Source organism: Curtobacterium sp. CFBP9011 (assembly GCF_034045095.1).
GTDB lineage: Bacteria > Actinomycetota > Actinomycetes > Actinomycetales > Microbacteriaceae > Curtobacterium.
Genome location: NZ_JAXCWN010000006.1, coordinates 111,355 through 224,916 on the forward strand (window position 1 = coordinate 111,355; position 113,562 = coordinate 224,916).

At 72.4% G+C, this 113,562-nt stretch carries 109 protein-coding genes (2 of these 109 cut by a window edge); 55 read left to right on the forward strand and 54 right to left on the reverse strand.

Going from position 1 to position 113,562, the window contains the following annotated elements; genetic code table 11:
* Window positions 1-680, reverse strand: partial view of an ATP-grasp domain-containing protein gene (locus SOM35_RS13440; protein ID WP_320515794.1) — the 5' portion only. The gene continues 319 nt to the left of window position 1, outside the view; only the first 680 of its 999 coding nucleotides appear in the window; the start codon lies at window positions 678-680; its stop codon lies off the left edge, out of view.
* Window positions 681-760: 80 nt separating this feature from the next.
* Entirely contained in the window at window positions 761-1,618 is an 858-nt protein-coding gene (locus SOM35_RS13445; protein ID WP_320515795.1) for a helix-turn-helix transcriptional regulator, read from the reverse strand.
* Window positions 1,619-1,720: 102 nt separating this feature from the next.
* On the opposite strand from SOM35_RS13445, the gene SOM35_RS13450 reads away from it, so the two are divergent.
* Together SOM35_RS13450 and SOM35_RS13455 are read left to right on the forward strand one after the other, a co-directional pair.
* Window positions 1,721-2,461 carry an SDR family oxidoreductase gene (locus tag SOM35_RS13450; RefSeq protein ID WP_320515796.1) on the forward strand — a complete coding sequence of 247 codons (741 nt, stop codon included), beginning with the start codon at window positions 1,721-1,723 and terminating at the stop codon, window positions 2,459-2,461.
* Window positions 2,462-2,522: 61 nt separating this feature from the next.
* Window positions 2,523-3,020 carry a hypothetical protein gene (locus tag SOM35_RS13455; RefSeq protein ID WP_320515797.1) on the forward strand — a complete coding sequence of 166 codons (498 nt, stop codon included), beginning with the start codon at window positions 2,523-2,525 and terminating at the stop codon, window positions 3,018-3,020.
* 108 nt (window positions 3,021-3,128) lie between these two features.
* Here SOM35_RS13455 and rsmA read toward each other — a convergent pair whose 3' ends face one another.
* The 4 genes from rsmA to rsmI all read right to left on the reverse strand — a co-directional run bounded on the left by rsmA (window position 3,129) and on the right by rsmI (window position 7,434).
* Window positions 3,129-3,989: a 16S rRNA (adenine(1518)-N(6)/adenine(1519)-N(6))-dimethyltransferase RsmA gene (gene rsmA / locus SOM35_RS13460; RefSeq protein WP_320515798.1), complete on the reverse strand. Its 861-nt coding sequence runs from the start codon at window positions 3,987-3,989 to the stop codon at window positions 3,129-3,131.
* Window positions 3,990-3,991: 2 nt separating this feature from the next.
* The gene (locus SOM35_RS13465) at window positions 3,992-4,915 is read right to left on the reverse strand and encodes a TatD family hydrolase (RefSeq protein WP_111074528.1); all 924 of its coding nucleotides are present in this window, start codon (window positions 4,913-4,915) and stop codon (window positions 3,992-3,994) included.
* Window positions 4,912-6,489 carry a methionine--tRNA ligase gene (gene metG, locus SOM35_RS13470; RefSeq protein ID WP_320515799.1) on the reverse strand — a complete coding sequence of 526 codons (1,578 nt, stop codon included), beginning with the start codon at window positions 6,487-6,489 and terminating at the stop codon, window positions 4,912-4,914. The genes SOM35_RS13465 and metG overlap by 4 nt, the downstream gene beginning before the upstream one ends.
* Before the next feature lie 123 nt (window positions 6,490-6,612).
* Entirely contained in the window at window positions 6,613-7,434 is an 822-nt protein-coding gene (rsmI, locus tag SOM35_RS13475) for a 16S rRNA (cytidine(1402)-2'-O)-methyltransferase (protein ID WP_204607095.1), read from the reverse strand.
* A 79-nt stretch (window positions 7,435-7,513) separates the two neighbouring features.
* On the opposite strand from rsmI, the gene SOM35_RS13480 reads away from it, so the two are divergent.
* Window positions 7,514-9,145: a dolichyl-phosphate-mannose--protein mannosyltransferase gene (locus SOM35_RS13480; protein WP_320515800.1), complete on the forward strand. Its 1,632-nt coding sequence runs from the start codon at window positions 7,514-7,516 to the stop codon at window positions 9,143-9,145.
* A 349-nt stretch (window positions 9,146-9,494) separates the two neighbouring features.
* Here the strand turns inward: SOM35_RS13480 and SOM35_RS13485 are convergent, their stop codons facing one another.
* Window positions 9,495-10,154, reverse strand: coding sequence for a TetR/AcrR family transcriptional regulator (locus SOM35_RS13485; RefSeq protein WP_320515801.1), 660 nt, complete (start codon window positions 10,152-10,154; stop codon window positions 9,495-9,497).
* A gap of 166 nt (window positions 10,155-10,320) precedes the next feature.
* On the opposite strand from SOM35_RS13485, the gene SOM35_RS13490 reads away from it, so the two are divergent.
* From SOM35_RS13490 to hrpA, 6 genes are all read left to right on the forward strand, one after another.
* A complete protein-coding gene (locus tag SOM35_RS13490) occupies window positions 10,321-11,877 on the forward strand; it encodes an MFS transporter (RefSeq protein ID WP_320515802.1) in 1,557 nt (518 codons plus the stop codon).
* 199 nt (window positions 11,878-12,076) lie between these two features.
* On the forward strand, window positions 12,077-12,922 hold the full coding sequence (locus SOM35_RS13495; protein ID WP_320515803.1) for a sulfurtransferase: 846 nt from the start codon (window positions 12,077-12,079) through the stop codon (window positions 12,920-12,922).
* Window positions 12,923-13,038: 116 nt separating this feature from the next.
* Complete coding sequence (locus SOM35_RS13500) at window positions 13,039-14,106, forward strand: NAD-dependent epimerase/dehydratase family protein (RefSeq protein WP_320515804.1); 1,068 nt, start codon at window positions 13,039-13,041, stop codon at window positions 14,104-14,106.
* A gap of 26 nt (window positions 14,107-14,132) precedes the next feature.
* Window positions 14,133-14,675, forward strand: coding sequence for an AAA family ATPase (locus tag SOM35_RS13505; protein WP_320515805.1), 543 nt, complete (start codon window positions 14,133-14,135; stop codon window positions 14,673-14,675).
* 119 nt (window positions 14,676-14,794) lie between these two features.
* Entirely contained in the window at window positions 14,795-16,651 is a 1,857-nt protein-coding gene (locus SOM35_RS13510) for a thioredoxin domain-containing protein (protein WP_320515806.1), read from the forward strand.
* A 34-nt stretch (window positions 16,652-16,685) separates the two neighbouring features.
* Window positions 16,686-20,525, forward strand: a complete 3,840-nt coding sequence (gene hrpA / locus SOM35_RS13515) for an ATP-dependent RNA helicase HrpA (RefSeq protein ID WP_320515807.1) — start codon at window positions 16,686-16,688, stop codon at window positions 20,523-20,525.
* Between the two features lie 61 nt (window positions 20,526-20,586).
* Here hrpA and SOM35_RS13520 read toward each other — a convergent pair whose 3' ends face one another.
* Complete coding sequence (locus tag SOM35_RS13520) at window positions 20,587-21,492, reverse strand: hypothetical protein (RefSeq protein WP_320515808.1); 906 nt, start codon at window positions 21,490-21,492, stop codon at window positions 20,587-20,589.
* A gap of 47 nt (window positions 21,493-21,539) precedes the next feature.
* Between SOM35_RS13520 and SOM35_RS13525 the strand changes: the two genes are divergently transcribed.
* Window positions 21,540-21,908, forward strand: a complete 369-nt coding sequence (locus SOM35_RS13525; protein ID WP_320515809.1) for a VOC family protein — start codon at window positions 21,540-21,542, stop codon at window positions 21,906-21,908.
* A 10-nt stretch (window positions 21,909-21,918) separates the two neighbouring features.
* On the opposite strand, the gene SOM35_RS13530 is transcribed toward SOM35_RS13525, so the two are convergent.
* The 6 genes from SOM35_RS13530 to SOM35_RS13555 all read right to left on the reverse strand — a co-directional run bounded on the left by SOM35_RS13530 (window position 21,919) and on the right by SOM35_RS13555 (window position 29,656).
* Window positions 21,919-22,515 carry a YbaK/EbsC family protein gene (locus SOM35_RS13530; RefSeq protein WP_320515810.1) on the reverse strand — a complete coding sequence of 199 codons (597 nt, stop codon included), beginning with the start codon at window positions 22,513-22,515 and terminating at the stop codon, window positions 21,919-21,921.
* A gap of 72 nt (window positions 22,516-22,587) precedes the next feature.
* Window positions 22,588-23,814, reverse strand: a complete 1,227-nt coding sequence (locus SOM35_RS13535; RefSeq protein ID WP_341850140.1) for a multidrug effflux MFS transporter — start codon at window positions 23,812-23,814, stop codon at window positions 22,588-22,590.
* Window positions 23,815-23,989: 175 nt separating this feature from the next.
* Complete coding sequence (locus SOM35_RS13540; protein WP_320515812.1) at window positions 23,990-26,443, reverse strand: beta-xylosidase/alpha-l-arabinosidase; 2,454 nt, start codon at window positions 26,441-26,443, stop codon at window positions 23,990-23,992.
* Window positions 26,440-27,321, reverse strand: a complete 882-nt coding sequence (locus SOM35_RS13545) for a carbohydrate ABC transporter permease (RefSeq protein WP_290155914.1) — start codon at window positions 27,319-27,321, stop codon at window positions 26,440-26,442. The genes SOM35_RS13540 and SOM35_RS13545 overlap by 4 nt, the downstream gene beginning before the upstream one ends.
* Window positions 27,321-28,352, reverse strand: a complete 1,032-nt coding sequence (locus SOM35_RS13550) for a carbohydrate ABC transporter permease (RefSeq protein ID WP_111074509.1) — start codon at window positions 28,350-28,352, stop codon at window positions 27,321-27,323. The genes SOM35_RS13545 and SOM35_RS13550 overlap by 1 nt, the downstream gene beginning before the upstream one ends.
* Window positions 28,353-28,354: 2 nt before the next feature.
* Window positions 28,355-29,656 (reverse strand): ABC transporter substrate-binding protein, encoded by a 1,302-nt coding sequence (locus tag SOM35_RS13555; RefSeq protein WP_253464392.1) that lies wholly within the window; start codon window positions 29,654-29,656, stop codon window positions 28,355-28,357.
* A 154-nt stretch (window positions 29,657-29,810) separates the two neighbouring features.
* On the opposite strand from SOM35_RS13555, the gene SOM35_RS13560 reads away from it, so the two are divergent.
* The 7 genes from SOM35_RS13560 to SOM35_RS13590 all read left to right on the forward strand — a co-directional run bounded on the left by SOM35_RS13560 (window position 29,811) and on the right by SOM35_RS13590 (window position 37,960).
* Window positions 29,811-30,845 (forward strand): LacI family DNA-binding transcriptional regulator, encoded by a 1,035-nt coding sequence (locus SOM35_RS13560; protein WP_253464395.1) that lies wholly within the window; start codon window positions 29,811-29,813, stop codon window positions 30,843-30,845.
* Between the two features lie 438 nt (window positions 30,846-31,283).
* On the forward strand, window positions 31,284-32,108 hold the full coding sequence (locus SOM35_RS13565; protein WP_320515813.1) for a hypothetical protein: 825 nt from the start codon (window positions 31,284-31,286) through the stop codon (window positions 32,106-32,108).
* Between the two features lie 639 nt (window positions 32,109-32,747).
* Complete coding sequence (locus SOM35_RS13570) at window positions 32,748-33,098, forward strand: hypothetical protein (protein WP_320515814.1); 351 nt, start codon at window positions 32,748-32,750, stop codon at window positions 33,096-33,098.
* 217 nt (window positions 33,099-33,315) lie between these two features.
* Complete coding sequence (locus SOM35_RS13575; protein ID WP_320515815.1) at window positions 33,316-33,897, forward strand: hypothetical protein; 582 nt, start codon at window positions 33,316-33,318, stop codon at window positions 33,895-33,897.
* 121 nt (window positions 33,898-34,018) lie between these two features.
* Window positions 34,019-35,257 carry an endo-1,4-beta-xylanase gene (locus SOM35_RS13580; protein ID WP_320515816.1) on the forward strand — a complete coding sequence of 413 codons (1,239 nt, stop codon included), beginning with the start codon at window positions 34,019-34,021 and terminating at the stop codon, window positions 35,255-35,257.
* A 171-nt stretch (window positions 35,258-35,428) separates the two neighbouring features.
* Complete coding sequence (locus SOM35_RS13585) at window positions 35,429-36,436, forward strand: LacI family DNA-binding transcriptional regulator (RefSeq protein ID WP_320515817.1); 1,008 nt, start codon at window positions 35,429-35,431, stop codon at window positions 36,434-36,436.
* Window positions 36,437-36,484: 48 nt separating this feature from the next.
* The gene (locus SOM35_RS13590) at window positions 36,485-37,960 is read left to right on the forward strand and encodes a hypothetical protein (protein ID WP_320515818.1); all 1,476 of its coding nucleotides are present in this window, start codon (window positions 36,485-36,487) and stop codon (window positions 37,958-37,960) included.
* Between the two features lie 9 nt (window positions 37,961-37,969).
* Here SOM35_RS13590 and SOM35_RS13595 read toward each other — a convergent pair whose 3' ends face one another.
* The 4 genes from SOM35_RS13595 to SOM35_RS13610 are packed head-to-tail and all read right to left on the reverse strand — an operon-like array spanning window position 37,970 to window position 40,857.
* Entirely contained in the window at window positions 37,970-38,641 is a 672-nt protein-coding gene (locus tag SOM35_RS13595; protein ID WP_320515819.1) for a DUF4166 domain-containing protein, read from the reverse strand.
* A complete protein-coding gene (locus SOM35_RS13600; protein ID WP_320515820.1) occupies window positions 38,638-39,285 on the reverse strand; it encodes an SRPBCC family protein in 648 nt (215 codons plus the stop codon). The genes SOM35_RS13595 and SOM35_RS13600 overlap by 4 nt, the downstream gene beginning before the upstream one ends.
* A gap of 52 nt (window positions 39,286-39,337) precedes the next feature.
* Window positions 39,338-40,072 (reverse strand): esterase/lipase family protein, encoded by a 735-nt coding sequence (locus SOM35_RS13605; RefSeq protein ID WP_320515821.1) that lies wholly within the window; start codon window positions 40,070-40,072, stop codon window positions 39,338-39,340.
* Window positions 40,069-40,857, reverse strand: coding sequence for an alpha/beta fold hydrolase (locus SOM35_RS13610; RefSeq protein WP_320515822.1), 789 nt, complete (start codon window positions 40,855-40,857; stop codon window positions 40,069-40,071). Before SOM35_RS13610 ends, SOM35_RS13605 begins: the two co-directional genes overlap by 4 nt.
* A gap of 118 nt (window positions 40,858-40,975) precedes the next feature.
* Between SOM35_RS13610 and SOM35_RS13615 the strand changes: the two genes are divergently transcribed.
* The 3 genes from SOM35_RS13615 (at window position 40,976) to SOM35_RS13625 (ending at window position 44,246) form a co-directional block, all read left to right on the forward strand.
* Window positions 40,976-41,446 carry a hypothetical protein gene (locus tag SOM35_RS13615; RefSeq protein WP_320515823.1) on the forward strand — a complete coding sequence of 157 codons (471 nt, stop codon included), beginning with the start codon at window positions 40,976-40,978 and terminating at the stop codon, window positions 41,444-41,446.
* A 115-nt stretch (window positions 41,447-41,561) separates the two neighbouring features.
* On the forward strand, window positions 41,562-42,893 hold the full coding sequence (locus tag SOM35_RS13620; protein WP_253464423.1) for an NAD(P)/FAD-dependent oxidoreductase: 1,332 nt from the start codon (window positions 41,562-41,564) through the stop codon (window positions 42,891-42,893).
* Between the two features lie 150 nt (window positions 42,894-43,043).
* The gene (locus SOM35_RS13625) at window positions 43,044-44,246 is read left to right on the forward strand and encodes an acyltransferase family protein (protein WP_320515824.1); all 1,203 of its coding nucleotides are present in this window, start codon (window positions 43,044-43,046) and stop codon (window positions 44,244-44,246) included.
* 112 nt (window positions 44,247-44,358) lie between these two features.
* Here SOM35_RS13625 and SOM35_RS13630 read toward each other — a convergent pair whose 3' ends face one another.
* Window positions 44,359-45,597 (reverse strand): MFS transporter, encoded by a 1,239-nt coding sequence (locus SOM35_RS13630; RefSeq protein ID WP_320515825.1) that lies wholly within the window; start codon window positions 45,595-45,597, stop codon window positions 44,359-44,361.
* Window positions 45,594-46,121: a helix-turn-helix domain-containing protein gene (locus tag SOM35_RS13635; RefSeq protein ID WP_320515826.1), complete on the reverse strand. Its 528-nt coding sequence runs from the start codon at window positions 46,119-46,121 to the stop codon at window positions 45,594-45,596. Before SOM35_RS13635 ends, SOM35_RS13630 begins: the two co-directional genes overlap by 4 nt.
* Before the next feature lie 116 nt (window positions 46,122-46,237).
* Here SOM35_RS13635 and SOM35_RS13640 point away from each other — a divergent pair, with 116 nt between their 5' ends.
* A complete protein-coding gene (locus SOM35_RS13640; RefSeq protein ID WP_320515827.1) occupies window positions 46,238-47,437 on the forward strand; it encodes an FAD-dependent oxidoreductase in 1,200 nt (399 codons plus the stop codon).
* A 150-nt stretch (window positions 47,438-47,587) separates the two neighbouring features.
* Here SOM35_RS13640 and SOM35_RS13645 read toward each other — a convergent pair whose 3' ends face one another.
* From SOM35_RS13645 to SOM35_RS13655, 3 genes are read right to left on the reverse strand one after another with little or no spacing between them, the layout of a single operon-like run.
* A complete protein-coding gene (locus SOM35_RS13645; protein ID WP_320515828.1) occupies window positions 47,588-48,754 on the reverse strand; it encodes a N(5)-(carboxyethyl)ornithine synthase in 1,167 nt (388 codons plus the stop codon).
* Window positions 48,755-48,785: 31 nt separating this feature from the next.
* Complete coding sequence (locus SOM35_RS13650; protein ID WP_320515829.1) at window positions 48,786-49,655, reverse strand: UbiA family prenyltransferase; 870 nt, start codon at window positions 49,653-49,655, stop codon at window positions 48,786-48,788.
* Between the two features lie 33 nt (window positions 49,656-49,688).
* Entirely contained in the window at window positions 49,689-50,597 is a 909-nt protein-coding gene (locus SOM35_RS13655; protein ID WP_320515830.1) for a DMT family transporter, read from the reverse strand.
* A gap of 70 nt (window positions 50,598-50,667) precedes the next feature.
* On the opposite strand from SOM35_RS13655, the gene SOM35_RS13660 reads away from it, so the two are divergent.
* From SOM35_RS13660 to SOM35_RS13695, 8 genes are all read left to right on the forward strand, one after another.
* Window positions 50,668-51,516 carry a LysR family transcriptional regulator gene (locus SOM35_RS13660; RefSeq protein WP_320515831.1) on the forward strand — a complete coding sequence of 283 codons (849 nt, stop codon included), beginning with the start codon at window positions 50,668-50,670 and terminating at the stop codon, window positions 51,514-51,516.
* Between the two features lie 76 nt (window positions 51,517-51,592).
* Window positions 51,593-52,405, forward strand: coding sequence for a fructosamine kinase family protein (locus SOM35_RS13665; RefSeq protein ID WP_320515832.1), 813 nt, complete (start codon window positions 51,593-51,595; stop codon window positions 52,403-52,405).
* A gap of 83 nt (window positions 52,406-52,488) precedes the next feature.
* Entirely contained in the window at window positions 52,489-53,004 is a 516-nt protein-coding gene (locus tag SOM35_RS13670; protein ID WP_320515833.1) for a hypothetical protein, read from the forward strand.
* Between the two features lie 41 nt (window positions 53,005-53,045).
* Window positions 53,046-53,801, forward strand: a complete 756-nt coding sequence (locus SOM35_RS13675; protein WP_320515834.1) for an HAD family hydrolase — start codon at window positions 53,046-53,048, stop codon at window positions 53,799-53,801.
* 69 nt (window positions 53,802-53,870) lie between these two features.
* Window positions 53,871-56,060, forward strand: a complete 2,190-nt coding sequence (locus SOM35_RS13680; RefSeq protein WP_320515835.1) for a glycosyltransferase family 39 protein — start codon at window positions 53,871-53,873, stop codon at window positions 56,058-56,060.
* 54 nt (window positions 56,061-56,114) lie between these two features.
* Complete coding sequence (locus SOM35_RS13685; RefSeq protein ID WP_320515836.1) at window positions 56,115-56,840, forward strand: response regulator transcription factor; 726 nt, start codon at window positions 56,115-56,117, stop codon at window positions 56,838-56,840.
* A complete protein-coding gene (locus SOM35_RS13690; protein ID WP_320515837.1) occupies window positions 56,837-58,393 on the forward strand; it encodes a sensor histidine kinase in 1,557 nt (518 codons plus the stop codon). Before SOM35_RS13685 ends, SOM35_RS13690 begins: the two co-directional genes overlap by 4 nt.
* Before the next feature lie 190 nt (window positions 58,394-58,583).
* Entirely contained in the window at window positions 58,584-59,867 is a 1,284-nt protein-coding gene (locus SOM35_RS13695; protein ID WP_414648573.1) for a glycosyltransferase, read from the forward strand.
* A 135-nt stretch (window positions 59,868-60,002) separates the two neighbouring features.
* Here the strand turns inward: SOM35_RS13695 and SOM35_RS13700 are convergent, their stop codons facing one another.
* From SOM35_RS13700 to mvk, 6 genes are all read right to left on the reverse strand, one after another.
* A complete protein-coding gene (locus SOM35_RS13700) occupies window positions 60,003-60,209 on the reverse strand; it encodes a hypothetical protein (RefSeq protein ID WP_221849151.1) in 207 nt (68 codons plus the stop codon).
* 267 nt (window positions 60,210-60,476) lie between these two features.
* Window positions 60,477-61,649 (reverse strand): hydroxymethylglutaryl-CoA synthase, encoded by a 1,173-nt coding sequence (locus SOM35_RS13705; RefSeq protein ID WP_320515839.1) that lies wholly within the window; start codon window positions 61,647-61,649, stop codon window positions 60,477-60,479.
* Window positions 61,646-62,710, reverse strand: a complete 1,065-nt coding sequence (locus tag SOM35_RS13710) for a hydroxymethylglutaryl-CoA reductase (protein WP_111074483.1) — start codon at window positions 62,708-62,710, stop codon at window positions 61,646-61,648. The genes SOM35_RS13705 and SOM35_RS13710 overlap by 4 nt, the downstream gene beginning before the upstream one ends.
* On the reverse strand, window positions 62,707-63,786 hold the full coding sequence (locus SOM35_RS13715) for a phosphomevalonate kinase (RefSeq protein WP_111074482.1): 1,080 nt from the start codon (window positions 63,784-63,786) through the stop codon (window positions 62,707-62,709). Before SOM35_RS13715 ends, SOM35_RS13710 begins: the two co-directional genes overlap by 4 nt.
* The gene (gene mvaD, locus SOM35_RS13720; RefSeq protein ID WP_320515840.1) at window positions 63,783-64,778 is read right to left on the reverse strand and encodes a diphosphomevalonate decarboxylase; all 996 of its coding nucleotides are present in this window, start codon (window positions 64,776-64,778) and stop codon (window positions 63,783-63,785) included. Before mvaD ends, SOM35_RS13715 begins: the two co-directional genes overlap by 4 nt.
* The gene (gene mvk / locus SOM35_RS13725) at window positions 64,778-65,782 is read right to left on the reverse strand and encodes a mevalonate kinase (RefSeq protein WP_320515841.1); all 1,005 of its coding nucleotides are present in this window, start codon (window positions 65,780-65,782) and stop codon (window positions 64,778-64,780) included. Before mvk ends, mvaD begins: the two co-directional genes overlap by 1 nt.
* Before the next feature lie 200 nt (window positions 65,783-65,982).
* On the opposite strand from mvk, the gene SOM35_RS13730 reads away from it, so the two are divergent.
* From SOM35_RS13730 to SOM35_RS13740, 3 genes are read left to right on the forward strand one after another with little or no spacing between them, the layout of a single operon-like run.
* Window positions 65,983-66,435, forward strand: a complete 453-nt coding sequence (locus tag SOM35_RS13730; protein ID WP_221849146.1) for a MarR family winged helix-turn-helix transcriptional regulator — start codon at window positions 65,983-65,985, stop codon at window positions 66,433-66,435.
* Window positions 66,436-66,467: 32 nt separating this feature from the next.
* Window positions 66,468-66,890 (forward strand): organic hydroperoxide resistance protein, encoded by a 423-nt coding sequence (locus SOM35_RS13735; protein WP_111074480.1) that lies wholly within the window; start codon window positions 66,468-66,470, stop codon window positions 66,888-66,890.
* Window positions 66,891-66,911: 21 nt separating this feature from the next.
* Window positions 66,912-67,886: a zinc-binding dehydrogenase gene (locus SOM35_RS13740; protein ID WP_221849249.1), complete on the forward strand. Its 975-nt coding sequence runs from the start codon at window positions 66,912-66,914 to the stop codon at window positions 67,884-67,886.
* A gap of 104 nt (window positions 67,887-67,990) precedes the next feature.
* Here the strand turns inward: SOM35_RS13740 and SOM35_RS13745 are convergent, their stop codons facing one another.
* The gene (locus SOM35_RS13745; protein ID WP_320515842.1) at window positions 67,991-69,451 is read right to left on the reverse strand and encodes a sugar porter family MFS transporter; all 1,461 of its coding nucleotides are present in this window, start codon (window positions 69,449-69,451) and stop codon (window positions 67,991-67,993) included.
* A 290-nt stretch (window positions 69,452-69,741) separates the two neighbouring features.
* On the opposite strand from SOM35_RS13745, the gene SOM35_RS13750 reads away from it, so the two are divergent.
* The gene (locus SOM35_RS13750) at window positions 69,742-70,680 is read left to right on the forward strand and encodes a LysM domain-containing protein (RefSeq protein ID WP_111074478.1); all 939 of its coding nucleotides are present in this window, start codon (window positions 69,742-69,744) and stop codon (window positions 70,678-70,680) included.
* 56 nt (window positions 70,681-70,736) lie between these two features.
* Here SOM35_RS13750 and SOM35_RS13755 read toward each other — a convergent pair whose 3' ends face one another.
* From SOM35_RS13755 to SOM35_RS13775, 5 genes are all read right to left on the reverse strand, one after another.
* Window positions 70,737-71,303, reverse strand: coding sequence for a hypothetical protein (locus SOM35_RS13755; RefSeq protein ID WP_320515843.1), 567 nt, complete (start codon window positions 71,301-71,303; stop codon window positions 70,737-70,739).
* A gap of 235 nt (window positions 71,304-71,538) precedes the next feature.
* Entirely contained in the window at window positions 71,539-72,438 is a 900-nt protein-coding gene (locus SOM35_RS13760) for an NmrA family NAD(P)-binding protein (RefSeq protein ID WP_320515844.1), read from the reverse strand.
* 10 nt (window positions 72,439-72,448) lie between these two features.
* Window positions 72,449-73,438, reverse strand: coding sequence for an NAD-dependent epimerase/dehydratase family protein (locus SOM35_RS13765; RefSeq protein WP_320515845.1), 990 nt, complete (start codon window positions 73,436-73,438; stop codon window positions 72,449-72,451).
* Entirely contained in the window at window positions 73,435-76,176 is a 2,742-nt protein-coding gene (locus SOM35_RS13770; RefSeq protein ID WP_320515846.1) for an alpha/beta fold hydrolase, read from the reverse strand. Before SOM35_RS13770 ends, SOM35_RS13765 begins: the two co-directional genes overlap by 4 nt.
* A complete protein-coding gene (locus SOM35_RS13775; RefSeq protein ID WP_111074622.1) occupies window positions 76,173-77,246 on the reverse strand; it encodes a 3-oxoacyl-ACP synthase III in 1,074 nt (357 codons plus the stop codon). Before SOM35_RS13775 ends, SOM35_RS13770 begins: the two co-directional genes overlap by 4 nt.
* A 139-nt stretch (window positions 77,247-77,385) precedes the next feature.
* On the opposite strand from SOM35_RS13775, the gene SOM35_RS13780 reads away from it, so the two are divergent.
* A complete protein-coding gene (locus SOM35_RS13780) occupies window positions 77,386-78,063 on the forward strand; it encodes a methyltransferase domain-containing protein (protein ID WP_320515847.1) in 678 nt (225 codons plus the stop codon).
* A gap of 66 nt (window positions 78,064-78,129) precedes the next feature.
* Here the strand turns inward: SOM35_RS13780 and pgi are convergent, their stop codons facing one another.
* Entirely contained in the window at window positions 78,130-79,851 is a 1,722-nt protein-coding gene (gene pgi / locus SOM35_RS13785) for a glucose-6-phosphate isomerase (protein WP_320515848.1), read from the reverse strand.
* Window positions 79,852-79,969: 118 nt separating this feature from the next.
* On the opposite strand from pgi, the gene SOM35_RS13790 reads away from it, so the two are divergent.
* The 8 genes from SOM35_RS13790 to SOM35_RS13825 all read left to right on the forward strand — a co-directional run bounded on the left by SOM35_RS13790 (window position 79,970) and on the right by SOM35_RS13825 (window position 87,528).
* Complete coding sequence (locus SOM35_RS13790) at window positions 79,970-80,197, forward strand: RNA polymerase sigma factor (protein WP_320515849.1); 228 nt, start codon at window positions 79,970-79,972, stop codon at window positions 80,195-80,197.
* Window positions 80,187-81,026, forward strand: coding sequence for an RAD23 family protein (locus SOM35_RS13795; protein WP_320515850.1), 840 nt, complete (start codon window positions 80,187-80,189; stop codon window positions 81,024-81,026). The genes SOM35_RS13790 and SOM35_RS13795 overlap by 11 nt, the downstream gene beginning before the upstream one ends.
* Before the next feature lie 97 nt (window positions 81,027-81,123).
* Window positions 81,124-82,206, forward strand: coding sequence for an NADH:flavin oxidoreductase/NADH oxidase (locus SOM35_RS13800; protein ID WP_320515851.1), 1,083 nt, complete (start codon window positions 81,124-81,126; stop codon window positions 82,204-82,206).
* A 140-nt stretch (window positions 82,207-82,346) separates the two neighbouring features.
* A complete protein-coding gene (locus SOM35_RS13805) occupies window positions 82,347-83,645 on the forward strand; it encodes a sensor histidine kinase (RefSeq protein WP_320515852.1) in 1,299 nt (432 codons plus the stop codon).
* A complete protein-coding gene (locus SOM35_RS13810; RefSeq protein WP_320515853.1) occupies window positions 83,627-84,334 on the forward strand; it encodes a response regulator transcription factor in 708 nt (235 codons plus the stop codon). The genes SOM35_RS13805 and SOM35_RS13810 overlap by 19 nt, the downstream gene beginning before the upstream one ends.
* A gap of 123 nt (window positions 84,335-84,457) precedes the next feature.
* Window positions 84,458-85,339, forward strand: a complete 882-nt coding sequence (locus tag SOM35_RS13815; RefSeq protein WP_320515854.1) for an ABC transporter ATP-binding protein — start codon at window positions 84,458-84,460, stop codon at window positions 85,337-85,339.
* A complete protein-coding gene (locus tag SOM35_RS13820) occupies window positions 85,336-86,436 on the forward strand; it encodes an ABC transporter permease (RefSeq protein WP_253464529.1) in 1,101 nt (366 codons plus the stop codon). Before SOM35_RS13815 ends, SOM35_RS13820 begins: the two co-directional genes overlap by 4 nt.
* Window positions 86,437-86,553: 117 nt before the next feature.
* Window positions 86,554-87,528 carry a helix-turn-helix transcriptional regulator gene (locus tag SOM35_RS13825; RefSeq protein WP_320515855.1) on the forward strand — a complete coding sequence of 325 codons (975 nt, stop codon included), beginning with the start codon at window positions 86,554-86,556 and terminating at the stop codon, window positions 87,526-87,528.
* Here SOM35_RS13825 and SOM35_RS13830 read toward each other — a convergent pair.
* The 5 genes from SOM35_RS13830 to SOM35_RS13850 all read right to left on the reverse strand — a co-directional run bounded on the left by SOM35_RS13830 (window position 87,521) and on the right by SOM35_RS13850 (window position 89,474).
* Window positions 87,521-88,120, reverse strand: a complete 600-nt coding sequence (locus tag SOM35_RS13830; RefSeq protein WP_320515856.1) for a TetR/AcrR family transcriptional regulator — start codon at window positions 88,118-88,120, stop codon at window positions 87,521-87,523. The genes SOM35_RS13825 and SOM35_RS13830 overlap by 8 nt on opposite strands.
* A 1-nt stretch (window position 88,121) precedes the next feature.
* Window positions 88,122-88,286, reverse strand: coding sequence for a hypothetical protein (locus SOM35_RS13835; RefSeq protein WP_320515857.1), 165 nt, complete (start codon window positions 88,284-88,286; stop codon window positions 88,122-88,124).
* Window positions 88,283-88,447, reverse strand: a complete 165-nt coding sequence (locus tag SOM35_RS13840) for a hypothetical protein (protein WP_181439196.1) — start codon at window positions 88,445-88,447, stop codon at window positions 88,283-88,285. Before SOM35_RS13840 ends, SOM35_RS13835 begins: the two co-directional genes overlap by 4 nt.
* Window positions 88,448-88,534: 87 nt before the next feature.
* A complete protein-coding gene (locus SOM35_RS13845) occupies window positions 88,535-88,732 on the reverse strand; it encodes a hypothetical protein (protein ID WP_253464542.1) in 198 nt (65 codons plus the stop codon).
* 244 nt (window positions 88,733-88,976) lie between these two features.
* Window positions 88,977-89,474, reverse strand: coding sequence for a DUF1990 family protein (locus SOM35_RS13850; RefSeq protein ID WP_320515858.1), 498 nt, complete (start codon window positions 89,472-89,474; stop codon window positions 88,977-88,979).
* Between the two features lie 117 nt (window positions 89,475-89,591).
* Here SOM35_RS13850 and SOM35_RS13855 point away from each other — a divergent pair, with 117 nt between their 5' ends.
* A complete protein-coding gene (locus tag SOM35_RS13855) occupies window positions 89,592-90,233 on the forward strand; it encodes an SDR family oxidoreductase (RefSeq protein ID WP_253464558.1) in 642 nt (213 codons plus the stop codon).
* A 163-nt stretch (window positions 90,234-90,396) separates the two neighbouring features.
* Here SOM35_RS13855 and SOM35_RS13860 read toward each other — a convergent pair whose 3' ends face one another.
* Window positions 90,397-90,729 carry a hypothetical protein gene (locus SOM35_RS13860; protein WP_320515859.1) on the reverse strand — a complete coding sequence of 111 codons (333 nt, stop codon included), beginning with the start codon at window positions 90,727-90,729 and terminating at the stop codon, window positions 90,397-90,399.
* 82 nt (window positions 90,730-90,811) lie between these two features.
* Here SOM35_RS13860 and SOM35_RS13865 point away from each other — a divergent pair, with 82 nt between their 5' ends.
* Together SOM35_RS13865 and SOM35_RS13870 are read left to right on the forward strand one after the other, a co-directional pair.
* Complete coding sequence (locus SOM35_RS13865; RefSeq protein ID WP_320515860.1) at window positions 90,812-91,126, forward strand: DUF7882 family protein; 315 nt, start codon at window positions 90,812-90,814, stop codon at window positions 91,124-91,126.
* On the forward strand, window positions 91,123-91,422 hold the full coding sequence (locus SOM35_RS13870) for a hypothetical protein (RefSeq protein WP_111074458.1): 300 nt from the start codon (window positions 91,123-91,125) through the stop codon (window positions 91,420-91,422). Before SOM35_RS13865 ends, SOM35_RS13870 begins: the two co-directional genes overlap by 4 nt.
* 22 nt (window positions 91,423-91,444) lie before the next feature.
* On the opposite strand, the gene SOM35_RS13875 is transcribed toward SOM35_RS13870, so the two are convergent.
* Both SOM35_RS13875 and SOM35_RS13880 read right to left on the reverse strand, forming a co-directional pair.
* Window positions 91,445-92,137 carry an alpha/beta hydrolase gene (locus tag SOM35_RS13875; RefSeq protein WP_320515861.1) on the reverse strand — a complete coding sequence of 231 codons (693 nt, stop codon included), beginning with the start codon at window positions 92,135-92,137 and terminating at the stop codon, window positions 91,445-91,447.
* Between the two features lie 100 nt (window positions 92,138-92,237).
* Window positions 92,238-92,816, reverse strand: coding sequence for a TetR/AcrR family transcriptional regulator (locus tag SOM35_RS13880; protein ID WP_320515862.1), 579 nt, complete (start codon window positions 92,814-92,816; stop codon window positions 92,238-92,240).
* A gap of 160 nt (window positions 92,817-92,976) precedes the next feature.
* On the opposite strand from SOM35_RS13880, the gene SOM35_RS13885 reads away from it, so the two are divergent.
* On the forward strand, window positions 92,977-94,455 hold the full coding sequence (locus SOM35_RS13885) for an MFS transporter (RefSeq protein WP_320515863.1): 1,479 nt from the start codon (window positions 92,977-92,979) through the stop codon (window positions 94,453-94,455).
* 621 nt (window positions 94,456-95,076) lie between these two features.
* On the opposite strand, the gene SOM35_RS13890 is transcribed toward SOM35_RS13885, so the two are convergent.
* Window positions 95,077-95,433 (reverse strand): hypothetical protein, encoded by a 357-nt coding sequence (locus SOM35_RS13890; RefSeq protein WP_146248100.1) that lies wholly within the window; start codon window positions 95,431-95,433, stop codon window positions 95,077-95,079.
* 167 nt (window positions 95,434-95,600) lie between these two features.
* On the reverse strand, window positions 95,601-96,359 hold the full coding sequence (locus SOM35_RS13895) for a type 1 periplasmic-binding domain-containing protein (RefSeq protein ID WP_320515864.1): 759 nt from the start codon (window positions 96,357-96,359) through the stop codon (window positions 95,601-95,603).
* 128 nt (window positions 96,360-96,487) lie between these two features.
* On the opposite strand from SOM35_RS13895, the gene SOM35_RS13900 reads away from it, so the two are divergent.
* A complete protein-coding gene (locus SOM35_RS13900) occupies window positions 96,488-97,771 on the forward strand; it encodes a HupE/UreJ family protein (RefSeq protein WP_320515865.1) in 1,284 nt (427 codons plus the stop codon).
* 145 nt (window positions 97,772-97,916) lie between these two features.
* Window positions 97,917-100,049, forward strand: a complete 2,133-nt coding sequence (locus tag SOM35_RS13905) for a fibronectin type III domain-containing protein (protein WP_320515866.1) — start codon at window positions 97,917-97,919, stop codon at window positions 100,047-100,049.
* 97 nt (window positions 100,050-100,146) lie between these two features.
* Here the strand turns inward: SOM35_RS13905 and SOM35_RS13910 are convergent, their stop codons facing one another.
* Complete coding sequence (locus tag SOM35_RS13910) at window positions 100,147-101,022, reverse strand: glycoside hydrolase family 16 protein (RefSeq protein ID WP_320515867.1); 876 nt, start codon at window positions 101,020-101,022, stop codon at window positions 100,147-100,149.
* Window positions 101,023-101,268: 246 nt separating this feature from the next.
* Entirely contained in the window at window positions 101,269-102,810 is a 1,542-nt protein-coding gene (locus SOM35_RS13915) for an MFS transporter (protein WP_320515868.1), read from the reverse strand.
* A gap of 285 nt (window positions 102,811-103,095) precedes the next feature.
* Here SOM35_RS13915 and SOM35_RS13920 point away from each other — a divergent pair, with 285 nt between their 5' ends.
* Window positions 103,096-103,824: a hypothetical protein gene (locus tag SOM35_RS13920; protein WP_320515869.1), complete on the forward strand. Its 729-nt coding sequence runs from the start codon at window positions 103,096-103,098 to the stop codon at window positions 103,822-103,824.
* Window positions 103,825-103,911: 87 nt separating this feature from the next.
* On the opposite strand, the gene SOM35_RS13925 is transcribed toward SOM35_RS13920, so the two are convergent.
* Window positions 103,912-104,424 (reverse strand): GNAT family N-acetyltransferase, encoded by a 513-nt coding sequence (locus SOM35_RS13925; protein ID WP_341850141.1) that lies wholly within the window; start codon window positions 104,422-104,424, stop codon window positions 103,912-103,914.
* A gap of 98 nt (window positions 104,425-104,522) precedes the next feature.
* Between SOM35_RS13925 and SOM35_RS13930 the strand changes: the two genes are divergently transcribed.
* From SOM35_RS13930 to SOM35_RS13945, 4 genes are all read left to right on the forward strand, one after another.
* Window positions 104,523-105,311 (forward strand): LamB/YcsF family protein, encoded by a 789-nt coding sequence (locus tag SOM35_RS13930; RefSeq protein ID WP_320515871.1) that lies wholly within the window; start codon window positions 104,523-104,525, stop codon window positions 105,309-105,311.
* Complete coding sequence (locus SOM35_RS13935) at window positions 105,308-105,955, forward strand: 5-oxoprolinase subunit B family protein (RefSeq protein WP_320515872.1); 648 nt, start codon at window positions 105,308-105,310, stop codon at window positions 105,953-105,955. Before SOM35_RS13930 ends, SOM35_RS13935 begins: the two co-directional genes overlap by 4 nt.
* Window positions 105,952-106,860 (forward strand): 5-oxoprolinase subunit C family protein, encoded by a 909-nt coding sequence (locus SOM35_RS13940; RefSeq protein ID WP_320515873.1) that lies wholly within the window; start codon window positions 105,952-105,954, stop codon window positions 106,858-106,860. Before SOM35_RS13935 ends, SOM35_RS13940 begins: the two co-directional genes overlap by 4 nt.
* 98 nt (window positions 106,861-106,958) lie before the next feature.
* Window positions 106,959-107,264, forward strand: coding sequence for a putative quinol monooxygenase (locus SOM35_RS13945; RefSeq protein ID WP_320515874.1), 306 nt, complete (start codon window positions 106,959-106,961; stop codon window positions 107,262-107,264).
* Window positions 107,265-107,277: 13 nt separating this feature from the next.
* Here SOM35_RS13945 and SOM35_RS13950 read toward each other — a convergent pair whose 3' ends face one another.
* Genes SOM35_RS13950 through SOM35_RS13960 form a run of 3 tightly spaced genes read right to left on the reverse strand, consistent with a single transcriptional unit; the run spans window position 107,278 to window position 110,103 of the window.
* Window positions 107,278-108,351 carry a DUF2891 family protein gene (locus tag SOM35_RS13950; RefSeq protein WP_320515875.1) on the reverse strand — a complete coding sequence of 358 codons (1,074 nt, stop codon included), beginning with the start codon at window positions 108,349-108,351 and terminating at the stop codon, window positions 107,278-107,280.
* Window positions 108,338-109,408, reverse strand: coding sequence for a DUF979 domain-containing protein (locus SOM35_RS13955; protein WP_320515876.1), 1,071 nt, complete (start codon window positions 109,406-109,408; stop codon window positions 108,338-108,340). The genes SOM35_RS13950 and SOM35_RS13955 overlap by 14 nt, the downstream gene beginning before the upstream one ends.
* Window positions 109,405-110,103 carry a DUF969 domain-containing protein gene (locus tag SOM35_RS13960; RefSeq protein ID WP_221849117.1) on the reverse strand — a complete coding sequence of 233 codons (699 nt, stop codon included), beginning with the start codon at window positions 110,101-110,103 and terminating at the stop codon, window positions 109,405-109,407. The genes SOM35_RS13955 and SOM35_RS13960 overlap by 4 nt, the downstream gene beginning before the upstream one ends.
* 106 nt (window positions 110,104-110,209) lie before the next feature.
* Here SOM35_RS13960 and SOM35_RS13965 point away from each other — a divergent pair, with 106 nt between their 5' ends.
* Window positions 110,210-110,851 carry a GntR family transcriptional regulator gene (locus SOM35_RS13965; protein WP_320515877.1) on the forward strand — a complete coding sequence of 214 codons (642 nt, stop codon included), beginning with the start codon at window positions 110,210-110,212 and terminating at the stop codon, window positions 110,849-110,851.
* Window positions 110,852-110,861: 10 nt separating this feature from the next.
* Here the strand turns inward: SOM35_RS13965 and SOM35_RS13970 are convergent, their stop codons facing one another.
* Complete coding sequence (locus SOM35_RS13970; protein WP_320515878.1) at window positions 110,862-111,212, reverse strand: hypothetical protein; 351 nt, start codon at window positions 111,210-111,212, stop codon at window positions 110,862-110,864.
* 216 nt (window positions 111,213-111,428) lie between these two features.
* Between SOM35_RS13970 and SOM35_RS13975 the strand changes: the two genes are divergently transcribed.
* Window positions 111,429-113,000 carry a phospholipase D family protein gene (locus tag SOM35_RS13975; protein WP_320515879.1) on the forward strand — a complete coding sequence of 524 codons (1,572 nt, stop codon included), beginning with the start codon at window positions 111,429-111,431 and terminating at the stop codon, window positions 112,998-113,000.
* A 76-nt stretch (window positions 113,001-113,076) separates the two neighbouring features.
* Here SOM35_RS13975 and SOM35_RS13980 read toward each other — a convergent pair whose 3' ends face one another.
* Window positions 113,077-113,562 carry the 3' portion of an SDR family oxidoreductase gene (locus tag SOM35_RS13980; protein WP_320515880.1) on the reverse strand. It continues 333 nt past the right edge of the window, so the window shows 486 of its 819 coding nt (coding positions 334-819); its start codon lies off the right edge, out of view; its stop codon occupies window positions 113,077-113,079.

Genomic DNA, 113,562 nt, shown 5'->3' on the forward strand with positions numbered 1-113,562 from the left:
GTCTGCGGGACCTCGCACGCGTCCGCCGGGCAGAGCTCGAAGCTGCCGGCGCTCGTGTCGACGCGGACCGCGTAGACGAACTCGCCGCCGACGAACTCGGCCCGGGTGATGAACGGCTCGCGCGCCGTCAGGTACTCCTGCAGCAGCGTGATGCCGTCGACCGGCGCCTCGAACTCGGGGCTGTCCACGTACGCGTCGAACTCGGCCAGCGAGTCGAAGCGGCGGACGCCGAGACCCTTGCCGCCCTGGTTGTGCTTCGTGATGAACGGGACGTCCTGGCCGTTCGTGAAGGTGGCCGCGGACTGCTTGAGCGTCGTCGTGCCGAACACCGCGGTCGTCCGGGGCACGTCGAAGCCCGCGGCGCGGAGCAGTCCGTGCTGGGCGACCTTCGACACCTCGAGCTCGAGGACGTGGCTGCCGCCGACGACCTGTCGCCCGGCGCGCTCGAGCCAGCCGAGCAGCGCCCGGGTGTACTCCTTGCTGTGCTCGTGCCCGCGGGTGTGGCTGCTGGCCGACATGCGGCTCCAGTAGACGCCCGGCTCCGGCTCGGCAGCCAGGTCGACCTGCCCCTCGGTCAGGAGGATCTCCTGCACCGGGACGCCCTCGGCCTCGAAGGCGGCGGCGAGCGGCGGGAACCACTCGGGGTTCTCGTGGATGACGTACACGCGCGGAGTGCTCACCGCACCACCCTAGGCACGGTGTCGTCGCACCTGCCAGGTGTGTGACGTGGTGTTGCACCTCGCCGACGCGCAGGCCTCGTTCAGCGGGGCGCAGTCGAAGCGTCGAAGGACTGCTGGCCGACGACTCCCAGCAGTTCGAGCTTCTGCGCGTCCTCGCTGCCCGCGGGAGCGGTGAACAGCAGGAGCGCCTGCGCCTGGTCGTCCGTGTGCAGGACCTGGCAGTCGACGGTGATCCGGCCGAGCTCGGGTTGCACGATCGTCTTGTTGTCCGACCAGCGACTCGCGACCTCGTGCAGGGCCCAGAGCTCGGCGAACTCGGGGCTCCGCCGTTCGAGTTCCGCGATGAGTTCGGTCGCCCGTCGGTCCCCGGGTCCGGCGAGGCCCACGGCGGCCCGGAGCGACGCCACGACGACCCGGCCCAGGCGTTCGTGCTGCTCGGCCGCGTACTTCGCCCGTTCGGTGCCGCTCACGAACCACCGCCACGCCTGGTACCGCTCGTTGCCGGCCAGACCCACGGACGTGCCGAGGAGCGCCGCCGCCATCGGGTTCTCGACGAGGGTCTCCCCCAGGTGGTTCACGACGATCGCCGGGGTGTCCGCCAGCCGGTCCAGTACGCGGAGGATCGCTGGGTCGACGTGGTCGGCGCGGTGCATCCGGACGGGGGCGTTCTGCCCGGTCAGGTGGAACAGGTGGTCCCGTTCGTCGAGCGAGCACCGGAGGGCGCGGGCGATCGCGGCGACCATCTGCTCCGACGGCTGCGGGCCGCGCTGCTGTTCGAGTCGCGTGTAGTAGTCGACGGACATGCCGGCGAGGGCCGCCACCTCTTCACGACGGAGGCCCGGGGTGCGCCGCCGAGCGCCGGCCCCGATCCCGACGTCCTCCGGGCGGAGCATCTCCCGTCGGCGGCGGAGGAAGTCGGCGAGGGCTGCACGGTCCATGCCCCCAAGTCTGCTGCGTCCGTCACGCCGGAGCCAGGGAGCGCCGGTCCCCCGATGACCGCGCTCTGGTTGCCCCGACCCGCACGGCGCATCGTGGTGGTCATGGACATCACGAACAGCACCGTCTTCATCCCCGGCGCGACCTCGGGCATCGGCCTGGCCCTCGCGCTCCGCCTGCAGCAGGCCGGCAGCACCGTCGTCGTCGGCGGCCGTCGCCAGGCCCTCCTCGACTCGATCGCCACCGAGCACGGCCTGGACACCGTGCAGGTCGACGTCGCCGACGCGGAGTCGATCCGGCACGCCGCCGAGACCGTCCTCGCCGCCCACCCCGCACTCGACACCCTGGTGACGATGTCGGGCATCATGCGGAACGAGGACCTCCGCGACCCGGCGCACATCTCGGACGCCGTCGAGATCGTCGAGACGAACCTGGTCGGCACGATCCGGCTGATCGATGCGTTCCTGCCGCACCTGCTCGGCCGCCCGAGTGCGACGGTGATGACGGTGTCGTCGGGTCTGGCGTTCGTGCCGCTGACCGCCACCCCGACCTACAGCGCCACCAAGGCCGGCGTGCACGCGTACACGCAGGCGCTCCGGCAGCAGCTCGTCGGCTCCTCGGTCGAGGTCCTCGAGCTCGCGCCGCCGGCCGTCGCCACCGACCTGATGGGTGGGCAGGACTTCGGCGGGATGCCGCTCGAGGCGTTCATCGACGAGGTCGTCGGCCTGATCGAGTCCGGTGCGGCTCCGGAGATCCTGGTGCAGAACGTCCAGCCGCTGCGGTGGGCCGAGCGCGACGGGAACCACCAGCAGATCCTCGAGATGATGGCTGCGCGCGAGCACTGACCCACTCCGCCCGTCCTGACATGTAGAACATCCTGCTGCTCCGGCATGTCAGGATGGGTGGATGCGACCAGCACCGTACGAGGAAGCCCTGCCGTCCGGACGCCTGATGCCTGTGGTCGGCATCGCCGTGATCGCCATCGCGGTCGCCGCGGTCGCACTCCCGCTCGTCCTGCCGCCGTCACCCGGTCGCGGTCTCGGTCCCGGAGACGTCGCGGTCCTCCTCGGGACACTCGTCGTCACGGTCGTCCTCGGCATCGGCGTCGTCCGGATGCGACAGACGATCCGCGTCGACGACGTGCTGGAGGTCCGCGTCACCCCGTTCTGGTACCGACGCCGCATCCCGCTCGAGCGGATCGCGTCGGTGACGCCGATGACCCTGACCGGCCTGAACTCGGGCGGGTGGGGCATCCGACTGATCCCGAGCGGGACCGCGATCCTGCTCGACAACGGGCCCGGCGTGCACGTCACCGTCCGCGGCAAGCGTGCACTGCGGTTCCGCTGCGGCGAGCCGGATGCACTCGTCGCCGCCCTGGAGGCACGGGGCGCGTCCGTCCGCTGAGTCGCGTCGCTAGCGTGCCCGCCTCCGTCAGCGCGGACGCGGTGGTCGCGCGGCCCCCGAAGGCGGGTTCGGCGAGGCGGCTGTGCGGGCTGTGCGGGGCGGGGCCGGTCAGTCGCTCGTGCCGGCGGCTGCGAGGACGGTCCGGCCGAGACGCACGAAGTCGTCGACGCCGAGCTCCTCGCCGCGGGCGGTCGGCGCGATGCCGGCGGCTTCGAGGACCTCGGACGCACGAGCACTGCCGCCCAGGACACCGGAGAGCGCCTGGCGGAGCATCTTCCGACGCTGCTGGAACGCCGCGTCGACCAGGGTGAACACCCGCGATCGGAGCTTTTCGTCGCCCGGCGGCTCGTGCCGGTCGAAGCCGACCAGGACACTGTCGACGTTCGGCACCGGCCAGAACACCTGCCGGCTGACCTGTCCGGCGATCCGCCACGACCCGTACCAGGCGGCCTTGACGCTCGGGGAGCCGTAGACCTTGCTGCCGGGGTCGGCGGCAAGGCGGTAGCCGACCTCGGCCTGCACCATGACGAGCGACCGGACCAGGGACGGGAAGGTCGCGAGCAGGTGCAGGAGCACCGGCACGGACACGTTGTACGGCAGGTTCGCGACGAGGTGCGTCGGCGCGACGGGCAGGTCCCCGGCCGAGACCTGCATGGCGTCCTGGTGGACGACGGTCAGGCGGGCGTCGGGCTGCATCGCGGAGACGGTCGTCGGCAGGTGCGCGGCGAGCCGGGCGTCGATCTCGACAGCCGTCACGGCAGCGCCGGTCTCGGTCAGGCCGAGGGTCAGCGACCCGAGCCCGGGCCCGACCTCGAGCACTGCCGACTCTGGCGTGACGCCGGCGATCGACACGATGCGCCGGACGGTGTTGGCGTCGTGCACGAAGTTCTGGCCGAGCTTCTTGGTGGGGGTGACGTCGAGTGTCGCCGCGAGGTCCCGGATCTCTGCCGGTCCGAGGAGCACGCCCACGGCTACTGCACCACCGTGACGGGCTCGGCGTCCCACATGCCGTAGACGAGTTCGGTGTTCGAGGTGATCTGCGCCGCGAGCATCGACACGTCGGTCCCCAGCGTCTCGGCCATCGACCGCAGCGTGTGCGGGATCAGGTACGGCGCGTTCGGCCGACCGCGGAACGGCGTCGGGGTGAGGAACGGCGCGTCCGTCTCGACCATGATCAGGTGACGCGGCGCGACGTGCAGGGCATCGCGCAGGTTCTGCGCGTTCTTGAACGTCACGGTGCCGGCGAACGACATGTACCAGCCGCGCTCGGCACACAGGCGTGCGAGCTCGGGGCCGCCCGAGAAGCAGTGGAAGACGGTGCGCTCCGGGGCCCCGACACGCTCGAGGACCTCGACCACGGCGTCGTGGGCGTCCCGGTCGTGGATCGTCAGCGCCAGGTCGTGGTCCTTCGCGATGCGGATGTGCTCCTCGAAGGAGCGGATCTGCGCCGCCCGGCCGTCGTCACCCGTGCGGAAGAAGTCGAGCCCGGTCTCCCCGATCGCCCGGACCCGGGGCAGGGCCGCGAGCTCGGCGATGCCGGCCAGGTGTTCGTCGAGCAGGCCCTGTTCGTCGAGGACGGGGGCTTCGTTCGGGTGCAGGGCGACCGCGGCGAGGACCCGGGGTTCCCGTGCCGCGATCGACGCCGACCACTGCGAGGTGGCCAGGTCCGTGCCGACCTGCACGACTCCGCGGACACCGACGCTCGAGGCACGGTCGAGGTGCTCCCGGTAGTCGAGCGGACCGTCGCCGCCGTCGCCGACACCGTCGGCGATCTCCATGTGCGTGTGGTTGTCGTACACCGGCACGGTGAGGGCCTGCGGCAACGGCGGGTACGTCAGGTCCCGCTTCTGCCCGCCGCCGTCGCCGCCGCGAGCGCGGACGTGCGCGTCGGTCACGCGGCGCCCTGCTCCGGCTGCTCGATGCGCGGGAACAGCCCGGCCGCGAGGGGCGTCACCGTCTCCGAGCCCTGCCACTCCCAGGCGCGGTCGATGCGCTGCTCGGCGATGGTCCCGCCGGCACCGATCGAGGCCCAGAGCTTCTCGGTCGCCTTCGGCATCACCGGGGACACGAGCACGGCCACCGTGCCGAGGCCCCGGAGTGCGGTGACGAGCACGGTCGCCAGTCGCTCCCGCTGGGCGTCGTCCTTCGCCAGGGCCCAGGGCTCCTGCTCGGTGATGTAGCCGTTCAGGGCGTCGACCAGTTCCCAGACCGTGGTGATCGCGTCGTGCGGGGCGAACGCGGCGATCGACGCGTCGGCCCGCTCGGTGACGGCCTGCGCGAGGGCGTCGACGGCCGCGTCCGACTCGGTCAGCTCGCCGCGCTCGGGCACGGCACCGTCGAAGTACCGGTTCAGCATCGCGACGATGCGGGAGGCCAGGTTGCCGAAGCCGTTCGCCAGTTCGGCCTGGTACCGCGCCGAGATGTCTTCCCAGCTGAAGTTGCCGTCCTGCCCGAAGGTGATCGCGCGGAGGAAGTAGTAGCGGAAGGCGTCGGAGCCGAACGTGTCGGTGATCTCGCTCGGGGCGATGCCGGTCAGCTTCGACTTGGACATCTTCTCGCCGCCGACGAGCAGCCAGCCGTGGCCGAACACGCGCTCCGGCACCGGGAGCCCCGCGGCCATGAGCATCGCGGGCCAGATCACGGCGTGGAAGCGGGCGATGTCCTTGCCCACGATGTGCACGCTGGGCCAGAGGCGCTGGAAGGCCTCGTCGTCCTCGGTACCGTAGCCGAGCGCGGTGATGTAGTTCAGCAGCGCGTCGAACCAGACGTAGAGGACGTGGTCGGAGTCCCACGGGATCTGGATGCCCCAGTCGAAGCTCGACCGCGAGATCGACAGGTCACGCAGGCCCTGCTTGACGAAGGAGACGATCTCGTTCCGGACGCTCTCCGGCTGGATGAACTGCGGGTTCGACTCGTACAGGTCGAGCAGGCGCTGCTCGAAGTCGGACATCCGGAAGAAGTAGTTGCGCTCGGCCAGGACCTCCACCGGGATGGAGTGGATCGCACAGACCTGCTGGCCCTCGTACGGACCGGTGCCGGGGACCAGGTCGCTCGGCTGCTTGTACTCCTCGCACCCCACGCAGTAGAAGCCCTCGAACTCGCCGGCGTAGATGTAGCCGTCGTCGTAGAGCTTCTGCAGGAACGCGGTCACTCCACGCTCGTGACGCTCGTCGGTCGTGCGGATGAAGTCGTCGTTCGCGACGTCGACGGTGTCGAGCAGCGGCTTCCACGCGTCGGTGACCAGACGGTCCGCCCACTCCTTCGGGGTCACGTCGTTCGCCGAGGCGGTGCGCAGGATCTTCTGCCCGTGCTCGTCGGTGCCCGTGAGCAGCCAGGTGTCGTCGCCGCGCTGGCGGTGCCAGCGCGCGAGGACGTCCGCGGCGACCTCCGTGTACGCGTGCCCGATGTGGGGCACGTCGTTGACGTAGAAGATCGGCGTGGTGATCGAGAACGAGCTGCCGTCGGCCATGCGGACCATCCTAGAGGCGAGCCCGTGCCCCGTGACGCGCGGTCACCCGGCCTGTGGACAACCGGACGGGAGGCCCGTGGCGACGCCGCCACGGGCCTCCCGTCCGACAGGTGTCGGGTCCGGTCAGCGTGCTGCGAGCGCACCCTCGTAGAGGTCCCGCTTCGACAACCCGGTCGCGTCGGCGACCGCTGCGGCGGCCTCCTTCATGCGTGCGCCGGCGGCCACGCGCTCGAGGACCAGGCGCACGCCGTCCTCGATCGTGGCGTCCTCACCCGACCCCGTCGAGCCCGCGACGACGACGCAGATCTCGCCACGGACGCCGTCGGCCGCCCACTCGGTCAGCTCGGCGAGGGTCCCGCGTCGGATCTCCTCGTGCATCTTCGTGAGCTCCCGGCAGACGGCGGCGCGCCGGTCGGCTCCGAACCCGGCGGCCATGTCGCCGAGCGTGTCGGCGATCCGGTGCGGCGACTCGAAGAAGACCATGGTCCGCTGCTCCCCCGCCAGCGCGGCGAAGACGCGACGACGCTCGCCGCCCTTCCGGGTCGGGAAGCCCTCGAACGTGAACCGGTCCGTCGGCAGTCCCGACAGCGCGAGGGCGGTGAGGACGGCACTCGGGCCGGGGATCGCGGTGACGGTGACGCCCGCGGCGGCGGCGGCCTCGACCAGCGGGAAACCGGGGTCGCTGATGGCGGGCATGCCCGCGTCGGTCAGCACGACGACGTCGTCCTCCCGCGCCAGTTCGACGACCTCGGCCGCACGCTCCCGCTCGTTGTGCTCGTGCAGCGCGATGAGCCGCGGCCGGTTCTCGATGCCGAGTGCGCGCATCAGGTGGATCGCGGTCCGGGTGTCCTCGGCGGCGACGACGGAGGCGTTCGACAGCGTCTCCACGAGTCGACGGGAGGCATCACCGAGGTTGCCGATGGGGGTTGCTGCGAGGACGATCACGACCCCATTGTCGTCGCCGCGGCCGTGCCCTGTGGACGGCGTGGGCCAGCGGCGAGGTCGCGTCCGTATGATGCTGCGGATGACCACGGACCTGGCCGACCTGCAGAAGACCGTGCCGGACGTCCCACGTGGCTCGCGGCTCGACGACTGGTGGGGCCGCGTGCTGTCCGTCGGCTGGCGGGTCGCCGCCTGGCGCTGGGGTGGTCCGATCGCGGTGACCGTGCTGGCGGCCCTGCTCCGACTGGTCGACCTGGGCCGGCCGCACACGCTCGTGTTCGACGAGACGTACTACGTCAAGGACAGCTGGTCCCTGGTGCACCTCGGGTACGAGGGCACGTGGCCGGCGAACCCGACCGGCGACGGCGCGGTGACGACCGACCAACGGTTCGCCGACGGGCAGACGGACATCTACTCGCGCGCCGCGGAGTTCATCGCACACCCGCCGCTCGGCAAGTACCTCATCGGCCTCGGCATGCTGCTCTTCGGGCCGGACAACGCCTTCGGCTGGCGGTTCACGGTCGCGGTCCTCGGCATCGCCACCGTCTTCCTCACCGCGGTGATCGCCCGCTCGCTGTTCCGCTCGACCTTCATCGGCACGCTGGCCGGCGGCTTCCTGGCGGTGGACGGGCAGGCGATCGTGATGTCGCGGGTGTCGCTGCTCGACGGCATCGTCACGTTCTTCGTCGTGCTCGGCTTCGGCGCGCTCCTGCTGGACCGGCGTTCTTCGGCCCGACAGCTCGACCGGTGGATCGACCGGAAGGCCGCGGCCGGTCGGCCGACGCTCTGGGGTCCGGTGCTGTGGCGGCGGCCCTGGCTGGTCGCGATGGGCTTCGCGCTCGGGCTCGCGACGGCGACGAAGTGGACCGGGCTGTACTTCCTGGCGTTCTTCGCCGTGTACTCGGTGGTCAGCGACATGCTGCTGCGCCGGCGGGCCGGTGTGGCGTTCTGGTCGTCGAGTGCCGCGCTGCAGCAGGCCCCGGTGACGTTCCTGCTCACCGTGCCGATCGCGGCCGTGACGTACGTGGCGTCGTGGACCGGGTGGTTCGTGACCCGCGGCGGCTGGGACCGGAACTGGATCGGGACCGGTGGGCAGCGCTGGACCGGCGTGCTCGCCTGGGTGCCCGACAGCCTGCAGAACTGGTGGCACTACCAGGCAGAGATCTACGGCTTCAACATCGGCTTGCACACGCCGCACTCGTACCAGGCGAACCCGCTGCTCTGGCTCCTCATGCAACGGCCGACGTCGATGTACTACGTCGGGGTCGACGCGGGCCAGGACGGCTGCGCGGCCGACCGCTGCGGAGCGGCGATCACCGGCATCGCGAACCCGTTCGTCTGGTACGCCTCGGTGATCGCGGCCGTGGTGCTGCTCGTGCTGCTCGTCACCCGGCGGCGGTGGGAGTACGGCATCGTGCTGATGGGCATCGCCGCGGGGTACCTGCCGTGGCTGATGTACCTCGACCGCACGGTCTTCCAGTTCTACACGATCGCCTTCGAGCCCTTCCTCGTGATGGCACTGGCTGCCGTGATCGGGCACCTGCTCGGGTCACGGGAGGACCCACGGCCACGGCGGACCCGGGCGCTGATCTGGCTCGGGGTCTACCTGGTGGTCGTGGTGCTCGCGTCGGCCTACTGGTACCCCCTGTGGTCGGCGATCCAGGCGCCGTGGGACTTCATCCGGTCCCACTACTGGCTGCCCAGCTGGTTGTAGGCGGGCACGCGCTGGTCGCGTGGGCGATCCGGTCCGGACCACCGGACGGGAGGCCCGCTGCCAGGCCGCCACGGGCCTCCCGTCCGACGCGGCCCGCCGCCGGCACGGTGTCCGGCGGCACGGTGTCGGGCGGTACGGTGGTCCGGAACCGGCGGCGTGGGCCCGGTCCGGAGCGGGGCGAGCGGTCACGACACCCCGCCCGCTGCCGGCGAGTGGTCACGAACCGTCGGTTCCGCGCGCCGGAGTCGACGGTTCTCGACCGGTCGGCGGAGGTGAGCGGTGGGTCTTGACCAGTCGGCAGCCCGGTGGCGGCGGACGCCGACGGACTTGAGCGGTGTGTCGTGACCGGTCAGGACTGGGCGTGCATGGCGCGTTCGATGGTCTCGCGGTCCAGGGGGTCGCCGAGCATGCCGTCCGGGTCGGCCGGCGGCAGGACGCCGTCGATGACGACCTTGGCGTACCGACGCCAGGCGTCCGGGTCGTGGGCGCGGGTCGCGTCGGCGACGGCGCCGATCATCGTGGTCAGCATCGGCAGGTCGCGGTAGTCGAAGCCGTCGCGGACGACCCCGGCGTCATGCGCGCGGCCGATGATCGTGGAGACCTGGCGTTCGAGCCGGTCGCGCTCGTGCACGATCGACGGCCGGGCCTTGCCGGCTCGGACGATCGCGTCGGCGAGGGCGCGGTCGCGCGCCCGGAACTCGAACACGCCCATCAGGTAGAGGCGGAGCGACTCGCGCGGGTCGATCTCGGCGGCAGCGCGTTCGGCCGCGGCGTTCATGGCCTCGAACTTCGTCGCGAGCAGGGCCTCGATCAGGGAGTCCTTGTCGGCGAAGCGTCGGTAGACCGTGCCGACGCCGACGCCGGCTTCGTGCGCGATGTCGTTCAGCGTCACGGACAGCCCGCGCTCGGCGAAGCACTTGCGTGCGGTCTGGAGGATCAGCTCGCGGTTGCGTGCCGCGTCGGCTCGGAGAGGCCGTTCGAGGTCGGCGTGCTGATCGGTGGTGCTCACGGTGACGACCGTAGTTGAACTTTCTGGGAACAAGCGGATGCACCTGCTCCGTTTTGGTCTACAGTGGTCCGAAGCGGATGCCTGGCATCCGGTTCCACCACACCATTACAGCGCCCGACGGCGCGCGCTGCGAACACCCTCCACCCCTTCTCGAAGGAGGTCTGTCGTGACGGCAGAACAGACAGCGCCCGCACCCACCGGGTCGGCGCCCACGGCATCCGGTGCCACCACATCCGGCGCCACCGCACCGCGCAAGGACCACCGCTGGATCACCCTGGCGGTCATCGCCCTCGCGCAGCTCATGGTCGTGCTCGACGCGACCATCGTGAACATCGCGCTGCCCTCGGCGCAGCAGGACCTCGGGTTCGGGACCGACCAGCGACAGTGGGTCGTCACGGCCTACTCGCTGGCGTTCGGCTCCCTGCTGCTGCTCGGCGGCCGACTCGGTGACCTCTTCGGCCGCAAGAACACCTTCATCATCGGGCTCGTCGGGTTCGCCCTGGCCTCGGTGCTCGGTGGCCTGGCCGACTCGTTCGGTCTGCTCGTCGCCGCCCGTGCACTGCAGGGTGCCTTCGGCGCGCTGCTCGCCCCGTCCGCACTCGGCATGCTGACGACGACCTTCCGGGACCCGAAGGAACGCGGCCGTGCGTTCGGCATCTTCGGCTCGATCGCCGGTTCCGGTGCGGCCATCGGCCTGCTGCTCGGTGGCGTCCTGACCGAGTACACCTCGTGGCGCTGGTGCCTCTACGTCAACGTCGTCTTCGCCGTGCTCGGGGTCATCGGTGCGCTGGTCTTCATGGTGAAGCCCCCGAAGGCCGACCGCCCCCGCATCGACGTCCTCGGCGTCCTCACGATCACCCTCGGGCTGGTCGGCGTCGTCTACGGCTTCTCGAACGCCGAGACCAACGGCTGGGACGACCCCGTCACGATCGCGATGCTCGCCGTCGGTGTCGTGCTGATCGCGGCCTTCGTGTTCATCGAGACCCGCGTCGCACACCCGCTGCTGCCCCTGCGCGTCGTGCTCGACCGTGACCGCGGTGGCTCGTTCGTCGCGATCGGCCTCGTGGCGATCGGCATGTTCGGGATCTTCCTGTTCCTGACCTACTACCTCGAGCAGACCCTCGGCTTCTCGGCGCTGCAGACCGGCCTGGCGTTCCTGCCGATGCCGCTGTCGATCATGATCTCGGCCACGCAGATCGGCGGCCGCCTGCTGCCCCGCGTCGGCCCGAAGATCCTGATCTTCGCCGGTGGCCTCGTCGCCGCGACCGGGCTCCTGCTGCTGCTGCGCACCGATCTCGACAGCTCCTACGCGGGGACCGTCCTGCCGGCGCTGATCGTCATCGGGCTCGGCATGGGCACGATCTTCTCGTCCGCGATGAACACCGCGACGACCGGTGTGGCCCGCTCCGACGCCGGCGTGGCCTCCGCGACCGTGAACACGATGCAGCAGATCGGTGGCTCGATCGGGACGGCGCTGCTGTCGACGATCTTCGCCGACGTGGTGAAGAACAGCCTCTCCGGGCTGAACGCAGCGCCCACGAAGCTGCAGCAGGCGCAGGCCACGCTCGACGGCTACCACGCGGCCTTCGGCATCTCGGCCGGCGTGCTCGTGCTCGTCGCGATCGCCAGCGGGTTGCTCATCAACCGGCAGTCGGTCCGTCTGGCACGCCTCGCGCGTGCCGGATCGGACACGACCGGCAGCGTCCCGGTCGCCGCGCACTGACCCGGCCCCACCACAGCAGCACGTCGAACGCCGACCGGCCCCGCAGCAACATGCGGAGCGGGTCGGCGTTCGTCATGTCGCAAGCCACCGTGCTGTCGCAGGCCACATCGCGCGGACGCCCAGAGTCCTGTCCGTGCCCTGTTCCGAACTGTTGCTGAATCTCTGTCATCAGTCGGAGGTCTCGATTAGCGTTTGGCTCATGGCCCCCGTCCTGACCTCGCCGCTCGTGTCGACGCAGTGGCTCGCCGACCACCTGGGTGCGGACGACCTCCTCGTCCTCGACGCCTCGGTGCACACGGACGGCATCGGCTTCGACATGTCGTGGCACTCCGCCCGCGACGCCCACGAGCGTCGCGGACACGTCCCGGGCGCCGTCTACGCCGACCTCATCGACGAGTTCTCGGCGGCCGAGGCAGACCTGCCACTCACCCGTCCCGGGGTCGACCGCTTCGAGTCCGCAGCCCGCGCGCTCGGGGTGAGCCGGGCCTCCACGGTCGTGGTCTACGACGACGGCATCGGCGAGTGGAGCGCTCGCCTGTGGTGGATCTTCCGGTCCTTCGGCTTCGACGCCGTCGCCGTGCTCGACGGCGGCTTCCCGAAGTGGCGCGACGAGGGTCGCCCGGTCCGCGTCGGCGCGCTGTCCCGCACGCCCCGACCGTCCGCGGACGCGTTCGTCGCGGGAGAAGAGCGTCCGCTCTGGGCCGACCGCGCGCGGGTCCTCCGTGCGGTCGACGGGTCCGAACCTGCTGCGCTCGTCATGGCTGCCGACCCGGCCGTCCTGGGCGACGACCACCCGCCGATCGTCCCGGGCAGCACCACCATCGGTGTCCGTGCGCTGCTCGACGGGTCGAACGCGCTCCTCCGGCAGCCCGAGCTGAAGCGTGCCCTCGCACCGGTCCTCTCGGCGGACGAGGTCGTGACCTACTGCGGTGTCGGCAGCGCTTCGTGCGTGGACGCCCTGGCCCTCACGGTGCTGGGCCACAAGAAGGTCCGGGTCTACGACGGGTCGCTCGCCGAGTGGTGGCGGGAGCCGATCGCTTCCTGACCGGCCGACGCCCCCTGCTCGGCTGGCGCTGCCCGTCCCCCGCGGCGGGCTCGCGCTGCCCGTCCCCTTGCTCGGCTGGCGCTGCCGGTCCCCCGCGGCGGGCTAGCGTTGCCCGCATGAGCAGCAGACGCGCGGTCGTCCTCGGCGGTACCGGCGGCATCGGGTCCCAGGTCGCCCGCGAACTCCTCGACGTGTCCGGCCGGGGCGGCGACGACTGGGAGGTCGAGGTCGTCTCCCGCACCGGTGGGCCGGTCGCCGACGAACTGCTGGCCCGCGGTGCGGTCGGCCGACCGGGAGACCGACGCGACACCGCGTTCCTGCGCGAACTGCTGCGTCCCGGCGCGGACCTGCTCGTCGACACGGTCGGCGTGACCCGCGACGATGCCCTGCAGCTGGCCCCGTTCCTCGACGACGTGGGATCGACCGTCTTCGTCTCGTCCAAGGCGGTCTACGCCGACGAGCAGGGGCGGCACGCGAACTCGGTCGACAAGCCGGTGTTCGGCGGCGCGGTCACCGAACTCCAGCCCACGGTGGCCGCGGGCGACGCCGACCCGACGAGCCGCGACGGGTACGGCGCCGCGAAGGTCGCCGCCGAACAGGTCCTGCTCGACCACGGTGCCCCCGTCACGGTGCTGCGTCCCTCGAAGGTGTACGGCGTCGGCATCGGCCGGCCCCGCGAGTGGTTCGTCGTCCGCCGGGTGCTCGACGGCCGCGAGCGCATCCTGCTCGCTGACGAGGGCCGCGGCGTCGACCACACCACGGCGGCGTCGGGCATAGCGTCCCTGGTCCGACTCGTCGCCGACGCGCCCGACCGCCGGATCCTCAACGTCGCCGACGACACGGCGCCCAGTGTCCTCGAGATCGTCCGGACCGTCGGCGGCCACCTCGGCCACACGTTCGACGAGGTCCTGCTCGGCGAGGACGCCCCCGCGTTCGTCGGCCTCACGCCGTGGTCCGTGCCGTCGCCGTTCGTGCTCGACACCACCGCAGCACGGTCGCTCGGATGGGTGCCGCCGCGCTTCGCGGACGCGGTCGTGCCGGAGATCGACTGGTTGGTCGAGACCGCGCACCGTACGCCGGCGGACGGGGACGTCCCGTGGGCAGCTGACCCGTTCTGGGACCGGATGTTCGACTACGGGCCGGAGGACGCGGCGATGGTGCTGCTGTCGCTCGGGCTCGACTGACGTCGGACCTGGCAGGGGCGCACGCGATGTCGACCACGACCCGTCCGGAGGTGCTGCTGATCGGCGGCCGGTCCGGCGTCGGAAAGACGACGGCCGCCGTCGCCCTCCACGAGTTGCTCGCGGGAGCCGGAGTCCGACACGTCGTCATCGAGGGCGACTTCCTCGACCTCGCGTGGCCACCACCGCACCAGGAGCACCCCGAGGCGCAGCTGGCCGCGCGGAACCTCGCCGCCGTGTGGGCGAACACGCGAGCGTTGGGGCACCATCGGCTCGTCTTCACGAACACGGTCTCCGTCCTCGAGGCCGCCGTGCTCGCGGACGCGATCGGTGAGGACCCCCTCGTCACCGCGGTGCTGCTGCGCGCCGGGGACGACGTGGTGGCGGACCGTCTCGGCCGACGAGCCGGCGGTGCGGCTGCCCTCGACGAGATCCGTCACAGCGCGGAGGCCGCACGGCACCTCGACCATGCCGTCGCCGACGACGTCGTCCGTGTCGAGACGGACGGACGGACACCGGCAGACATCGCGCAGGAGCTCGGCCGCCTGACCGGGTGGCTCGCGCTGGACTGACGGGCTCCTTGGCCTGACGGCCGCTCGCTCTGGTCGCACCGGGCTGTGGACAGCGGCGGCTCCTCCACAGATCGGCATGGAGGCCGGCCCACACAGGCCGCGCGGGGCACGCTGGGTGCATGAACGACAACCGGCTCGGGACCGCCGTCAGCCCCTACCTCCGCCAGCACGCCGCCAACCCGGTGGACTGGCGCGAGTGGGGCGCCGAAGCCTTCGCCGAGGCGCGGGAGCGTGACGTGCCCGTGCTGGTGTCGATCGGCTACGCCACGTGCCACTGGTGCCACGTCATGGCGCGCGAGAGCTTCTCCGACCCGGAGATCGGCGCGATGCTCCGGCAGGACTTCGTCGCCGTGAAGGTGGACCGTGAAGAGCGGCCCGACGTCGACTCGAGCGCGATGGCCGCGGCGAGCGCCTTCACGGAACAGCTCGGGTGGCCGTTGACGGTCTTCATGACGCCGGACGCGCAGGTTTTCTACGCCGGCACCTACTACCCGCCGCAGCCGGTCGGCGAGCACCCGTCGTTCGGGCAGGTCTCGGCGGCGGTGCTCGATGCGTGGCGGGACCGCCGGCACGAGGTCGACGCGAACGCGGCAGCCGTCGCGCGGGCGATCCGGCAGAGTGCCGAGGCGGACGCGGCATCCGCGCAGGCCGCGCAACCTGACGGGGGTGGGGCGGGCCTCCCGTCGGTCGATGCGGTCCTCGGGGTCGTGGCGGACCTCGAGCGCGCAGAAGACGCGACGTACGGCGGGTTCGGTGGAGCGCCGAAGTTCCCGAACGCCCCGTTGCTCGAGTTCCTCGGCGACGCGGCCGCGGAGGGCGACGGCGCTGCCGGCACGCTGCTCTCCCGTGCCCTGGACGCCATCGCCGGTTCGGAGCTGACCGACGCCGACGGCGGGGTGTTCCGGTACGCGACCCGTCGTGACTGGTCCGTCCCGCACTACGAGCGGATGCTCTACGACAACGCCGGGCTGCTCGCGGTCGCCGACGCGGACCGGGCCCGGGGCATCGCGGACTTCCTCCGGGACACCCTGCGCCGACCGGACGGCGCCTTCGTGGCGGCACAGGACAGCGAGTCGACGATCGACGGCCGTCGGGTGGAGGGCGAGTGGTACCGGCTGCCCCGCGATGAACGCGCCCGGATCGATCCGCCGCCGCTGGACGACCAGGTGCTCACCGGCTGGAACGGACTCGCGATCCGGGGGTTGGTGCTGGCGGGCACTCGCACGGGTGACGACGAGATGATCAGCCTCGCACGCGCCGCCGCCGACGCCGTGATCGACCGTCACCTCCGCGACGGCCACGTCGTCGTCCGGTCGAGCACGCCGCGTGGTGTCTCGTCCGCGCCGCCGACGGTGGAGGACCTGGGGTTGTTCGCGGAGGGGCTGCTCGAACTCGCCCTCGCAACCGGTGGACTGCGGTACGCGACGATCGCCCGGACCCTGGTGGACGACGGACTCTCCGGTGCGCTCGAGGTCGACCCCGTCCTGGCTGCCGCGGGCACCGCGACCGGCGAACAGCCGCAGACGGCCCTGCGATCAGGGACGGTGGCGCTGGCCGGTGCTGCGGCGAGGCTGTCCGCCCTCACCGGGGACGATGAGCTGCGTCACGCCGCCGAGCGGCTGGTCGCCGAGCGCGCCCGGACGGGTGTGGAGCGGCCGCTCGGGCACGCCGATGCACTGGGTCTGGCGCTGGCGCTGCAGCGACCCTCCCGAGAGGTCGTCCTGGTGGCGGACCAGCGGTCAGATCCGACGGTCGCGAGCATGCTCGACGCCGTCCGGACAGCCCGACGTCCAGGAGCACTCGTCGCCGTGCTCATGCGAGCGCAGGCGGCGGAGTGGGCCGCGGCGGGCTTCTCGTTGTTCGACGGCCGCGACGGACTCGACGGCGTGACCTACGTGTGCCACGACCGTGTGTGTGCGCTACCGGCACGGAACACGGACGACCTGCTGGGTCAGCTCAGTGTCCGGCACGGCTGAGCACGGCGCGCCCGGACGGTATCCTGGAATGCTCATGTCGAATCCCCCCGTCATCACGTACCCGCCCGAGCTGCCCGTCTCGCAGCGGCGGGACGACATCGCCGCTGCGATCCGCGACAACCAGGTCGTCATCGTCGCGGGTGCCACGGGGTCGGGAAAGACGACGCAGCTGCCGAAGATCTGCCTCGAGCTCGGGCGCGAGAGCATCGGCCACACCCAGCCTCGACGCATCGCGGCGCGCACGATCGCGGAACGGGTGTCGGAAGAACTCGGCGGCGAGCTCGGCGACCTGGTCGGCTACCAGGTGCGCTTCACCGACAAGGTCAGTGCCGCCACCCGGATCAAGGTGATGACCGACGGCATCCTGCTCAACGAGATCCACTTCGACCGCGACCTGAAGCGGTACGACACGATCATCATCGACGAGGCCCACGAGCGATCCCTGACGATCGACTTCCTGCTCGGGTACCTCAAGCGGCTCCTCACCCGGCGCCCCGATCTCAAGCTCATCATCACGAGTGCCACGATCGACCCGGGGTCCTTCTCCAAGCACTTCGACGATGCCCCGATCATCGAGGTCTCCGGCCGCACGTACCCGGTGGAGATCAGGTACAGGCCGCTCGTGGCCGAGGACACCGGCGACGACTCCGACGACGACGAGTCCGACTCCCGCACCGGCGACAGCGGCAGCAACGCCGACGACCGTGACACCCTGCAGGGCATCACCGACGCACTCGACGAACTCGCGCGGGAAGACCCGGGCGACGTCCTGGTGTTCCTGTCCGGCGAGAACGAGATCCGCGACGCGCAGGACGCCATCGAGGGCAAGCACTACCCGGGCACCGAGGTCCTCCCCCTCTACGGGCGCCTGTCCGCAGCGGACCAGCACCGGGTCTTCCAGCGGTCGAACACCCCGGGCCTCCGCCGACGTGTCGTGCTCGCCACGAACGTCGCCGAGACCTCGCTGACCGTCCCCGGCATCAAGTACGTCGTCGACACCGGCACCGCCCGCATCTCGCGGTACTCCCCGCGGGCGAAGGTGCAGCGGCTGCCGATCGAGGCGATCTCGCAGGCGTCCGCCAACCAGCGCTCCGGCCGTGCCGGTCGCACGAGTGCGGGCATCGCGATCCGGCTCTACTCCGAGGACGACTTCGACCGCCGTCCGGAGTACACCGACCCGGAGATCCTCCGCACGAACCTGGCAGCCGTCATCCTGCAGATGATCTCGCTCGGGTTCGGGGACATCGAGTCGTTCCCGTTCCTGCAGCCGCCGGACTCCCGTGGTGTGAAGGACGGTCTGGACCTGCTCCGTGAGCTCCGTGCCGTCGACACCGAGGGCGCGATCACGAAGACCGGCAAGCAGCTCACCCGCCTGCCGATCGACCCGCGGCTCGGCCGGATGGTGCTCGAGGCGAGCCGGCAGGGGGTCGGGCGCGAGGTCATCGCGATCGTCTCGGCGCTGAGCATCCAGGACCCCCGCGAGCGTCCGCTCGAGAAGCGTGCCCAGGCCGATCAGCTGCACAGCCGCTTCGCCGACCCGACCAGTGACTTCCTGACGCTGCTCGGCCTCTGGAACTACCTGGAAGAGAAGCAGGACGAACTGTCGTCGAGCGCGTTCCGCCGGATGTGCAAGGCCGAGTTCCTCAACCACCTGCGGATCCGCGAGTGGCAGGACCTGTACCGCCAGCTGTCCCGCGCGGCGAAGCAGGTCGGCATCCACGTCGGCACGGAACGCAAGGACGACCCGGACTCGGTCCACCGCGCCCTGCTCGCCGGCCTGCTCAGCCAGATCGGGCTCCGCGACCGCGAGAAGCGCGACTACCTCGGATCGCGCAACACCCGGTTCGTGGTCTTCCCCGGCAGCGTCCTGGCGAAGAAGCAGCCGGACGCCGTGATGGCCGCCGAGCTCGTCGAGACCAGCCGACTGTTCGCCCGGACCGTCGGCCGCATCGACACCGCCTGGGTCGAACCGCTGGCGGGTGACCTGCTCAAGCGCACCTACGGCGAACCCCACTGGGAGAAGAAGCAGGGCGCCGTCGTCGCCTACGAGCGGGTGACGCTGTTCGGCGTCCCGATCGTGCAGCGCCGACGCGTGCAGTACAACCGGATCGACCCGGTGCACTCGCGTGAGCTGTTCATCCGGCACGCCCTGGTCGAGGGCGAGTGGGAGTCACAGCAGGCGTTCGACCGGTCGAACCGGAAGCTCCGCCGCGAACTCGAACAGCTCGAGGAGCGCACGCGCCGCCGCGACATCCTGCTCGACGACGAGACGGTCGTCGAGTTCTACGACGCGCGGATCCCGGCCGAGATCGCCACCACCCGGGACTTCGAGGGCTGGTGGCGCCGGACCCGGCGTGACCAGCCGGACCTCCTCACCATGCGGCGCGAGGATCTGCTGGACGAGTCCGCTGCCTCCGCCGCCGAGGACGACGCCGAGTACCCGACCCAGTGGCGGAGCGGCGACCAGCGCCTCGCCGTCCGGTACCGGTTCGAGCCGGGCGCCGAGGACGACGGTGTCAGCGTGCAGGTGCCGCTCGCCGTCCTGCCGCGGATGCGCGAAGAGGGCTTCGACTGGCAGGTGCGCGGACTCCGCAAGGAGCTGGTGACCGCGCTCATCAAGGCCCTGCCGAAGCAGATCAGGAAGAACGTCGTCCCGGCTGCCGACTGGGCCGAGAAGATCGTCACCGAACTCCCCGACGACGCCCCGACGACGCCGACCGAGAGCTTCCGCGCGACCCTGGCGAAGACGATCCAACGGCTCGTGCACGTGCCCGTGTCGGAGACGGACTTCGACATGTCCCGGGTGCCGTCGCACCTGCTGCCCACCTACGCGGTCGTCGACGAACGCGGGCGCCGGGTCGAGGCCGGCAAGGACCTGTCCGCCCTGCAGACGAAGCTGAAGGACCGGACCCAGCAGAGCGTCGCCGCCGCCACACAGCGGTCGGGAGGCTCATCCCGCGTCGCCGACGCCGGTTCCGGCCGCCGCATCGAACGGTCCGGCCTCACCGCGTGGCCGGACCAGGACCTGCCCGAGGTCCTCGACACGAAGCAGGCGGGCGGCGTCATCCGCGCGTACCCGGCCCTGGTCGAGGAAGGCTCCGGCCCGAAGGCGACGGTCGGCGTGCAACTCCTCGCGACGCCGGGCGACCGCGCCGTGCAGATGCCCGCTGGGGTCCGACGCCTCGTGATGCTCGCCGTGCCCTCCCCGGTGTCGTACATCCAGCAGCACCTCACTGCCCAGGAGAAGCTCGCCCTGGCCGCGAGCCCCTACCCGTCGACGAACGCACTGTTCGACGACGTCCTGGCCGCCGTGGTCGACGCCGGGATCCGCCGGACGCACCCCGACGGGATGGTGTTCACACGGGCGGCGTTCGACCAGGTGCGCGACACCGTGTCGTCGACGGTCGTCGACACGATGTTCATCGCCGTCTCCGAGGTCGCCGCCGTCCTGACCGCGCAGCGGAACGCCGAGCGCGCGATGAAGCAGGCGACGAACATGGCGCTGCTGCCCGCACTGTCGGACATGCGGCAGCAGATGGAGCGCCTGGTGTTCGCCGGGTTCGTCTCGGTGGCGGGGCTCGATCGGCTGCGACGCATCCGGGTGTACCTGCAGGGCATCGAGGCCCGCGTGACGAAGCTGCTGCAGAACCCGGGCCGTGACGCGAGCTGGATGCGCGAGGTCACCGGGGCCACCGAGCGCTACGTCGAGGCGGGTGGGGCCTTCCCGCCGTCGGTCGGCTCGCACCCGGAGCTCGTGCACGCACGCTGGATGCTCGAGGAGTTCCGCCTCAGTCTCTTCGCGCAGGAGCTCGGCACGGCGGAGACCGTGTCACTGCAGCGGATCACGAAGGCGCTGACCGCCGCCAGCCGCTGACCCGCGCCGTCCCGCTCTCCGTCGGTGGCCGCGACGCAGTGGGGCGGCGGCGCGGCGAGGCTCACCCAGGCTCGGCCAGGCACTCGGTGCTGATGAACACCTCGCCGGAGGTCGTGGCGACGGCACGGACGGTCCACGTCGACGAGCCGTTCAGCTCCTCCGGATGCTCAGTACTCGGCGGATCCTGGCTGATGCCCGCACCCGACCAGAGCGCAGCCACGGCGTCGAACCGAGTCCGCTCCTCCGCTGTCGGCGCGGTCGGTGCCGCCGTGGAACCCTCATCGGGGCGGCGGAGGTCGTAGATGAAGGACGTGCCCGGCTCGTCGTTGCGGAGTGGGCACTCCTGCCTGGTCACCTCGGCGCCCGCGGGGTCCAGGTCCGACTGCAGGAGCGCAGCGGTGCGGGCACCCAGCTCCCGCAGCTCCCCGGCAGCGTCTCGGTCACCGAAGTGGCGTTCCGCCGCGGTGGCCGGCTGGGCGCGTCGCTGGGCGTGCTGGGCGGTGGTGCCGATCGTGTTGAGCAGCGCCGTTCCGTCCAACGCCCCGGCGATGCAGAGGACGACGATCGCCGCGATCATCGCCGCCGACGACCGGCTGCGGTCCTTCCGGCGTTCGCGGACCTCGACGACGAGCACGGCTGCCGGGATCCCGACGGCGATGGCGACGCCCAGCAGGACGGCCAGTGTGGTGCCCGGGGTCGGCTCTCCGGATCCGAATGTCTGCTGCAGGCTCGCCCCGAGTTGGAACGCGAAGCCCACGACCAGGGCAACGGGCATCAGCAACGCCACGACGACACTCGACGACCGGTTGGTCACCTGTGTGGACTGGGCGGGCGGCGCCGGGGTCGTCCGGCCCGGGACGGCAGCGTCGAGCCCGTAGGGACCAGGTGCACCCCGGTCCTCGTCCGGCTGCGACTCGGGACCGTCGTCCGGTCCGCGGTCGTGGTCGTGGTCACGTGCATCGTTCATGTTCCCCCCGAGACCCATCTTGCCGGACCAGGACTACGGTGACGGCCATGATCGGCACACTCGACGTCGTCGTCCTGGATTGCCCGGACACCCGCGCCCTCGCTCGCTTCTACGCCGCCGTCCTCGGCGGCGAGATCGTCGCCTACGACGAGGACTGGGCCGAGGTGGTCCTGCCCTTCGCCGGACACCGACCGTTGCTCGCCCTCCAGCGCGTCGACGACTACCGGGCCCCGGACTGGCCGGGGCAGAGCGTTCCGCAGCAGGTCCACCTCGACGTGAAGGTGGACGACCTCGACGTCGGAGAACAGGCCGTGTTGGCGATCGGCGCGCGGGCGACGGGCGAGGGCACCGACACCTTCCGGGTCTACCTCGACCCGGCGGGGCACCCGTTCTGCCTGGTCCACCCCCAGGACTGACCGGCGCCGGTCAGGCCGACGGGGCCGGCTCGGTCGGCCCGGTCGGCGGTGCAGGCGAGGCGGGCGAGTCGGGCTCGACCGCCAGCCCCTCGACGACCTCGACCCGCGGCAGTTCGGCGAGCACCGCACCCGGCAGGAACAGCTTCGCTCCGCGCACACCTGCCCCGATGACGACCTCGGGCGCCTCGATCACCCGGGAGTCGACGTACACCGCCCAGTCCGCGGGCAGCCCGATCGGCGTGATCCCGCCGTACTCCATCCGGGTGCGCTCGACCGCGTCGTCCATCGGCGCGAAGCTGACCTTCCGGGCGCCGAGCAGCCCCTTGACGGTCCGGTTGACGTCGAGCTTCGTGGACGCGAGCACGACGCACGCCGCGTAGGTCACGGAGTCGCCGCGCTTGCCCGCGACGACGATGCAGTTCGCACCACCGGACACCGGGAACCCGTAGGCCTCGGAGAACGCTGCCGTGTCCGCCAGGTCCGGGTCGATCGGCGACGCCTCGATCCGCTGCAGCACGGCGGAGGGCAGGGCGACCAGGGCCTCCGCGACGGGGATGGCGATCGAGCCGGTGGCGAGCAGGACGGGCATGCGGTTCAACGTCGGCATCGCTCCACCCTAGGGACGCCCACCACGACGACGTGTCAGCCGGAACGCGGACGAAGCGACCCGACCCGACCCTCACCGCGAGCCGACCACCCGCCGCCGGTCCCGCGCCGATGCCCAGACCTGCACGACCAGCCCGAGTGCGATGAACCCGGCCATCATCCCGCCCATCGCCGTCGCGGTGCCGCCGAGCGCCCCGGCGAGCGGCGTCGCCAACCCACCGAGCCCGAACGTCAGCCCACCGGCCAGCGCCGAGGCGGTCCCCGGGTGCCGGTGACCGAGCGCCTGGGTCAGCGTGATCGACCCCGGGATCACCCAGCCCCACGCGGCGGTGACGAGTGCCAGCGCCGGCCAGACCACGGCCGCGCCTGCACCGCTGACCGCGCCGAGCAGGACGAGCACCGACCCGACGGTGCCGACGGCGAGACCGATCGTGTAGAGCCGGTCCTCGGCGACGCGGCCGACGAGCTGCCGGAACACCAGGGTCGACACGATCATGCACGACGCGTTCGAGGCGAAGACGAGCGTGTAGAGCCCCTCGCCGAAGCCGTACTGCTGCTGGAACACGAACGACGACGTGGCGATGTACGAGAAGAACCCGATGGTCCCGCAGCACCCGGTGACGAGGTACCAGCGGAACCGCGGGATGCGCAGCAGTTCGGCCATCCGTCCGAGCACGGCGCGGGGCGACCGGCCGCCCGGGGTCGGCTCGACGAGGGTCTCCGGCAGGGACCGTGCGGCCGCGATGGTGAGGACGGCGCCGAGGACCGCGAGCACCACGAACGCACCGCGCCAGGTCGAGAACGACAGCACGACCCCGCCGGCGAGCGGTGCGACGACCGGCCCGACCGAGTTGACCACCGCGAGCGTCGAGTACAGCCGGCTGCGCTCGGTCCCGGTGGCCGCGTCACCGACCATCGCCCGACCCGCCACCGCGGCGGCGGCTCCACCGAGGCCCTGCACGACCCTGGCGACGACCAGGGTCACGATGTCGGGGGCGATCGCGCAGACCAGTCCGGCGACGGCGAAGAGGGCCGTCCCGCCGAGCAGGATCCGGCGTCGTCCGACCCCGTCGCTGATCGGTCCGACGACGATCTGCCCGACCGCGAAGGCGACGAGGAACGCGGTCAGGGTGAGCTGGACGGCGGCGGTCGAGACGTCGAGGTCGCGGGCGATGGCCGGCAGCCCCGGGATGTACATGTCGGTCGCGAAGGGCGACACCCCGACGATCAGGCTGAGGGTCAGCAACGGCCCCCGGCGTCCGGTCCAGGACGTGCGGGCCGGATCGGCAGCGCTGCTCATCGCCGCCACCCTAGCCCGCGCACACCCCGTGGCGACAGGGCCGACCACCGCCACCACGGATCCGGATCGGCACCCGGCCCCATGACGGACGGGAGGCCCGTGACCAGCTGGTCACGGGCCTCCCGTCCGACGGCCCCGCGCTCCCCCGCGGTGGCCGTCACCGGCCGGTTCCCCGTCAGCCGACGACCTCCCACGCGACGAGTCGCGCGTCACGGGTGGTGACCTCGTGCACCGGTCCCTCGACCGCGAGGAGCGCTCGCGGTGTCGCGGTGCCGGGCAGGACCCGGGCCGCGGTGGCGCGCTCGTTGACGATGACGCCACCGGTCGCGGTGTCCGCGTCCGCCACGGAGGCCGAGGCCGCCGCGTGCGAGCCGACCCAGACCTCCACGTCGCCGGGTTCCACGATCCGGACCATGCGCCGGTCGCTGAACGCCAGGCGGGTGGTGGGGACGGTGAACCCGAGCCGCACGGACGCGCCGGCGTCGAGGTCGACGCGGGCGTAACCGAGCAGCTGCACGACCGGACGGGTGACCGATCCGGCGACGTCGTGCCCGAACAGCTGCACGACGTGGGCGCCGGCGACCGAGCCGGTGTTCGTCACCGTGACGCTGGCGGTGAACGCCGACCCGGCACGGACCGACTCGTCGACGACCAGGTCGGCGTACTCGAAGGACGCGTACGACAGGCCGAAGCCGAACGGCCGCACCGGGGTGGAGTCGGTCGCGGTGACGTCCGACGGTCCGCCGAGGGCCGGGTGCAGGTACGAGTACGGCTGCGCGCCGGCGGAGCGGGGCAAGGACACCGGCAGTCGACCGGATGGGTTCACCCGACCGGTGACGACGTCGGCGATCGCGAGCCCGCCGCCCTCACCGGGGAAGAACGCCTGCAGGACGGCGGCGGGCCGCGGCCCCTCGCCGTCGAGCGCCCAGCTGACGGTGTACGGCCGGCCGGTGAGGAGCACCAGGACGACCGGCGTGCCGGTGGCGACCACGGCCTCCACCAGTTCGCGCTGCACGCCGGGCAGGTCGAGCGACTCGGAGTCGTTGCCCTCGCCGACCGTGCCACGGCCGAACAGGCCGGCCTGGTCGCCGACGACGACGACGGCGAGCTCGGCCTCCGTCGCGGCGGCGACGGCGTCGGCGATGCCAGTCCGGTCCTCCCCCTCGACCGTGCAGCCCTCGACGACCCGGACCGACGCGCCGGCGAACGCGTCGGTCAGCGCCTCGGCGACCGTCGGGATCGAGAACCCGAGCGGCAGACCGGGGTGGGCGGCCAGGACGTGGTTCGCGAACGAGTAGCAGCCCTGCAGCGCCTCGGCCCGGTCGGCGTTCGGGCCGATGACGGCGACCGTGCCGGGGGCCTGCCGGACCGGCAGGACCCCGTCGTTGCCGAGCAGCACGATCGACTCCTCGGCGAGACGTCGGGCGAGCGCCTGGTGCCGGGGCGAGTCGAGGTCGACGCCGGTGGGCGGTTCGTCCTCGTACGCCTCGGGGTCGAGCAGGCCCAGGGCCTCCTTCTGCGCGAGGGCACGGAGGACCGCACGGTCGACGTACGCCTCGTCGAGCTGGCCGGACCGGACGCGCTCGAGCAGCGGTTGCAGGTACGCGTCGCCGGTGGGCAGCTCGACGTCGATGCCGGCCTCGAGGGCGAGCGCCGCCGCTTCCCCACGGTCGGCGGCGACGGCGTGCATGACCTCGAGGAACGCGATCGCGAAGTAGTCCGCGACGACGGTGCCGTCGAAGCCGAGCTGTTCGCGGAGCACGCCCGTCAGGTACTCGGGGTTCGCGGCCATCGGGACGCCGTCGGTCTCGGTGTACGAGTTCATCACCGACCGGGCACCCCCGTCGAGCAGTGCCATCTCGAACGGCGGCAGGAACACGTCGCGGATCTCACGCGGCCCGGCGGAGACGGGCGCGTGGTTGCGTCCGGCGCGGGACGCCGAGTAGCCGAGGAAGTGCTTCAGCGTGGCGTGCACGCCGGCGTCCTGCAGGCCGCGGACGTAGGCGGTGCCGACCGTGCCCACCAGGTACGGGTCCTCGCCGATGCACTCGTCGACGCGGCCCCAGCGGGGGTCGCGGACGACGTCGAGCACCGGGGCCAGACCCTGGTGGATGCCGAGTTCGCGCATCGAGTCGCCGATCGCGCGGCCGACCTGTTCGACGAGTTCCGGGTCGAACGAGGCACCCCACGCGAGCGGGGTCGGGAAGGTCGCGGCCTTCCAGGCGGCCAGTCCGGTGAGGCACTCCTCGTGCACGAGGGCGGGGATGCCGAGCCGCGTCTCCCGCTTCAGGCGGCGCTGCTCCTGCCAGAGCCAGGCGGCTCGCTCCTCGGCGTCGACCGGGCGGGTGCCGTAGACGCGGGTGAAGTGCCCGATGCCGTCACGGGTGACGTCGGGCAGCGTGGCCCGGTCGTCCTGCGCGGCCGCCATCTCGCCCTGCATGGGCGCGACGACGCCGTTCTGATCGAGCCAGTAGCCGACGATCTGCGCCGTCTTCTCCTCGAGCGTCATCCGGGCGAGCAGGTCGCGGACACGGTCGCTCACCTCGGGGACGGCCGGGAGGCCCGTGGCCGGGTCCGACAGTTCGGTGCGGACAGTGTCGACCTGTCGGGGTTCGTTGGTGATCGTCATCCCTTGACCGCCCCGGTGAGGCCGCCGACGATCCGGCGCTGGAAGATCGTGAAGAAGACCAGCGCGGGGATCATCGACATGGACGTGAACGCCAGCACCTTCGCCGTGTCGACGGAGTACTGCGACGAGAACGCCTGCACACCGAGCGGCAGCGTGTAGCTGCCCTCGTTGTTGAGGATGAACAGCGGCAGGATGTAGCTGTTCCAGCTGGCGATGAACGCCAGGATCCCGACGGTGACGACGCCCGGCAGGGACAGCGGCACGATCATCCGGAAGAAGAACCCGAGGCGGCTGGCACCGTCGATGGACGCCGCTTCCTCGAGCTCGTCGGGGATCGCCCGCAGGAACGGCACCAGGATGATGACGGTCGTCGGCAGGGCGAAGGCGATCTGCGGCAGGATCACACCGGCCAGGCTGTCCGTCAGGCCCAGGTCCTTGATGAGCAGGTACAGCGGGGTGATCGCGACGGTGATCGGGAACATCAGGCCAGCGGCGAACAGGGCGTACAGGGCACCGCGGCCGGCGAACCGGTAGCGGGCCAGGATGTAGCTGACCATCAGGCCGAGCACGACGACCCCGACGGTCGTCGCGATCGCGCTGATCGCCGAGTTGCCCAGTTCCCGCCAGAAGATCGAGCTGCCGAGGACCGAGCCGTAGTTGCCCAGTTCGAACGGAGCCGGCAGACCGGCGGGGCTGGTGGTGATCTGCGAGTTCGTCCGGAAGCCGCCCAGCACGATGTACAGCACCGGGGCGAGGTTCGCGGCGACGAACAGGATCGCCACGACGTAGGTGAGCGGGTTGGCGCGACCGATGGCCGCGCTCGACCGGCGGTCACGCGTCGCCCGGCGCCCGGGGGCGACGATGCTCGTGGTGGCCATCACTTCTTCCCTTCGGTGATCGCACCGGCGGTGTCCCGGCGGAGCACGAATCGTTGGTAGATGAGCGCGACGGCCAGGGAGATGATGAACATCACGACGGCGACGGCGCTGCCGAACCCGTAGTTCCCGGAAGTACGGCCGTTCGCCACCATGTAGGTCGCCATGGTCGACGTGCCTGCGGTGGAGGCGATGTACTGCCCCCAGATGATGTAGACGAGGTCGAACAGCTGCAGCGACCCGATGATCGACAGGAACGCCCAGATGCGGATGGTCGGTCCGAGCAGCGGCAGCGTGATGCGCCGCTGGATCTGCCAGTAGCCGGCACCGTCGATCGCGGCGGCCTCGAAGAGCTCCTCGGGGATGCTCTGCAGGCCGGCGAGGAACAGGATCACCGCGAAGCCGATGTACTTCCACGAGATGATCACGAGCAGCGTCCATATGGCGATGTCCGGGTTGGACAACCAGTCCGCGCGGAGACCACCGAGCCCGATGCCCTGGAGCAGGTCGTTCACGGCGCCGTTCGACTGCAGCAGCAGGCTCCAGCCGGTGCCGACGATGACCTCGGAGATCACGTACGGCACGAAGACCAGGACGCGGATGAGACCACGGCCATGCATCTTCTGGTTGAGCAGCAGCGCGAGGACGATGGCGATCGGGCCCTGCAACACCAGCGACAGGACGACGATGAAGCCGTTGTGCATGAGGACCGACCGGAAGGCCTGGTCCTGGAAGATGATGACGTAGTTCTGCAGGCCGACGAAGTCGGTGGGCGGGCCGTAGCCCTGCCACTTGAAGAACCCGTAGTACGCGGCCATGGCCACGGGCAGGATCACGAACGTGACGAAGACGATCACGGCGGGTCCGGCGAGGACGGCGATCTCCGCGCGCTGCCGCCAGTCCGCGAGCCGCTTGGCGGGCCGACGCCCGGCGGGGCGCGGTGCCGTGGAGGCACCGCGCCCCGCCTGCGTGGACCCCGCGCCGCGGTCCGACCCGGTGGCCGGGTCCGTGCCGAGCGAGGTGTCGAGGGTCATGGTCAGCCCTTGGCCGCAGCCTGGTTGGTGGTGGTGACGATGTCCTTGGCGGTGCCCTTGCCGGCGAGGACGTCCACGACGCTGGTGTTCAGCGCGTTGCCGACGTTCTGGCCGTAGAGGGTGTCGAGGTACTGCGACACGAAGGGGGCGTCCTTGTACGCGGCGAGCGCCGTCTTCAGGTACGACTCCGACACGACGGACTGAGCGTCCTGGTTGACGGGGATCGCCTGGAAGGCCTTGTAGTAGCCCTCCTGGTTGTCCTTCTGCACGATGAAGTTGAGGAAGTCGGTGCAGGCCTTCTTCGGGGCCTTCGCGGTGCAGGAGTAGCCGTCGACGCCACCCATCATCGACTTGGGGTCACCCTTGCCGCCGGACACGGCGGGGAACGGGAACCAGCCGAGGTCCGGCAGCGGCTTGGCGTCCGGGGTCAGGGAGGAGATCACGCCCGGGTCCCACGCGCCCATGAGTTCCATGGCCGCCTTGTGGTTGGCGAGGAGACCGGCGGAGCTGCCGGCGCCCTGCTGTGCGGCGGTGGTGAGGAAGCCGTCGTTGAACGGCTTGGTGTCGTTGAAGGCCTCGAGGTCCTTCCCGGCCTTGGTCCAGCAGGCGTTGTCGAACTTCAGCGACTCGGCGGCACCGGTCAGGGTCTTCTCGCTGCAGGCGCGGAGCGCGAAGTTGTAGTACCAGTGCGCGGCGGGCCAGGCGTCCTTCGCACCGACGGCGACCGGGTCGACGCCGGAGTCCTTGAGCTTGGCGATGTCGTCGTTGAGCTCGTCCATCGTGGTGGGCGTGCCCGTGATGCCGGCCTTCTCGAACAGGTCCTTCGAGTACCAGATGCCCTCGGGGAGCACGGCGACGGGCATGGCGTAGGTGCCGTCCTTCGCGTCGTAGCCCGAGAACGTGCCGGCGCTGATCGACTTCTTGGCGTCGGCGCTGATCGAGTCCTTGATGTCGAGCAGCTGCCCGGCGTTGATCATGGCGTTGAGCTTGCCGCCACCGCGCTGCAGGAAGACGTCGGGGCCGTCGCCGGAGTTCAGCGCGGTCTGGAGCTTGCCGTCCAGGTCCTCGTTCTGGATCGCCTGGATCTTGATCGTGACGTTGGGGTTCTTCTTCTCGAACGCCTTGACCGTGTCGGCCCAGTAGGCCTTGCCCGGACCGGTGGTGGAGTTGTGCCAGAAGGTCATCGTGACCTTGCCGTTGCCGCTGCCGTCGTCGGCGGCTCCGCCGCTCGAGCAGCCCGTGGCGAGCAGTGCGGTGCCGGCTGCGATGGCGATGGCCGCCGCGAACCTGTTCTTCCTCGTCATTGTGGAGTCCCTCGGTAGTCGTCGTTGACATGCGACCGCGAGGCCGCACGGAGAGCATGCCTGGCGCTCATTCGGCTTGTCAATCGATTTCGATAACGATTTCGGTCCGTGGCGGTCCGCGGCTGAGGACCCCTCGGCGGGGTACGGTGTCGACGTGGATGCCATCGCCCGTCCGGCTCCCCTGCGGGGGCGGACCACCATCAGCGATGTCGCGCGGGCTGCCGGGGTCTCCGTCCCGACCGTCTCGAAGGTCATCAACGGACGCGATGGCGTCGCCGCCGCCACCTCCCAACGCGTGCTCGCGGTGATCGAGTCGCTCGGTTACGAGAGCTCCCTGGTCGCCCGCAGTCTCCGCCGCAGCCGCACGGACGTGATCGGCATCCTGGTCACCGAGTTCGAGCCGTTCTCGACCGAGTTGCTCAAGGGCATCTCGTCCGCCGCCGACGGCACCGGGTACGAACTGCTCGCCTACGCCGGACTGGTCAGCGGCGAGGCACGCCCCGGCTGGGAGCGCCGCTCACTCTCCCGGCTCGCCGGCACCCTGATCGACGGCGCGATCGTCGTCACCCCCACCACCCTCATGGCGAGCACCCCGATCCCCGTCGTGTCGATCGACCCGCACACCGGACCCGAGGGCCACGCCGCGATCGACTCCGACAACGTCGGCGGGGCGCGGGCCGCGACCGAGCACCTCATCGCCCTCGGACACCGCCGGATCGCGCACATCCGCGGACGTGCCGACCTGGCCTCGGCCGAACTGCGCGAGCTCGGGTACCGCCAGTCCCTCGAGGCTGCCGGCATCCCCTTCGACCCCGACCTGGTGTGCGTCGGCGACTACCAGACCGCCGCCACCGCCGAGGTCGCCCGCGAGCTGCTCTCCCGCCACGACCGGCCGACCGCGGTGTTCGCCGCGAACGACAGCTCGGCGATCGGGGTCCTGCAGGTCGCCGGCGAACTCGGGCTCCGCGTGCCGCAGGACCTGTCCGTCGTGGGCTTCGACGACGTCCCCCAGGCCGCGAACGCAACTCCCCCGCTGACGACGGTCGCGCAGCCGCTGCACGACCTCGGTGCCGAGGCACTCCGCATGCTGCTGGAACTGCTCGGCGGCCGCGACGTGCCCGCGCACGTGCAGCTGCCGGCGTCGCTCGTGGTCCGCGCGAGCACGGCGCCGCCCCCGCCCGGTTCCTGAGGGCCCGGGCGCGGGACGCCGGCGTCTTCGCGAGACGCCGCGGACGTCGCGAGACGCCGCCACATTCCGCGGCGTCTCCGACACTCGGCGGCGTTTCCCACGGACGGGGCGACGGACGGGAGGCGCGTAGCCCGCTCGCCCCGCGCCTCCCGTCCGCACCGCGAAACGCCGGCGTCTGCGCGAGACACCGCGATCCTCCCGAGACGCCGCCACATTTGGCGGCGTCTCCCGCACCCGGCGGCGTCTCTCACAGACGACGGGCAGTCGGTCGTTTCGCGGGCCCATGGCACTCAGTCGAACCCATGGAACGTCTCGTCGGCCGATCGCCCGTCGAGACAGTGCTCGGCCGGACTTGGTCGTGTCCGGCCGAGCACTGTCTCACGCGATCCCCGCCGAACGGTCGATGCGTCGGGTCGTCTGGGCCCGTACGGTCGGATGATGCTCCAGCGAACCGCCGCCGTCACCGCAGCCCTCGTGATCACGCTCGTCTCGGTCGCGGGGTGCGCAGCCGGGCCGGGAGGCACGGCCTCCTCCGCCACGACGGCGGCGGTCCCGCAGCTGGACCCGCAGGTCGCGTCCACGCTCGACGATGCACTCCGCACCGTGCAGGCGAGCCCCGGCGTCGCGAGCGCGACGAACCGGATCGAGCTGCACCAGCGCTACACGGCCGCCGACGGAACGGACGTCACGCCGCCCGGCCTCGACGCATGGGACAACCGCGACGCCGGCCCGGCCGCACCGCCGCCGAACGGCGGTGTCTCCCCGGACGATCCCATGCTCCCGCCGGTGCCCACGCCCTCGACTCGTCCCACGCCCCCGGTCGGTGCGACCGAGACGCACTCGTTCTCGAGCGCCTTCGTGGTCACGATGGACCCAGACGCAACCCCGTCGGAAGCGATGGCGGTCCCGGTCGCGATGGCGGAGCGTATCGCCTGGACCGGTGTCACCCTCACGCTGCAGGTGCCGGCCGGGCCGGGACACGTCCTCTCCACCGTCACCTACTCGGGCACGTTCGACCAGCAGATCCCTGACGAAACGGCCCTCGGTGTTGCGTCCGGACTGGCGACGCTCGCCGCCACGCCAGGCGTGACCGGACTCGAGGCGAGCATCCCGCAGACGATGCGCATCGACTACGGCTCGCTCACGATCGGGGTCTCCCCGGCGGACGACGCCACGCTCGCGCGGGTACACGGGGTGATCGACGGAACCGCGTTCGCCGGGACGACGCTGCACGGGTCGTTCGGGAACGGGGCGAAGCCCTAGTCGGAGACACGACTGCTGCTCGGCGCGCTCGTCGCTCTGGTGCTCCTGCAAGGCGGGGTCGCCTCGGTTGTGGCGGCGACAGTGGGTACCGCGATCCAACGCTCGCCGGCACCAGTCCAGGTCGCCGGCGGCAGCACATGCAAGTCGGTGAGCGACGACTGCGTGCGTCTCTCTCGGTCGGCTGTCGAGGAGAAAACCGGCACGGTGCTCCCGCGAGGCGCCCACCTCGTCGCCTCTGGCACACGGCATACGCTCAAGTCATTCGAAGCGTGGGCTGTGGCGTGTGTCCCCGATGCACCGCGCTTGTTCGCGGAGGCGAGACGCAGCGGGTTCGTCGACGCAGATTCGGCGTTCTCGCCCTCACGCAACGACTGGTCAGGCAAGGGACCGGTGTCGCTTGAGCTCTGCAGGACCACGCAGTCAGACGGCGATCAGTAGATCGATCTCGAGGGACGCTGCGACCAAGGCTCGTACGTCCATCTCGGGTACTACCTCGACAAGTGAGGGCGCTCTGGTCTCACTGAACCATCCGCTACCGCGACGGTTCTCTCACTCCTTCGACGGATCCCCCACTGGTGTCGGTTGCGCCAGGCTCGATGCGTGAGTCAGATTCGACGTGCGCGGGTGTTCGCGTGGGGCATGCCTTCCATCGCCCTCGTCCTCATCGCTGGCCAGGCGTTGGCGTGCGTCCTGGCGTACATGCACACCGCTCCGATCGATGCTGCGTACCGAGCTACCGACGAGAGCGGCCGCGGGATCCTTCGTGCGCCGCCCGCCGACGTCATGGCTGCTGATCGGGCCCAGGGCATCACTTGGATGGCCTCGTTCCCGGTGGCTGTCGTGGCGACGCTCCTGGCAGCGCGGGCACTGGAGCGAGCTCGAGTTGCGGGTGACGCGTTGGTGTTCGCGTACCTCGTGACGGTCGTCGGCATCTTCGGATGCGTCGCGGGTCTCGGCGTCGCCGCATTCGGAGTCCTCGAGATCCTGTGACGCGGACTTCTCCAGACTGCAGCGAACGGGTTCAGCCCGCACGCGTGAGCGGTGACCGCAGCGGCGTCCCTCGAGCCGATCGTCGACCGGGCGCTGCTGTCGGAACTGACCGGGACGACCTCCTCCTCGCCGCGACCGGTGGACCGGCGTTCGGTGTTGACGGCATCCTGTTCGCCATGCAGGTCATCACCTCCAGGCGGAAGAAAGCGAAACGCGCATGACCGAGCCGACGGCAACGACGAAGCCGTGGTTCCGAGACAGGTACACCTGGAAGTTCCTCGGCGGCGCAGCACTGTTCCTCGCCGGGTTCATCGTCGCCCCGGTCTTCGGTGTCGTGTCCGTCTTCGGCTCCGTGTTCGGTCTCGTCGCGGACAACCACGCCATGCACGCTGACTCGCACCTGCGCAGCATCAGCGAGGTCACCACGGGGACCGTCATCGACATCGACGTACGGCACTACTCCGGCGCAGGCAAGACCGGAGGCCACACCGAATGCATCCCCATCGTGAAAGGTGAGGCCAACGGTTCACCCCACAGGTGGGAGCTGACGAACCACCCCGCCTGCAACGACTACTACACGGTCGGTGAACGGCTGCAGGTGATGTACGACCCGACTGACGTCGACCACGCTGGCGTCCGCTCGGACAAGATCCTCGCCACCTACCGGCACAACCTCGGCGTTGAGGTGCAGATCGGAATCATCGGCCTCGGGCTCAGCGCTGTTGGCGCTGCCTGCTGGACATGGCTCCTCCGCCGAGAGAAGCGGAAGAAGAGAGGTGCCCAGCTCCGGCAGAGCTGACGAGGTGGAGACCGCCGATGCACCTACCCCGACATCGTCATGCCCGACGTGGAGGGACACGCTCGCTTCCACCACCCCGACCTGATAAGTTCCCGCTCACAACAAATGCGGGAGGCCGTCGATGGAGACGCAGCACGACACAGCACACCGGACCGGCGAGCTCATCGTCACCGTGACCGATGCCGACGGCACACCCCGGTCGGGCGCCGAGGTCGTCGTGGAACAGCGGCGTCACGAGTTCGGGTTCGGCAACATCGGGTTCGACTTCATCGGCCTCGCGAACGGCGAGCACGACCCCGACGACGTCGGCACCCCCGAGCTCGCCGACCTCTGGCTCGACGTCTTCAACACCGCCACCCTGCCGTTCTACTGGGGCCGCTTCGAACCCGAACGCGGCCGCCCCGACACCGAGCGGCTGCAGCGGACCGCCGCGTGGTTCCGTGACCGCGGCGTCGCGACGAAGGGCCACCCGCTGGTCTGGCACACCGTGCAGCCGGACTGGTTGCTCGGGCTGGACACCGACGAGGTCGAGCGCCTGCAGCGCGAACGGATCCGCCGCGAGGTGCGGGACTTCACCGGCCTCGTGGACACTTGGGACGCGATCAACGAGGTCGTGATCATGCCGCACTTCGCGAACGGCGAGAACGGGATCACACCCCTCGCGCTGGCCCGCGGCCGCCTGGCGATGATCCGGATGGCGGTCGACGAGGCCCGTGCCACGAACCCGTCCGTGACCCTGCTGCTCAACGACTTCGACCTGTCGGACGCGTACGAGTGCCTGATCGAGGGCGTCCTGGAGGCCGGGATCGGCATCGACGCCATCGGCCTGCAGACCCACATGCACCAGGGCTACTGGGGCGAGGACACCATGCTCGCGATGGTGGACCGCTTCGCCCGGTACGGCCGGCCACTGCACCTGACCGAGACCTCGCTGGTGTCCGGCGACCTGATGCCCGCACACATCGTCGACCTCAACGACCACCAGGTGGACTCGTGGCCCTCGACGCCCGAGGGTGAGGCACGCCAGGCCGACGAGCTGGAACGGCACTACCGCAGCCTGATCGGGCACCCCGCGGTCGAGGCGATCACCTACTGGGGCATCACCGACCGGGGTGCCTGGCTGAACGCGCCGATCGGCCTGGTACGGGCAGACGGCACACCGAAGCCGTCCTACGACGCCCTCCATCGCCTGGTGAAGGACGAGTGGTGGACGGGGCCGACGACCCTCCGCACGGACGACTCCGGGCGCGCACGGCTGCGCGGGTTCCGGGGCGAGTACACGGTGCGCGCCGGCAGCGCGGAGTCCACGGTCACGATCGGTCGGGACGCGCCGACGGCGGTCCGGCTGACTGCGGACTGACGGCTGCCGGCTGCCGGCTGACGGCTGACGGCTGACGACGGGCTGCCGACGCGACCGCCGTCGGACGGGAGGCGCGGGACCGGTCGGGACGCGCCTCCCGTCCGACACGGACCCGGCTCCCCCGCGCGGCGACCCGCCGAGCGGCTGCCGCCACCGCGCTACGGTGCTCTCATGCGCCCCACCGTGCGGGACGTGGCCGCCCTCGCGGGGGTGTCCCCGAAGACCGTCTCCAACGTCGTCAACGGCGGTGTCGTCGTGCGCCCGGAGACCCGCGCCCGCGTCGAGGCGGCGGTCGTCGAACTCGGGTACGTGCCGAACCTGTCCGCCCGGGGGCTGCGGAACGGCCGGACCGGCGCGATCGCGGTGACGTTGCCGGAGCTCGCGAGTGCGTACTCGGCGGACCTCGCCCGCTGGTTCGTGGTCCTGGCGCACGACCGCGGCCTGGTCGTGCAGCTCGAACAGACCGCGACCGACCCGGAGCGGGAGCGTGACCTGGTCTCGCGGGCGCGGGCGCACCTGGTCGACGGGCTGGTCCTCAACCCGGTGTCGCTCGATGCCAGCACCCTCGCGAACACCGCCGGACTGCCGCCGACCGTCGTGATCGGCGAGGTCGAACCGGAGCACGTCGACCAGGTGCACGTCGACAGCCGGGCGGCGGCGCGCGAGGTCACGACGATGCTGCTCGACCGCGGGCACCGACGGATCGCGATCGTCGGTGCCGAGCGGGACGACGCGGTCACCGCCACCGCCCGCCTGCGGCAGCTCGGCCACGAGGACGCCCTCGCCGCACAGCTGGTCCCCGTCGACCCGGCCCTGCGGGTCCCGCTGCCGGAGTGGACGACCTCGGCCGCAGCGAGGACGTTCGGCGAGTGGCTCGACCGGAACCCGCTGCCCGACGCGGTGTTCGCGTTCACCGACTCGATCGCGTTCGGCGTGCTGCACGTCCTGGCCAGCCGGGGCGTCCGCGTGCCGGAGCAGGTGAGCGTCGTCGGGTTCGACGACGTCGACCAAGCGGCGTTCGCGGTGCCCGCGCTGACGACGGTGTCGTTCGACCGGCGGGACTTCGCGGCGGCGGCCCTGGACCTGCTCGAGCGGCGCATCGAGGACCGGGAGGCGCCGGTCCGGACCGTCGTCGTGCCGCACCGGATCGTCGAGCGCGCGAGCGTCGCGGGGCGGTGAGGGCGGTCGGGGGGACGGGTCGGGGGTGAGGCCGCTAGCGTGACCGACGTGACCGACGTGATCAGCGGGCCCGAAGTGCCTGACCCCCTCGACCCGCTCGACGCCGTCGCCGTCGGACCGGTGACGATCGTCCCGGACACGAGCAGGCCAGTGGCCGCCGTGGTCGAGGGCGACGAGTTCCAGCGGTGGCTGACCTGGCCGACGGCGACCCTGCCGGCGAGTGCGGTCGAACGGACGGACATCTGGACGAGCCCGTCCGGCCTGTGGATCGTCTACGCGTCGGAGGACATCGAGCAGTCGTCCCGGACGGCCGTGTTCCTGTCACCCGAGCAACCGCCGCGGTCCGTGGAACTCGGCGACCGGCGGCCGATCGGGGTCGACGCCGAGGGGCTGTGGGTCGGCGATCCCCGTGATGCCTCGTTCTGGACCGAGGGGACGAGCGGCACAGACGAGGACGAAGACGAGGACGAGGCCGGCCTGTCCACCACCGACCCCGAGACGCTCGAATGGGCCCCGGTGGCTCCGTTCTGGCCCGACCGTGACACGTGGACCGAACCGGACGACGACGACGAAGACGAAGAAGAGGACGAGGACGAGGACGAGGACCGCCCCGACTCCGACGACGGTGACGACGACGACGACGAGACGTTCGTCGGCACGGCCAGCCAGTGGACCGTCAGCTTCGGTCGCCAGCCGGGCAGCGACGACGACCAGGAGGACGACGCGGACGACGGCGTCCCGGTCAGCGCTCCCCTCCCGACCCCGCCGACCGAGATCGTCCGGATCACCCCGGCCGACGAGCGGACCATCGTGCAGGTCGACCACCTGGTCGACGGCGTCTCGATCGAGGACGGCCGGATGACCCTGCGCTTCCACCCCGCCGGCCCTCGGCAGGTCGAGGTGCCGTTCGGCGAGCGCGGACCGTGGCGCAGCTGGGACACCGTGTACGAACCGCGTGAGGTGGTCGTCGACGTCGCCGCGGGCATCCCGTCGGCCGTCGTCACCGAGGACCGTGCCTCCGTCCCGGCCACCGACGAGAACGCCGGAGCCGACCTCGAGGACGTCGAGGCAGCGTGGGCCGCAGAGGACTCCGCGCTCCAGGCCCGACGTGCGCCCTGGGTCGGGCGACTCGACCTGACGGGGGTGAGCGGAGCCTCCTGGCAGACGCCGGAACCGGATGCGGCGACGGTCGAGCGCAGTGTCGCGGCGGTCCGCGACCAGCTCGCCAGCCTGGGCGAACCGAGCGTCATGTGGTCCGCCGACACCGACGCGGTCACCCGGGTGCGGAGCGACTACCGCTCGGTGCAGGTGGACGTGGTGGGTTCTTGGCCGGACACCGAGGTGGTCGTGTCGTTCGAACACAGGGCGGTGCCGTTCCTGCGACTCCGGAGGCGTTACCGGGTCTTCGACGACGCCGGGTACCCGATCGACCGGCAGTACGTCACGGTGTACCTGGAGGAGGACATCGCGACCGGCCAGATCGCGTCCCGACGCGCGGCGGTCGACGGCGTCCTCGACATCTGACCCGGAGGGCTACGTCCGCGCCTCGGTCCGCCGCGGCTTCAACCGCGCGGGGGCGTCCGTCGCCGGCACCCATTCGCAGGTGAACGACCCGCGGTAGCCGAAGAGGAACCCGAACAGCCGGTTGCGGACCTCGAGGTCGACGTGGAACGACTCGTCCTCGTCCGACCACCACTCGTGCAGGGTCGCCCGCCCGCTGAACAGCATCGGGAACCGGAACGACAGCGGTCCCTCGTGGAACCGCTGCGCGTCCGAGGTCAGGACGAGTCCACCGCGCTCGTCGACGGCCAGGTCGAGGTCGACCGCCAGGTGCTGGTGCGAGCCCAGGTAGTCGAGCACCCGGCCGTCGACGAGCACCATCGTCGCGTCGAACCGTGCCGTGCGGCCGGAGCGGACGGAGTACGTCCGCACGAAGGTCACCGTCTCGCGGCCCAGGGCATCGCGGTACGGGTAGTTCTCGATCGTGAACGGGACGTCGACGCCCACGTCGGGGACCAGGATGTTCCGGAGCCGGCCGATCTGCAGGAACGGCACCGTCCACCAGGGCCCGCGGCGGATCGACTGCATGACACCGCGTCCGACGCACGCCTCGGCGGCGTCGAGTCCGACGCCGAACCGGCGCTGCATCATCGGGTGCAGCCGGTCGAAGTCGGCACCGAGCGCCTCCTGGAACACCGAGGTCATGCCGTTCCTCCGGGTCGGGTCGTCGCACTGGGCCTGGCGAGGGACGCCAGGCTCGCCGGGGCGTCCCTCAGGTGGTCGGCTCGACGCGTCCCGCCGGCGGGTGCGCGAAGCGTCCGGGAGGCCCGTGGCCGGTCCCGCCGCCAGACCGCCAGCACGCTGCCGAGCGGCCACGCCTCCGGCGCGGCTCCGCCCTCGAGCCAGATGCGGAGCCGGTCGAAGCTCCAGGCGGTCGCCCACCCGAGCAGCGGCCGGACGACGAGGTCGAGCGGCCCCCATCCGGAGTCGTAGTCGTAGCCGGTGATGAACCGCGTCCGGCCGTCGTCGGTGGGCAGGTACCGCCAGTAGCCGCGGCCGGTCCGGATCGGGGACAGCCGGTCCTCGGTGGCGAAGCGGAGCGCCGAGGTGCGCGTCCCGTCGTCGCGACGCCGCTCCCCGATCGAGATGCCGGTGCCGTGCACGTCGTGGACGGCGGACCGACGGACGTAGGTGAACCGAGCCGATCCGTCCGGTTCGGCAGGCTCGGGGACGATCTCGGAGAACCGCACGTCCCAGCGCACGTGCTGCCGCGGGTCCTGCGTGGCGGCCCAGACCGCGTCGACGTCGGCGTCGATCACCGTCTCGACGTAGATGCTCCGGCTGGCCACGGGGCTGAGCGTAGCGCCGGCCCGAGCGCCACCACCAGCGGCACCGACACCCTCAGGCCCCGTCCGCGGCCCGCAAGACGGCCGCCGCCGTGCGCCGGTCGCCGAGGATCCGGAAGTGCCCGCCGAGGTCGAGCCGCACGTTCTCGGCACCCGTCAGCTCGCTGCCGCCCGGGATCAGGGTGTCGAACACCGCGTACACCGAGGTGATCCGGGCGTTCGCGTCGAGCTCCCGGGCAAGTCCCGCCAGCACCGGGTCGGCGGCACGGAACACCCGCAGGTGCCGGACGGGTGCCAGGACGGCGTACTTCGAGCCGGCGAACGGCGTCGACACCGCCACCATCCGGTCGATGCGGCCGTGCGGGTCGAGCCGGGTCATCGCGTACTTGCCGATGAGGCCGCCCTTGCTGTGCGCCAGGACGAGCGCCCCGTGCAGGTCGTGCTCGTCGAGGTACGCCATCACCTCCTCCGCGGACAGCGGCACCGGCTTGACGTTGTGCCGGAGGACGGTGAGCACGTGCACCGGGTGGCCGCGGTCGTGCAGCACGTCCATCAGCGGGCGCATGAAGTGCCAGGTCTCGTAGACGCCCGGGATGACGACGACGGGCTGGCGGTCGCCGGTCCGGTAGTCGTCGGCGGTGGTCGGACCCAGGCTGCGGACCTGCCAGACGGCGGCGTAGACCCAGTCCAGCAGCGCCCACCGCGCACGTCGCACGAGTCCGACCCGGACGGGAGGCACGGCTCCCGTCGTCCGCGTCTCCCCGCTCCCGCCGGTGGTCGCGTCGGTCACCGCGGTACCTCGTCGCGACTGGCTTCGAGGGTCTGCACCCGGCGGAACTCCTCGATGAGCCGGGCGACGGCGACCGGCTGGCGCTCCTGCACGTGATGGCCGCCCGGCAGTTCGACGAGCGCCCCGCGGGAGGCGGCACCGACGACCCGCTGTCCCCAGTCGTGCTTCGCGATCGGGTCCTGTTCGCCGCGGAGGACGAGCACCGGCACGGTGAGTGCCCGGACGCGGACGAGCATCCGGTAGTCGCGCATCGGTCGGAGCTCGCGGAGGTACTGGGCGGCGCTCCGGAGGTAGTCGGTGAGGACGACGGCGTTCATCCGGACGCCCTCGAACGTGCAGTCGACGGCGAGCGCGGTGGCGAGCCGGAACAGCGAGCGTCGGTGGTCGTCGACGACGGGGCCGATGAGCACGACGGAGGACACGACGTCGGTGTGCTGGAGGCCCGCTTCGACGGCGACCTGGGTGCCCATCGACTGGCCGACGACGACGAGGTCCCCGGCGCCGCGCTCGGTGACCGCCCGGACGACGAGGTCGGCGTACTCGTGGGCCTCGAAACGACGGCCGGAGTACGGCAGCCCGCCGAACCCGGGCAGGTCGACGGCGACGGTGCGGTGGCTGCGCGAGAGCGCGGCCTGCAGTCGGCGGAAGGAGCGGTGCGACATGCCGATGCCGTGCACCAGGACGACGGTGGGGGCGAACGCGTCGTGCAGGCGGCCCGCGGGCGCCACCGTCCGGAGTCGGACGCGGTGTCCGTGGACCCGGACCGTCTCCACCAGCGCGCGCATCCCCCGAGACTATGCCGGGGGCCGACCGCCACCTGGGAGAGCTGCGCAGCCCGTGATCCGCAGCGCGGGGACAGCCGGGTCTTCGACTCCTGCAAGGTCCGCGGGGTGCACTACGGCCATGACCGACACGACCCCTCCGGAACGACGACCCGACGAACGCCACGACCAGCGCCCTGACGCCTGGGCCGCTGCTCCGGCCGCAGCGTCGACCGCCACCCTCTCGCCGCCCCCACCGTCCTGGTACGGCACGCCGACCCCTGCCCCGGCCCCTGCCACTGGCCCGGGCTCCGCACCCGCGGGTCGGAGCACCCCGCACCCGCCGTGGTTCTGGCCGGTCATCGCGGCGGCGATCGGCCTCGGCGCCCTGCTGGTCGGCGGTGGCGTCGGCTTCGCGGTCGGGCACGCGGTCGCGAGCCACAACGTCTCCTCGTTCACCGGCCCGGGCACCGGCCAGTACGGCCCGCGCGGGCAGTCCGGGAGCGGGCAGTCCGGAACCGGCGGGAACGGGACCGACGGGAGCGGCAGCACGAGCAACGGCAGCACGCAGGAGCTGCCGGGCGGCGCCGCCGTCAGCCCCCAGGGGAGCTGAGCCGACCGGGGTGCGGGACGCTGCCGGCGGACCCGACCCGCGCCTCCCGGCTGGACGCAGACCGGAGGTCGGCCGGGGTGGACCGCAGGGACGCCTGATCGGCGTACCCTTCTGGGTGGCCCAGACCGCACGACAACCGGAGCTCACCATGCCGCAGGACACCCGCCCGCACGTCGTCATCGTCGGCGGTGGATTCGCCGGGATCGCCGCCATGCGTGAGCTGAAGGACGCTCCGGTCCGGGTCACGCTCGTCGACCGCCACGTCTACAACATGTTCCAGCCGCTCATGTACCAGGTGGCGACCGGCGGCCTGAACGCCGGCGACGTGACGTACTTCCTCCGCAGCCTGCGAGCCCGCCAGTCGAACGCGGACTTCCGCCACGGCCTGCTCACCGGCATCCGGCACGACGAACGCATCGCCGAGATGTCCGACGGCGAACACCTGCAGTACGACTACTTGATCCTGGCCAACGGCGTGAACACCAGCTACTTCGGCACCCCCGGTGCCTACGAGTACGCGTACTCGATGTACTCCCGGTCGCAGGCACTCCGCATCCGTGACGAGCTCTTCACCCGCCTGGAGCAGGCCGCGGCGAAGCAGGGCCCGGACGAGATCCGCGTCGTCATCGTCGGTGGCGGTGCCACCGGCGTCGAGATGGCCGGCGCGCTCGCCGAACTCCGTGACCAGGCGCTGGTGGGTGCGTACCCGGAGATCGAGCGCGGCAACATCTCGATCACGCTCGTGCACCGCAGCGGCGAGCTGCTCAAGCCGTTCGCTCCGCGTCTGCGCCGGTACGCGGCGAAGATCCTGCGGAAGCGCGGTGTCGTGCTGCGCCTGAACGCCGGCGTCGAAGAGGTCATGCCCGACGGTGTCCGGATCGCCGGCGGCGAGGTCATCCCGGCCTCCCAGGTGATCTGGGCGACCGGCGTCTCGGCGCACAAGGAGGTCGGCAACTGGGGTCTGCCGCAGACCCACGGCGGTCGCATCCAGGTGAACGACGACCTCAGCGTCAAGGGCGTCGAGCGCGTGTTCTCGGCCGGTGACATCGCCGCGCAGGACAGCGCGCTGGCGCAGCTCGCACAGCCGGCACTGCAGGGCGGCAAGCACGCGGCCGAGCAGATCAAGCGGCTCCTGGCCGGCAAGCCGACCGAGCGGTTCAAGTACTTCGACAAGGGCACGATGGCGACGATCGGCACGAACGCCGCGGTCGCCCAGCTGCGTGGCGGGATCACCATGGTCGGGCCGGTCGCGTGGGCGGCGTGGGTGTTCGTCCACATCACCAGCCTGCTCGGCAACGGCAACCGGATGTCGACGCTGACCCACTTCTTCGTCCGCTACGTGTGGTTCATGCGGAAGCGCTCGATCCCGATCGTCGGCGATGTCCGCCCGGTCCGCCCGAACGGCGACCGCGAGCCGGAGCCGTGGCAGCTACAGAAGGCGGAGTAGCCGCCACCGCATGACAGCCGTCACCACGTGACGGACGGGAGGCTCCCCACCGGTCCGGTGGGGAGCCTCCCGTCCGTCGTGTGGTCCATCGTTCAGCCGGGACCGGACAGCACTGAGCCGGTTCATGGACTGCCGGAGCACACTGGCCGGATGACCCGGACCGCAGCCCCGGCGCCATCCCCGACGACCGTCCACAGGACGGGGACCGCAGCCGCCAGCACACAGTCGACCGCGCCCGCACCCCTCGCCTCCCGCGCCCTGGCCCTCGACGGCCTGCGCACCGTCGCGATCGTCATGGTGATCCTGTACCACCTGCACGTGCCGCAGTTCGAGGGCGGGTGGATCGGCGTCACCGTGTTCTTCGTGCTCTCCGGCTACCTGATCACCACGCTGCTGCTCCGCGAACGCCGGAAGACCGGCACCGTGCGACTCGGCACGTTCTGGTGGAAGCGCCTGCTGCGGCTCTACCCGGCACTGGTCGCCCTCGTCGTCGCCGGACTGCTGCTCTGGAACTGGGTCGGCGACTACAAGGGCGCCTCGTTCTCGGCGGGCGAGGCCGCGTTCATCGCCCTCACCTACACGGGCAACCTCTACCGGTCGTTCTGGGACACCACGCAGGGCGTGTTCGCGCACACGTGGAGCCTGTCGATGGAGGAGCAGTTCTACCTGGTCTGGCCGCCGGTGCTCGTGGTCCTGCTCGCTCTCGGACGCCGTCGTCGCGCACTCGTCATCGGCCTGTCCGCGGTGATCGCTGCCGCCTCCGCCGCGACCTGGCTGAGCTACCGCACCCCCTCCGGCGGGTCCACGCCGGACGTGTACTTCTCCCCCGTGCTCGGTGTCGTGCCACTCGCCACCGGGTGCCTGCTCGCCCTGCTGCTCGACGACGACCGGTTCCGGGCGTTCGCCGCGGGGCTCGCCGGGCACGTCGGCACCTGGGTCGGTGCGGCGGTGGTGCTCGGGGTGCAGTTCTGGATCGGCGACGACTGGACCGAGCACGCCTGGACCTTCGGCCTGCTCATGCCGGTGACCGGGCTCTTCGCCGCGGTGCTGATCGGCGGGCTCGTCTCGGTGCGGACTCCGGTGTCCCGGGCGCTGTCCTGGACCCCGATCGCGTGGTTCGGCCGTCGGGTGTCGTACTCCGCCTACCTCTGGCACCCGCTCGTCATCGCGCTGCTCGGCACGTTCGCGATCGGCTGGTTCGGCAACGTCTGGCTCTTCGCCGCCGCTGTCGTGGTGTCGATCGGGGCGACCTACGCGGTCGAGGTCCCCGTGGAGAAGCTCCGCGCCCGCGCCCGGGAGGCCCGCCGACTGGTCGCCGAGGACCGCGCCGCCCGCAGCGCCGCCACAGGCTGACGGCCCCGGTCAGCGGCGGCTGGCCTGCCGCCGGCTGTAGTGGTGTCTGGTGGTGTGGTGTCGGGTGGTGTCATGCCTGGCGTGACCGCCCGCGGGACCGGGGCCTGCGGGATCAGGCGGGACGAGCCTCCAGGACCGTCACCCGCCGGACGCTCGGCGTCACCGCAGCCGCCACGGTGGCGACGACGATGAGCACGGCGCAGCCGAGCAGGGTCGGCGTGGTGCCGACCGTGTGGGCCAGCGGGCCGACGAGTGCCTCGCCGAACGGCACGGCGACGACCGACCCGACAGCGTCGTACGAGTAGACGCGGGCCAGGACGTCCCGCGGCACGTTCGTCTGCAGGGACTGGTCCCAGGCGATCGAGAAGACCTCGATGGCGGCTCCGGCGACCGCGAACGACACGATCAACGCCGGCACGGAGGGGCGCAGCGCCAGGGTGAGGACCGGCACCGCGGCCACGACCATGAGCGCCACCCCGATGCCGAGTGCGTGCCGCGGGTGCCAGCGGAGCGCGACCACCGCGCCGACCGCGAGCCCGACCGACAGCGCGGCGACGACGAGGCCCCACGCCGCCCTGCCGAACGACTCGTCGGCGACGACGGGCCCGAGCACCGCCGTCGCTCCGACGAAGGCGGCGTTGAGCACGGCGAACTGCAGCACCACGATCCAGACCCAGCGGCGGCCGACGAACTCGCGCCAGCCCTCCCGGAGGTCCGCGACGACCGAGGTGCGCTCCGTCCGGCCGGCCTCGGCGGCCCCGCGCGGCAGGCGCATCCGCCCGAACAGGACCCCGGCGACGGCGAAGCCCGCCGCGTCGACGGCGAGCCCCCACCCGGGTCCGACCACCGCGACCAGTCCGGCACCGGCCGAGGCGCCGAGGATGCTCCCGCCGTTGAGACCGAGCCGGAGCAGCGCGTTCGCCGGCCGGAGCTGCGTCTCGGAGACGGTGTCGGGCACGAGTGCTCCCGCGGCGGGCAGGCTGACGGCGGCGACCGCTCCGTTCAGGACGCTCAGCACCACGAGCGACGGGATGCTCGCCGACCCGGTGATGACGAGCGCTGCCACGGCGCCCTGCGTGACGGCGGCCGCGAACGACGTCCCGACCAGGACCACGTCCCGCGGCAACCGGTCTGCGATCACCCCGCCGAACAGCAGGACGGCGACGTTCGCGACCGACCGGGACGCCACGACCAGGCCCAGGTCCGCCGCGGACCCGGTCAGGTCGAGCACCGCGAACGCCAGGGCGATCGGGGCGACGGCGTTGCCGAGGATGCTCGTCGTCCGCGCAGCCAGCAACCACCGGAAGGGCGCGGACCGGAGCGGACCGAACCGGTCGACCGTGGTGCTCACGAGCGGCGGAGGGGGAAGAGGGCCGCCGTGACGGACACCGGACGCGTGCCGGGTGTCCGCGGTGGTCGGGCGGCGGCGTGCAGGATCGCGGACGCCTGCCCGATGTGCTGCACCACCCGACGCCAGGTCTCCGGGTCGACCCAGAGTTCGGCGTCCGTGGTGACCCCGGGGCCGTCGGCGTGCGCACGGGCTCGGCGGCGGAGTTCGTCGGCGACGGCGTCGAGGTACACGAGCCGGTCCTCGGCCGCTTCCGGGTCGAGCGGGTGCACCTGGTGGGCGTCGAACGGCAGCGAGGACGTCTCGTGCCGGTAGCGCTTGGCCTCGCCGCCCCGTAGTCGGACGACCTCGACGACCCGGACCAACCCGGCGCGCTCGAGCACCCGGAGGTGGTAGCTCGCCCTCGCCTGGGACAGCCCGAGTTCGCGTCCGGCCTCGGCGGCGCTCATCGCGACACCGGTCAGCAGGGACAGCAGTCGCAGGCGGATCGGGTGGGCGGTCGCGCGGAGTTCTTCGACGGTGGACATGAGGGCATCGTGGCAGCCGGGCCGCACGACCGTCAAAGGGCTCTTTGGGGGTCCGGCCGCCGGTCACGATCCGCACCCCGACCGCCCGCACGCCCGGCTCTGCGTAGGCTCGCCCCGTGACCACGGACACCACGGACGTCCTCGTCGTCGGCGGCGGACCTGTCGGCCTGTTCCTCGGCGCGCTCCTCGCCGCCCGCGGCACCGCCGTCCAGGTGTGGGAACGCCGGACCACCGACCCGGTCGGCTCCCGCGCCATCGGCATCCACCCGCCGTCGCTCGACGCCTTCGCCGAGGTCGGCCTGGCCGGTCCGGTGCTCGAGGAGGCCGTGCTCGTCCGCACCGGTGTCGCCCGCAGCCGCGGCCGGGTGCTCGGCGCGCTGTCGTTCGACCGGGCCTCTGACACCCACCCGTACGTGGCGACGCTCGACCAGCACCGCACCGAGACCCTGCTGCGCGAGCGGCTGGTCGCCGCCGCGCCGGATGCCCTCCGCACCGGCACCGCACTCGTCGGCCTCGACCGGCACGCCGACCACGTCGACGCGACCGGTACCGACCGGGACGGCCGGACGGTCAGCGTCCGGGCCTCGTTCGTGGTCGGTGCCGACGGCGCCCGCAGTGTCGTCCGCGACCTGCTCGGCATCGGCACGACCGGCCGCGACTACCCCGACCGCTACGTGATGGGCGACTTCGCGGACCCCGAGGACGCCGATGCCCGGGCGACCGCGCTCGTCGACGTCGGACCGGCCGGGGTCGTCGAGTCCTTCCCGCTCCCCCGCGGCCGTCGCCGCTACGTCGCGCTCCTCCCGGACGACGACCCGCTCGTGGACGGGTCCGCCCCGACCACCGCAGCCGACGCACCGGAGGCGGGTCGGGCCTCCCGGCTGGCCGCGATCGTCCGCGACCGCACCGGCGTCGCACCCGACCCGACCACCTGCTCGATGCTCAGCGGGTTCCGTGTCCGCCGCCGGACCGCCGAGCGCATCGGCGTGGGACGCGTCGTCCTGGTCGGCGACGCGGCCCACGAGATCAGCCCGATCGGCGGGCAGGGCATGAACCTCGGCTGGCTGGACGCGGCGGACCTCGCGCCCCTGCTCAGTGACGCGGTGCGGACCGGCGAGGCCGGACCGTGGCCGTCCTACGCACGGCGCCGACAGGCCGCCGCCCGCCGAGCGGGTCGGCAGGCCGAGGCGAACATGGCCCTCGGTCGTGCCGTCCCGGACGCGGTCGGCGTCGGCCGGGAGGCGCTGCTCCGGTCCGTCCTGGCCCTCCCGACCTCGGGTGCGCTCGGCCGGCTCTACGCGATGGCGTGGGCGTAGTCGGTCCGGTCGGACAGACGGACGGACGGGCGGCCCGTCGAGACGGGCCCGTCTGTGCAGGACGCCGCCGAGCGCCCAGGACGCCGCAGGATTCGGCGGCGTCTCGGGCCGACCGACGTGTCTCGGCCAGACGCCGTTCCGGTCGCCTCGTCAGGCGGTGACCGCGTGCGGGTACTCGGCCGCACGACCCTGGAACGCCAGGATCGCGTCGTTGCGGACCTGCCCGTCCTCGATCTCGATCGCACGGCGGATCGTGTCGGACTCCGCCCAGGCCGACGGCCCGGACATCACGGTGCGGAGGAACGGCATCAGCGCCTCGCTGATCTCCCACGTCGAGGAGTTCCAGAGCAGTGACGGGCTGTGGTCGACGGCGTAGTAGTTCGTCGAGTCGCCGACCGTGACCATCGGTTCGGCGAAGGACGTCGAGCGCGCCCAGTCGAAGCCCATGCCCTCGTCGATCGACACGTCCACGATGAGGCTGCCGGGACGGAAGGCGTCGAGGTCCTCGGTCCGCAGGTAGGTCAGCGGCGCGTTCGGGTCCTGCAGCGTGCAGTTCACGACGATGTCGTTCTCGGCCAGGTAGGGCGCCAGCGGCACCGGGCCGTCGGGCGTCCGGACCGTGCTCGCGAAGGGCGCGTGGTCGTCGTGCTCGAACTGCAGGATGTCGACCGACGGGATCGGCGACCCGACCGCCGCGATGTCCCGGTTCGTCAGGACGCGGACGTCGTGGACGCCGTGCGCGTTCAGCGCCGTGACGGCCCCGCGAGCCGTGGCACCGAAGCCGATCACGACGGCGGTCAGGCGACGGCCGTAGTCCCCCGTCGAGCCGCAGAGCTGCAGGCCGTGCAGCACCGAGCAGTACCCGGCGAGCTCGTTGTTCTTGTGGAAGACGTGCAGGCTGAAGCCGCCGTCCTCACGCCAGTGGTTCATGGCCTCCCAGGCGATCAGGGTGAGGCGCTTGTCGATCGCGAGCTGCGTCAGCTCCTGGTCCTGCACGCAGTGCGGCCAGCCCCAGAGCACCTGTCCGTCGCGGAGGTCGGCGAGGTCGGCGGCCAGGGGCTTCGGCAGGAGCACCACGTCGGTGGTGGCGATGATCTCGGCGCGCGTGGCCATGCCGGCGACGAGCGGCTCGAGGTCAGCGTCGGGCACACCGAACCGGTCGCCGTACCCACGCTCCAGGACCATCTGCGCGCGCAGGTCCGGGTCGATCCGCCCGAAGTGGGCGGGGTGGATCGGCAGGCGACGTTCGTCGGCCTTCCGGGAGACGGCCAACACCCCGAGCCGGAGCGGGCGGGAGGTGGGCGTGGTTTCGGTCATGGTGCACTGTAGCGGCGCACCCGAGCAGGACTCAGGCCACGAGGGCGGCTCCGGCGAACCCGAGCTCGACGACGAGCACGAGCGACGACGCGATCACGAGCCGGAACAGCGTGCGTGTCGGCGGACCGGTGAGCACGAGCCGGACCCCGACCACCGCGAGGACGACCACCACGACGGCACCGAGGACCGCGAGCACCGCCCCGACACCACGGACCGGGTCGTCGCCACCGAGCTGCCCGACGAGCACCAGCACGGCAGCGACGACGAGCGAGCCGAACGCCACGATCCCGGAGGCGTGCAGTCCGAGGCGGTGCGGGAACCCCCGGACCCCGGTGGCCGCGTCGTCGACCAGGTCGGGCAGGACGTTGGTGCAGTGGATCGCGATGCCGAACACCGCTCCGGTGGCGATCGCCCACGTCGCCGGCCACCCGCCGTCGGGACCGGCGGCGACCGCGACGACCGGCAGCAGCCCGAACGCCACGACGAAGGGCACCACCGAGGCGACGGACCGCTTCAGTCCGGCGTCGTAGGCCCAGCCGGCCGCGACGAGGACGACGTGTGCGACGGCGGCGACCGGGCCGAGGAACAGCGAGAGGACGACGGCGACCCCGGCGGTCACGAACGCGGCGGTCCGGACGGTGCCGACGGCGATCAGGCCACGGGCGACCGGCTTGTCGCTCCGCCCCACCGCACGGTCACGGTCGGCGTCGATCCAGTCGTTCGCGAGCCCGATCGACAGCTGGCCGGCGACCACGGCGAGCGCCGCGAGCAGCACGACCCAGAACGGGTGCCCGACGGCGGTGGCGATGACCGCCGCCAGGACGGTGACGGTGACCGTCGGGCCGGGGTGCGAGGACGCGAACAGCAGGCGGACCGTCGAGGTGGTCGGGGCGTCGGGCACCCGGCCAGCGTACGGGCCGGGTGGTGCCGCCGGTCACACCGTCGAGGCCGCGACCCGTCGCCGCCTCGCCCCGAGCATCCCGGAGGCCAACGCGATCCCGGCGAGCACGACCAGCCCGCCCACGGGCTCGTTCCACCGCAGCGGCTCACCGAGCACGAGGACGCCGAGCGCGACCCCGACGACCGGCGTCAGGTAGGTCACCGTGGAGGCCCGGCCCGCGCCCCACGCACCGACCAGCCGGGTGTTCCACGCGTAGGCCAGCCCCGTGCCCACGGCACCCAGCGCGACCATGGCGCCCACGATCCTCCAGTCCAGCTGCACCGGACCGGTCGCGACGACGGGCGCGACCACCAGCATCAACCCGGCCGCCAGGGTGAGCTGCACCGTCGCGACGGTGGTCGGGTCGTACCCGCCGCCGACGCCGAAGCGGCGGAGCCAGGCGAGGCCGATGCCGTACGAGGCGGTCATGCCGAGCAGCGCGACCTGGCCGGGGACGCTCGCCAGGACCTCCGGGTCGCCGAGGACGTCCCACGGCCCGACCAGGACCAGCACCCCGACGATGCCGAGGACGATCCCGGCCACCTGCCGACGGCTGAGCCGTTCGGTGGGGACCAGCACGGCCAACGCGAGCAGCGTCATGATCGGCGTCGTCGCGTTGTAGATGCTCGCGAGGCCCGACGGCACGGTCTGCTCCGCCCACGCCATCAGCGACGACGGGACGGCGTTGAGGAACACCGCGACGACGAGCAGGTGCCCCCAGACCCGCTTCTCCCGCGGCCAGCGACGGCGCGTGACGAGGAGCACCACGACGAGCGTCAGCGCACCGAGCACGGTGCGGACGGTGGCGACCTGCTGGGGGGCCAGGCCGTCGAGCCCGATCTTCGCGAAGAAGAAGCTCGATCCCCAGGTCAAGGCGACGAGCACGTAGAGGAGGGCGTTCATGTGGCCTAGTCTCGGCACACCACGCACATGCGGCAAACGCATGGACCTCATGCCGACATGAAGGACACGCATGACCGTCTCGCTCCCCCAGCTCCGCGCTTTCGTCGCGACCGTCGACGCCGGCTCGTTCACCACGGCGGCCGTCGCCCTCGGGGTCGGCCAGTCCGCCGTCTCGCACGCCGTCGCCGGACTCGAGCGCGAGGTCGGCGGCCCCGTCGTCCGCCGCGGCCCCGCGACCGTCCCGACCCCGCTGGGCGAGCGACTGCTGGCCCACGCCCGCAGCGTGCTCGCCTCCGTCGACGCCCTGGAGGCCGTGGTCCGGCCCGCCACGGCCCGCGGCACCGTGCGCCTCGCCGCCGTCCCGACCGTCTGCCAAGGGCTGCTCCCGCGCCTCCGGGAACTCTGGGCGGTGACGCTGCCCGACGTCGACGTGCAGGTCTACGAGGGCGACGACGACGAGATGCCGGAGTGGCTCGAGGCCGGCACGGTCGACGCCGCGGTGCTCGTGGACCCGGTCGCCGTGCCGGACGGTGGGGTCGTCGTGGCGAGGGACGAGATGGCCGCCGTGGTCCGACGCGACCACCCGCTCGCCGCTGCCGAGGCGTTGACGCTCGACGACCTGCACGACGACGGCCTGGTCGCCGGCGGCGGGGGCTGCGAACACCAGATCCAGCGGATGCACGAGCTCGCGGGGCAGCCCTTCCGGTACGCCCATCGAGTGCGGGAGATGAGCACGATGTTCGGGATGATCGAGCGCGGCGAGGGGGTGTCGATCGTGCCGACCCTCGGCCGCGTGATGCTGCCCGCGGGGCTCGTGATGCTGCCGGTGGCGCCGCGGTACGAGCGGACCCTGGTGCTGTCGGGGCCGTCGTCGCGGCCGTGGCACCCGTTGGCGCGGGCGCTGGTCGACGCGGTGTGAGGTCCGGACGGCGCGCGGCGGTGTGCACGGTGTGCGCGGTGTGCGCTCGCCGAGCGTGCCCGGGCAGGATGGGGTGATGTCGGAGACCTACGTCAAGACCTTCACCAGCCCGGACGAGGCCGCTGCCGAGGCGGCCGGACTGGAGTGGCTCGCCGAGGCCGAGGACGCCGGCGGCACCCGCGTCGCCCGGGTCATGGCACGCCCGCGTCCGACGGTCCTCGAGCTCGAGTTCATCTCGGACGCCGCACCGTCGGCGGCCCAGGCGGAGCGCTTCGGTCGTTCGCTCGCCCACACCCACGCTGCCGGGGCGTCGCACTGGGGAGCGCCGTCGCCCGGGTTCCCCGCGAACGGGCCGCTGCGGATGGGGCGCTCGCGGACGCCGTTCGTCCCCGCCACCGAGGCAACCGACAGCTGGGGCGAGTTCTTCGCCGAGTACCGGATCCGCGACTACGTGCAGCGCATCGTCGACGCCGGTGGCTACGACGGGTCCGAGGCCGCCGTGTTCGAGCGCGTCTGCGACCGGCTGGAGGACGGCACGCTCGGGTCCCCGCAGCCCGCACTGGTCAGCGACGGCCCGGCACGGCTGCACGGGGACCTCTGGGCCGGCAACGTGCTGTGGCCGCGGGACCGGTCAGAGCCGACGGGAGCGGTGCTCATCGACGCGAACCCGCACGGCGGTCACGCCGAGACGGACCTGGCGCTGCTCGCACTGTTCGGCCTGCCCCGGCTCGAGACCGTCCTGGCCGCGTACGACGCCGAGTCGCGCCTGGCGGCCGGGTGGCAGGAGCGCGTCGAGCTGCACCAGCTGGCACCGCTGCTGTTGCACGTGCTGCTGTTCGGCGGCTCGTACACGGACGCGGCCCTGCGCGCAGCCCGCCGCTACGCCTGATCCCTCCCGATCCGGCGCGGAAGTGGGACTGTCGTCGGAGCCACGAGGACTGCTAGCTTGCGGGCATCGGACGAGGGGGAACGATGCGGGGACAGACCACAGCACGCACGAGGACGACCGTCGCGGCGGTGACGGTGGCGGCAGCGCTCGCACTGACCGGCTGCACGGGCAAAGACGACGCACCCGCGAAGCCGCACCGGACGAGCGCAGCGGAGCACACCGACGTGTCCGAGTACCTGACGGTGCTGCACCGCACGTTCGCGGCGTCGGACGCCCTGCCGGACGGCTCCACCGCATCCGACGACACGGTCGTGCCGAACAGCCAGCGACGCGTCGGCACCGTCGACGGGACGACCTACTGGGTGGCGGTCGGCCAGGAGGGCGGGGCCTGTCTGATCGCTGCCGACGGCCCGGACAGTGTCGGGAACTGGACCGTGTGCGGCGGGAACGCGGCCGACGGCTCCTTCGTCGGGCGGGCCTCCGTCGTGGTCAGCATGCTCGACGAGCAGGGACACCAGACGTCCCTCGTCAGCGACGGCTTCACCGACACCGGCAGCGAGGCCCTGCACCCGGTCGCGCCGAACGTCTGGACCTCCTGACCGGACCGCGAGGGGTCAGGGGGAGCGCCTAGCCTGGGCCGATGACGGTCGAGCAGGCGGGTACCCCGGTCCTCGCGTTCTTCGACGTGGACAACACCCTGATCCACGGCGCGAGCGCGTTCCACCTGGTGCGCGGACTCCGTGCCGCCGGGCTCATCACCACGCGGGACATCCTCAGCGCGGGCTGGAAGCACGCCCGGTTCAAGGTGCGGGGCGAGAACGACCGGCACCTGGCCTCCGCCCAGACCCGCGGGCTCGAGGTCATCACCGGCATCACCGTCGCCGACATGGCGAAGCTCTCCGACGACGTCTACGTCCGCCACACCGCCGCGACCGTGTGGCCGGAGACCGCCGCCCTGGCACAGGAGCACCTGGCGAAGGGCCACCAGGTGTGGCTCGTCACCGCGACGCCGACGTTCCTGGCCGAGGTGATCGCCCGCAGTCTCGGCCTCACCGGCGCGCTCGGCAGCGTCTTCGAGACCAGCGACGGCGCCTACACGGGCCGGCTCGAGGGCGCGTTCCTGCACGGCGAGCACAAGGCCGTGGCCGCGCGCCGACTGCTCAGCGAGACCGGCGCCGACCCGGCCGTGTGCTGGGCGTACTCCGACTCACGCCACGACATCCCGCTGCTCTCGCTCGTCGGGAACCCGGTGGTGGTGAACCCGGACCAGGGACTCGCGGCGCACGCCCGTTCCGCCGGCTGGCCGTCGATGCGGATGCAGCGTTCGAGCCTCCGGGAGGCCCGTCGCCGGGTCCGACGGGACGCCGCGACCGCGGGCGGCACGCCCACCGCCTGACCGCCGGTCTTAGGCGGTCCACAGCAGACCCATCGGCCGGGTCGACCCCCGACCGCGATGCTCGCTGCCATGACCACCTACCCGGTACCCGTGACCGACCGTCGCGACCGCGCGCACAGTGACGCGCCGGTCCGGCGTCGCCCGCCCCTCACTCGCCTGTTCCTCGGCGAGCGCGAGGACGCCCGCTGGCTCCGGCCGGCGTTCTGGGCGCTCCTCGCCCTCACCGCCGTGCTGTACCTCTGGGACCTCAGTGTCTCCGGCTACGCCAACAGCTTCTACGCCGCCGCGGTGCAGGCCGGCACGAAGTCGTGGACGGCGTTCTTCTTCGGCTCGCTCGACTCGTCGAACTTCATCACGGTCGACAAGCCCCCGGCGTCGCTGTGGGTGATGGTGCTGTCCGCGCGGCTGTTCGGCTTCTCGAGCACCAGCCTGCTGCTCCCCCAGGCGCTGATGGCGGTCGGGACCGTCGCACTGGTCTGGGGCACGGTCCGCCGGACCCTGGCGCGGCTGGGATCGACCACGGCGGGGGTCGGCGCGCTGCTCGCGGGTCTCGTCGTCGCGGCGACCCCGGCGGCGGCGCTGATGTTCCGCTTCGACAACCCGGACGCCCTGCTCGTGTTCCTCATGACCGCCGGGGCGTACGCGACCGTGCGTGCCCTGCCGCGGGGCAGCTGGCGGTGGCTCGCCCTGGCCGGGGTCGCGCTCGGGTTCGCGTTCCTGACGAAGATGCTGCAGGGGCTGCTCGTCCTGCCGGCGTTCGGCCTGGTCTACCTGGTCGCTGCCCGGACCTCGTGGCCGCGACGCATCGTCGGGCTGCTCATCGCCGCCGGGTCGCTCGTCGTCGCGGCCGGCTGGTGGGTCCTCGCCGTCGCACTGTGGCCGGCGGACGCCCGACCGTACATCGGCGGGTCGACGAACGACACGGTGCTCGACCTGGTCTTCGGGTACAACGGGCTCGGCCGGATCTTCGGCGGCTCGGGCAACGGCGGAGGCGGCGGCGCGGCCGGCGGCACCGCGGGGTCGTCCTTCGGCGGCGCGGCCGGACTCGACCGGCTGTTCTCGTCCGAGATGGGCCTCGAGATCTCGTGGCTCCTGCCGGCCGCCCTCATCGCCCTCGTGCTCGGCCTGGTCGTCGTCGGCCGGCGCCGCCTCGCCGACCCGGCCCGCGCCGGACTCGTCCTCTGGGGCGGCTGGCTGCTCGTCACCGGGCTGGTCTTCTCGTACATGTCCGGCACGATCCACCCGTACTACACGGTCGCGCTCACCCCGGCGATCGCCGGACTGGTCGGGACCGGTGGTGCCCTGCTCTGGCACGCCCGACACCGCACGACCGGGCGCCTGGGCCTCGCCGCGATGACCGGTGCGACCGCGGCCTGGAGCTGGTGCCTGCTCAACGAGAACCCGGACTGGCTGCCCTGGCTGCGGTGGCTCGTGCTCGCCGGCGGCCTGCTCTCGGCCGCGCTCATCGTGATCGGCAGCGTCCCGCAGCTGCGTCGCCTCGTCGCCGTCGGTGTCCTCGTCGGTACGCTCTGCGGCCTCACCGGCACCACCGCCTACGCGGTCGTCACCACCACGGTCGGGCACTCCGGTTCGATCCCGAGCGTCGGTCCGTCCGGCACCTCGGGTGGCATGGGCGGCATGCCGGGAGGCACGAACGGCCCCGGCGGATCGGCCGCCGGCACCGGGGACGACAGCTCCGACAGCAGCGACTCCGGCACACAGGGCGGTCCCGGCGGGACACCGCCGTCCGGCGCCGACGGCGGCCAGCCGCCGGCGATGCCGGGTGGGACCACGGGAGACGGGACCACCGGGGACGGGACCAGCGCGTCGGGGTCGGGGTCGGGGACGAGCCTCCCGTCCGACAGCAGCGACGGCGGCTCCCGGACCGGCGGCGGCATGGGCGGCGGCGCCTCGACGTCCTCGGCGCTCGAGGAGCTGCTCCGGTCGACCGACACCACCTGGTCCGCCGCGGTCGGCGGCTCGCAGTCCGCCGCACAGCTCGAACTCGACACCGACACCGCCGTGATGGCGATCGGCGGCTGGTCGAGCGACCCCACCCCGACCCTGGCGGAGTTCCAGGCGGACGTGGCGGCGGGCAGGATCGGCTACTACATCGCCTCGGGGACCGGCGGCGGCACGGGAGGCGGCATGGGCGGCGGCTCGTCCACCGCGAGCGCCATCGCGGAGTGGGTCGCGGCGAACTACGACGCGACGAACGTCGGCGGGCAGACCGTCTACGACCTCGGCGCGGCGGGGTAGGCGCACGTGCACGACGGCCAGGACGGGGACGGCACCGTGGGTAGGCTCGCCCCCGTGGCAGGCACCCCGCTCGCACGGACCGATGGCACCCCCGTCCGTGTCCTCGTCGTCGACGACGAACACGCCCTGGCCGAGGCGGTCGGGCTGGCGTTCGCCGCCGACGGGTGGGCCGTGCAGACCGTCCACCGCGGACGGGACGTGCTCTTCGCCGCCCGCGCGGGCCAGCCCGACGTCATCGTCCTCGACGTGATGCTGCCGGACATCGACGGCTTCACCGTGCTCGACCGACTCCGGGATGCCCGCGACGACGTCCGGGTGCTGTTCCTCACCGCCCGGGACGCCGCCGAGGACCGGCTCGCCGGACTCACCCGCGGCGGGGACGACTACCTGACCAAACCGTTCGGGATCGACGAACTCGTCGCCCGGGCTCGGATCCTCGCCCGGACCTCGGCCCGGGTCGCGGCGAGCACGGCGGCGGACACCGGCGTCGTGGTCGGTGACCTCCGGCTCGACGAGGAGACGCGCACCGTCAGCCGCGGCGACGACCCGATCGACCTCACCCCCACCGAGTACGAACTGCTGCGGCACCTGGCCCGGAACGCCAACCGGGTGCTGTCGCGCGAACACCTGCTGGCACACGTGTGGGGCATGGACTTCGGGTCGTCGTCGAACCTCGTGGACATGTACGTGTCGTACCTGCGGAAGAAGGTCGACGCCGGACGCGAGCCGCTGATCCACACCGTCCGCGGAGCCGGGTACGTGCTCCGGCCGTCCCCGTGAGCGGTCGGAGCGGGCGGGCGCCGTCGCTGCGGTGGCGGATCGTCGCCGCCGTCGCCCTGCTGCTCGTCGCGACCAACGTCGTCGTCGGGGCGGTGACCGTCGTCGCGTACCGGGGGTACCTGGTCGGACGGCTCGACGCCGAGCTCGCGACGGCCGCGAGCCGGGTGGTCGGTGGGCCGCCCGGTGGGATGCCGAGCGGGTTCCCGACCGGTTCGCCGTCCGGGTCGTCGTCGGGATCGTCGTCGTCTGGGTCCTCGTCTTCGTCGGGCTCGTCGTCCGCTGCGCCCGATCCCGACAACACGTTCATCGGCGCTCCCGGGCAGTCCGCGGGCACGGTGATCGCGATCTACCGGGACGGCGACGTGGTCCTCGGTGGCTACACCGACGCGCGAGGACGCCAGCACACCCTGACCGCGGCGCAGCAGCGGACCCTCGCCGCGTTGGACCCAACCGGGCAACCGGTCACGACCGGTCTCGGCAGCCTCGGGGCCTTCCGCGCGCAGGCCGTCGGCTCGGACGGGGACGTCTTCGTCACGGCGCTGCCGCTCGATGACCTCGACGCGTCGATCGGCCGGCTGATGCTCGTCATCGCGGCGGTCACCCTCGTCGGACTGCTCGTCGCCTGCTGGGCCGGCGCACTGCTCGTCCGCCGGTCCCTGCGGCCGCTCGAGCACGTCGCCGCGGTGGCGTCGAGCGTCACCACCCTCGACCTCGACCGGGGCGAACCAGACATCCCCGCCCGTGTCGCGGACGCCGACCTCGCCGCCAGTCGCGAGGTCGGCCAGGTCGGCGCCGCACTCAACCGGCTGCTCGGTCACGTCGCCCGTGCCCTGACCGTCCGCCGCGACGCCGAGGCCGGCATGCGGACCTTCGTCGCCGACGCCTCCCACGAGCTCCGCACCCCGATCGCCACCGTCCGCGCCTACGCCGAGCTGACCGGGCGCACCGACGACCCCGCCGAGGTCCGGCGGAACGTCGACCGGATCGGCACCGAGGCCCGCCGGATGGGCGACCTGGTCGAGGAGCTCCTGCTGCTGGCCCGGCTCGACGCCGCTGCGGTCGCGGCAGGCCCGACCGCTGCCGGCTCGACCACGTCCAGGACCACCCAACCGGTGGACCTGACGTCGATCGTCGTCGAGGCGACGATGGACGCCCGCACCACTGCCCCCGGCCACCACTGGACGCTGCAGGTCGACGACGTTCCCGTCGTGATCGACGGTGATGCCGGGGCACTCCGCCGTGTGGTCACGAACCTGCTGACGAACGCCCGGACCCACTCGCCCGCCGGGACCGCGGTCGTGGTGTCCCTCCGCCGAGCCGACGGTGCCGTGCACTTCGTCGTCGCCAACGACGGCCCGCCGATCCCCGCCGAGGCGCTACCGACGCTGTTCGACCGGTTCACCCGCGGGGCGGCCTCACGCTCTCGGGAGCACGGCACGAGCGGGCTGGGCCTGGCGATCGTCCGCGCCGTCGTGGAGGCCGAGGGCGGCACGGTCCGCGTCGTCTCGGACCAGGCGCGGACCGCCTTCACGGTCACCCTGCCCCTCCACTGAGCGGGAGCGCGGCGGCGTCCGAAACGCGCGAGACCCGAGCGCCACAACCGTCCGGATGGGTCTCGGGTCCACTTCTCGAAGCTCAACGCAACGAGCAACCTGACCCTAGCACCCCCGGCATGTGACACACCACCCGTTCTTACCCGCACCACAGCGCCCTGCTCCGACCCCCACTGTCCCGCTGCCGAGCATGATCCGCATGACGGAGACGAACCCCACCCTCGACATCGACATCGTCGTCCCGTGCCACGACGAGCAGGACACCCTCGCCGCGCACGTCCGACGGCTGCACGCCTTCTGCACGACGTCACTGCACCACTCGTGGCGCATCACGATCGCCGACAACGCCTCGACCGACGACACCGCCCGCATCGCCGACGACCTGGCCGCGATGCTGCCCGGGGTCCACGCCGTGCACCTGCCGCTGAAGGGCCGCGGCCGCGCGCTGAAGGCCGTGTGGGGAGCGTCGCCGGCCCGCGTGCTCGTGTACGTGGACGAGGACCTCTCCACCGATCTCGCCGCGCTCGAGCCCCTGGTCGCCCCGCTGCTGTCCGGCCACTCGGACCTGGCGATCGGGACCCGGCTGGCCGGCACCTCCCGCGTGGTCCGGGGCAGCAAGCGCGAGTTCATCTCCCGCTCGTACAACGCGCTGCTCCGGACGACGATGGGTGTGGCCTTCTCGGACGCGCAGTGCGGGTTCAAGGCCGTCACCGCCGAGGCCGCCCACCACCTGCTGCCGCTCTGCGAGGACGACGCGTGGTTCTTCGACACCGAGATGCTCGTCCTGGCCGAGCACGCCGGCCTGCGCATCCACGAGGTCCCGGTCGACTGGGTGGACGACGTCAACTCGTCCGTGCACATCGCCTCGACCGCGACCGAGGACCTCCGGGGCATGTGGCGGGTCTCGCGTGGTCTGGCCTCGGGACGGGTGCCGATCGCGCCGGTGTACGAGGCGATCGGCCGCCGCCCCTTCACCCCGGCGCACGTCGGGCTCGGTGGCCAGGTGCTCCGGTTCGGTGCCGTGGGCGTGCTGTCGACGGTCGCGTTCGCCGTGCTCTACGCCCTGTTCCGTCCGGCGATCGGCGCGCAGTCCGCGGACTTCCTCGCGCTGCTGCTCACCGCGGTCGCGAACACGGCACTGAACCGCCGGTTCACCTTCGGGGTGCGCGGCCGAGCCGGTTCGGGACGGCACCAGGTCCAGGGGCTCGTGGTGTTCGCGGTCGCCTGGGCGATGACCTCCGGCTCACTCGTGGTGCTGCACGCCGTCGCCCCGGGTTCGACGCACACGGCGGAGATCGCGGTGCTGACCGGCGCGAACCTCGTGGCCACGGTCGTCCGGTTCGTCCTGTTCAAGGCGTGGGTGTTCCGGTCCGGTCGTCGTCACCCGATCCGGACCGGCACGACGCCCGCGACCGAGGCGGGCACGGCCTCCGAACCGACCCCGGTCACGATCCCGGGACGGACGGTCCGCTGACGGTCACGCCGGCACTGCGGACGGGAGGCACGCCCCGCGCACCGCGGGTCGCCGCACGTCCGGCGCCGGCCCGGCCTGGTCTCGCCTGGCCTGGCTCAGCCCGACCAGACCCGCGTCCGCGCGGACCGGCGACGGTCAGCTCAGCCCGGTGACCGTCAACTCCGCGATCCGCTCCCGCCCGCGCGCCCCCGCGCTGGCGAACGGCGCACCACGGACGACCTGTGTGTGCACGACGTCGACGGCGTTGCAGGCCGGGTCGCGGAACGGTGGCAGCCACTGCTGCTCGCGGTGGTTCCGCGTGGTCGCCGGCGCCAGGCCGGGATGGGTCTCGTGCCGGGTCATGATGCCGCTCCGGCTCGCGGTGTCCGTCGTGCGTCCATGACGCCTCCCTGGTCCTCGCGGCACTGCTCCCTGATGCGGTGCCGCTCGTCCCACGACGCTACGTCCGGATGCGTCCCCCGACCAGGGGGCACCGGCCATCCGCGGATCACGTACACGGAGTACCGCGCACGCCGGATGAGCGCACCGTCGTGCGGCCGGACGAATGGACTGGCGGACGATTGCCGGTCCCGGGAGGCCGATCACGGGCCTCCCGGGACCGAGCCGGCGTCAGGCGCCGGTGGCCTGGTAGTGCCGCGCGCCGCCGGCGACCCCGGCGAACCGGAACGGTGCCGACGTGACGCGGGGACGGTCGACGTCCTCGCTGGTGGCCGCGCCGGCGGCGTGCAGTTCGCGGTACGCCTCGACCGACAGCGGCACGCGCGCGGCGAGCAGCTCGTGCACCCGGCCGGTGCGGCGGTGCTGCTGGTACTCGGGGCGGACGATGCCCGTCATGAGTTCGCCGACGCTGCCCGAGCCGTAGCTGAACATGCCGATGCGGGCGCCGGCCAGGTCGTCGTCCAGGTCGAGCAGCGCACCGAGGGCGATCCAGAGCGACGCCGTGTAGGTGTTGCCGGTCTGCCGGTTGTACGTGAACCCGATCGCGAGTTCGGTCTCCTCGAACGGCACGCCCACGTGCTGGGCGAGCTTCCGGTGCGCCTTGATCGCCATCTTCGTGAACGGCTGGTGGTGGACGAAGCGGTCGATCGTCTCGATGCCGGGACCGCCGCGTGCTGCGAGGTCGTCCCAGGCGCCGAGGAACGAGTCGACGTAGGCGGTGACCGACAGCCGGCCGTCGACGAGCGCGGTCGAGCGGTCGTTGGGCCGCCAGAAGTCGTCGACGTCGGCGGTGAACAGGCCGGACTGCGGCTCGAGCTCGATCAGGTCGGGGTCGGCGGCGATGAGCATCGCGACCGCTCCGGCACCCTGGGTCGGCTCGGCAGCGGTCTCGACGTCGTAGCGGGCGACGTCGGCGGCGATGACGAGCACGCGTTCACTCGGGTCGCGGGCGATGATGCCGAGGGCCATCTGCACCGCCGCGGTCCCGCCGTAGCAGGCCTGCTTCAGCTCGACGACGCGGACGTTGCGCGGCAGGCCGAGCAGCCCGTGGACGTACACGCCCGCGGCCTTCGACTGGTCGACGCCGGACTCGGTGGCGAACAGCACCGTGCGGATGCCGTCGACGCCGTGGCGGTCGAGCACCTGCTTCGCGGCGGCGGCGCCCATGGTGACGATGTCCTCGTCGGGGGCGGGGACACTGAAGGCGTCCTGGCCGATGCCGACGTGGTACTTCGCCGGGTCGACGCCGTTGGCGGCGGCCAGGTCGTCGAGGTCGAGCACGTGGTGCCCCGTCGCGATGGCGAGGTCGTGGATGCCCAGTGCGAGTGGGTGCTGGGCCGTCATGCCGAGGCTCCTTCGGGTCGGTGGCCGCGGCGTTCCATCGCGACGTGGGCTGCCATCAGCTCGCCCGGGTTCGTCTGGGCGGCGAGCAGCGAGAGTTCCCCGCACAGCACGGTGGCGGCACAGAGCGCGGCCAGGCGGCGGGCGTTGGCGCCGGGCTCGCGGTCCTCCCGGCAGCCGAGGCGCACCAGGGCGTCCTCGACGACGGGCAGGTCGTTGCCCTTGCCGTTGCCGACGGTGCCGACGATCAGGTGCGGCAGCGAGCACGAGAAGTACAGGTCGTCGCCGCGGGCCTGCGCGAGCGTGATGCCCTGCGAGCCCTCGACGATGTTCGCGGCGTCCTGCCCGGTGGCCAGGTAGAAGCCGAGCAGCATGTTGGCGTAGTGCGCGTTCGCCGAGCGCAGGGCTCCGGCGATCGTCGACCCGACCAGGTTCTTCGCGGTGTTGAGTTCGACGATCCGCTCGGTGGAGGACCGCAGGCGCTTCTCGACGACCTCGCCCGGGATCACGATCTCGGCGATGGTGTTCCGCCCGCGCCCGCGGATGCCGTTCACCGCGGTGGCCTTCTTGTCGGAGCAGAAGTTGCCCGAGATCGACACGTAGCGGAGCTCGGGCTCCCAGGCCAGGATCGCCGGCAGCAGGGTGTCCGCGGCCTGGGTCACCATGTTGTGGCCGGAGGCGTCGCCCGTGGTGAACGCGAAGCGCAGGAACAGCAGGTCCCCGACGATCTCCGGGTGCACCTCGATGAGCTTCGCGAACCGGCTCTGCCCGGCGACGATCGTCTCGAGTTCGCTCTGGCGGGCCAGGATCCGGCCTGCGGAGATGTGGGCGGCGGCCGCACTGGCGGCACGGACGACGACGGAGCGGGTCATCCGCTCGTCGACGACGGTCGAGACGATGCCGCCCTCGATCATCCGCGAGATCCGCGCGCCACGGCCGACGGAGGGCCAGAGCGGCGACTCGTAGGTGGCGAGGGGCACCTCGTGCTCGCCCTCGACGGCGTTGCCGCTGACGCGGATCGGTCCGACCCACTTCGTGGGGATCGGGGTCTGCAGCTCGCTCATCGCGTGCTCCCTTCCTCGGGTTGCACCGCGACGCTGAGGTGCCTGATGTCGTGCGCCTCCCAGGCGCGGAAGATGTCGGCGGCGTCGCTGTCCACGGGGACGAGCGCGATGCCGCAGTCGCCGCCGCCGGCACCGGAGGGCTTCGCGGCCCCGCCGGCGGCCTCGACGACGTCGCACAGGGTCGCGAGCCGGGGGGTCTCGATCTGCGAGCCGACGGACGTGCCGAGGCCCTGGAGCAGACCGCGGGCACGGCGGAGCGCGGCGAGCGTGCGCTCGGCGTCGCCGGTGCGGAGGCCCTCGGTCAGGTCGTCGACGCAGGCCCGGCTGGCGTCGAGGAACGCCGCGTAGTCACCGTCGCGGTGTCGGCGGACGACGCCGACGAGCTTGGTGGTGGACGCCGGCGAACCGGTCCACCCGACCAGGAGGCGCAGGTCCGCCGGTGCGGGCAGGTGTTCGACGTCGAAGCCGGCCCAGGCCTGGTCGTCGTCGAGGATCGCGGAGACCGAGCGCTCGTCGAGCAGGCCGGCCAGGGCCTCCCGGTCGGGCGCGCTGTACCGGAGCCAGCCGCCGAACGTGCTGGCCGCGAGGTCGCCGCCGGACGCACGCGGGGCGACCCGGATCGTGGCGAGCAGCGCCACCATGAACCGTCGGCGCTGCGAGAGGCCGAGCCCGTAGAACCGGTCGAGGGCGCCGACGGTCGCGACGGTCACCGCGGCCGAGGACCCCAGGCCGAACTTCCGGCCGCTGGCGTCGTCGAGCTGGCTCTCGATGCGCAGGTCGTGGAAGCGCGGTGCGATGCCGAGCTCAGCGCGGAGCTTCTCGACCAGGTCGATCGTCGCCATCACGTAGTCGTAGGGGTGGTGCTCGCGGTCGAGCGCCAGGCCGTCCTCGGCACGGGTCCAGGTCAGCGGGAGGTTGCCGTACTCCTCGGAGTGCACGCTGCCGGCGCCGTGCCCCTCGGTCACCCGGGCGGTGATGGCCCGGTCGAGGGCGATGAGCACCGACGGCTGGCCGGGCTCGACGACGGCGTACTCGCCGGCCACGAACAGCTTGCCGTGGGCTCGGAACTCGATCATCTGGTGCGCTCCTCTGCCTCGGGGGTCTCCCCCGTGCCTTCGGAGCGGAGCAGGCGGGCGGCTGGTCCGGTGCCGGACTCGATGACCGCGCCGTACCCGTCGAGTGCGGTCGCCACCCGGGCCCGGTCCGCCGGACGGCAGAGCACGACGACGTTCGGGCCGGCGTCCGCCGTGGCGTACGCCTCGAGCCCGTCGGCCCGCATCGCGGCGACGGCGTCGAACACGGCGACGCTGCGGCTGTTCAGGTAGCGGATGGGCGGGAAGGCGCCCTCGATCGTGGCGTGCATGCGGAGCGCGTTGCTCTCGGTGAGCTCGCCGATCCGGGTGAAGTCACCCGCGGCGCACGCGGCGAGCATGTCGTCCACGGTGACGGTGGTCGAGGTGACCCACGCCGGGTAGAACGGCGACGTCGCGATGGTGCGCCGCATCGCCTCGCGCGAGCCGATCTCCTTCGGGCCGTCGTTGATCGTGACGACCACCATGGCCATCGGCGGCGCGGGGACGGTCTCGGCGAACGAGGCCTGGTCGTCGCCCGCGTGCCAGACGGACACCCCGCCGGGGATCGACCGCGTGGCCGAACCGGAACCGCGACGGGCGAGTCGGGAGAGGTCCCGCGCCGACAGGTCGAGCCCGTACGCGGCGGCGGCGGCGACCGCGAGGGCGGCGAAGCCCGACGCGCTCGAGGCCAGGCCGGCGCCGGTGGGCACGGTGTTCTCCGAGACGACGGCGGCACGGGCGTCCGAGCCGGCGATGTGGCGCACCAGGTCGAGGAAGCGTTCGACCCGCACCAGGGCACCGTCGTCGACGACGCGGCCGTTCAGCGTGAAGGCGTCCTGCTCACCCTGGTCGAGCAGGGTGACGGAGGTCGTGGTGGGGAAGACGTCGAGGCCCATCGAGACGCTGCCGGTGGCGGGCAGCGCGAGGTCGGCGTCCGCCTTGCCCCAGTACTTCACGAGCGCGATGTTGGGGTGCGCGACGGCGGTGGAGGTCATCAGGCACGGGCTCCGATCGAGGTGGTCCAGGTGGCGGTCGCCCCGGCGGTGCGCAGTGCGGTCGCGATGCGGGCGGCGTGTTCGTCGTCGGCGGCGAGGGCCAGGACGCATCCGCCGCGGCCGCCGCCGGTGAGCTTCGCGCCGAGGGCGTCCGCGCTGCGTGCGGCACCGACGAGCCGGTCGAGGTCCGCACTCGACACGTCGAGGGTGGTGAGCAGTTCGTGCGCGGCGTCCATCGTGACACCGAGGCCCTGGGCGTCGCCGTCCACGAGTGTCCCCCGCGCGGCCCGGGCGAGTCCACCGATGCGCTCGACGACGACGTCGACCATCTCGGGGGCACGGTCGTGGCGTTCGCGGACGGCGGCGACGGCTTCGCGGGTGTGGCCCGGCACGCCGGTGTCGGCGACCACGAAGACGAAGCGGCCGGTGACCTGCACGGGCTCGATGACCCCGGCGGCGAACCAGACGGGCTCGGTGGCGACGACCCCGCGGGCGTCGAGTCCGGAGGGGCGGCCGTGTGCGACGCGCTCGCACTCCTGGATGAGTTCGTGGTGGGTGTCGGTGTCGAGCGCGACGCCGAACACGTCGGCGACGGCGGCGGTCACGGCAGCGGCGACGGCGGCGCTCGAGCCCATCCCCCGGGCGGTGGGCACCTGGCTGTCGACCAGGACGTGCAGCGGCGTGGCCTCGGCCTCCGGGTGGCCGGTCTGCGCCAGGTGGCGGAGCGTCGCGGTGACGGCGGTGACGGTGGGCAGCACGGCGGCGGGCGCGCTGCCGAGGGGCCCGGTGTGGACGGTCGACTCCAGCGTCGGCTCGGCGCCGGCCGACAGCGGGGTCGCGGTGGCGGTCACACGGACGTCGGTCACCGGCAGGACGAGGGCGGGTGCGCCGTAGACCACGGCGTGTTCGCCGATGAGGATCGTCTTGCCGTGGGACGCCGAGGAGCCGACTCGCGGGATCGCTGTGGTCGTCGTCGGTGCGGAGGCTGGGTGGTTGCTGGTCATCGTCGGTCCGGCCAGCCTAACCGGCTCCGACGACACCCGTCCCGACGTGCGCTGACGGCACACCCCACGGCACTCGCTGCCCACCCGGGTCGCACCCGGGGCGCGCCCCGCGACGGCGAGCCCGGACGCTGTGCATCCCGACCCTGGGCATCCGGTGAACTGAGTTGTGCGCAACCCGGTCGCGTGCAACAGTGGTGGACATGCCCGTGACCGACGAGATGGTGTGCTTCTCCCTCTACGCAGCGACCCGGGCGACCACCCAGGCGTACCGCACCCTGCTCGAACCCTGGGGGCTCACCTACCCGCAGTACCTGGTCCTCGTGACCCTGTGGGTGGAGGGCGACCAGACCGTCTCGAGCCTCGGCGAACACCTGCAACTCGACTCCGGCACGCTCTCACCGCTGCTCAAGCGCATGGAGCAGGCCGACCTGGTCCGCCGCGAACGCCGCAGCACCGACGAGCGCGTCGTCACCGTCACGACCGGCGAGCGCGGGCTCGCACTCCGCACCGAACTCGCCCACGTCCCGGCACGCATCGCCGCCGGCACCGGGCTCACCGACGAGCAGTCGGCCCTCGAACTCATCGCGACCCTGCAGCACCTCACCGAGGCGATGCACCGAGCGGCGGCCACCCCCGCCCCGGTCGCGGACTGACCACACAGACCCCACGAAGGAAGGAACCCCACATGGACGTCCTCTACACCGCAGAAGCCCTGTCCACCGGCGAAGGCCGCAACGGCAAGGTCCAGACCAGCGACGGCACGTTCGAGCTGGACATGGCCATCCCCAAGGAGATGGGCGGCTCCGGCGCCGGCGCCAACCCCGAGCAGCTCTTCGCCGCCGGCTACGCCGCGTGCTTCCACTCCGCACTGCAGGGCGTCGCCCGCTCGCAGAAGGTCAAGGTCGCCGACTCCTCCGTCGGCGGTCGCGTCCAGATCGGCCCGAACGGCCAGGGCGGCTTCCAGCTCGCCGTCATGCTCGAGGTCGTCATCCCGGGCATGGACCACGACCAGGCCCAGGCCCTCGCGGACGCCGCCCACCAGGTGTGCCCGTACTCGAACGCGACGCGCGGCAACATCGACGTCACGATCACCGTCTCGGAGGACTAGACCATGGCAGACCAGAACACGATGCGCGCCGTCGTCCACCCGCAGTTCGGCGAGCCCGCCGACGTCCTGACCGTCGAGCAGCGCCCCGTCCCCACCCCGGGCGCCGGCCAGGTCCTCGTCCGGACCGTGCTCTCCCCGATCCACAACCACGACCTGTGGACGATCCGCGGCACCTACGGCTTCAAGCCCGAGCTGCCCGCCCAGTCCGGCACCGAGGCGCTCGGCGTCGTCGAGTCCCTGGGCGAGGGCGTCACGAACCTCACCGTCGGCCAGCGCGTCGCCGGTGGCACGTTCGGCGTCTGGGCCGAGTACTACGTCGCCGACGCGGCCGGCCTGATCCCCGTGCCGGACGCGATGCCCGACGAGGCCGCCGCCCAGCTCGTCTCGATGCCGTTCAGCGCGATCAGCCTGCTGCACTCGCTCGACCTGCACGAGGGCGACTGGCTCATCCAGAACGCCGCCAACGGTGCGGTCGGCCGCATGGTCGCCCAGCTCGGCGCCGCCCGCGGCATCAACGTCATCGGTCTGGTGCGTCGCGCCGCCGGTGTCGAGGAACTGCGCGAGCAGGGCATCGAGCGCATCGTCGCCACCGACGCGGACGACTGGCAGGACCAGGTCACCGCGATCACCGGCGGCGCCCCGATCGTCGCCGGCGTCGAGTCCGTCGGCGGCAAGGCCGCGGGCGACATCGCCTCGGTGCTCGGTGAGGACGCCACGCTCGTCGTCTTCGGCGCGATGGCCTCCCCCACGCTCGAGATCCCGTCCGGCAAGGTCATCTTCGGCCAGCTGACCGTCAAGGGCTTCTGGGGCAGCGTCGTCAGCCGCACGATGCCGGCCGAGACGAAGCAGCAGCTCTTCGGCGAGCTCATCACGCGCGTGCTCGACGGGTCGCTCACGCTGCCCGTCTCCGAGACGTTCGCGTTCGAGGACGCCCGTGACGCCGCTCGCGCGAGTGACACCGCGGGTCGCGTCGGCAAGGTGCTCCTGCGCCCGTAGGACGCACGCACACGACGGACGGGAGGCCCGGTACCAGCTGGTACCGGGCCTCCCGTCCGTCGTGGGGTCGCGACGACCGCGATGGCGACCGCCGCGGGACCGCGTCAGTGCGTCCGGCGACCCGCCTTGTCGACGGTGAAGATGTTGCCGGTGGTGACGCCCTCTTCGACTTCTTCGAGGGTGCGGCCGCGGCTCTCCGGCACGAACTTCCAGATGAAGAACAGCGCCAGCAGGCCGACGATGCCGAAGCCGAAGAACGTGCCGGTGATGCCGGTCGCGGCGACGATCGTCGGGAAGTACAGCCCCAGGAAGGCGTTCGCGATCCAGAGGCAGAACACCGAGATGCCCATGCCGAGCGCGCGGATCTGCGTCGGGAAGATCTCGGACAGGACGACCCAGACGGCGATGTTGAGGAAGGTCTGCATCGACCCGACGAACGCGACGACGAGGAACAGGATCACCCAGGGGCGGGCCGGGTTGCCGTCCGGCAGGGCGACCGACGCGATGCCGATGAGGAAGTGGCAGACCGTCGTCAGCGAGAACCCGAGGATCAGGGTGGTCCGGCGGTTGATGCGCTCCATGTTCATGATCGCGATGACGCCACCGATGACGGCGATGACCCCGGGTGCGATGTTGGCGATGAGGGCGGCCGAGGCCTGGAACCCGGACTCGATGAGGACCGTCTGGCCGTAGTACATGATCGAGTTGATGCCGGTGAGCTGCTGCGCGACGCCGAGGCCGGCACCGATGAGCACGATCCGGATCAGCCACTTGTTGCCGAGCAGCGTGCGCCAGCCGCTCTCGTGCTGGATCTGCGCCTCGAGCTCGTTGCTGCGCTTGATGTCCTCGATCTCGGCCTCGGCACGGTCGTCGGAGCGGATCTGCCGGAGGACGTCGAGCGCCTCGGCGTTGCGGCCCTTCGAGGCGAGCCACCGGGGCGACTCCGGCACCCGCAGCATGCCGACGAAGAGCGCGATCGCGGGCAGGGCGCAGACGGCGAGCATGACGCGCCAGACGCCGTTGCCCTCACCCCACAGGCTGCCGATGACCGCGTTCACCAGGAAGGCGGCGAGCTGGCCGATCACGATCATCAGCTCGTTGCGGCCGGAGAGCGACCCGCGGATCTCGTACGGGGCCAGTTCGGCCAGGAACACCGGGACGACCGTCGACGCGCCGCCGACCGCCAGCCCGAGGAGCACACGGCCGACGACGATCACGGCGAAGGTCGGGGCGAACACGCACGCCAGGGTGCCGACGAAGAACGTCACCGCCAGCACCAGGATCGTCTTGCGCCGACCCCAGCCGTCGGCGATGCGGCCGCCGAGCATGGCACCGATCGCGGCGCCGAAGAGCAGGGAGCTGGTGACGACCCCCTCGGTGAAGTTCGTCAGGCCGAGCTCGATGGTCATCGGCCGCAGGGCGCCGTTGATCACCCCGGTGTCGTAGCCGAAGAGCAGCCCGCCGAAGGTGGCGACCAGCGCCAGCATCCCGAGGCGCCGCTGGTGGGGACCGGCGCCGTTCGGGGGCAGGGCGACAGTCGGTGCTGCCGGTTTGATGTCGACCATGTCGGTGACTCCTTCGTCCGTGATCGCGCGTCATCGCGTGGGAGTGATCGTGACCCAGAAACTTTGTCCTGTCAACCGGACAACATGTCGTATTGCGACTTGGACCGGTCCATGAAAGCCCTGGTCAGCATCGGAGCGGTCCACTGCGCATCCGGAGGTGTTCCCGCTCGCGGAGTGGACCGTCTCTGATCTTCCCACCGGGCCACTGACGTCGACGCCGGTAGGCTCTCCGGGTCAGAAGTCGACGATCCGTCAGCCAGGGGGTCGCGCGACACGAACGCAGGGGGACCATGCAGCACGGCGACGGACACCAGGGGAACAGCCGACGACGGACGGCGGCACTCGCGCTCGCTGTCCTGGTCACGACCGCCACGGCGGGGTGCTCGCTGCTCCGCGGGCCGGACGAGTTCCCGGCGCCGCAGCGGACCACCGCCAGCACCGCTCCGGCCACGCCCGAGGCCGACCCGAGCGCCAGCGCCGAAGCCCGCCGGATCGCCGAGTCCGCCTCGCCCCGCACCCCGACAGCGGTCCCCACCGAGGCCGCCGCCCCGGACCCCACCGTCTCGCCGATCCCGGTCGGCAGCGTCCTCAGCGAAGCCGACGTCGTCACACCGAAGGGCAGCGTCCGGTTCCACTACCGCGTCGTCGTCGGCGCGGACGGCACCCCGACCGCGCAGTGGTCGAGCTTCGCCTCCACCCTGCCCGTCCCCGTCGCGACCACGTTCCTCGAGACGCCACCCTCGGTCGGCGACGGGATCACCTGGCACGGCGTCGGCGACACCACGCTCGGCGGCGGCCCCGGCGCAGCGGCAGCGCCCGCGTCGACGGCGCTCGACCCCGGCCGCGCGGACCCGTCCTGGCTCGGCGCGATCGTGGTCTACTCGGCGGCTGCGTCGGCCGGCCCGGACCTGCCGGTCGAGATCGGCCCGGGCAAGGTGCTCGCCGTGCAGCCGGTCCGGTGGTCGGTGCCGGCCCGCACCACGAACGTGCACCCGGTCGACGGCGGCGCCCGGCAGAACGCCACCGGGAAGTCCAGCAGTGACGGATCGACCGACGGCGCCCCGACCGCGTACCGGATCGCGTCCGAGGACCTCATCGGCTCGGTCGCGGCTCGCTTCGGGCTGTCGGTGAAGGACCTGGTCTGGCTGAACCCGGACGTCACGGTCTACGGGGACCAGCAGTACCTCTACGAGGACACGGTCCTCAACCTGGACCCCTACCGGCGGTAGCGCGGCGGCACTGCGGCGGGAGCGCGGCAGCACAGCGGCGATACCGCCGACGGACGTCAGCGTCCGGTGTCGTCGGGCAGGTCCAGCTCGTCGCGCAGGTCCGGCTCGTTCGGCAGGTCCAGCTCGACCGGCTCGGCCCGCTCGACCGGCCCGGCGTCGAGCACGTCGCCGATCGCCGACATGCCGGCACCGTGGTCCGTGTACCGGCGGACCGTCCGTCGTGCGGCAGCCCGCGCCGCCCCGGTCAGGCGTTCGTTGCGGCGCGCGGCATCGGCGACCCGGCCGGCGTGTCCCGCGGTGGAGAGCAGCACGTTCGCGAAGGCGCGGGCGTCGCCCTGCTCCGGGATCCCGGTGACCGTCCACGCGCTCCGCACCTGCGCGTCCGGCGTGACCCCGCGTCGGGTGCCCATCCGGCGCCAGTCCGACAGCGCCCCCTCGGTGCGGTCAGCGGCCCGGCCGGACTCCGCGGCACGCTCGGCGTCGGCGGACCGGCGTCGCTCCGGTGCGGGCGCAGCCGAAGCGGCCTCGGCACGGTCGCGTGCGGCGGTGTCGTCACCGCCCGCGGCGGCGATGCGGGCGGCGTGGGCCGCTGCTGCGGCCGCGAGGATCTCGGAACGGTCCATGCGACGACGGTACCCCGGACGACCGACCGTGCCGAGCCTCCCGGCCGGTGCGACGCCCCGCCGGACGCGAGACGTCACGCTGCCGTCGAGACGTCACGCTGCCGTCGAGACGCCGCCCGGTCGTCGAGACGCCGCCCTGCCGTCGAGACGCCGCCACATCCGGCGGTGTCTCGACCACTCGGCACCGTCTCCGCGGCGCGGCGGCGTCCCAGCGCGTCCGAGAGCCCCCTCCGGGTCAGACCCCGACGTGCGCCGCCAACACGTCCCGCACCGACGTCCACTCGTGCGGGCCGTAGCGGTCGTTGCGGACGTGCCGCAGTTCGGCCTCGCCGCTGAACATGCTCACGAAGTACTGCATCCCCTGCCACGCCGGGAAGGTCTCGTCCTCGGTCGACGACAGCCGCCGCCCGGTCCGTGCCATCGCGGACAGGAGGCCCGTGGTGCCGGCCCACTGCAACCGGAACGTCCGCCCCGTGATCCGGGACATCGTGGCCGCCAGTTCCCGCGAGGTCACCCGGTCCCCCGCCACCTCGACGACCCGCGGGGCGTCGGCGTCGAGCGCCACGTGCGCGGTGACCCAGGCGACGTCGTCCTTCGTCGTGAAGTCGAGCACCTGGTCCGGCGACGACCAGAACAGCACGCGCTGCCGGTCGAACAGCACCAGCGGCGCCTGCCCGGTGAGCATGTCGGCGAAGGCGCCGTTGAGCACCGAGGTCGCCCGGATCGAGGCAGCGTCGACGTCGGCGGCGAACTCGCGGCGGAGCTCGAAGTTCCGGTTCGTGCCGGGCGTGACCGAGCGGTAGTCGGCGGCGTAGTCCGACGGCACGAAGCGCTGCACGCCGGCGTCCACGGCGGCGGCGAGCAGGGCCCGCTGCGCGTCGACGATGACCGAGCGGGTGCCGCTGACGGCCGAGACGACGACCTCGACGCCCTCGAGCGCCCGGAGCAGCGCGGCCCGGTCGGTGTAGTCGGCGACGACGACCTCGACCCGGTCCTGGTCGGCGAACTGCTCGGCGGCACGGCTCGAGCCCCCGCGGGTGAGGATGCGCACGTGCGTGTCGTGGAGCAGGAGTTCGCGGACGATGCGCGAACCGAGGTCGCCGGTGGCACCGGCGACGAGCACAGAGGTGGTCATGTCCACCACGCTACGGACGGCGGATGTGCCCGTCCGCATCGGCTGCGGCGGCGAGCGCGCGGAGTCCCTGGTCGATCGAGACGGACGGCGTCCAGTCGAGGTCCGCCCGGGTGCGGCGCTGGTCGAACCAGTGCGACGTCGAGAGCTGTTCGGCGAGGAACCGGGTCATCGGCGGTTCGTCGGTGCCGGGGCGGACACGCCAGACGGCCTCGATCGCGGACCCGGCGGCCCGGGCGAGCGCGGCCGGCAGGTGCCACCGCGGCGCGGCGACGCCGGAGGCCGTGCAGATGCCGGCGAGGAGCTCCCCGACCGGACGCGGTTCCCCGTTCGTCACGACGTACGCCTGGCCGTGGACGGCCTCGGCACGGTGCAGCGCGGCGACCATCGCGGTGGCGGCGTTGTCGACGTAGCAGGTGTCGATCAGGGCCGCGCCGGAGTCCAGGACCGGCAGGCGTCCGCTCCGGGCCCGGTCGACGATGCGGCCGACGAGTTGCTCGTCACCCGGGCCCCACACCAGGTGCGGGCGGACGGCGACGACCGCGAAGCCGGGGGCGTCGGCGGCCAGCGCCAGGCGTTCCGCGGCGGCCTTGGTCCGGGCGTAGTCGCCGCGGGCGGTCTCCGGGGACGCCGGGGTGGCGTCGTCGCCGGCGATCGACGCCCCGGTGTGGGCGACGGAGGGCGACGAGACGAACACGAAGCGGGCCACTCCTCCGGCGCGGGCGGCGGCGAGCAGGTCCCGCGTGCCGTCGACGTTGACCCGCTCGAAGTCTGCGGGGTCCCCGGCGAGGGACACCTTGGCGGCCAGGTGCACGACCGCCTCGACCCCGTCGACCGCGGAACGGACCGCTGCCGGGTCGGTCATCGTGCCGAGCACGTCGATGACGCCGTCGACACCGGAGGGTCGGCGCTGGAACGTCCGGACCTCGTGCCCGGCGTCCCGGACGGCAGCGGCGACCGCGCGGCCGAGGAAGCCGCTCGCACCGGTGACCAGGACCCTCACGGGCGGGTCATCCGTCCCCCGGCGAGCACCGACGACGCCCAGCGGGAGAGCCGCGCCCGGTCGACCTTGGAGTTGTGCCGGATGTCGGTCGGCAGCACCGGCACGACGAGGACCGCGGCGACCGGTACTCCGGCGGCAGCGCGGACCGCATCGGCGAGTGCGGGCGCAGCCGGGCCCGGGCATCGTGCCGCGGGGACGGTCTCGACGACGGCGACGACCTGCTGCGTGCCGGCCGGACCGATGCCCGCGATGCCGACGCGGCCGATGCCGTCGACCCGCTCGATGCGCTGTTCGGGGCCGACCGGGGTGACGACGCCGTCCGGCGTGGTCACCACGTGCTGCATGCGGCCCTCGACCCAGAGCTGTCCGGAGGCGTCGAGGTGTCCGACGTCGCCCGTGCGGTGGCCGCGGGGGTCGTCGACACCGAGGCGCGAGGCCCGGTCGGTCCGCCAGAGCCGGTCGTAGTGGTCCCGCACGTGCGGGGCGACGACGACGATCTCGCCGGTGACGTCGGGCGCCTCGGTCAGTGCTCCGGTCGCGCGGCCGTCGGCGTCGAGCGGGGCGATCCGCACCCGCACCGACGCAGCCGGCCGGCCGACGCAGATCCCCTCGGCCCCGGACGCCCCGGCAGCGCGGACACCGTCCAGGTCGACGTCCGTCATGAGCAGTCCCTCGGTCATGCCGTAGGGGGTGTGTGCGCTGGCGTTCGGCATCAGCTCGGTCGCCGCGGTGAGCAGCGCCGCCGACACCGGGGCACCGGCGGACAAGAACAGCCGGACCCGGCCGAGGGCCCGCCGGTCGTCGTCGGTCAGGGCGGAGGCCGTCGCGACCACGTTCGCCAGGGCCGCCGGCGAGAGGAACACCACGGTGGCGTCGGCCGCCACGACGGCGTCCGCGACCGCACGAGCGGTCAGGGTGCGGGGTGCGGTGACGTCCATGTCGGGAGCGGCCGAGCGGGCACCGAGGGCGGGGCCGAGCAGCGCGAACGGCGCGAAGCCCGCCACCAGGCCGGTGCCGACACCGACGTCGTACTGGCCTGCGAGGGCGTCCCGCACCGCACCGAGCTGCCCGTGCGTGTACACGACGCCCTTCGCGGGGCCGGTCGACCCGGAGGTGAACAGGACCGCGGCCGGGGCGTCGGCAGCGGGAGCCTCTGGCAACGCGGAACCGGCGGCCAGGCGTGCGGCACCGCGACGGGCGACGGCGGCGAGGGTGTGCTCGACCCGCAGCGCCCGGCGAGCGGGGGCGGGCAGGGCCACGGTCGCGATCCGGCGTCCGGGCCAGCCGAGGGCCCGCGCCGCGGCGAGTCCGGGCAGGGCGCCGATGATCCAGTCCGGTCGGGCACCACGGACGGCGCGGGTCAGACCGCCGAGTCCGAGTCCGGCGTCCGCGACCACGACGACCGCGCCGATCCGGATGCAGGCGTAGAGGGCGGCGGTCAGGTCGGCGCCGGGGGTCACCAGGAGCGAGACCCGGTCGCCGTGTCGGACGCCGAGGTCGAGCAGTCCGGCGGCGACCTCGTCGATGCGTCGGGCCAGCAGCCGCCAGGTGATCGTGCGGGTCCCGCCGGGTGCGGCCATCTCGACCAGGGCCGGCTCATCGCTGTCGCGGAGCTCGGTCAGGTGCGTCCAGAGCGGGCGGTGCGTGCTGTCGACGTCGACGTCGACGTCGGCGTCGGTGTCGGTGTCGGTGTCGGTGTCGGCCGGGAGGCTCGCGTCGGCCGGGGTGGGCACGCGACCGTCCGGCAGGTGGTCGCCGAGCCAGTCGAAGACCGTCCCGGCGACGTCAGCGTCGTCCGGCAGCAGGTGTCCGGCACCCTCGAAGCGGTGCACGTCGGCCTGCGGCAGCCGGGCGGCGAGGTCGTCGAGGTAGCGCTCGAGGAACACCGGGTCGCGCGGCCCCCAGAGGAGCAGGGCCGGGACCTGCAGCGCAGCGACCCCGGCAGCGATGCGGTCGAGTTCGACCGCGCTCGGGTGGGACGCGTCGACGGGGATGTCCGCGACGAACCCGCCGACCGCACCGCGTCGGGCAGCGCCGCGGTACGGCGCCCGGTAGGCGTCGGCGGTGGCCCGGTCGAGCTTCGGGTGCGCGATCGCCAGGGTGGTCTCGATGAACGCCGGGGTGATGACCGTCGCGCGCCCGAGCAGCTGCGGGCGGAGCGCCAGGCGGAGCGGTGCCGGGATCGGGGCGTCAGCGCTCTGGTGCACGGCGGTGTTGCAGGTCGTCACCGCGACGACGAGGTCCGGGTGGTCGACGGCCCAACCGAGGGAGACGACACCGCCCCAGTCGTGGCCGAGCGTGACGACCGGGCCCGCGAGTCCGAGCTCGTCGGTCAGCGCACCGAGGTCGGCGACCCGGTCGGCCAGGCGGTGGTCGACGCCGGTGCGCTCCGAGAAGCCCATGCCGAGCTGGTCGACGGCGACGACGCGCCAGGCCGGACCGCCGGCAGCGGCGACCGCGAGTGACTGCGCGACGACCGAGCGCCACAGGTAGGACCAGGTCGGGTTGCCGTGCACGCAGAGCAGCGTGCCGACGGGCTCGACGCCGAGCTCCGCCAGGGACGCGGCCGTGTCGAGGAGGTGCCAGGTGCGCGCGGGGCGAGCCGGGCCTCCCGGGTTGTCCGACGGTGTCCCAGGCACCGTGACCAGGCGGGACCAGGCCGGGTCGAGTCCGGGCAGGGGCGGAGGGAGCGTCGCCGGAGCCGTGCTCGTGGCGACGCGGGGCAACCGCGGTGTCACCAGCGCAGTTCCATCATCGCCGTGTTGATGCCGGAGCCGACACCGCCGAGGAACACGCGGTCGCCGGGGCGGATCGAGCCGCGGGCGACCTCGTCCGCCAGGGTGATCGGGATCGACGCGGGGCCGACGTTGCCGAACCGTTCGTACGTGGTGGGGACCTTGTCGCGTGGGACGCCGATCGCGGCGACGAACGCGTTCGTGTGCACGTCGGAGACCTGGTGCAGCACGTACCGGTCCATGTCGGTCCAGTCGAAGTGGGCGCGCGCTTCGTTCCAGGCGGCGACGACGAGCTCCATGCCGCCCTTGAGCAGCATCTTGGCGTCCGTGAACATGCCGTCGACGCTGCCGACGCACAGGTCGTACCACTGGGTCGCCGCACGGGTGACACCACCGACGATGCGGTGGCCGGTCGGGTGCAGGTCCGCCGGGCCGAGCACGGCCGCGGCGGCACCGGAGCCGAGCGTCAGGCTGGCGAACTCGCTCATGAAGTCCTTGCGGTTCCGGCCGCCCTGGTTCAGGCGGTCGATGGTGTTGAGCTGCACCTGGTCCGCGTCCTCGCCGTCGACGACGAGGGCGTACTTGATCTGGCCGGAGTCGATCATCCCGGCGGCGACGCTCATGGCGTTGACGAAGCCCAGGCAGGCGTTCGCGATGTCGAAGTTGATGGCCGACGTCGGCAGACCCAGGCCGTGGTGCAGGCGCACGGCCACCGAGGGCTCGAGGTGCGGACGCGTCACCGAGGTGTTGATGAGCAGGCCGACGTCCTCGGGCTTGATGCCCGCGGCGGCCATGGCACGACGTCCGGCGTCGATCGCGGCGTCCTGGAAGGACTGGTTCTCACCCCAGTTGCGGCGCTCCCGCACGCCGGCGACGCGCTCGAGCAGACCCATCGGCAGGCGGAGGCGACGGAGCACACCGCCGAGCTTCTCCTCGATGTCCGCGGAGGTGGTCACGCGGTCCGCGACGGTGGTCTCGACGGCCAGGACAGCGGCGTTGCGGAAGCGGACGGTCGCGTTGCCGGGTCGCTCCGTCTCGGCGCTCGGGGTGTCCTGCTGAGGCCGCTCGGTCATGATCGTCACTTGCACATACTTCCGTATCGATGCTGGGTCTCCGTTGCGACTGCGCCGGACGGACCCCGGGAACGTCGTCGCCGTTGCCGATCCGGCAATCGTACTGGCCGTCCCCGAGCACCGGTGGGATGCTGCGCGGATGACCGCAGAACCCACTCCCGGCACGGATGCCGAGGCCTACTGGACCGACCGCTACGGGGACGCCCCGATCTGGTCGGGGGCACCGAACGCGTCACTCGTCGACACGGTCGGGCGGCTCTCCCCCGACGGCGACCCGGCGGCAGATGGCGGGGCTGCTCGTGCGCGCCGGGCGCTCGACCTCGGCAGCGGTGAGGGCGGCGACGCGCTCTGGATGGCCGCGCAGGGGTGGCGGGTCACCGCGGTGGACATCGCGGCGAACGCCCTCGCCCGCGGACGCGCCGAGGCCGAGCGCGTCGGACTCGGTGACCGGGTGACCTGGGTGCAGGCCGACCTGGCGACCTGGGACACCGACGACCGGTTCGACCTGGTCACGGCGTCGTTCCTGCACTCGTCGGTGTCGTTCCCGCGGGCCGCGGTGCTCCGTCGGGCGACGACGCTCGTGGCACCCGGCGGGCGCCTGGTCGTCGTCGGGCACGCCGGGTCTCCGTCCTGGGCGTCGCACGCCGAGCACGCGCACGCCGAACCGCTGGTCGGACCGGCGGAACAGGTCTCGCAGCTCGCGCTCGACGACGGGTGGGACGTCGAGGTCGCGGAGCTCCGCACCCGGCACGTCACTGCACCGGACGGCAGCCCGGCGACGCTGGAGGACTCGGTGGTGCTGGTCCGGCGGCGCTGACGGCGGGCCGAGACGCACGAGAGGCCCGTCGCCGTAGCGACGGGCCTCTCGTGTCAGTGCGTCGGATCAGCCGCGCAACTCGAGGTACTTGGCGATGAGCGCCTTCGTCGAGGAGTCCTGCGCGTCGAGGGCGTCCTGGTCGCCGTCGACCGCCGGGGCGACCTGCAGCGCGAGCTGCTTGCCGAGCTCGACACCCCACTGGTCGAACGAGTCGATGCCCCAGATGGTCCCCTCGGTGAACACGATGTGCTCGTAGAGGGCGATCAGCTGGCCGAGGACGCTCGGGGTGAGCTCCGGCGCGAGGATCGACGTGCTCGGCTTGTTGCCGGTGAAGGTGCGGGCCGCGACGATCATCTCGTCGGTGGTGCCCTCGGCACGGACCTCGTCGGCGGTCTTGCCGAACGCCAGCGCCTTCGACTGCGCGAAGAAGTTCGCCAGGAACAGCGAGTGGACGTCCTGACCGGGCTGCACGGCCTTGCCGTCGCCGGTCTGGTCGGCGAGGGCGTGGGCGGGCTTCGCGACCGTGATGAAGTCGGCCGGGATCAGGCGCGTGCCCTGGTGGATGAGCTGGTAGAACGCGTGCTGGCCGTTCGTGCCCGGCTCGCCCCAGAAGACCTCGCCCGTGTCGGTGACGACGTCCGAGCCGTCCCAGCGGACGCGCTTGCCGTTCGACTCCATGGTGAGCTGCTGCAGGTAGGCCGGGAAGCGGTGCAGGTACTGCGTGTACGGCAGGACCGCGTGGCTCTGGGCGCCGAGGAAGTTCGTGTACCAGACGTTGAGCAGGCCCATCAGGACGGGGACGTTCTGCTCGAGCGGGGCGGTGCGCATGTGCTCGTCGATGGCGTGGAAGCCGGCGAGGAACTGCTCCCAGTTCTCCTGGCCGATCGCGATGACGACGCTGGTGCCGATGGCCGAGTCGACCGAGTAGCGGCCGCCGACCCAGTCCCAGAAGCCGAAGGCGTTCTCCGGGTCGATGCCGAACGCGGCGACCTTGTCGAGGGCGGTGGACACGGCGACGAAGTGCTTCGCGACGGCGTCCTTCTTCTCGTCGTCACCGGCGTCGGCGAGGCCCAGGCCCGCCCAGAGCCACTGGCGCGCCAGACGGGCGTTCGTCAGGGTCTCGAGGGTGCCGAAGGTCTTCGACGCGACGATGAACAGCGTGGTCTCGGGGTCGAGGCCGACGGTCTTCTCGTGGATGTCGGCGGGGTCGATGTTCGAGACGAACCGGACCTCGAGCCCCTGCTGCACGTACGGCTTGAGGGCTTCGTAGACCATGACCGGGCCGAGGTCGGAGCCGCCGATGCCGATGTTGACGACGGTCTCGATGCGCTTGCCGGTGACACCGGTCCAGGCGCCGGAACGGACCTGCTCGGCGAAGGCGTAGACCTTGTCGAGCGTGGCGTGCACGTCGGCGTCGACGTCCTGGCCGTCGACGGTCAGGGGTGCGGCGGGGACCAGGCCCTCGGGCGCCTTGGGTCGGCGGAGCGCGGTGTGCAGGACGGCACGGTCCTCGGTGACGTTGATGCGCTCACCGGAGATCATCGCCTGGTAGCGCTCGGCGACGCCGGTGTCCTCCGCGACCTGCAACAGTGCCTGCAGGACCTCTTCGGTCACCAGGCCCTTCGACAGGTCGACGGTCAGGTCCGCGGCCTGGAAGGTGTACTTCTCGGCACGACCGGGGTCGGCGTCGAACCACCCCCGGAGGTCCGGGGAGAAGCCGGCGGCGATGCCGTCGAGCTGCTTCCATCCTGCGGTCGATGTGGGGTCGACGGGTGCGGAATCGGTCACTTCGGTCCTCCTGGACGCCAGAGCTGGACGGCCCGCAGACCTGGCGCAGCATCGCGTCGCGGGCCGGGTCCGAGCGTAGTGCCGTTCCACCGACCTCGCGCACAGGACCGCATCGCCTGTGGAGAACACGGACACGCCGGTCACGACTTCGTCAGGATCGTCGATCCGTGACGAGATCGACACCCTCCCGCCGCTCGACCGGCGGATCTGCGAGCTGTGCCTGATCGAGGGCCACTCGTACACCGAGGCGGCCACGATGCTCGGGTTGAGCGTCGGTGCCGTGACCCAGCGGGTGTCCCGCTCCCGAGCACGACTGAAGAAGGCGGTGATGCACGATGAACACTGAGCCCCCCACCGGAGACGACCTGCAGCGGATGCTCGTCTCGATGAAGCAGAACGTCCTCGAGCACGCCGAGGAACGGCACCCGAAGCCCCGGCGTCACCGCAGCCGCATCGTCATCGCCGCCGTCGCCCTCCTCGCCCTCGGCGCTGCCGGTGGCGCCGTCGCGCTCGCCGTCGTCCCGCAGGTCCAGCAGGCCGCGCCGGCGCCGAGCCCGACCACCGAACCCTCGGTGCCCGCGAGCACCCCGGCGTCCGCCCCGGTCGTCGACACCCCGGCTCCGGAGCCGTCCGCGACCGCTACCGGGCCGGTGCGGCGACCGTACGACCCGGCCGATCCGGGCACGTGGACGATCACGGGCGGGGAAGTGGGCCCGATCGCCTTCGGCGGAACGGTCGCCAGCGAGCTCGACGACGTCGATCGGGTCTACGAGCGGGAGCCCGACAGCGAACCGTGCCGGGCGGAGGACATCACGTTCTTCGACCACCCGGGCCACGGGGCGATCACGGTGCTGAACCCTGACGGCACGGTGACCGCGGTCCTGGTGATCCGTCCGACGGGGACCGACCCGGTCACGGCTGCCGACGTGGACGACAACCCGAGCACGCCCGAAGGCATGGGCATCGGCACCAGCCTGACGGAACTCCGGCAGACCTACCCCGACCTCGCGGTCTCGGGCTCGTACTCGACCGACGGCACGACGGACGGCCCGTACTCGTTCTGGACCATCCGGCGGGACGGTCGGTACATCACCTTCCAGCTCGACGGCACCGGAGAGCGCGTGGAGTCGGTCTGGGTGGCGTCGACGAAGGTGCCGCCGATCGAGCTCTGCTGACGGTGGCCGTGGCGGTCTGCACCCTTCCCGGGCAATCGGTACGACGACAGTCGTACTGTGGACAGGCCCACGAACCGAACAACCGGGAAGGACCCGCGTGACCCACGCACTCTTCGACCCCATCACCCTCCGCGGACTCGAGATCCGGAACCGCGTCTGGATCCCGCCGATGTGCCAGTACATGGTCGAGGCGCAGGACGGCGTCCCCACGCCCTGGCACCTCGTGCACCTGGGCGGCCTGGCCCGCGGCGGTGCCGGCGCAGTGGTCGTCGAGGCCACCGGCGTCGTCCCCGAGGGTCGCATCAGCCCGCAGGACCTCGGGCTCTGGAACGACGAGCAGCGCGACGCGTTCCGGCCGATCACCGACTTCATCCACAGCCAGGGGGCCGTCGCCGGCATCCAGCTCGCCCACGCCGGCCGCAAGGCCTCCACCAGCCGCGAGTGGGGTCCCACCGCGGGCGGCGGCAACGTCGCGCCGGAGCAGGGCGGGTGGCAGCCGGTCGGCCCGTCGCCGGTCGCGTTCCCCGGCCTGCACGTCCCCACCGAGCTGACCGTCGAGGGCATCGCCGACGTGGTCCGGGCCTTCGCGGCCGCCGCACGCCGCGCCGTCGACGCCGGCTTCGACCTGCTGGAACTGCACGGCGCCCACGGGTACCTGCTGCACGAGTTCCTGTCGCCCCTGTCGAACGAGCGCACCGACCAGTACGGCGGCTCGCTCGAGAACCGCGCCCGCGCCCTGCTCGAGACGGTCGACGCCGTCCGGGCCGAGGTCGGCGAGGACGTCCCGCTCGTCGTCCGTCTGTCCGCGACCGACTGGGTCGAGGGCGGCTGGGACCTCCCCGAGTCCGAGCAGCTGTCCGCCTGGCTCGGCGAGCACGGGGTCGACCTCGTGTCCGTGTCGACCGGCGGCAACGTCCAGAACGCCCCGATCCCGGTCGGCCCCGGCTACCAGCTGCCGTTCGCGACGGCGATCCGGCAGGCCACGGGCGTGCCGGTCGCGGCCGTCGGGATGATCGACGACCCGTTCCAGGCGGAGCAGATCGTCGCCCTCGGGCAGGCCGACGTGGTGCTCATCGGGCGGGGCGCGCTGCGCGACCCGAACTTCCCGATCCGTGCCGCGCAGGCGCTCCGGGTGGACCTGCCGTACAAGCCGGCACCGTACGAGCGCGCCTACCGCTGATGCGCGCGGGGTGACGGACGGGAGGCCCGCACCACGGCCTCCCGTCCGTCGCCCTCCACAGGTGGCCGGGTCCCGACCACCGTCCACAGGTCGGTGTCGCCGCGGCGGCCCTGCCGACATGAGCCGCTACCGTGGTCCCCATGACGGGCACGGGGGTGAACGCCGGGGACGGACCGGCGCGCAGCGAGGAGTGGTCGCGGCTGCCGGTGGGACGGCGCGAACACCGGCAGGACACGCTCCTGGCGCTCGTGCTCGCCGCCGCGCTCACGGTGTCGATGACCCTCTACGGCGCGATCGGCCTGTACGACGACCCGGCTCCGTGGTGGGTGTCGGCGCTGATGGTCGTCGCGAACGCCGGGCCCCTGGCCTTCCGCCGGCGTTTCCCGATGTCGGTCGCCGTCCTCACGGCGCTGGCCTTCGCCGCGACCCAGCTCCTGCACGTGCCAGAGGGGCTGTTCCTCAACTTCACGCTGTTCATCGCCCTGTACACGGTCGGTGCCTGGTGCTCCGACCGGACCCGCGCCGAAGTGGTGCGCTGGGTCCTCATCCTCGGCATGTTCGCGTGGGTGTTCCTGGCGATCGTGTTCCGGTGGTCGGTGCCGAGCGCGCTGCCCGACGACGGTGACTCGGCGATCCCGCCGTACGTGGCGAACTCCCTGCTGGCGATCGTCATCAACCTCGTGTACTTCGGCGCGGCCTGGTACTCCGGCAACCGTGCCTGGACGGCCGCGGTCGCCAAGCACGACCTCGACGTGCGCACCGTCGAGCTGGCCGCCGAGCGGGAACGGTCCGCGGCGCAGGCGGTCGCGCTCGAACGGGTCCGGATCGCCCGCGAACTGCACGACGTCGTCGCCCACCACGTGTCGCTGATGGGCGTGCAGGCCGGTGCCGCCCGACGGGTGCTCGAGCGCGACCCGGAGCAGGCCGCCGCGTCCCTCGCCGTCGTCGAGGACAGCGCCCGGACCGCGGTCGAGGAACTCCGCCGGATGCTCGGCACCCTCCGCCAGACCGACGCCGACGGGCACACGCTGCCCGCGGACGCCCCGAGCACCGAGGGGCTCGCGCGCCTGCCGGAACTCGCGGCCGCCGCGACGACCGCCGGGCACGCCACCGGCTTCAGCGTCGTCGGCGACGAACGCGCCGTCCCGCCGACCGTCGCCTCGGTCACCTACCGGATCGCCCAAGAGGCGGTGACGAACGTCCTCAAGCACGCCGGCCCGGACGCCCGCGCCGACCTACGGCTGCGCTACCTGCCGGACGCCCTCGAGCTCGAGGTGACCGACACGGGTGCCGGGGCACGGGCCTCCCGGTCGACCGCGGGCAGCGGGCTCGGCCACGTCGGGATGCGCGAGCGCGTCGACGCGGTCGGCGGACGGATCGAGATCGGACCCCGAGCCCGCGGCGGCTACCTGGTGCGGGCATGGCTGCCGACGGTGTGATCCGGGTGGTCCTGGCCGACGACCAGGACCTGGTGCGGGCGGGCTTCCGGGTGATCCTCGAGTCCGAACCCGGCGTGCGGGTCGTCGCCGAGGCCCGCGACGGTGCCGCAGCCGTCGCGGCCGTCGCCGAGCACCGCCCGGACGTGGTGTGCCTCGACGTGCAGATGCCCGGCGTCGACGGGCTCGAGGCGGCACGGCGGATCACCGCGACGGACGACCCGCCGGCGGTGCTCGTGCTGACCACGTTCGACACCGACGAGTACCTGTTCGACGCCCTCGCAGCCGGTGCCAGCGGGTTCCTGCTGAAGAACGCCTCGCCCGAGAAGCTCATCGAGGCGGTGCGGACCGTCGCCGCCGGGGACGCCCTGCTCTCCCCCGACGTGACCCGGCGGGTGATCAGCCGCGCGACGACGGCGAGCGTGCCCGTGGTGACGCCGGCCGCCGAGCCGCCGACCGTCAGCACCGAACCCTGCGCGGCTCCGGTGCCCGGCCTGACCGAGCGTGAGACCGAGGTGCTCCGGCTGCTCGGACGGGGGCTCAGCAACGCCGAGATCGCCCGGCTGCTCTTCGTCGGGGACGCCACCGTGACGACCCACGTGTCGAACGTGCTGCAGAAGCTCGGCCTGCGCGACCGGATCCAGGCCGTGGTGTGGGCGTACGAGAACGGCGTGGTCCGCTCCGGTGACTGACCTGGCCTCCCCCGCGCGGCGGAGGCGACGCCGGCGCGATCCCCGTCGCGGGCCGGAGGCGCTGGGCTGGCCGCTCTCGTAGCGTCGGAGGCGCAGCGAGGGCCGCTGCGGAAGGGACCCGTCATGCTCAGCATCGAGGGAGTGACCAAGCACTTCGGCGAGCGCCAGGTGCTCGACGACGTCGGCTTCACGGTCGGCCGCGGTCGGTTGACCGGGTTCGTCGGCGGCAACGGCGCCGGCAAGACCACCACCATGCGCATCATGCTCGGCGTGCTCGACGCCGACAGCGGCACGGTCGCGATCGACGGCGTCCCGATCGGCCCCGCCGACCGACGTCGGTTCGGGTACATGCCCGAGGAGCGCGGCCTCTACCCGAAGATGCCGGTCGCCGAGCAGGTCACCTACCTGGCGCGGCTGCACGGCGTCGACCGCCGGACCGCGACCACCCGGACGACCGAGCTGCTCGAGCGGCTCGAACTCGGCGCGCACGCCACGGACCCGGTGGAGAAGCTCTCGCTCGGCAACCAGCAGCGGGTGCAGGTCGCCGCGGCCCTGGCGCACCGACCCGAGGTCCTGGTGCTCGACGAGCCGTTCTCCGGGCTCGACCCGATGGCCGTCGACACGGTCCTCGGCGTCCTCCGCGAGACGGCGGCGGACGGGGTGCCGGTGCTGTTCTCCAGCCACCAGCTCGACGTCGTCGAACGGCTCTGCGACGACGTCGTCGTGATCGCCGGCGGTCGGATCCGGGCCGCCGGGCCGCAGGACGAGCTCCGTCGCAACGCCGGTCCCGCCGCGTGGGAGATCCTGGTGGCGGACGACGTCGCCTGGCTCCGCGACGAGCCCGGGGTCACCATCCGGGCCTTCGACGGCGGGTACGCCCTGTTCGAGGCCGACGAGTCCGTCGCCCAGACCGTCCTGCAGCGTGCGGTCGCCCGTGGCGGGGTGGCGTCGTTCGGCGCGCGGGTCCCCCGGCTCAGCGAGGTCTTCACGGAGGTCGTGCGATGAGCGCCGTCCAGCGCGGCATCCTGCAGCGCAGCACCGTCGACGCCGTCCGGCTCGTCACCGTGCGGGAGATCCAGGCCCGGCTCCGCAGCAAGGCCTTCGTCGTCTCCGCGGTGATCCTGCTCGTGATGGTCGTGGCGGGCATCGTCGTCGCGGGCATCGTCGGGAAGTCGACGGCGAACGCGACGACCCCGGTCGCCGTGGTCAGCGGGGTGACCCTGCCGAGCTCGGACGGGCTCGACGTGACCAGGACGTCCGACCGTGCCGCGGCCGAGCAGCTCGTCCGTGACGGCGAGGTGGACGCCGCGATCGTCCCCGACGGCGGGCAGCTCGGCTTCCGTGTCGTCGGCCTCGACAGCGCCCCGACCGATGTCGTCCAGGCGCTCAGTGTCTCGCCCGAGGTCGACCTGCTCGACCCCGGCGCCCTGCCGCCCGGTCTGGTGTCCCTGGTGGGCATCGCGTTCGGTGTGGTGTTCTTCGCCTCGGCCGTCACCTTCGGCCAGTCGATCGCGCAGAGCGTCGTGGAGGAGAAGTCCACCCGGGTCGTGGAGATCCTGATGGCGGCGATCCCGGCTCGGGCGCTGCTGGCGGGCAAGGTGATCGGCAACAGCGTGATGGCGCTCGGCCAGATCGTCGCGATCGCGATCGCGGCCGCCGTGGCCCTGGCGGTGACCGGGCAGGACAACCTCTTCACGCTGCTCGGCCCGAGCGCGCTCTGGTTCGTCGGGTTCTTCGCGGTCGGGTTCGTCCTCATCGCGGCGCTGTTCGCGGCCTCGGCGGCGCTGGTGTCCCGGCAGGAGGACGTCGGCAGCGTGACCACCCCGGTGATGATGCTGTTGATGATCCCGTACTTCCTCATCGTGTTCGCCGCGGACGACCCGACGATCCTCGGGATCATGTCGTACGTGCCGTTCAGCGCTCCGATCGGCATGCCGGTCCGGATCTTCCTGGGGACGGCCGAGTGGTGGGAGCCCCTGCTGTCGCTGGTCGTCGTCGCGGTGTCCGCCCTGGTCGTCGTGCTCCTCGGTGCGCGGGTCTACGAGAACGCCCTGCTCCGCACCGGTGGCCGGGTGAAGCTGGCCGAGGCGATCCGCGGCTGACCCGCGGTGATGCGGTGACGCGCTGATGGTCCGTAGGACGCGGCCGGTCGGTCCCCCGTGGCGGTTCCCGGACACCGGGCTGCCACGGGGGACGGCCGTCGTGGGATGCTTCGCCTGATGCCGATCGACGACGCGATGCCGGTGCGTCTCGACGTGACGGGGACGGACCTCGGAGAGGCCGCGACCTTCATCGCGGACCTGTACGGCGCCGACCTGCACGTCGGGCCGGCGTCGACGCCGTTCTCGTTCCGGTACGCGGCCCTCGGCGACAGCACGATGTCGCTCCACACGTCGCAGTTCGGCGGACACGTCGACGGGGACCTGCCGCCCTCCGACGCCGTCATCGTGCAGTGGCTGCAGTCCGGTTCCTCGCGGCTCGACACCGGGGGCACGGTGCTCGAGATGGAGCCCGGCGTCCCCGTGCCCCTGCTCCCCGACCGCACGTTCTCGTTCGCGATGGACGACTACGAGCAGCGCCTCGTGCACCTGTCCCGCGAGGTCGTCGAACGCGTCGCGGCCGAGCAGGGTGCCGACCTGTCCGCCGGGCTGCGCTTCGACCACCTGACCGCACCCTCCGAGCAGTCCGTGCGGACCTGGCACAACACGGTGTCCCTCATCTCGCACACCCTCCGCGACGGGACGCCCGGGCGGCTGCTGCACGCCGAGATGGCCCGGCTGGCGGCGGCGTCCCTGCTGGAGATGTACCCGCAGCAACGTCCGGTGCGCCGGCGCCCCGAGGGCACCGCGCTGTCGGTGCACGTCCGCGCGGCCGTCGAGTACATCCAGGACCACGCCCGGATGCCGATCACGACGAGTTCCCTGGCGCGACACCTCGACGTCAGTCTGCGCGCGCTGCAGGAGGTCTTCCAGCGGGACCTGCAGACCACGCCGAACGCCTACATCCGGCAGGTGCGCCTGGACCGGGTGCGCCAGGAGTTGCTCGTCTCCGACCCGACCGCCGTCTCGGTGCGCGAGGTCGCCGCGGCCTGGGGGTTCGCTCACCTCGGACGCTTCGCGCAGCAGTACGCGGCGGAGTTCGGCGAGAGCCCGAGGGACACGCTCGAACGGTCAGACGAGCTTCGGCCTAGATGAAGTCGGTGTGCGCGCTGGGCGCGTAGGCCGTCATGAGCGTGGCCGCCGCGAGCCGGGCGGATCGCGCCGGGCGGGTGGTGCGGTGGATCGCCGACTCGACCTTGGCGCCCTCGACCAGCAGGGAGAGCGCATCGGCCACGTGCACGGGCAGGCCGGCGCGACCGGCGAGGGCGTGCAGGTGCGCTTCGATGCCGCGCAGGTGTTCGTGGGCCAGGGCGGCGACGCGGGACTCGGAGCGGCCGAGTTCGCCGTACCCGTTGATGAACGCGCAGCCGGTCCAGGTCGGGTCGCGGAAGCAGGCCTCGAGGTGCGCGAACACGGTGAGGATCTCGTCCCGGGCATCTGCGGCTCCGAGGGCGGCCTCGGCGAGCCCGTCGTTCCACTGCGCGTGCCGGTGTTCCAGCACGGCGACGACGACGTCGATCTGGTCCGGGAAGTACGCCCGGACCGTGTCCGGGTCCGTCCCGGCGAGCGTCGCGACGGTGGCGTGTTCGAGACCGGCGGCACCCTCGGCGGTGAAGACCCGGTCGGCGGCGTCGACGACGCGAGCACGGTCCCAGCGGTGCGGTTCGTGCTCGACGTCGACGCCCACGTCAGATGGTCGTCGTCGTCGTGGTGCGGAGCGCGGTGCTCCGGGCGGTGCGCTCGGCACAGAGCGCCTCGAGGCGTCCGAGACGGGCCCAGACGACCCGGTGGTCGGCACTCAGCCCGGACGAGTCGGCCGTCACGCGGACCGGTCCCTGCTCGAGGGCGATCACGCGGCAGCCTGGAAGAAGTCGGCGTACGTCGGGTCGGTGCTGACACCGATGCCGAGCCGGCTGATCACGATCCGGTCGATCTCGAGGGGCGAGGACATGCCTCGACGGTGCCACTCCAGCGGGTCGGAGCGGAGTTCCTGCATCAGGGTGGAGTCACGCACGGAAGGCCTCCTGTTCGCGCATCAGCGCGGTCATGTCGATGGGTTCGGTCAGCGCGACGACGTCGTACGGCGCTGGTGCTGCGGGGATCACGAGGCGACCACCAGGGCGATCACGGCGAGCGTGAACGTGGTGACGGCGGCGAGGCCGACGACGAGCGCGCTCGCGGTCAGGATGCGACCGTGGGTGGCTTCGCGGATCTCGGTGAAGGTCTCGGTGCGCGTCGGCCGACGAACGGCCGGGCCTCCGGCGAGGGGTGTCGGGATGGCGGTGATGGTGGCGGGCATGAGCTTCGCCTCCTCTGCAGGGACCTCGTTCGGTCCCACGTCGACCGGGGCGACCGCTGCGGCCAGGCCACCGCGGATCGCGGGGGATGTCGGGGCACGCGGGATGGTGTTCGTCCTGGTGTCTCCGACGCTACGACACCCGCTCGAGCGGACACGAACGCGTCCGCGGATCCGCGAATCGCGACGGAACCGGGCCGCGCATCCCGACCGGGGGCCACGCCCCGACCCGCGCAGCGCAGCGCGTTCAGCGGAGCGCGCGCCGGTACCGCCAGCGGACGACGACCTGCGCGGCACGGAGCACCGGGAACACCAGTGCCCAGGCGCGGGTGGTCGACGGCCGGGTCAGGGACCGCAGCGTCAACCAGACGGTGTCGCCGTCGCGGCTGACGATGAACGACTCCTCGCCGTCGACGGGGTGGCCTGGCAGGGTCCGGTAGGCGAACCCGACCCGGTCGTCGGTGCGCACCACCGCGACGACCTCGACCGGCTCCCGCACGACGACCGGGCCGATCCGGAAGCGCACCTCGAGCCGCCGGCCCGGCTGCACCTCGGCGTCGTCCGGCACCGAGAAGCCGCTGCGGGTCTTCACGCCCCAGCGGAGCACCGACCGGGAGGCCCGCTCCCACGCCGCCTCGCCGGTCCCGACCACAGACCGCCGCTCGTACCGCCGGTGCGTCGGGGCGCTCGGCCCCCAGACGACGGACGCGGGATCCGTCCGCGCCGTCCCCTCGTCGCTGCCCATGCCGGCCATCCTGCCCGAGTACCGTGCCCGAGGGCGCGGGACGACCCTCCCGGCCGGTCGCCGACCACCCCGTCGCCGACCACCCCGTCATCAGGGCCCGCGCGTACCGTCCACGTCATGAGCAACGTCATCATCCTCGGCGGCCACGGCCGCGTCGCCCTCCTCACCGCGCAGCTCCTGACGGGCCGCGGCGACACCGTCTCGTCGGTCATCCGGAAGGCCGAGCAGCAGGACGACGTCCGCGCCACCGGTGCGGAGCCCGTCGTCGCCGACATCGAGCAGCTCGACATCGCCGGCCTCACCGACCTGGTCCGAGGCCACGACGCGATCGTGTGGGCAGCCGGCGCCGGCGGGGGTTCCGCCGAGCGCACCTGGGCCGTCGACCGGGACGCCGCGATCCGCTCGATGCACGCCGCCCTCGAGGCCGAGGTCCAGCGCTTCGTCCTCGTCTCCTGGTCGGACGCGGGCCTCGGCCACGGCGTCCCCGAGGACGACGACTTCTTCGCCTACGCCGAGGCGAAGACCGTCGCCGACGCGGTCCTCCGCGACTCGGCGCTCGACTGGACGATCGTCGCCCCGAGCACCCTGACCGACGACGACGCGACCGGCTCCGTCGAGACCGCCGACCCGTCCTCGAGCATCGCCCGCGCGGACGTCGCCGCGCTGGTCGCCGCGTCCCTGCACGACGACGCGTCGGTCGGCAAGACCTTCCGCGTCAACACCGGCGACGTCGCGATCGAGCAGTTCGTCCGCGACTGAGCCCAGCGTCTTGCGTTCCGCGAGACGCCGCCGACCTGCCGAAACGCCGCCGGATCCGGCGGCGTCTCGTGCGTCCGGCGGCGTCTCGTGCGTCCGGGCCCGCCTCAGGGCCAGGGGCACCGCAGCGTCGCGCAGGTCGCCACCGTCGCGACGGTCCCCTCGCTCAGAAGTCCTCGCCGATGTCCGGCACGTCGGTCATCTCCTCGTGCCACGCCGGCCGGGCGGGCTGGAGACGCAGCGTCTCCGCCTCGAGGTACTCGATGACCTGCTGGTCGAACGGCTCGTCGGCACTGTCCGGCACCGGCGTGGAGAAGATCTCACTCGCCGGCCCGATGAGCAGGTGGGCGTAGACCGTGCCGCCACCCTCGGTGATCACCGGGATCTGCACGACGTCGGACGTCCCCGCCACAGCCAGGGCACGGCAGTAGCGGAGGAGCGCCTTGCAGGTGCGGTCCCCGGTGAGGATGTGGCTGTTCACGTAGTGGATACGGCGCATGTCGGCCAGGCTCCCGGACGGCTCCTGAGGGACGTTTAAGATCGGCCGGAGCTGGACAGACGGCGCGGAAGGACACACCACCATGGGCAAACTCGTCTACGACTCCACGTTCACCGCCGAGTTCGACGACCGCCTGCTGACGCACCTGCAGATCGTCATCGGGATGAAGCTCCGGCGTGGTGAGTCCTTCATGTTCTCGTGGAAGGACGACGTCGAGCTCGGGGACGGCCGAACCGCGATCTGGCTCGACCGCTCGATGCCCCTGGTCTTCCGCTACTCCGGCAGCCGCATCCCCGCCGTGAACCGTGCCTGGGTCGAAGCACTGGGCCTGACAGCCGGGTCGTCCGCGGGCCTCCGCATCGTGCCCGAACCGACCGACTCCGGAGACATCCTGTGAAGCGCACGGTCCTGACCTACGGCGGCACGCAGTACACGATCGCGAACGAGGACACCGAGACCGTCCAGGCGCGCATCGACGCGGGCCTCCGGGAGCACCCGTTCATGTGGCTGCAGGTGAACTACGGCGACGGTCGGGCGACCCCCGCCATGCTGCTCATCTCCCCCGCGACGCCGGTGGCGATAATCACCGAGCGCGACGTCGACGAGCAGGACGAGGACGGCTCCGTCGCCCGGTACCTGCTGCCGGAGCAGACCCGCCCGGCGTCGATCGAGATCGGCCCCACCGAGCACTAGCTGTACTGAGCCGAAGGGCGCGTCAGGCGACGAGGGGCGTCAGCACGTCGACCACCAGGTCGGGTCGGGTGATGAACGGGTGGTGTCCGGTCGGCAGGTCGACCGACCGGGAGGCCCGCCTCGCGTGGTCCCGCTGCAAGCCGACCGAGGTGCTCCGGTCCGCCGTGCACACCAGGTAGGTGGAGTCGACGCCCTGCCAGCCCGCGGCCGTCGTCGGAGTGCCGAGGGCCACAACGGACTGGGCCGTCACCCGCTCCCAGGCCGCACGCTGTACGGCGTCGTCAGCGTCCTGCAGGAAGCGCGCTCCGAACCGCGCGGCGTCGTAGCCATCGACGGCGACGAGGCCGTCCCCCGCGTCGGCCACCGCGACCGGGTCGGGCTCACCGGCCATGATCTGCGCCTGCGCCAGCCCGACGTCCGGCAGGTACGACGAGACGAGCACCAGGTGCCGGACCGCCGGGTGCGCCCCCGCTTCCGCGATCACCGTGCCGCCGTAGGAGTGCCCGACGAGGACCGCGTCGTCGACCTCGTCGAGGACCGCGCGGAGTGCTGCGGCATCGGCCGCGAGACCGCCCCGCTCCTCGGTCTCACCGCAGGACGGCAGGTCGACCGATCGGCTGCGGACACCGGTTCGTTCCTCGAGGAGGGCAGCGGTCGGCTGCCACCACCACTGCCCGTCGCGCACGAGTGCGCCGTGGACGAAGACGACTTCCATCGATGACTCCGTTCGTGGTCGACCACGTGGCCGCCCGTGCCGCCATCCAACGCCGATCCGGCTCCGAGCGGCGCAGCGCAGGTCGACCGACCGGCCGCGGTCAGCCCCGCCCGCCGCCGAGCAGCGCCCGCAGGGCGTCCTCGAGCGGCCGGGCCACCGCCTCGACGTCCGCGGAGGCCAGCGGCTCCACCTTCGTCGAGGTCCGCAGCATCGTCATGCCGAGCACCACGGACAGGGCGATCTCGGCACGGACGAGCATGTCGTCGTCGTCCGCGGACGAGCTGCCGGCACGGGCTGCACCGGCGAGCCGTTCGGCGTAGCCGCGGAGGGTCTCCCGCCGGATCCGGTCCACGGCCTCGTCCCCGGAGCCACGGAGCAGCAGGAGCAGCTGCATCGAGTCCTCGTCCGTCGGCGACCGGATGATGTGCCGGATGAGCCCGCCGAGCACCCGCTCGAGATCGGACCCCGACGGCGCGGCCTCCTGTTCGGGGGTCGCCCGGTCGAGACAGGCGCGGAACAGCCCCTCCTTCGACCCGAAGTACCGGTTGATGAGCGCGACGTTCACCCCGGCGTCCGCGGCGATGTCCCGCACCGTGGTGGCCCGGTAACCGTCGAAGGCGAACCGATGCCGAGCGGCCTGCACGAGGGCCAGGCGGGTGGCGGCGGCGTCCTTGCTCATGGCCCGAGCGTAGCGGGCGCGGCCGGACGCTCGACGGCGATGTAATCAGGTGTTGACATCGATCGGGGAACGCGTACCCTATGAAGTCAGCAGTTGTTGACATCGACAGCGTCGTCGGTCCCCCACCCCGCACACACCCGATCCGACCAGACGGAGCACGATGTCCACCGCCACCGCGAGCCCCCGCACGGGCTCCACCCCGACCGCCGACCACGGCCGTCGTCCGAACAGCACCGCGATCATCGTCTACCTGTCCCTCGGTGGCCTGTCGTTCGCGGTCCTGCAGTCCCTCGTCGCCCCCGCACTCGCCACGATCGGCCAGGACCTCGGAGCCTCGACCAGCGCCGCCAGCTGGGTCCTCACCGCCTACCTGCTCTCGGCGTCGGTGCTCACCCCGATCCTCGGCCGCCTGGGTGACATGGTCGGCAAGCGCAAGGTGCTCATCGTGGTCCTCACGATCCTCCTGGCCGGCGCGGTCCTCGCCGCCCTGGCCCCGAACCTCGGCGTCCTCATCGTGGCGCGCGCCCTGCAGGGTGCCGCGGGCGCGGTGATGCCGCTGTCCATCGGCATCGTCCGCGACGAACTGCCGAAGGAGAAAGTGAGCGTCACCATCGGGCTGCTCTCCGCCATCTTCGGCATCGGCGCCGGCGTCGGCATCGTGGCCGCCGGCCCGATCGTCGAGCACCTGTCCTGGCACTGGCTGTTCTGGCTGCCCGCCGTCCTCGTCGTGATCGCCCTGCTCGGCGCCGTGTTCGGCATGCCCGAGTCGCCGGTCCGGAAGCCCGGCCGCCTGGACGTCGCCGGCACCGCGGTCCTCGCCGTGTCGCTCGTCGCGATCCTGCTCGCCGTCAGCGAGGGTCAGACCTGGGGCTGGGGCGACGTGAAGACCGTCGGCCTGCTCGTCGTCGGCGCCGTCGCGCTCGTCGCGTTCGTGGTAGTCGAACTGCGCGTCGCCGAGCCCCTCATCGACGTGCGGCTCTTCGCCGTCCGCGGCGTTTGGACCGCCCACGTCGTCGCACTCGTCTTCGGCTTCGCGATGTTCGGCACGTTCGTCCTCGTCCCGACGATCCTGCAGCTGCCCAGCGCGCTCGGCTACGGCTTCGGCGAGGACGTCACCCAGGCCGGCCTGTTCCTGCTGCCGACCGTCGTGATGATGGTCATCGCGGGCCCGATCGCCGGCATCCTGGTCCGCAAGGTCGGCCCGAAGCCGCCGATGCTCATCGGCGGGGTCGCGATCGTCGCCGCGTTCCTGATCCCGGCGATCTCGCACGCGTCGATCGTGGAGATCGTGGTGTCCGGCATCCTCACCGGCGTCGGGATCGGCATGGCACTGGCCGCCTGCTCGAACGCCATCATCGAGAGCGTCCCGGCGAACCAGACCGGCGAGGCGATCAGCGCGAACACCGTCGTGCGGACCATCGGGTCGAGCGTCGGGACCGCCGTCATCGCCGCGCTCATCACCTCCCACAGCACTCCGCAGGGCCTGCCCACCGACGACGCGTTCACCATCGGCTTCTGGGCCTGCACGGCGGTGGCCGTCCTCGCGGTGGTCGCGGCCCTCGCGGCACCGTCGATGCGAGCACGCCGTGCCGCCGCCCTCGCCGCGGGCGTCGACGACTTCGACGCGGTCACGCGCTGAGCCGCTGAACGGGCCCGTCTCGCCGAGACGCCGCGAGCCGTGCGGGACGCCGCCGAACTCGGCGGCGTCCCGCGGGCTCGGCGGCGTCCCGAACTGACGCCGGCGTCATCCGCCGGCGCAGCCGCACCGGACGGGAGGCCCGGACCACGCGAGCAGACCGCTCACCGGATCCGGGCCTCCCGTCCGTCAGCGGAGTCACGCCCCTGGCCACGGCCCCGCGGCGCCGAGAGCCCGCGGGCCGCTCGGAACGCCGCCGGGATGCGCGGCGCCGTGTGGACGCGCCGACGCCGTCCGACCCGGGCACTGTCACGCGCTGACCCGCTGAACGGGCCCGTCTCGCCGAGACGCCGCGAACCGTGCGAGACGCCGCCGAAGTCGGCGGCGTCTCGCGGGCTCGGCGGCGTCCCGCGAACCCGGCAGCGCCCCGCGAACCCGGCAGCGCCCCGCGAACCCGGCAGCGTCCCGCGAACCCGGCAGCGCCCCGCGAACCCGGCAGCGCCCCGCGAACCCGGCAGCGCCCCGCGAACCCGGCAGCGCCCCGCGGACTCGGCAGCGCCCCGCGCGCTCGGCGGCGTCCCGGACTGACGCCGGCGTCATCCGCCGACGCAGCCGCACCGGAACTCAGGCGCGGTGGTGGTCCCGACCGAAGAGGGACGTGAGGGTCGCGACGATCGCCATCCGGAGCCGGACCCCCGCGGGCGGCGCCGGCGGCAGGGTCCGGATCGGCGCCGTGAACGCCAGGTCGTGCAGGTTGTTGCGCTTCGACCCGTCCCAGTTCGCGAACAGGTACGGCGTGCCGAGCGCCATCAGGCTGCGGACCGGTGCCGGACGCGTGCCGGAGGCGGCGACCGCGTAACCGGAGTGGCCGGCCGTGATCGCCTGGATGACGGTGTCCGCGTCGGTGACGCCGTTGGCAGTCACCACGGTGGTGATGCCCGTGCGGTCGCGGGCGACGAATTCGATGATGTGTTCAGTCACGAGGTACTCAGGGTCGCGAGTCTCCGTCTCGGCGTGGGTGAGACGCACGAGGCTTGGCCGGAACCGACATTGCTTCCGTCGTCGAGGATACGTCGCACCTGGCGGGACGGCGCACGGACGATCCCGATTGCGTACCCGCGTCGGGCACCACCGACCGCCGGCACGCCTCAGGCGACCCAGACGACGATGCCGTTGTACCCGTTCAACAGGGCGGCGACCCCGGCGCGGAGCGCCCGGCCGGCGCGCTCGTCGGTGAACGTCGACGGGTCGTGGTGGCTCGAGGTGCCGAGCCCCTCCCCACGGAAGCCCGCGCCGGTCCAGTCCGCCGCGGTGACGTTGGCGGTCGGCTCCGCGATCTCGGCGCCGAGCACCAGGAACTGCTGGTGGAGCGCCGAGGGCGAGATCGCGGCGATCGGGTCGACCAGCTCGTCGCCGACGCTGATCACCAGGTCGGCGCGCTCGCCGATCGCGGCGGCGACCGAGGGCAACCGGTCGTCGGCGCTGTCGGCCACGATCGGGACGACGGTGACGTCCTCGGCTCGTGCCCACGCGTCGACGGCGTCCACGAGGGTCTCGGTCTGCGCGTTCGGCTTCCCCGGCGAGAGCACCACGACGCGGTACCCGGACGGCGGCGCGACGTGGTCCCACGAGTGCGGCGCCGGGGTGACGGTGGCCTCGGGAGCGGGCGGGGAGTCCGGGTCGACGAACCCCGAGCCGAGCGCGCCCTCCCCCCGCACCGGGGTCGGGGCGTCCGTCGGGACGGCTCCGGTCGCGGATCCGGTCTGGAGGCCCGTGGCCTGCTCCGTGCCGCCGGTCCGGCCGGTCAGCTCCGCACCGCTCGAGCACCCCGCGACGAGGACCGAGCCGGCCGCCACCAGGGCAGCGGCGGCGAGGACGGTGGTGGTGCGGCGGGTCAGACGGATCACGAGACGCCATGCAAGCACAGCCCACGGCCGCGACGGTCCGGTGCGGCCCGCTGTCCAGAGCCCGTCCAGACGCTGGTCACCTGCTGTTCGCCTGCGCGTCGATCTCGGCCGCGATGGTCAGCCCGGTGATGCACCGAACCACCCGTCCCGCTCGCAGCGGGCTCCCCCTCCCTGCCCCCTCCGCACTGCCCCGGGTCCTCGCGCGCCTGGTCGCCCTGCTGGTGCTCGTCGGCACCGTCGTCGTGAGCCTGCTGACGGGGGTGTCCGCGGCGAGCGCCCACGGCTTCAGCTCCGTCGTCTACGCGGACGTCAGTGGGAAGGAGACGGGGGTGGTGCAGGCGCGGCTGGGGCTGGAGTACGACCTGATGCTCGTGTCGGTGGCGACGAGCGAACACGACGACCGGCTCTACCGGCAGGGCCAGGCGGCATGGGACGACGGCGACCACCCGGGCATGGTCCGGGCTGCGGAAGCGCACCACGACTCCATCAGCAAGTACCTGTTCGACCGGTTCTCGGTGACCTCGGGCGGGAAGGAGTGCACCGGCACCCTGCAGGACTCCCTGCGGGTCGACGTGCAGGACGAGGTCCCCTACGCCGAGGTCGTCGCGGACTTCGCGTGCCCGGCGCCGGGTCGGACCGACCCCGGTCACGTGGTGGAGTCGCGGCTCTTCCCGGACAGCGAGACGTTCGTCAAGGACACGAAGACGATCGTCACCTACGACGTCGACGCGAAGCAGGGCACCGCGACGCTCGACGCGTCCCAGCCGACGTTCTCGACGGAGCAGTCGGCGGGGCAGCGGTTCTGGGAGTTCTTCACCCTGGGGGCGGAGCACCTCCTGACGGGGATCGACCACATCCTGTTCCTCATCGCGTTGATCGCCGGCTCCCGACGGCTGCGCGAGGTCGTGTACACGGCGTCGGCGTTCACGATCGCGCACTCGATCACGTTCATCCTGGCGGCGCTCGGGGTGGTCAGTCCGCCGTCGATCGTCGTCGAGCCGCTGATCGCCCTGTCCATCGCCGCAGTGGCCGGTTGGTACATCTGGCGGCTGGCGACCCGGCGGTCGCGGGCGGACGAGCTGGTGCTGACCGACCACGGGCGGTTCGCGCTGGACCGGTCGGGGTGGTCACGTCTGGCGGTGGTGTTCGCGTTCGGGCTCATCCACGGGCTCGGGTTCGCCGGGGCCCTCGGCATCCACGAGGCGTTCTCGTGGCAGCTGCTCGTGTCGCTGCTCATCTTCAACGTCGGCATCGAGGCCGTGCAGCTGGCGATCATCGTGATCGTGTTCCCGCCGCTGTCCCTGCTCCGCCGGAAGGCCCACCGGGCGTCGCTGTGGGTGACCGGCGTCGTCACGGCCGGCGTGTTCGTGATGGGGATGATCTGGTTCGTCCAGCGTCTGGTCGAGGGCTGACGGGCGGGTTCCTGTCCACTGAGCGGCGGTTCTCCTAGCGCCTGATGGCTCCAAACCGTATGGACACACAGCGTTTACTCACGATCTACCAGGGCAATGCAGAGTCTGTCTGCTGCACCACCCCTCTCACTGAGAACGGAACCACATGAGTCTCCTGTCCGGCGCCCCCTCCCGGCGCAGAACCACCACCCTCCGCCTCGGCGGGGCCGTCATCGGCGCTGCCCTCATCGCCGGGGCCTGCCTGGTCGGCACCGGCTCCGCGAACGCGGCGACCGCCACCCCGACGACGAACATCTCGGCCGGTGGCCCGATCCACATCCTGCTCGGCGTCGGCGCGACCGAGAGCCAGCGCATCGCCTCGTGGTACTTCCCCGCCAACGTCGACCAGTCGGTCGAGATCCAGAAGACCGACTCGATGACCGGGGGCGTCTTCACCGACGCGAAGAAGACCATCGCCGCGACGAAGAGCGCCAACACCGCTGCCGACTCCAGCACCGTCGACAGCAGCACCAAGGCGATCCCGGGCATCACGAACGAGGCCGGCTACGTCAACGCGCACGCCGTCATCGACGGCCTCGAGCCGAACACCACGTACACGTACCACGTGGGTGCCGCGGACGGTTCGGCCTGGTCGACGTCGTACACCTTCACCACGAAGAGCTTCAGCGGCGACTTCGACTTCCTGTTCTTCGGTGACCCGCAGATTGGGTCGTCGGGCTTCGTCGACGACGACGGTGCCGGCTGGGCCGACACCCTGCGGTACGCCACCACGAAGGAGAAGGACGCCGAGCTCCTGGTCTCCGGTGGCGACCAGGTCGAGAACGCCAACAACGAGTACCAGTGGGGTGCGTTCGCCGACAGCAGCGACGTCCTGAAGCGCTACCCGTGGGCCTCCACCATCGGCAACCACGACGTCGGCGGCAAGTCGTACGAGCAGCACAACCAGCTGCCGAACTCGCTCAAGGTGCCGGACTTCTACCCGGGTGGCAACACCACCACGAACTCGGGTGGCGACTACTGGTACATGTACAAGGGCGTCCTGTTCATCGACATCAACTCGAACGCCTACTCGGGTGGTTCGGACGCAGCGCACGTCAACTACGTGCGCGACGTGATCACCCGCCACGGCGACGACGCGAAGTGGACCGCGCTGGTCTACCACCACTCGATCTACTCGCCGGCCGACCACGCGAACGACAAGGACAACCAGCAGCGCCGGTTCGACTTCACCCGCGCGTTCTCGGACATGGGTGTCGACCTCGTCCTGCAGGGTCACGACCACTCGTACTCGCGCAGCTACGCGATCAAGAACGGCAAGAAGGCCAACCCGGCCGAGCAGCCGGGCGCCGACGAGGTCTTCGCCGGTCCCGGTGGCGTCATCTACCTGACCGCCAACACCGCGTCGGGCTCGAAGTACTACGACCTGACCACGCCAGACGCGACGCAGGGCGGCTACGGACCCGACCCGCTCGACCCGACCGGGCAGCGCCACTTCGCCAACTCGGTGGAGAACCAGGAGCACGTCCGCACCTACGTCAAGGTCGGCGTCTCGAACGACAACCTCGCCGTCACCACCGTCCGCGCCGGTGACTGCACCACGCTGAACTCGGCCGTCCAGCACGGCAAGGTCGACAGCTGCGGTGTCACGCTCCAGCCGACGGCCTCGGCCGACCCGGCGCCGATCGGCTCGACGGTCGACCAGTTCCGACTCGACGCGGCCCTTCCGGCGACCACCACCACGCTCACGGCCTCGGCCGCGACGCAGGCGTACGGCACGAGCAAGCCGGTCACCGTCACCGCCACGATCGGCGGCGGCCTCGGCGACAAGAGCGGCACGGTCACCTTCACCGAGGCGGGCAAGAAGCTCGCCACCGTCCCGGTGACGGGGAACACGGCGACCGTCACGCTGCCGAACACCACCACCGTCGGCAAGCACAGCGTCACCGCGTCCTTCACCAGCACCTCGGCATATTCCGGCACGGACGCGACGACCACCCGCGCGCTCGTCGTCACGGTCGTGAAGGCCACCTCGAAGTCGTCCATGACCTACTCCAAGGGCAAGGCCGTCGTCCGGGTCACCGCACCCGGCAACACCGTGACCGGCAAGGCGAAGATCTACGACGGCAAGAAGGTCGTCGCGAACGTCAAGGTCCTGCGCAACACCGTCAGCACGAAGTTCACGCTGAAGAAGGGGACCCACAAGCTGAAGGTCGTCTTCAACGGCAACTCGACCGTCGCCGGCAGCACCAGCCCGACCATCTCGGTCCGGGTGCGCTGACCCACCAGCGGAACGAGTGCGGGCCCCGCGGCTTCGGCTGCGGGGCCCGCACCTGTTCCCGGGTCCAGACGCCGGCGGTTGCGGCGCCGGTGTCGGCTCAGGCGTTCTGCCAGACCCGCAGCCAGTCCACGGTCATCTGCTGGGGGAACTGCGTCGACGAGTCCGGGGAGCCCGGCCATCCGCCGCCGACCGCCACGTTCAGGACCACGAAGAACGGCTTGTCGAACACCCAGCGGTCGCCGCCCAGGTCGGCCGGCGTGACGGTCCGGTAGGTCGCACCGTCGACCGTCCAGCTGATCGACCCCGGCCGCCAGTCCACCCCGTACACGTGGAAGTCGTCGGCGAAGACACCGCTCGGCAGGGTCGCGGTCCCGCTGATGCCCTCCGCGCCCGAGTACCCGGGGCCGTGGACGGTGCCGTGCACGGCGGCGGGCTCACGGCCGATGTTCTCCATCACGTCGATCTCGCCGCACGCCGGCCACCCGACCTGCGGCAGGTCGGCACCGAGCATCCAGAAGGCCGGCCAGATCCCCTGCCCGCGCGGGATCCGGATGCGAGCCTCGATCCGGCCGTACTGGGCGGAGTAGGTGCCCTGCGAGGTGAGCCGCGCCGACGTGTACGACCCGTCGGCTTCGCGCCGCGCGGTGATGACGAGGTTCCCGTCGCCGTCGAGGGCCGAGTTCCGCCGCGAGTCCGTGTAGACCTCGAGCTCGCCGTTGCCCCAACCGCCACCGCCCAGCTCGTACCGCCAGATGTCGGGGTTCGGGGCGCTGCCGGCCGGGCCGTCGAACTCGTCGGCCGCCAGGAGCGTGGGGCCGGTCGCCGCGTGCGCCGCCTCGGGACGGAGGCCCGCCACGCCCGCTGCTCCGAGGGCAGCCGCGGCGCCGAGTCCGAGCGTCAGCAGGCGACGACGATCGATCCCGACGGCCCCGTCGTCCGGGTGGTCGGTCTGCTGCTGGTCGTCGTGCTGCACGGTTCCTCCATCGGGTGCGGTCACTCCGCACGGAGGGTCCAGGCTCACCCGCGCGCGGCTCGGCCGCCAGCCCCCGTCCGGGCGGACCGCGTCGAGCGGCCAGGACGGGTGGTCGGAGCGAGCGGTCGGGACCGGGTGGTCGGAGCGAGCGGTCGGGACCGCACCGGAGACGGACGGGAGGCCCGTGGCGGGTCCGCCACGGGCCTCCCGTCCGTCAGCCGCTCACCACCGCGACTGGCGGTCCGGTCAGGCGTGCCCTGCCGACGCCTCGACGGTCTCCTCGAGCACCTCGGCCGGCGCGTGCGTGGTCCGGGTGCGGACGAAGACGGCGGCGAGGACGGCGACGACGACCGCGACCACCCCGGCCACGACGAACGCGGTGTGCAGTCCGCCGAGGAAGGCGTCCCGGGCGGCAGCCGACGCCGCTGCGCCGAGCCCCTCCGGAACGATCCCCTGCACCAGACCCTGCCGCGCGGCCGTGGCGAGCCCGAGGCCCGCCGTGCCGGAGAGCACCCCGGCGCTGACGACCGCGGAGAGCACCGACGTGCCGAGCGCGCCGCCGAGCTGCAGGGCCGTGGCCTGGAAGCCGCCGGCGACACCCGCCAGCTGGACCGGGGCGCCACCGACGACCGCTTCCGCCCCGGCGGTCATCGTGAAGCCCGCGCCCAGGGCGAAGACGACGAACGGGATCGCCATGCCGATGTAGGGCGAGTCCTGGGTGGTGCCGGTGAGCAGGAACAGAGCGACGCCGACCATGAGCAGACCGATGGTCAGGGTGCGGCGGATGCCGAGCTTGGCGACCAGGGCAGCCCCGATCGGCGACGCGATGGTCGAGACACCGCTCAGCGGCAGCTGCATGAGCCCCGCCTGCAGCCCCGTGACCCCGCGGAGGTTGAGCATGTAGAGGGAGAGGAAGAACGTCACGCCGAGCATCGCGAAGAAGTTCGCCCCGACGGCCAGACCACCGATCGACAGCGACGACGACCGGAAGAGCGACATCGGCAGCAGCGGGTCGGTGACGCGCAGTTCGACGAGGACGAACACCACGAGCAGCACGACGCCGGCGAGCAGGACGCCGAGGGTCAGCGGGCTCGTCCAGCCCCACGACTCGGACTGCACGACGGCGAGCACGATGCCGAACAGGCCGAGGGCGAGCAGCACCACGCCGGGGACGTCGAAGCGTCCGCGGTGCGGGGCGGTGGACTCAGCCAGGACCAGGCCGCCGAAGACCAGGCCGATGACGGCGATCGGCGCGTTCACGAAGAACACGGACTCCCAGCCGAGCGACGCGACGAGGACGCCGGCGACGATCGGTCCGGCGGCGATCGCGACCGAGGACGCACCACCCCAGACCCCGACGGCGACACCGAACTTCTCCTTCGGGAAGGTCGCACGGAGCAGCGCCAGGGTCTGCGGCATGAGCAGTGCGGCGCTGAGGCCCTGCACGGCGCGGAACACGATCACGCCGGTCGCGGTGCCGACCAGGCCGATGGCGACCGAGGACAGCGCGAACGCCACGACCCCGATCAGGTACATCCGACGTCGGCCGAAGCGGTCCCCGAGCTTGCCGCCGAGGATCAGGAAGACGGCCAGGGCCAGCAGGTACGCGTTGGTGATCCACTGCAGCTGCGTGAAGGTGGTGCCGAGGTCGGCGGCGATCGCGGGGTTCGCGATCGAGACCACGGTGGCGTCGAGGCCGACCATGAACAGGCCGAAGCACACGGCGACGAGGGTGGCGATCGGGTTGCCGCGCAGGGTGCGGCGGGTTCCGGGCATGGCTGTGACCACGGGGAGCTCCTTCGGACGACACGGATCGCGCTCCGACGGACAGGGCCGTACGGCGAGGGGCGCGAGGGGTGCGAACCGAAGGACGCGGGGGTGGCACCGACGCGAGCGGTACACGAGCCGTCCGTCGACCTCACGCGACGGGCAGCCCCCTTGGTTCTGAAACCATAACGATACCAGATGCGCGGCCGGGATCGGGGCCGAGGTGCGCACACTGCCGTCCGACTCGGTCGCCGGGTAGCGTCGACGCGGACGACCGAGGGGGCCGTCAACACGAGGGGGAACACGATGCGCACCACCACCATGTCCGTCGCCGCGGCCGCGGTCGTCCTGGCACTGACCCTGGCGGGCTGCTCCGGCGGGGACGACTCCGTCAGCGACGCGGGGACGCGGACGTCGGCACCCGTCACGAGCGCCCCCGCCGCGAGCGCGACGCCCACCGCGTCCGCACCGTCGGGCACCAGCGCCGCCGCGGCGCACACCGACGCCGAGCTGACGAGCGTCTTCCAGCGCATCCAGTTCAAGCCCGCCGAGTTCAGCTCGACGGACGCGATGCTCGACTCCGTCTACCCGGGGCTGACGGTGTCCGACGCCAGGTGCCTCGCCCCGTTCGGTGTCGGCTGGGAGAAGTCCGACGACGCCGGCACCGTGGTGTTCGGTACGAGCAACGACCGGTCGATGACCGCCGTGGTCGCCAGCACCGGTGACACCGCTGCGGCGACGGACCTGGTCGGGGACGCCCGTGACGCGCTGAGCCGGTGCGCTGACGGCACGGCGCTGTTCTCGATGCAGGGCACGCCGGTCGAGACCACGGTCGAGACGACGAAGCCGACCCTCACCGGTACGGATGACGCGCTCGGCTGGCGGGTGCGCGGCACGGTCGGTGGGAACGCGTTCACGCTCGTCGGGCTCACCGCGCGGGTCGGCGGCGACGTCGTCGCGCTGGTCGGGTGGGACCCGGCGTCGAACACCACGAACGTGCCGCTCGCGACGCAGATGTTCGTCGACGCGCTCTAGTCGGTTCGACGCGCTGGCTCGCCGGACGGGAGGCGCGTGGCTGCCTGGCCACGGGCCTCCCGTCCCGCAGGCGGCCCGCTCCGGCGCTCAGGCCGGCGTCGCCCCGTCGAGCTGCTCGACCATCTCGATCTCGGACCGCGTCGGGTCGAGCGCGTAGGGCTCGGTGTGACCGGTGCGGACGAAGCCGCGGCGCTCGTAGAAGGCCAGCGCGCGGGCGTTGTCCTCGTGGACGTGCAGCCGCAGGGTCGTCCCGTGTCCGGCCGCCCAGCGTTCCACGGCGTCCAGGAGCGCGTCGGCCACGCCCGCACCCCGACCGCGGTGCCCCGGCGCGACGTACACGCCGACCAGCAGCGGGCCGGTCGCCGCGTCGGGCACGTACCCGTTCATCATCCCGACCCACTCGCCCGCGGCGTCGATCGCCACGAGCGAGGTGCTGCCCGGGGTCTGGCCACGACGACCGCGGGAGCGCCACTCGTCCTCGTCGTACCGCTCGGCGTCCGCGCGGTGCTCGCCGTAGGCGATGGGGGTGTCCTCGAGCATCGCCAGGCGGAGGGCACGGACCCGCCGCCAGTCGCCCTCGGTCGCGGTCCGGATCGTCAGCTCGTCCGTCTCCCGACCCTACGGCCGAACGGGACCCGGACGGTGACACGGTCGGCGACGCGCGCTAAGTTGTTGAACAATCCCGACAGGAGGTCCGCATGCCCACGATCGACCTGAACAGCGACCTCGGCGAGGGCTTCGGCGCCTGGACCGCGGGCGACGACCGCGCCGTGCTCGACCTCGTGTCCAGCGCGAACATCGCGTGCGGGGCCCACGCCGGCGACCCGACGATCATGCTCGACACCTGTCGGGCCGCGGCCGAGCGGGGTGTCGCGATCGGGGCGCACGTCGCCTACCGCGACCTCGCCGGCTTCGGCCGCCGACCCGTGCACGTGACCCCGGACGAGCTCTACGCCGACGTCGTCCACCAGATCGGTGCCCTGGCCGCCGCCGCACACGTCGCCGGTACCCGGGTCACCTACGTCAAGCCGCACGGCGCCCTCTACAACACGGCCTGCGCCGACCCGGTGCCGGCCGAAGCCGTCGTCCGTGCGGTGGCGGACGTCGACCCGTCGCTGGCGGTCCTGGCGCTGCCCGGGTCGGAGCTGCTCCTCGCGGCGGAGCAGCACGGACTCCGAGCGGTGAGCGAGTCCTTCGCGGACCGCGCGTACGAGCGCGACGGCTCCCTGGTGTCGCGCAGCCGCCCGGGCTCGGTGCTGCACGACCCGGACGAGGTCGCAGCCCGGGTGCTCCGGATGGTGACCGAGGGCGTCGCCACCTCGGTCGACGGCACCGACATCAGCGTCCGTGCCGACTCGGTGTGCGTGCACGGCGACTCCCCCGACGCGGTCGCGATGGCCCGGGCGATCCGCGCGCTGCTGACCGAGCAGGGCATCGGCATCACGGCGTTCGCACCGGCGGCGTCGGCGTCGTCGTCGTCGGCATGAGCCCCGACCTCCGCTCCGCCGGCGCCTCGGCGGTGCTGGCGACGTTCGACTCCCTGGCCGAGGTCGTGGCGTTCCGCGCCGGACTGGCGGAACCCGGACTGGCCGACACTGCTCCGGCGGGGGTGACCGAGGTCGTCTCCGGCGCTCGGACGCTGTTGTTCCGGTTCGACCCGGCCGTGACCGACGCCGGACGGGTCCGCTCGTTGCTGACCGAGGTCCGACCCTCCCGTCCGACCGACGACCGCCACGAGCGGGAACCCGTCGTCGTCCCGGTCACCTACGACGGCGCGGACCTCGACGCCGTCGGCGACCTGACCGGCATGTCCCGCGAGGACCTCGTCGCCTGGCACACCGGCCAGGTGTGGACGAGCGCGTTCTGCGGCTTCGCCCCCGGCTTCAGCTACCTGACCGGCACGGCGCCGTCGCTCGATCTGCCCCGCCGCGACACCGCACGCACCGCGGTCCCGAGCGGCGCCGTCGCCCTGGCCGGCGAGTTCAGCGCCGTGTACCCGCGGACCTCCCCCGGCGGCTGGCAGCTCATCGGCCGGACCGAGGTGCCGATGTGGTCGCTCGACCGCACGCCGCCGGCTCTCGCCCCGGCCGGTGTCCGCCTGCGCTTCGTCGATGCCGGGGCCCGCTCGTGAGCACCCTGACCGTCGTGCACGTCGGGTACGGCGTGACGACGCAGGACCTCGGCCGGCCCGGCCTCAGCGACATGGGGCTCGGTGCCGCGGGAGCTGCCGACCGGGGCTCGGCGGCACTGGCGAACCGGATGGTCGGCAACCGTCCGGACGCGGCCGTCCTGGAGGCCCTGCTCGGCTCCGTCACGCTCCGCACCGACGCGTACACGGTCGCCGCCGTCACCGGTGCACCGTGCCCGGTGACGATCGAACGGGCGGACGGCCGGGTGCACGGGGCCGCCGCCTACGAGGTGCTGCTGCTCGAGCCGGGCGACACCCTCCGCGTCGGGCTGGCCGAGGAGCGGCTGCGTGCCTACGTCGCCGTCCGCGGGGGCATCGGCGTCGACCCGGTGCTCGGCAGTCGGTCGTGGGACTCGCTCGCGCAGCTCGGACCCGCGCCGCTGACCGTCGGGGACGTGCTACCGATCGGCGCCGGGCCCGGCCGCGGCGCCGGCGCCGGGGTCGGGGCCTGGCCGGTCGTCGATGCCGTGCCACCACCGCTCCTGCCGTGGCCCGGGGACCCGGTGGTGCTCGACGTGGTGCCCGGCCCCCGTGACGACTGGTTCACCCCGGACTGGCGGACGACCCTGACAGGCCAGGAGTTCCACGTCAGCCCGGACAGCGACCGGGTCGGGGTCCGGACCACCGCGTCCACTCCGTTGGTCCGAGCGGTCACCCACGAGCTCCCCAGCGAGGGCGTCGAGACCGGGTCGCTGCAGGTCCCGCCGGCCGGGTTCCCGGTGCTGTTCCTGGCAGACCACCCGGTCACCGGCGGCTACCCGGTCGTGGCCGTCCTGACGCCGGAGTCGGTCGACCGGGCCGCCCAACTCCGCCCGGGTGACACGCTGCGCTTCCGCACCGCCCGCTGAACGCGCTCGACACGGAGCCGGAACAACGACCCGTCGCCCGTGGTTGGCGTCACCGGGCACCGTCAGCGGACGGGGTCCGACGACGAAAGGTGCACACCATGACGATGACCGTCTTCCTCGAGGTCCAGATCCGTGACGACGTCGCAGCCGACACGGTCGAGGCCGCGATCCGCGAGACCCTGGCCCAGACCGCAGCCCGGCAGGGCAACGAGTCGCTCGAGGTCCTGGTCGACGACGAGGACCCGACGCGCATGGTCGTGCTCGAGCGCTGGACCACCGCCGAGGACCACGACGCCTACGTCGCCTGGCGCGCCACCCCCGAGGGCGCCGCGGAAGCGCTCGGTGCCGTCCTCGCCGCCCCGCCCATCACGAAGACCTTCGGCCGCACGATCTCCCTGCCCTAGCCCCCGCGGAAGGTCAGCGGGCGGCGTGCTCGCGCGCCTCCATGGCGTCCCAGGCGAAGCTCGCCAGCCAGTGGGTGGAGTAGTACTCCTCGCCGACACTCGCCGCGAGCCCCGAGGCGAGCAGTCGGTCAGCCGCGCCGCCGAGCAGGTCCGCCAGCGCGGTGTCCTCGACGTCCGCAGCACGCAGGGCGTCCGCGATGCGCCGTGCGGAACCGGCCCGCGACAGGTCGAGCCCGAAGAGGTGCACCTGCTGCGGGTCGTTCTCGTCGCGGACCGTCGTCGGGGTCAGGATCGCGTCCCCGGCGGCGACCTCGGCGAAGAACGCCCGCGCCCAGGGGCCGAACTCGGCCGCGGGCAGCACGGCGCGCATCAGGTCGGCCTCGGCGAGCCCGGCGGACAGGAAGTCGTGCCCGCTGCGCTCCCACGCGAAGGGCCATCCGGCGTCGTCGCCGAACCACTCCCGCGCAGCCCGTCCGACCGTGGCGACGAGGTCGGAACGCCCGAGTGACCGGGCCCCCTCGAGCACGAGCAGCAGTCCGAACGCGGAGTTCGAGTGCACCCCGTGCCGGACCGGGTGCGCGGCGCCGTCGACCCAGCGGGTGACGAGGTCCTCGAGCACGTCGACGACCGGGGTGAAGCCCGGTGCGAGTGCGCGGATCGCCGGGACCTCGGACGCGGACACCTCGGCGGCGAGACGCATCAGCCATGCCCAGCCGTACGGGCGCTCGTAGTGCGGGGTCTCGCGGAGGTACGCCGCCTCGGTGGCCAGGTGCTCCGTCGACAGGTGGGCCTGCAGGACCGAGATGATCCGTGCCTCCAGGTCGGCCGGTACCCCGAACGCCAGCAGGCGGGTGGCGAGCCAGTGCATGTGCACCGACGAGTGCCAGTCGTAGGACGTGGCGAAGGCGGGGTGCAGCTCGACCGGCAGTGCCCGGTCGTCAGGACCCGAGGTGGTGTGGTGCGCGGCGTACGGGTACTCGCGCGTGACGTTGTCGAGTGCGACGGCCGCGAAGCCCGGCGCCCAGGCAGCTCGGTCCAGGTCCGGCGCGGACGGCGACCCGACGGGGGCGGGCTCAGAATGCGACAAGGTACATCACTCCCATGTTGACGACGAGCAGGATCCCGGCGGTCGGGAGCTGCGCCTTGATCGGCCCGTACTTGTCCCGCATCTCGAGCAGGGCGGCGGGCACGAGGTTGAAGTTCGCGGCCATCGGGGTGACCAGGGTGCCGCAGAAGCCGGCGAGCATGCCGATCGCGAAGATCGCGGCCGGGTTGCCGTCGAAGCCCTGCACCAGGACCGGCCAGCCGATCGCCGCGGTCATGATCGGGAACGCAGCGAACGCGTTGCCCATGATCGCCGTGAACAGCGCCATGCCGAGGCAGTAGACGACGACCGCGGCGAGCAGTGAGCCGTCGGGCAGCACGGCCTTGATGATCGTGCCGACGGCGTCGCCGACCCCGGCCTGGGTGAAGACGATGCCGAGCGTGGAGAGCATCTGCGGCAGGAGTGCTGCCCAGCCGATCGCCTGCAGCAGGCGGGCACCCTCGCGCACGGGGGTGTCGAGGCGCGGCGGACGGAGCACGAGCACCGCGACGACGACCGCGAGCACCGAGCCGATGCCGAGCCCGGTGAGGGTCGCGCTGCCCTCGGCGAGCAGCGGCTCCCCACCGATCCGGACGAGCGGACCGAGGGTCGCGACGAGCACCGCGACGACGGGGATGACGAGCGCCGGGATGAACAGCCGGTTGCCGAACCGCTGCGCGAAGCCGGCGCGCTCGTCCGGGCTGGTCGTCGCGAGGACACTCGTGCTGGAGCTCGGCCGGGTGGTCACCGCGGTCGGCTCGGCCGGCCCGGTCGCCGATCCGACCCCCGCGCCCGGGACGTTCGCGACCCGGGTGCGGCTCGTCGTGCCCGTGAAGCCGAGCCCGGCGAGCGCCACCATCACCAGGACGGCGATCCCGAGCGCCCAGGCGGGGAGCGCGCCGGACACGACGAAGGTGCCGGCGAAGAAGGAGAGCCCGAGGATGCCCCAGAACGCCGCGTTGCCGACGCGCTTGGCGTGGGTGCGGTCGGTGAGGATGAACACGGAGACGGCGATGAAGAACGCGCCGATGAGCCAGTAGAGCCACTCGCTGGTGATCACGCTGCGACTCCCTCGGTCTGGCGGACGTCGGCCGCCATCTTGTCGAGCTTGCGGTCGAGCAGCAGCAGTCGGGTGCCGTGCACGAGCAGGGCGGCGATGCCGGTGGGGATCGCCCACAGCGCCAGGTCGATCGGCTCGAGCGTCAGCTTGTAGGCCTCGTCCACGAAGGACGTGATGAGCAGGATCGACCCGACGGCGACGAAGACGTCCTCGCCGAAGAACACCCCGACGGTGTCGGACGAGGCCGAGAAGCCCTTGATCTTCTCGCGCATCCGTTCGTCGATGCGGCCGTACTTCTTCGTCGCAGCGCCCTCGGCCATCGGGTGCACGAGCGGACGGACCGTCTGCGCGGGACCGCCGATGCTGGTCAGACCGACGGCTGCGGTGACCTGCCGCACCACCAGGTACCCGGCGAGGATGCGGCCCGTCGTGAGCCGGTCGAGCTTCGCGATGAGGCGCTTCGCCTGGTCCTGCAGGCCGTAGCGCTCGATGAGCCCGATGACCGGCAGCACGAGCGCGAAGGTCGTGACGCTGCGGCTGGACGCGAAGCCACTGCCGAACGCGGTGAGGATGCCGACGGGGTCGATCCCGCCGATGGCCGCGGTGACGATGCCCGCGACGGTGACGACGAGCAGCGCGTTGACGCGCAACGCGAACCCGATGATCACGACGGCGACGCCGATGAGGACGAACATGCGGGACAGTCTGGCCCGCATTGTTCAACAATCTCAAGAGGGCACCCGGATCTGTAACACGGCGGTCACACGGGGCCGCGCTGTCGGGCTCTGCCAGGATCGGCACATGACCCGAACCGTCAGCGGCGCAGAGTCCACCGCGGCACGCCTGCGGTCCTCGATCGCGGACGGCGGGTTCATGCCGGGGACGCAGCTGTCCGAGGAGCGCCTGAGCGACCAGCTCGGCGTCTCGCGGAACACCCTGCGCGAGGCGTTCCGACTGCTCGCCCGCGACCGACTGGTCGAGCACGTCTTCAACCGCGGTGTCTTCGTCCGACGGCTCTCGGCGGCGGACGTCACCGACCTCTACGCCGCCCGTCGGGTGCTCGAGGAGGCCGGCATCCGCGCCTGCACGCCGGACTCCCCCGCCCTCGCCGCCGCCTCGACCGCCGTCGCCGATGCCCGTGTCGCCGCCGCGGCACACGACTGGCGAGCGGTGGGCACCGCGGACATCCGCTTCCACGCCGAGCTCGTCCGTGCCGTCCCGAGCGCCCGGCTGCACGGCCTGATGGACGCCCTGCTCGCCGAGATGCGGCTGGCGTTCCTCACCACCGACGACCCCGGCGCGTTCCACGGTGAGTTCGTCGAGCGGAACGAGGCGATCGTCGCTGCGCTCCGCTCCGGCGAGCAGGACCGCGCGTCGACCCTGCTGTCCGACTACCTCGACGACGCCGAGCGGACCCTGCGGGCAGCAGCCGCCGCGGCCTGACGGGGCTGGTTCAGCCCACCGCCGGCGGCTCCGTCTCGTCGTCGCCCTCGGTCAGGTCCGACCGGGTGTCGGCGTGGATGACGGTGTCGTGTCCGAACGTCCGGGCAGCGGCACGGAGCCGCGCCACGAACTCGCCGTTCTCGAGCTCGAGCTCGTCCTCTTCGGCGTCCTCGACGACGACCTCACTCGACGGCCCGATGAGGATCTTCGTGGTGGTCATCGTCCCGTCGTGGGCGACCGAGGGCACCGCCACGGTGTCGGCCCGGTCGCCGCCGGAGAGCGCGGCCGCGTACTCGATCACGGCGTCGGCCACGTCATCGCTCGTCAGGATCGCGGTGTTGTCGTAGCGGATGGTCTTCATCAGGGGTGCTCCTCTCGCACCGCCATCCTGGCCCGCACCGCCGACGGGCTCCTCAGTTCCTCCGGGAACCGCGAACGGGCCGGCCGCAACCCCGCCACCGGAGGGGAGGCGCGGTGCCGGCCCGCCACGGGCCTCCCGTCCGTCAGCGTGAACACCTCCACAGGCCCCGGCGAGCCGAGACGTCCTCAGGGCAGGCGCTGCCCGTATCCTGCGACCGTGCCCACTGATGCGCGTCACTGGTTCCTCACCCGCGACGAACGCGGCAACACCGCGACCGAGGTGCACGCCGGTGGTGACGACCGCCCCGCGTGGTCCGAGGGCAACCTCGTGCGACCGCTGGTGCACGGGGCGTCGTACTTCGCCCGCATCGAGGCGGAGCTGTCGGCACTGCAGCCCGGCGACCGCGTCTGGTTCACCGACTGGCGGGGGGACGCCGACGAGCGGCTGTCCCCCGACGGGCCGACGATCGGCGACCTGCTGGCCGACCGGGCACGGGCCGGGGTGGAGGTCCGCGGCCTCATCTGGCGCTCCCACGGCGAGCGGATCTCGGCGTCCCTCAGCGCGAAGGCCAACGAGTTGCTCGGGCGGAAGATCAACGACGCCGGCGGCGAGGTCCTGCTCGACCAGCGCGTCCGGTTCTTCGGCTCGCACCACCAGAAGTCCTTCGTCATCCAGCACCGCGACGACCCGTCGCGGGACGTCGCCTACGTCGGTGGCATCGACCTGTGCCACAGCCGCCGTGACGACGCCGCGCACGAGGGCGACCCGCAGGCGATCTCGATGGACTCCCGGTACGGCGACCACCCCGCGTGGCACGACGCGTCGATGGAGCTCCGCGGGCCGGTCGTCGCGGACGTCCTCGCCGTGTTCGCCGAGCGGTGGGACGACCCGCACCCGCTGGACCGGAGCCTGCCCTACCGGATGCTGCTGCAGCGCCTGGTCCGGATGCCGCGCCACCCGGAGCCCCTGCCGGAGCGGACCCCCGCGCCGCCGGTCGCCGGAGAGCACGCCGTGCAGCTCCTCCGCACCTACGGGGTGAAGCACCCGCCGTTCCCCTTCGCGCCGGAGGGCGAGCGGAGCATCGCGCGGGCCTACGGCAAGGCGTTCCGGACGGCGCGGTCCCTGATCTGCATCGAGGACCAGTACCTGTGGTCCCGCGAGGTCGCGACCGGCATCGCGGAGGCCTTGGAGCGGAACCCCGACCTCCGGGTGATCGTCCTGGTGCCGCGGTACCCGAACTCCGACGGGGTGTTCAGCGGCCCGCCGGCCCGTCTGGGCCAGATCGACGCGTTGACGACCCTCCGCCGGACGGCCCCGGACCGCGTCGGGGTGTTCGACCTGGAGCACGAGTCCGGCCGGCCGATCTACATCCACGCCAAGGTGTGCATCGTCGACGACGAGTGGTTCACGATCGGGTCGGACAACTTCAACCGCCGCTCGTGGACGTCCGACAGCGAGCTGACCTGCGCGGTCGTCGACACCTCGGACAGCTCCCTCGCCCGCGACCTGCGGCACGAGCTCTGGGCGGAGCACCTGGCGACGACGCCCGACGACCCGCAGCTCGACGACACCGGCGCCGAGCTCCTCGCCCGGTGGCGCGCACACGCCCGCGCGCTCGACCACTGGCACGAGGACGGCCAGCCCGGACCGCGTCCGCCGGGACGCATCCGCCAGCACGAGCCGGAGCCGGTGTCGGCGCTGCAGCGGCTCTGGGCGGCCCCGGTCGCGAAGCTCGCCGTCGACCCGGACGGGCGGCCGCGTGCGCTCCGGGGCACGACCCGCTTCTGACGCGGCGACGGACGGACGGACGGGAGACGCGGTGCCGGCTGGCACCGCGCCTCCCGTCCGTCTGCCCCGGCGCTGACTACGCGCCGTGCGCCTCCTCGGCGACAGGCTGCCACTCGCGCCACGTCGCGAGGCGGGACTCGTAGTCCTTCTCCGCGATGCCGAGCGGCGCCTTGCCGAAGAAGACGCGCAGCGGCGGCTGGTCGGCGTCGACGACCTTGAGGATCGCGCTCCGCGTCGCCTCGGGCTTGCCGGGGTCGGCCGCGGAGGGACGCTTGGACGCGGCCTCGCGGACGTCGGCGTAGGCCGGGTTCTCGTCACTGTGCTTCGAGGACGGGCCGGACCAGTCGGTGGAGAACCCGCCCGGCTCGATCAGGGTGACGTGGATGCCGAAGCCGGCGACCTCCTGCGCGAGCGACTGCGACAGCCCCTCGAGCGCCCACTTCGACGCGTGGTAGGCGCCAACTGTCGGGAACGCGCTGATGCCGCCGATGCTCGACACCTGGATGACGTGTCCCGAGCCCTGCTCGCGCATGATCGGCAGGGCCGCCTGGGTGACCCAGAC

Bases quoted from the DNA above. Each gene is read 5' to 3' on its own strand.
- SOM35_RS13695 (WP_414648573.1), top strand. From the start codon at position 58,584: ATGATCCGCATGACGGAGACGAACCCCACCCTCGACATCGACATCGTC.
- SOM35_RS13530 (WP_320515810.1), bottom strand. From the start codon at position 22,515: ATGCCGACGTTGAACCGCATGCCCGTCCTGCTCGCCACCGGCTCGATC.
- SOM35_RS13615 (WP_320515823.1), top strand. From the start codon at position 40,976: ATGACCGACACGACCCCTCCGGAACGACGACCCGACGAACGCCACGAC.
- SOM35_RS13735 (WP_111074480.1), top strand. From the start codon at position 66,468: ATGGACGTCCTCTACACCGCAGAAGCCCTGTCCACCGGCGAAGGCCGC.
- SOM35_RS13575 (WP_320515815.1), top strand. From the start codon at position 33,316: ATGACCGAGCCGACGGCAACGACGAAGCCGTGGTTCCGAGACAGGTAC.
- SOM35_RS13580 (WP_320515816.1), top strand. From the start codon at position 34,019: ATGGAGACGCAGCACGACACAGCACACCGGACCGGCGAGCTCATCGTC.
- SOM35_RS13845 (WP_253464542.1), bottom strand. From the start codon at position 88,732: ATGCCCGCCACCATCACCGCCATCCCGACACCCCTCGCCGGAGGCCCG.
- SOM35_RS13455 (WP_320515797.1), top strand. From the start codon at position 2,523: ATGCGACCAGCACCGTACGAGGAAGCCCTGCCGTCCGGACGCCTGATG.
- metG (WP_320515799.1), bottom strand. From the start codon at position 6,489: ATGGCCGACGGCAGCTCGTTCTCGATCACCACGCCGATCTTCTACGTC.
- SOM35_RS13715 (WP_111074482.1), bottom strand. From the start codon at position 63,786: ATGATCGAGTTCCGAGCCCACGGCAAGCTGTTCGTGGCCGGCGAGTAC.
- SOM35_RS13965 (WP_320515877.1), top strand. From the start codon at position 110,210: ATGACCCGAACCGTCAGCGGCGCAGAGTCCACCGCGGCACGCCTGCGG.
- SOM35_RS13775 (WP_111074622.1), bottom strand. From the start codon at position 77,246: ATGACCGAGCGGCCTCAGCAGGACACCCCGAGCGCCGAGACGGAGCGA.
- SOM35_RS13680 (WP_320515835.1), top strand. From the start codon at position 53,871: ATGACCACCTACCCGGTACCCGTGACCGACCGTCGCGACCGCGCGCAC.
- SOM35_RS13500 (WP_320515804.1), top strand. From the start codon at position 13,039: ATGAGCAGCAGACGCGCGGTCGTCCTCGGCGGTACCGGCGGCATCGGG.
- SOM35_RS13750 (WP_111074478.1), top strand. From the start codon at position 69,742: ATGCAGCACGGCGACGGACACCAGGGGAACAGCCGACGACGGACGGCG.
- SOM35_RS13900 (WP_320515865.1), top strand. From the start codon at position 96,488: ATGCACCGAACCACCCGTCCCGCTCGCAGCGGGCTCCCCCTCCCTGCC.
- SOM35_RS13850 (WP_320515858.1), bottom strand. From the start codon at position 89,474: ATGGGCAGCGACGAGGGGACGGCGCGGACGGATCCCGCGTCCGTCGTC.
- SOM35_RS13860 (WP_320515859.1), bottom strand. From the start codon at position 90,729: ATGCGCCGTATCCACTACGTGAACAGCCACATCCTCACCGGGGACCGC.
- SOM35_RS13480 (WP_320515800.1), top strand. From the start codon at position 7,514: ATGACCACGGACCTGGCCGACCTGCAGAAGACCGTGCCGGACGTCCCA.
- SOM35_RS13730 (WP_221849146.1), top strand. From the start codon at position 65,983: ATGCCCGTGACCGACGAGATGGTGTGCTTCTCCCTCTACGCAGCGACC.
- SOM35_RS13810 (WP_320515853.1), top strand. From the start codon at position 83,627: ATGGCTGCCGACGGTGTGATCCGGGTGGTCCTGGCCGACGACCAGGAC.
- SOM35_RS13880 (WP_320515862.1), bottom strand. From the start codon at position 92,816: ATGAGCAAGGACGCCGCCGCCACCCGCCTGGCCCTCGTGCAGGCCGCT.
- SOM35_RS13865 (WP_320515860.1), top strand. From the start codon at position 90,812: ATGGGCAAACTCGTCTACGACTCCACGTTCACCGCCGAGTTCGACGAC.
- SOM35_RS13760 (WP_320515844.1), bottom strand. From the start codon at position 72,438: ATGACCACCTCTGTGCTCGTCGCCGGTGCCACCGGCGACCTCGGTTCG.
- SOM35_RS13780 (WP_320515847.1), top strand. From the start codon at position 77,386: ATGACCGCAGAACCCACTCCCGGCACGGATGCCGAGGCCTACTGGACC.
- SOM35_RS13795 (WP_320515850.1), top strand. From the start codon at position 80,187: ATGAACACTGAGCCCCCCACCGGAGACGACCTGCAGCGGATGCTCGTC.
- SOM35_RS13805 (WP_320515852.1), top strand. From the start codon at position 82,347: ATGACGGGCACGGGGGTGAACGCCGGGGACGGACCGGCGCGCAGCGAG.
- SOM35_RS13555 (WP_253464392.1), bottom strand. From the start codon at position 29,656: ATGACGAGGAAGAACAGGTTCGCGGCGGCCATCGCCATCGCAGCCGGC.
- SOM35_RS13525 (WP_320515809.1), top strand. From the start codon at position 21,540: ATGATCGGCACACTCGACGTCGTCGTCCTGGATTGCCCGGACACCCGC.
- SOM35_RS13565 (WP_320515813.1), top strand. From the start codon at position 31,284: ATGCTCCAGCGAACCGCCGCCGTCACCGCAGCCCTCGTGATCACGCTC.
- SOM35_RS13505 (WP_320515805.1), top strand. From the start codon at position 14,133: ATGTCGACCACGACCCGTCCGGAGGTGCTGCTGATCGGCGGCCGGTCC.
- SOM35_RS13550 (WP_111074509.1), bottom strand. From the start codon at position 28,352: ATGACCCTCGACACCTCGCTCGGCACGGACCCGGCCACCGGGTCGGAC.
- SOM35_RS13885 (WP_320515863.1), top strand. From the start codon at position 92,977: ATGTCCACCGCCACCGCGAGCCCCCGCACGGGCTCCACCCCGACCGCC.
- SOM35_RS13645 (WP_320515828.1), bottom strand. From the start codon at position 48,754: ATGACCGAAACCACGCCCACCTCCCGCCCGCTCCGGCTCGGGGTGTTG.
- SOM35_RS13570 (WP_320515814.1), top strand. From the start codon at position 32,748: ATGCCTTCCATCGCCCTCGTCCTCATCGCTGGCCAGGCGTTGGCGTGC.
- SOM35_RS13745 (WP_320515842.1), bottom strand. From the start codon at position 69,451: ATGGTCGACATCAAACCGGCAGCACCGACTGTCGCCCTGCCCCCGAAC.
- mvk (WP_320515841.1), bottom strand. From the start codon at position 65,782: ATGACCAGCAACCACCCAGCCTCCGCACCGACGACGACCACAGCGATC.
- SOM35_RS13635 (WP_320515826.1), bottom strand. From the start codon at position 46,121: ATGTCCACCGTCGAAGAACTCCGCGCGACCGCCCACCCGATCCGCCTG.
- SOM35_RS13820 (WP_253464529.1), top strand. From the start codon at position 85,336: ATGAGCGCCGTCCAGCGCGGCATCCTGCAGCGCAGCACCGTCGACGCC.
- SOM35_RS13935 (WP_320515872.1), top strand. From the start codon at position 105,308: ATGAGCCCCGACCTCCGCTCCGCCGGCGCCTCGGCGGTGCTGGCGACG.
- SOM35_RS13945 (WP_320515874.1), top strand. From the start codon at position 106,959: ATGACGATGACCGTCTTCCTCGAGGTCCAGATCCGTGACGACGTCGCA.
- SOM35_RS13825 (WP_320515855.1), top strand. From the start codon at position 86,554: ATGCCGATCGACGACGCGATGCCGGTGCGTCTCGACGTGACGGGGACG.
- SOM35_RS13960 (WP_221849117.1), bottom strand. From the start codon at position 110,103: ATGTTCGTCCTCATCGGCGTCGCCGTCGTGATCATCGGGTTCGCGTTG.
- SOM35_RS13610 (WP_320515822.1), bottom strand. From the start codon at position 40,857: ATGCGCGCGCTGGTGGAGACGGTCCGGGTCCACGGACACCGCGTCCGA.
- SOM35_RS13930 (WP_320515871.1), top strand. From the start codon at position 104,523: ATGCCCACGATCGACCTGAACAGCGACCTCGGCGAGGGCTTCGGCGCC.
- SOM35_RS13655 (WP_320515830.1), bottom strand. From the start codon at position 50,597: ATGAACGCCCTCCTCTACGTGCTCGTCGCCTTGACCTGGGGATCGAGC.
- SOM35_RS13670 (WP_320515833.1), top strand. From the start codon at position 52,489: ATGCGGGGACAGACCACAGCACGCACGAGGACGACCGTCGCGGCGGTG.
- SOM35_RS13495 (WP_320515803.1), top strand. From the start codon at position 12,077: ATGGCCCCCGTCCTGACCTCGCCGCTCGTGTCGACGCAGTGGCTCGCC.
- SOM35_RS13875 (WP_320515861.1), bottom strand. From the start codon at position 92,137: ATGGAAGTCGTCTTCGTCCACGGCGCACTCGTGCGCGACGGGCAGTGG.
- SOM35_RS13535 (WP_341850140.1), bottom strand. From the start codon at position 23,814: ATGAGCAGCGCTGCCGATCCGGCCCGCACGTCCTGGACCGGACGCCGG.
- mvaD (WP_320515840.1), bottom strand. From the start codon at position 64,778: ATGACCTCCACCGCCGTCGCGCACCCCAACATCGCGCTCGTGAAGTAC.
- SOM35_RS13625 (WP_320515824.1), top strand. From the start codon at position 43,044: ATGACCCGGACCGCAGCCCCGGCGCCATCCCCGACGACCGTCCACAGG.
- hrpA (WP_320515807.1), top strand. From the start codon at position 16,686: ATGTCGAATCCCCCCGTCATCACGTACCCGCCCGAGCTGCCCGTCTCG.
- SOM35_RS13740 (WP_221849249.1), top strand. From the start codon at position 66,912: ATGCGCGCCGTCGTCCACCCGCAGTTCGGCGAGCCCGCCGACGTCCTG.
- SOM35_RS13450 (WP_320515796.1), top strand. From the start codon at position 1,721: ATGGACATCACGAACAGCACCGTCTTCATCCCCGGCGCGACCTCGGGC.
- SOM35_RS13905 (WP_320515866.1), top strand. From the start codon at position 97,917: ATGAGTCTCCTGTCCGGCGCCCCCTCCCGGCGCAGAACCACCACCCTC.
- SOM35_RS13595 (WP_320515819.1), bottom strand. From the start codon at position 38,641: ATGACCTCGGTGTTCCAGGAGGCGCTCGGTGCCGACTTCGACCGGCTG.
- SOM35_RS13970 (WP_320515878.1), bottom strand. From the start codon at position 111,212: ATGAAGACCATCCGCTACGACAACACCGCGATCCTGACGAGCGATGAC.
- SOM35_RS13755 (WP_320515843.1), bottom strand. From the start codon at position 71,303: ATGGACCGTTCCGAGATCCTCGCGGCCGCAGCAGCGGCCCACGCCGCC.
- SOM35_RS13700 (WP_221849151.1), bottom strand. From the start codon at position 60,209: ATGACCCGGCACGAGACCCATCCCGGCCTGGCGCCGGCGACCACGCGG.
- SOM35_RS13545 (WP_290155914.1), bottom strand. From the start codon at position 27,321: ATGGCCACCACGAGCATCGTCGCCCCCGGGCGCCGGGCGACGCGTGAC.
- SOM35_RS13855 (WP_253464558.1), top strand. From the start codon at position 89,592: ATGAGCAACGTCATCATCCTCGGCGGCCACGGCCGCGTCGCCCTCCTC.
- SOM35_RS13675 (WP_320515834.1), top strand. From the start codon at position 53,046: ATGACGGTCGAGCAGGCGGGTACCCCGGTCCTCGCGTTCTTCGACGTG.
- SOM35_RS13660 (WP_320515831.1), top strand. From the start codon at position 50,668: ATGACCGTCTCGCTCCCCCAGCTCCGCGCTTTCGTCGCGACCGTCGAC.
- SOM35_RS13585 (WP_320515817.1), top strand. From the start codon at position 35,429: ATGCGCCCCACCGTGCGGGACGTGGCCGCCCTCGCGGGGGTGTCCCCG.
- SOM35_RS13710 (WP_111074483.1), bottom strand. From the start codon at position 62,710: ATGAGCGAGCTGCAGACCCCGATCCCCACGAAGTGGGTCGGACCGATC.
- SOM35_RS13665 (WP_320515832.1), top strand. From the start codon at position 51,593: ATGTCGGAGACCTACGTCAAGACCTTCACCAGCCCGGACGAGGCCGCT.
- SOM35_RS13520 (WP_320515808.1), bottom strand. From the start codon at position 21,492: ATGAACGATGCACGTGACCACGACCACGACCGCGGACCGGACGACGGT.
- SOM35_RS13815 (WP_320515854.1), top strand. From the start codon at position 84,458: ATGCTCAGCATCGAGGGAGTGACCAAGCACTTCGGCGAGCGCCAGGTG.
- SOM35_RS13705 (WP_320515839.1), bottom strand. From the start codon at position 61,649: ATGACGGCCCAGCACCCACTCGCACTGGGCATCCACGACCTCGCCATC.
- SOM35_RS13510 (WP_320515806.1), top strand. From the start codon at position 14,795: ATGAACGACAACCGGCTCGGGACCGCCGTCAGCCCCTACCTCCGCCAG.
- SOM35_RS13920 (WP_320515869.1), top strand. From the start codon at position 103,096: ATGCGCACCACCACCATGTCCGTCGCCGCGGCCGCGGTCGTCCTGGCA.
- SOM35_RS13445 (WP_320515795.1), bottom strand. From the start codon at position 1,618: ATGGACCGTGCAGCCCTCGCCGACTTCCTCCGCCGCCGACGGGAGATG.
- SOM35_RS13540 (WP_320515812.1), bottom strand. From the start codon at position 26,443: ATGACGATCACCAACGAACCCCGACAGGTCGACACTGTCCGCACCGAA.